General features: G+C 44.2%; 120 protein-coding genes, 1 tRNA gene and 2 pseudogenes (2 of these 123 cut by a window edge). 57 read left to right on the top strand and 66 right to left on the bottom strand.

Going from position 1 to position 112,811, the window contains the following annotated elements:
• The 4 genes from ACMXI2_RS17560 to ACMXI2_RS17575 all read left to right on the top strand — a co-directional run.
• Positions 1-275: the final stretch of a hypothetical protein gene (locus ACMXI2_RS17560; RefSeq protein ID WP_483777387.1), read on the top strand. It extends 319 nt beyond the left edge of the window; 275 of the gene's 594 nt are visible here — the last part of the coding sequence; its start codon lies beyond the left edge, outside the window; it ends in the stop codon at positions 273-275.
• Positions 275-2,263 (top strand): hypothetical protein, encoded by a 1,989-nt coding sequence (locus ACMXI2_RS17565; protein ID WP_483777388.1) that lies wholly within the window; start codon positions 275-277, stop codon positions 2,261-2,263. Before ACMXI2_RS17560 ends, ACMXI2_RS17565 begins: the two co-directional genes overlap by 1 nt.
• Before the next feature lie 192 nt (positions 2,264-2,455).
• Positions 2,456-3,928, top strand: a complete 1,473-nt coding sequence (locus ACMXI2_RS17570; RefSeq protein ID WP_483777389.1) for a hypothetical protein — start codon at positions 2,456-2,458, stop codon at positions 3,926-3,928.
• Positions 3,929-4,374: 446 nt separating this feature from the next.
• Positions 4,375-4,662: a hypothetical protein gene (locus ACMXI2_RS17575; protein WP_483777390.1), complete on the top strand. Its 288-nt coding sequence runs from the start codon at positions 4,375-4,377 to the stop codon at positions 4,660-4,662.
• Positions 4,663-4,972: 310 nt separating this feature from the next.
• On the opposite strand, the gene ACMXI2_RS17580 is transcribed toward ACMXI2_RS17575, so the two are convergent.
• From ACMXI2_RS17580 to ACMXI2_RS17635, 12 genes are all read right to left on the bottom strand, one after another.
• Positions 4,973-6,067, bottom strand: coding sequence for an efflux RND transporter periplasmic adaptor subunit (locus ACMXI2_RS17580; RefSeq protein WP_483777391.1), 1,095 nt, complete (start codon positions 6,065-6,067; stop codon positions 4,973-4,975).
• A gap of 28 nt (positions 6,068-6,095) precedes the next feature.
• A complete protein-coding gene (locus ACMXI2_RS17585) occupies positions 6,096-9,251 on the bottom strand; it encodes an efflux RND transporter permease subunit (protein ID WP_483777392.1) in 3,156 nt (1,051 codons plus the stop codon).
• Positions 9,252-9,258: 7 nt separating this feature from the next.
• Entirely contained in the window at positions 9,259-10,635 is a 1,377-nt protein-coding gene (locus tag ACMXI2_RS17590) for a TolC family protein (protein WP_483777393.1), read from the bottom strand.
• 30 nt (positions 10,636-10,665) lie between these two features.
• Positions 10,666-11,439, bottom strand: a complete 774-nt coding sequence (locus ACMXI2_RS17595; RefSeq protein ID WP_483777394.1) for a TSUP family transporter — start codon at positions 11,437-11,439, stop codon at positions 10,666-10,668.
• Positions 11,440-11,441: 2 nt separating this feature from the next.
• Positions 11,442-11,870 (bottom strand): DoxX family protein, encoded by a 429-nt coding sequence (locus tag ACMXI2_RS17600; RefSeq protein ID WP_483777395.1) that lies wholly within the window; start codon positions 11,868-11,870, stop codon positions 11,442-11,444.
• Between the two features lie 171 nt (positions 11,871-12,041).
• Entirely contained in the window at positions 12,042-13,916 is a 1,875-nt protein-coding gene (locus tag ACMXI2_RS17605) for a fibronectin type III domain-containing protein (protein ID WP_483777396.1), read from the bottom strand.
• 28 nt (positions 13,917-13,944) lie between these two features.
• Complete coding sequence (chrA, locus tag ACMXI2_RS17610; RefSeq protein WP_483777397.1) at positions 13,945-15,099, bottom strand: chromate efflux transporter; 1,155 nt, start codon at positions 15,097-15,099, stop codon at positions 13,945-13,947.
• Positions 15,099-15,872: a sulfite exporter TauE/SafE family protein gene (locus ACMXI2_RS17615; RefSeq protein ID WP_483777398.1), complete on the bottom strand. Its 774-nt coding sequence runs from the start codon at positions 15,870-15,872 to the stop codon at positions 15,099-15,101. Before ACMXI2_RS17615 ends, chrA begins: the two co-directional genes overlap by 1 nt.
• Before the next feature lie 149 nt (positions 15,873-16,021).
• Positions 16,022-16,471 carry a DoxX family protein gene (locus ACMXI2_RS17620; RefSeq protein ID WP_483777399.1) on the bottom strand — a complete coding sequence of 150 codons (450 nt, stop codon included), beginning with the start codon at positions 16,469-16,471 and terminating at the stop codon, positions 16,022-16,024.
• A 34-nt stretch (positions 16,472-16,505) separates the two neighbouring features.
• Entirely contained in the window at positions 16,506-17,258 is a 753-nt protein-coding gene (locus ACMXI2_RS17625; protein ID WP_483777400.1) for a hemerythrin domain-containing protein, read from the bottom strand.
• Positions 17,259-17,433: 175 nt separating this feature from the next.
• Positions 17,434-17,916: a hypothetical protein gene (locus ACMXI2_RS17630; protein ID WP_483777401.1), complete on the bottom strand. Its 483-nt coding sequence runs from the start codon at positions 17,914-17,916 to the stop codon at positions 17,434-17,436.
• 87 nt (positions 17,917-18,003) lie between these two features.
• On the bottom strand, positions 18,004-18,825 hold the full coding sequence (locus ACMXI2_RS17635) for an AraC family transcriptional regulator (RefSeq protein WP_483777402.1): 822 nt from the start codon (positions 18,823-18,825) through the stop codon (positions 18,004-18,006).
• 129 nt (positions 18,826-18,954) lie between these two features.
• On the opposite strand from ACMXI2_RS17635, the gene ACMXI2_RS17640 reads away from it, so the two are divergent.
• Positions 18,955-19,200, top strand: a complete 246-nt coding sequence (locus ACMXI2_RS17640) for a sensor histidine kinase (RefSeq protein WP_483777403.1) — start codon at positions 18,955-18,957, stop codon at positions 19,198-19,200.
• A 65-nt stretch (positions 19,201-19,265) separates the two neighbouring features.
• Here ACMXI2_RS17640 and ACMXI2_RS17645 read toward each other — a convergent pair whose 3' ends face one another.
• From ACMXI2_RS17645 to ACMXI2_RS17715, 15 genes are all read right to left on the bottom strand, one after another.
• The gene (locus ACMXI2_RS17645; protein ID WP_483777404.1) at positions 19,266-19,568 is read right to left on the bottom strand and encodes a hypothetical protein; all 303 of its coding nucleotides are present in this window, start codon (positions 19,566-19,568) and stop codon (positions 19,266-19,268) included.
• Positions 19,565-20,479 (bottom strand): hypothetical protein, encoded by a 915-nt coding sequence (locus ACMXI2_RS17650; protein ID WP_483777405.1) that lies wholly within the window; start codon positions 20,477-20,479, stop codon positions 19,565-19,567. Before ACMXI2_RS17650 ends, ACMXI2_RS17645 begins: the two co-directional genes overlap by 4 nt.
• A gap of 1 nt (position 20,480) precedes the next feature.
• Positions 20,481-21,323 carry a conjugative transposon protein TraN gene (traN, locus tag ACMXI2_RS17655; RefSeq protein WP_483777406.1) on the bottom strand — a complete coding sequence of 281 codons (843 nt, stop codon included), beginning with the start codon at positions 21,321-21,323 and terminating at the stop codon, positions 20,481-20,483.
• Between the two features lie 28 nt (positions 21,324-21,351).
• Complete coding sequence (gene traM, locus ACMXI2_RS17660) at positions 21,352-22,665, bottom strand: conjugative transposon protein TraM (RefSeq protein WP_483777407.1); 1,314 nt, start codon at positions 22,663-22,665, stop codon at positions 21,352-21,354.
• A gap of 5 nt (positions 22,666-22,670) precedes the next feature.
• Positions 22,671-23,132: a hypothetical protein gene (locus ACMXI2_RS17665; RefSeq protein WP_483777408.1), complete on the bottom strand. Its 462-nt coding sequence runs from the start codon at positions 23,130-23,132 to the stop codon at positions 22,671-22,673.
• Between the two features lie 9 nt (positions 23,133-23,141).
• Positions 23,142-23,747 (bottom strand): conjugative transposon protein TraK, encoded by a 606-nt coding sequence (gene traK, locus ACMXI2_RS17670; RefSeq protein ID WP_298735605.1) that lies wholly within the window; start codon positions 23,745-23,747, stop codon positions 23,142-23,144.
• Positions 23,748-23,817: 70 nt separating this feature from the next.
• Positions 23,818-25,107: a conjugative transposon protein TraJ gene (traJ, locus tag ACMXI2_RS17675; RefSeq protein ID WP_483777409.1), complete on the bottom strand. Its 1,290-nt coding sequence runs from the start codon at positions 25,105-25,107 to the stop codon at positions 23,818-23,820.
• Positions 25,108-25,138: 31 nt separating this feature from the next.
• Positions 25,139-25,789, bottom strand: a complete 651-nt coding sequence (locus ACMXI2_RS17680) for a TerB family tellurite resistance protein (RefSeq protein ID WP_483777410.1) — start codon at positions 25,787-25,789, stop codon at positions 25,139-25,141.
• 4 nt (positions 25,790-25,793) lie between these two features.
• Complete coding sequence (locus tag ACMXI2_RS17685; RefSeq protein WP_483777411.1) at positions 25,794-26,408, bottom strand: hypothetical protein; 615 nt, start codon at positions 26,406-26,408, stop codon at positions 25,794-25,796.
• A gap of 6 nt (positions 26,409-26,414) precedes the next feature.
• Complete coding sequence (locus ACMXI2_RS17690) at positions 26,415-27,086, bottom strand: DUF2059 domain-containing protein (protein ID WP_483777412.1); 672 nt, start codon at positions 27,084-27,086, stop codon at positions 26,415-26,417.
• A gap of 18 nt (positions 27,087-27,104) precedes the next feature.
• Positions 27,105-29,546: a TraG family conjugative transposon ATPase gene (locus ACMXI2_RS17695; protein WP_483777413.1), complete on the bottom strand. Its 2,442-nt coding sequence runs from the start codon at positions 29,544-29,546 to the stop codon at positions 27,105-27,107.
• 40 nt (positions 29,547-29,586) lie between these two features.
• Entirely contained in the window at positions 29,587-29,919 is a 333-nt protein-coding gene (locus ACMXI2_RS17700) for a DUF4133 domain-containing protein (RefSeq protein WP_483777414.1), read from the bottom strand.
• Positions 29,920-29,924: 5 nt separating this feature from the next.
• Positions 29,925-30,260: a DUF4134 domain-containing protein gene (locus ACMXI2_RS17705; RefSeq protein ID WP_483777415.1), complete on the bottom strand. Its 336-nt coding sequence runs from the start codon at positions 30,258-30,260 to the stop codon at positions 29,925-29,927.
• Between the two features lie 215 nt (positions 30,261-30,475).
• Positions 30,476-30,907 carry a hypothetical protein gene (locus tag ACMXI2_RS17710; RefSeq protein ID WP_483777416.1) on the bottom strand — a complete coding sequence of 144 codons (432 nt, stop codon included), beginning with the start codon at positions 30,905-30,907 and terminating at the stop codon, positions 30,476-30,478.
• Between the two features lie 417 nt (positions 30,908-31,324).
• Positions 31,325-32,194 carry an RteC domain-containing protein gene (locus ACMXI2_RS17715; protein ID WP_483777417.1) on the bottom strand — a complete coding sequence of 290 codons (870 nt, stop codon included), beginning with the start codon at positions 32,192-32,194 and terminating at the stop codon, positions 31,325-31,327.
• A gap of 270 nt (positions 32,195-32,464) precedes the next feature.
• Here ACMXI2_RS17715 and ACMXI2_RS17720 point away from each other — a divergent pair, with 270 nt between their 5' ends.
• Positions 32,465-32,896 carry a hypothetical protein gene (locus tag ACMXI2_RS17720; protein WP_218376563.1) on the top strand — a complete coding sequence of 144 codons (432 nt, stop codon included), beginning with the start codon at positions 32,465-32,467 and terminating at the stop codon, positions 32,894-32,896.
• Here ACMXI2_RS17720 and ACMXI2_RS17725 read toward each other — a convergent pair.
• The 9 genes from ACMXI2_RS17725 to ACMXI2_RS17765 form a co-directional block, all read right to left on the bottom strand.
• Positions 32,893-33,420: a hypothetical protein gene (locus tag ACMXI2_RS17725; protein ID WP_483777418.1), complete on the bottom strand. Its 528-nt coding sequence runs from the start codon at positions 33,418-33,420 to the stop codon at positions 32,893-32,895. The two genes, ACMXI2_RS17720 and ACMXI2_RS17725, sit on opposite strands and share 4 nt — an antisense overlap.
• A gap of 21 nt (positions 33,421-33,441) precedes the next feature.
• Positions 33,442-34,305: a HEPN domain-containing protein gene (locus tag ACMXI2_RS17730; protein ID WP_483777419.1), complete on the bottom strand. Its 864-nt coding sequence runs from the start codon at positions 34,303-34,305 to the stop codon at positions 33,442-33,444.
• 91 nt (positions 34,306-34,396) lie between these two features.
• Positions 34,397-35,122, bottom strand: coding sequence for a hypothetical protein (locus ACMXI2_RS17735; protein ID WP_483777420.1), 726 nt, complete (start codon positions 35,120-35,122; stop codon positions 34,397-34,399).
• Positions 35,123-35,134: 12 nt separating this feature from the next.
• Positions 35,135-35,440: a hypothetical protein gene (locus tag ACMXI2_RS17740; RefSeq protein ID WP_483777421.1), complete on the bottom strand. Its 306-nt coding sequence runs from the start codon at positions 35,438-35,440 to the stop codon at positions 35,135-35,137.
• Between the two features lie 23 nt (positions 35,441-35,463).
• Entirely contained in the window at positions 35,464-36,693 is a 1,230-nt protein-coding gene (locus ACMXI2_RS17745; RefSeq protein WP_483777422.1) for a hypothetical protein, read from the bottom strand.
• A 614-nt stretch (positions 36,694-37,307) separates the two neighbouring features.
• Entirely contained in the window at positions 37,308-38,504 is a 1,197-nt protein-coding gene (locus ACMXI2_RS17750) for an IS256 family transposase (RefSeq protein ID WP_483777423.1), read from the bottom strand.
• A 38-nt stretch (positions 38,505-38,542) separates the two neighbouring features.
• Positions 38,543-38,950 (bottom strand): helix-turn-helix domain-containing protein, encoded by a 408-nt coding sequence (locus ACMXI2_RS17755; RefSeq protein ID WP_483777424.1) that lies wholly within the window; start codon positions 38,948-38,950, stop codon positions 38,543-38,545.
• Positions 38,947-39,363: a helix-turn-helix domain-containing protein gene (locus ACMXI2_RS17760; RefSeq protein WP_218376571.1), complete on the bottom strand. Its 417-nt coding sequence runs from the start codon at positions 39,361-39,363 to the stop codon at positions 38,947-38,949. Before ACMXI2_RS17760 ends, ACMXI2_RS17755 begins: the two co-directional genes overlap by 4 nt.
• Before the next feature lie 11 nt (positions 39,364-39,374).
• The gene (locus ACMXI2_RS17765; protein WP_483777425.1) at positions 39,375-39,707 is read right to left on the bottom strand and encodes a helix-turn-helix domain-containing protein; all 333 of its coding nucleotides are present in this window, start codon (positions 39,705-39,707) and stop codon (positions 39,375-39,377) included.
• 287 nt (positions 39,708-39,994) lie between these two features.
• Here ACMXI2_RS17765 and ACMXI2_RS17770 point away from each other — a divergent pair, with 287 nt between their 5' ends.
• The 4 genes from ACMXI2_RS17770 to ACMXI2_RS17785 all read left to right on the top strand — a co-directional run bounded on the left by ACMXI2_RS17770 (position 39,995) and on the right by ACMXI2_RS17785 (position 45,536).
• Positions 39,995-40,573 (top strand): TlpA family protein disulfide reductase, encoded by a 579-nt coding sequence (locus ACMXI2_RS17770; protein WP_483777426.1) that lies wholly within the window; start codon positions 39,995-39,997, stop codon positions 40,571-40,573.
• A gap of 34 nt (positions 40,574-40,607) precedes the next feature.
• The gene (locus ACMXI2_RS17775) at positions 40,608-43,817 is read left to right on the top strand and encodes a SusC/RagA family TonB-linked outer membrane protein (RefSeq protein ID WP_483777427.1); all 3,210 of its coding nucleotides are present in this window, start codon (positions 40,608-40,610) and stop codon (positions 43,815-43,817) included.
• A 13-nt stretch (positions 43,818-43,830) separates the two neighbouring features.
• Positions 43,831-45,192, top strand: coding sequence for a RagB/SusD family nutrient uptake outer membrane protein (locus tag ACMXI2_RS17780; protein WP_483777428.1), 1,362 nt, complete (start codon positions 43,831-43,833; stop codon positions 45,190-45,192).
• A 92-nt stretch (positions 45,193-45,284) separates the two neighbouring features.
• The gene (locus ACMXI2_RS17785; protein WP_483777429.1) at positions 45,285-45,536 is read left to right on the top strand and encodes an MbcA/ParS/Xre antitoxin family protein; all 252 of its coding nucleotides are present in this window, start codon (positions 45,285-45,287) and stop codon (positions 45,534-45,536) included.
• A gap of 291 nt (positions 45,537-45,827) precedes the next feature.
• Here ACMXI2_RS17785 and ACMXI2_RS17790 read toward each other — a convergent pair whose 3' ends face one another.
• The 6 genes from ACMXI2_RS17790 to ACMXI2_RS17815 form a co-directional block, all read right to left on the bottom strand.
• Positions 45,828-46,580: a hypothetical protein gene (locus ACMXI2_RS17790; protein WP_483777430.1), complete on the bottom strand. Its 753-nt coding sequence runs from the start codon at positions 46,578-46,580 to the stop codon at positions 45,828-45,830.
• Between the two features lie 27 nt (positions 46,581-46,607).
• Entirely contained in the window at positions 46,608-47,402 is a 795-nt protein-coding gene (locus tag ACMXI2_RS17795) for a hypothetical protein (RefSeq protein ID WP_483777431.1), read from the bottom strand.
• A 141-nt stretch (positions 47,403-47,543) separates the two neighbouring features.
• Positions 47,544-48,062: a hypothetical protein gene (locus tag ACMXI2_RS17800; protein ID WP_483777432.1), complete on the bottom strand. Its 519-nt coding sequence runs from the start codon at positions 48,060-48,062 to the stop codon at positions 47,544-47,546.
• 143 nt (positions 48,063-48,205) lie between these two features.
• Complete coding sequence (locus tag ACMXI2_RS17805; protein WP_483777433.1) at positions 48,206-48,574, bottom strand: hypothetical protein; 369 nt, start codon at positions 48,572-48,574, stop codon at positions 48,206-48,208.
• A 58-nt stretch (positions 48,575-48,632) separates the two neighbouring features.
• Positions 48,633-49,112: a MauE/DoxX family redox-associated membrane protein gene (locus tag ACMXI2_RS17810; RefSeq protein ID WP_483777434.1), complete on the bottom strand. Its 480-nt coding sequence runs from the start codon at positions 49,110-49,112 to the stop codon at positions 48,633-48,635.
• A 234-nt stretch (positions 49,113-49,346) separates the two neighbouring features.
• Positions 49,347-50,351 carry a helix-turn-helix domain-containing protein gene (locus ACMXI2_RS17815; protein ID WP_483777435.1) on the bottom strand — a complete coding sequence of 335 codons (1,005 nt, stop codon included), beginning with the start codon at positions 50,349-50,351 and terminating at the stop codon, positions 49,347-49,349.
• A gap of 468 nt (positions 50,352-50,819) precedes the next feature.
• Between ACMXI2_RS17815 and ACMXI2_RS17820 the strand changes: the two genes are divergently transcribed.
• Genes ACMXI2_RS17820 through arsB form a run of 5 tightly spaced genes read left to right on the top strand, consistent with a single transcriptional unit; the run spans position 50,820 to position 54,344 of the window.
• Positions 50,820-51,149: an ArsR/SmtB family transcription factor gene (locus ACMXI2_RS17820; protein WP_483777436.1), complete on the top strand. Its 330-nt coding sequence runs from the start codon at positions 50,820-50,822 to the stop codon at positions 51,147-51,149.
• A 55-nt stretch (positions 51,150-51,204) separates the two neighbouring features.
• Positions 51,205-52,047, top strand: coding sequence for an arsenite methyltransferase (locus tag ACMXI2_RS17825; protein WP_483777437.1), 843 nt, complete (start codon positions 51,205-51,207; stop codon positions 52,045-52,047).
• Positions 52,048-52,067: 20 nt separating this feature from the next.
• Positions 52,068-52,841 carry a metallophosphoesterase family protein gene (locus tag ACMXI2_RS17830; RefSeq protein ID WP_483777438.1) on the top strand — a complete coding sequence of 258 codons (774 nt, stop codon included), beginning with the start codon at positions 52,068-52,070 and terminating at the stop codon, positions 52,839-52,841.
• Between the two features lie 19 nt (positions 52,842-52,860).
• Positions 52,861-53,241: a glycine cleavage system protein GcvH gene (gene gcvH, locus ACMXI2_RS17835; protein WP_483777439.1), complete on the top strand. Its 381-nt coding sequence runs from the start codon at positions 52,861-52,863 to the stop codon at positions 53,239-53,241.
• 2 nt (positions 53,242-53,243) lie between these two features.
• Positions 53,244-54,344, top strand: a complete 1,101-nt coding sequence (gene arsB / locus ACMXI2_RS17840; protein ID WP_483777440.1) for an ACR3 family arsenite efflux transporter — start codon at positions 53,244-53,246, stop codon at positions 54,342-54,344.
• On the opposite strand, the gene ACMXI2_RS17845 is transcribed toward arsB, so the two are convergent.
• Positions 54,328-55,320: an IS110 family RNA-guided transposase gene (locus ACMXI2_RS17845; protein ID WP_483777441.1), complete on the bottom strand. Its 993-nt coding sequence runs from the start codon at positions 55,318-55,320 to the stop codon at positions 54,328-54,330. The two genes, arsB and ACMXI2_RS17845, sit on opposite strands and share 17 nt — an antisense overlap.
• 681 nt (positions 55,321-56,001) lie before the next feature.
• Between ACMXI2_RS17845 and ACMXI2_RS17850 the strand changes: the two genes are divergently transcribed.
• From ACMXI2_RS17850 to ACMXI2_RS17890, 9 genes are all read left to right on the top strand, one after another.
• Positions 56,002-56,439 (top strand): hypothetical protein, encoded by a 438-nt coding sequence (locus tag ACMXI2_RS17850; protein WP_483777442.1) that lies wholly within the window; start codon positions 56,002-56,004, stop codon positions 56,437-56,439.
• Positions 56,440-56,496: 57 nt separating this feature from the next.
• Positions 56,497-56,700, top strand: a complete 204-nt coding sequence (locus ACMXI2_RS17855; RefSeq protein WP_483777443.1) for a hypothetical protein — start codon at positions 56,497-56,499, stop codon at positions 56,698-56,700.
• Between the two features lie 11 nt (positions 56,701-56,711).
• A complete protein-coding gene (locus ACMXI2_RS17860) occupies positions 56,712-57,188 on the top strand; it encodes a hypothetical protein (RefSeq protein WP_483777444.1) in 477 nt (158 codons plus the stop codon).
• A 66-nt stretch (positions 57,189-57,254) separates the two neighbouring features.
• Complete coding sequence (locus ACMXI2_RS17865; RefSeq protein WP_483777445.1) at positions 57,255-57,689, top strand: DUF6908 domain-containing protein; 435 nt, start codon at positions 57,255-57,257, stop codon at positions 57,687-57,689.
• Between the two features lie 52 nt (positions 57,690-57,741).
• Positions 57,742-58,113: a hypothetical protein gene (locus ACMXI2_RS17870; protein ID WP_483777446.1), complete on the top strand. Its 372-nt coding sequence runs from the start codon at positions 57,742-57,744 to the stop codon at positions 58,111-58,113.
• 22 nt (positions 58,114-58,135) lie between these two features.
• Complete coding sequence (locus ACMXI2_RS17875) at positions 58,136-58,378, top strand: hypothetical protein (protein WP_483777447.1); 243 nt, start codon at positions 58,136-58,138, stop codon at positions 58,376-58,378.
• A gap of 3 nt (positions 58,379-58,381) precedes the next feature.
• Positions 58,382-58,690, top strand: coding sequence for a J domain-containing protein (locus ACMXI2_RS17880; RefSeq protein WP_483777448.1), 309 nt, complete (start codon positions 58,382-58,384; stop codon positions 58,688-58,690).
• A 64-nt stretch (positions 58,691-58,754) separates the two neighbouring features.
• Positions 58,755-59,552, top strand: a complete 798-nt coding sequence (locus ACMXI2_RS17885; RefSeq protein WP_483777449.1) for a DUF3560 domain-containing protein — start codon at positions 58,755-58,757, stop codon at positions 59,550-59,552.
• A gap of 58 nt (positions 59,553-59,610) precedes the next feature.
• Positions 59,611-59,904 carry a hypothetical protein gene (locus ACMXI2_RS17890; RefSeq protein ID WP_483777450.1) on the top strand — a complete coding sequence of 98 codons (294 nt, stop codon included), beginning with the start codon at positions 59,611-59,613 and terminating at the stop codon, positions 59,902-59,904.
• Between the two features lie 86 nt (positions 59,905-59,990).
• Here ACMXI2_RS17890 and ACMXI2_RS17895 read toward each other — a convergent pair whose 3' ends face one another.
• Positions 59,991-60,332, bottom strand: a complete 342-nt coding sequence (locus tag ACMXI2_RS17895; RefSeq protein ID WP_483777451.1) for a hypothetical protein — start codon at positions 60,330-60,332, stop codon at positions 59,991-59,993.
• A 7-nt stretch (positions 60,333-60,339) separates the two neighbouring features.
• A complete protein-coding gene (locus ACMXI2_RS17900) occupies positions 60,340-60,615 on the bottom strand; it encodes a hypothetical protein (RefSeq protein WP_483777452.1) in 276 nt (91 codons plus the stop codon).
• Between the two features lie 166 nt (positions 60,616-60,781).
• Here ACMXI2_RS17900 and ACMXI2_RS17905 point away from each other — a divergent pair, with 166 nt between their 5' ends.
• From ACMXI2_RS17905 to mobC, 4 genes are all read left to right on the top strand, one after another.
• Positions 60,782-61,678 (top strand): toprim domain-containing protein, encoded by an 897-nt coding sequence (locus ACMXI2_RS17905; protein ID WP_483777453.1) that lies wholly within the window; start codon positions 60,782-60,784, stop codon positions 61,676-61,678.
• Positions 61,679-61,932: 254 nt separating this feature from the next.
• The gene (locus tag ACMXI2_RS17910; RefSeq protein ID WP_483777454.1) at positions 61,933-62,325 is read left to right on the top strand and encodes a plasmid mobilization protein; all 393 of its coding nucleotides are present in this window, start codon (positions 61,933-61,935) and stop codon (positions 62,323-62,325) included.
• Positions 62,310-63,560 (top strand): relaxase/mobilization nuclease domain-containing protein, encoded by a 1,251-nt coding sequence (locus ACMXI2_RS17915; RefSeq protein ID WP_483777455.1) that lies wholly within the window; start codon positions 62,310-62,312, stop codon positions 63,558-63,560. Before ACMXI2_RS17910 ends, ACMXI2_RS17915 begins: the two co-directional genes overlap by 16 nt.
• A gap of 12 nt (positions 63,561-63,572) precedes the next feature.
• Positions 63,573-65,561 carry a conjugal transfer protein MobC gene (gene mobC, locus ACMXI2_RS17920; protein ID WP_483777456.1) on the top strand — a complete coding sequence of 663 codons (1,989 nt, stop codon included), beginning with the start codon at positions 63,573-63,575 and terminating at the stop codon, positions 65,559-65,561.
• 173 nt (positions 65,562-65,734) lie between these two features.
• Here mobC and ACMXI2_RS17925 read toward each other — a convergent pair whose 3' ends face one another.
• The 3 genes and pseudogenes from ACMXI2_RS17925 to ACMXI2_RS17935 form a co-directional block, all read right to left on the bottom strand.
• Entirely contained in the window at positions 65,735-66,064 is a 330-nt protein-coding gene (locus ACMXI2_RS17925) for a TraR/DksA family transcriptional regulator (protein ID WP_483777457.1), read from the bottom strand.
• A gap of 30 nt (positions 66,065-66,094) precedes the next feature.
• A pseudogene (nhaA, locus tag ACMXI2_RS17930) lies at positions 66,095-67,273 on the bottom strand (Na+/H+ antiporter NhaA).
• Positions 67,274-67,339: 66 nt separating this feature from the next.
• A complete protein-coding gene (locus tag ACMXI2_RS17935) occupies positions 67,340-68,881 on the bottom strand; it encodes a SulP family inorganic anion transporter (RefSeq protein WP_483777458.1) in 1,542 nt (513 codons plus the stop codon).
• 525 nt (positions 68,882-69,406) lie between these two features.
• On the opposite strand from ACMXI2_RS17935, the gene ACMXI2_RS17940 reads away from it, so the two are divergent.
• From ACMXI2_RS17940 to ACMXI2_RS17955, 4 genes and pseudogenes are all read left to right on the top strand, one after another.
• Positions 69,407-69,544 carry a hypothetical protein gene (locus ACMXI2_RS17940; RefSeq protein WP_483777459.1) on the top strand — a complete coding sequence of 46 codons (138 nt, stop codon included), beginning with the start codon at positions 69,407-69,409 and terminating at the stop codon, positions 69,542-69,544.
• A gap of 223 nt (positions 69,545-69,767) precedes the next feature.
• A complete protein-coding gene (locus tag ACMXI2_RS17945; protein WP_483777460.1) occupies positions 69,768-69,908 on the top strand; it encodes a hypothetical protein in 141 nt (46 codons plus the stop codon).
• 219 nt (positions 69,909-70,127) lie between these two features.
• Positions 70,128-70,466: a hypothetical protein gene (locus ACMXI2_RS17950; RefSeq protein WP_483777461.1), complete on the top strand. Its 339-nt coding sequence runs from the start codon at positions 70,128-70,130 to the stop codon at positions 70,464-70,466.
• Between the two features lie 70 nt (positions 70,467-70,536).
• Positions 70,537-71,523 (top strand): annotated as a pseudogene (locus tag ACMXI2_RS17955) (recombinase family protein); the annotation flags it as partial.
• A gap of 529 nt (positions 71,524-72,052) precedes the next feature.
• On the opposite strand, the gene ACMXI2_RS17960 reads toward ACMXI2_RS17955, so the two are convergent.
• Positions 72,053-72,125 (bottom strand) — tRNA-Lys (locus tag ACMXI2_RS17960).
• Positions 72,126-72,241: 116 nt separating this feature from the next.
• On the opposite strand from ACMXI2_RS17960, the gene ACMXI2_RS17965 reads away from it, so the two are divergent.
• Positions 72,242-72,820 carry a YdeI/OmpD-associated family protein gene (locus ACMXI2_RS17965; RefSeq protein WP_483777462.1) on the top strand — a complete coding sequence of 193 codons (579 nt, stop codon included), beginning with the start codon at positions 72,242-72,244 and terminating at the stop codon, positions 72,818-72,820.
• A gap of 125 nt (positions 72,821-72,945) precedes the next feature.
• On the opposite strand, the gene ACMXI2_RS17970 is transcribed toward ACMXI2_RS17965, so the two are convergent.
• Complete coding sequence (locus ACMXI2_RS17970; RefSeq protein ID WP_483777463.1) at positions 72,946-73,146, bottom strand: hypothetical protein; 201 nt, start codon at positions 73,144-73,146, stop codon at positions 72,946-72,948.
• A 63-nt stretch (positions 73,147-73,209) separates the two neighbouring features.
• The gene (locus ACMXI2_RS17975; RefSeq protein ID WP_111579207.1) at positions 73,210-73,578 is read right to left on the bottom strand and encodes a YccF domain-containing protein; all 369 of its coding nucleotides are present in this window, start codon (positions 73,576-73,578) and stop codon (positions 73,210-73,212) included.
• A gap of 175 nt (positions 73,579-73,753) precedes the next feature.
• Between ACMXI2_RS17975 and ACMXI2_RS17980 the strand changes: the two genes are divergently transcribed.
• The 9 genes from ACMXI2_RS17980 (at position 73,754) to ACMXI2_RS18020 (ending at position 83,876) form a co-directional block, all read left to right on the top strand.
• On the top strand, positions 73,754-74,347 hold the full coding sequence (locus ACMXI2_RS17980) for a 2OG-Fe(II) oxygenase (RefSeq protein WP_483777464.1): 594 nt from the start codon (positions 73,754-73,756) through the stop codon (positions 74,345-74,347).
• A gap of 532 nt (positions 74,348-74,879) precedes the next feature.
• Positions 74,880-76,169: a porin family protein gene (locus tag ACMXI2_RS17985; RefSeq protein WP_483777465.1), complete on the top strand. Its 1,290-nt coding sequence runs from the start codon at positions 74,880-74,882 to the stop codon at positions 76,167-76,169.
• A 45-nt stretch (positions 76,170-76,214) separates the two neighbouring features.
• Positions 76,215-77,522, top strand: a complete 1,308-nt coding sequence (urtA, locus tag ACMXI2_RS17990) for an urea ABC transporter substrate-binding protein (RefSeq protein ID WP_483777466.1) — start codon at positions 76,215-76,217, stop codon at positions 77,520-77,522.
• A 53-nt stretch (positions 77,523-77,575) separates the two neighbouring features.
• Positions 77,576-79,219 (top strand): urea ABC transporter permease subunit UrtB, encoded by a 1,644-nt coding sequence (gene urtB, locus ACMXI2_RS17995; RefSeq protein ID WP_483777467.1) that lies wholly within the window; start codon positions 77,576-77,578, stop codon positions 79,217-79,219.
• An 11-nt stretch (positions 79,220-79,230) separates the two neighbouring features.
• Positions 79,231-80,310 carry an urea ABC transporter permease subunit UrtC gene (gene urtC, locus ACMXI2_RS18000; RefSeq protein ID WP_483777468.1) on the top strand — a complete coding sequence of 360 codons (1,080 nt, stop codon included), beginning with the start codon at positions 79,231-79,233 and terminating at the stop codon, positions 80,308-80,310.
• Between the two features lies 1 nt (position 80,311).
• Positions 80,312-81,067 carry an urea ABC transporter ATP-binding protein UrtD gene (gene urtD / locus ACMXI2_RS18005; RefSeq protein WP_483777469.1) on the top strand — a complete coding sequence of 252 codons (756 nt, stop codon included), beginning with the start codon at positions 80,312-80,314 and terminating at the stop codon, positions 81,065-81,067.
• Entirely contained in the window at positions 81,064-81,777 is a 714-nt protein-coding gene (urtE, locus tag ACMXI2_RS18010; protein ID WP_483777470.1) for an urea ABC transporter ATP-binding subunit UrtE, read from the top strand. The genes urtD and urtE overlap by 4 nt, the downstream gene beginning before the upstream one ends.
• Positions 81,778-81,813: 36 nt before the next feature.
• The gene (locus ACMXI2_RS18015; RefSeq protein WP_483777471.1) at positions 81,814-83,214 is read left to right on the top strand and encodes a sensor histidine kinase; all 1,401 of its coding nucleotides are present in this window, start codon (positions 81,814-81,816) and stop codon (positions 83,212-83,214) included.
• Between the two features lie 2 nt (positions 83,215-83,216).
• Positions 83,217-83,876: a response regulator transcription factor gene (locus tag ACMXI2_RS18020; RefSeq protein ID WP_483777472.1), complete on the top strand. Its 660-nt coding sequence runs from the start codon at positions 83,217-83,219 to the stop codon at positions 83,874-83,876.
• Positions 83,877-83,908: 32 nt separating this feature from the next.
• Here ACMXI2_RS18020 and ACMXI2_RS18025 read toward each other — a convergent pair whose 3' ends face one another.
• Entirely contained in the window at positions 83,909-85,783 is a 1,875-nt protein-coding gene (locus ACMXI2_RS18025; protein ID WP_483777473.1) for a M1 family metallopeptidase, read from the bottom strand.
• 29 nt (positions 85,784-85,812) lie between these two features.
• Positions 85,813-86,808 carry a GlxA family transcriptional regulator gene (locus tag ACMXI2_RS18030; protein WP_483777474.1) on the bottom strand — a complete coding sequence of 332 codons (996 nt, stop codon included), beginning with the start codon at positions 86,806-86,808 and terminating at the stop codon, positions 85,813-85,815.
• 134 nt (positions 86,809-86,942) lie between these two features.
• On the opposite strand from ACMXI2_RS18030, the gene ACMXI2_RS18035 reads away from it, so the two are divergent.
• Positions 86,943-87,779: a DUF899 domain-containing protein gene (locus ACMXI2_RS18035; protein ID WP_483777475.1), complete on the top strand. Its 837-nt coding sequence runs from the start codon at positions 86,943-86,945 to the stop codon at positions 87,777-87,779.
• 5 nt (positions 87,780-87,784) lie between these two features.
• A complete protein-coding gene (locus ACMXI2_RS18040; protein ID WP_483777476.1) occupies positions 87,785-88,108 on the top strand; it encodes a hypothetical protein in 324 nt (107 codons plus the stop codon).
• Here ACMXI2_RS18040 and ACMXI2_RS18045 read toward each other — a convergent pair.
• From ACMXI2_RS18045 to ACMXI2_RS18075, 7 genes are all read right to left on the bottom strand, one after another.
• Positions 88,097-88,615 carry a GNAT family N-acetyltransferase gene (locus ACMXI2_RS18045; protein WP_483777477.1) on the bottom strand — a complete coding sequence of 173 codons (519 nt, stop codon included), beginning with the start codon at positions 88,613-88,615 and terminating at the stop codon, positions 88,097-88,099. The genes ACMXI2_RS18040 and ACMXI2_RS18045 overlap by 12 nt on opposite strands.
• 77 nt (positions 88,616-88,692) lie before the next feature.
• Positions 88,693-89,175 (bottom strand): hypothetical protein, encoded by a 483-nt coding sequence (locus ACMXI2_RS18050; RefSeq protein WP_483777478.1) that lies wholly within the window; start codon positions 89,173-89,175, stop codon positions 88,693-88,695.
• An 84-nt stretch (positions 89,176-89,259) separates the two neighbouring features.
• Positions 89,260-89,583: a hypothetical protein gene (locus ACMXI2_RS18055; protein WP_483777479.1), complete on the bottom strand. Its 324-nt coding sequence runs from the start codon at positions 89,581-89,583 to the stop codon at positions 89,260-89,262.
• A gap of 167 nt (positions 89,584-89,750) precedes the next feature.
• Entirely contained in the window at positions 89,751-89,963 is a 213-nt protein-coding gene (locus ACMXI2_RS18060) for a hypothetical protein (protein WP_483777480.1), read from the bottom strand.
• Positions 89,964-90,059: 96 nt separating this feature from the next.
• Positions 90,060-92,423, bottom strand: coding sequence for an ABC transporter permease (locus tag ACMXI2_RS18065; protein ID WP_483777481.1), 2,364 nt, complete (start codon positions 92,421-92,423; stop codon positions 90,060-90,062).
• Positions 92,424-92,688: 265 nt separating this feature from the next.
• Positions 92,689-94,113 (bottom strand): arabinose isomerase, encoded by a 1,425-nt coding sequence (locus ACMXI2_RS18070; protein ID WP_483777482.1) that lies wholly within the window; start codon positions 94,111-94,113, stop codon positions 92,689-92,691.
• A complete protein-coding gene (locus ACMXI2_RS18075) occupies positions 94,110-97,130 on the bottom strand; it encodes a glycosyl hydrolase (RefSeq protein WP_483777483.1) in 3,021 nt (1,006 codons plus the stop codon). Before ACMXI2_RS18075 ends, ACMXI2_RS18070 begins: the two co-directional genes overlap by 4 nt.
• Before the next feature lie 161 nt (positions 97,131-97,291).
• Here ACMXI2_RS18075 and ACMXI2_RS18080 point away from each other — a divergent pair, with 161 nt between their 5' ends.
• A complete protein-coding gene (locus ACMXI2_RS18080; protein WP_483777484.1) occupies positions 97,292-98,176 on the top strand; it encodes an AraC family transcriptional regulator in 885 nt (294 codons plus the stop codon).
• Complete coding sequence (locus ACMXI2_RS18085) at positions 98,073-99,689, top strand: family 43 glycosylhydrolase (RefSeq protein WP_483777485.1); 1,617 nt, start codon at positions 98,073-98,075, stop codon at positions 99,687-99,689. The genes ACMXI2_RS18080 and ACMXI2_RS18085 overlap by 104 nt, the downstream gene beginning before the upstream one ends.
• A 1-nt stretch (position 99,690) precedes the next feature.
• On the opposite strand, the gene ACMXI2_RS18090 is transcribed toward ACMXI2_RS18085, so the two are convergent.
• Positions 99,691-100,491: a class I SAM-dependent methyltransferase gene (locus ACMXI2_RS18090; protein ID WP_483777486.1), complete on the bottom strand. Its 801-nt coding sequence runs from the start codon at positions 100,489-100,491 to the stop codon at positions 99,691-99,693.
• 96 nt (positions 100,492-100,587) lie between these two features.
• Between ACMXI2_RS18090 and ACMXI2_RS18095 the strand changes: the two genes are divergently transcribed.
• From ACMXI2_RS18095 to ACMXI2_RS18105, 3 genes are all read left to right on the top strand, one after another.
• The gene (locus ACMXI2_RS18095; RefSeq protein WP_483777487.1) at positions 100,588-101,439 is read left to right on the top strand and encodes an alpha/beta hydrolase; all 852 of its coding nucleotides are present in this window, start codon (positions 100,588-100,590) and stop codon (positions 101,437-101,439) included.
• 59 nt (positions 101,440-101,498) lie between these two features.
• Positions 101,499-102,443 (top strand): hypothetical protein, encoded by a 945-nt coding sequence (locus tag ACMXI2_RS18100; protein WP_483777488.1) that lies wholly within the window; start codon positions 101,499-101,501, stop codon positions 102,441-102,443.
• Between the two features lie 116 nt (positions 102,444-102,559).
• A complete protein-coding gene (locus tag ACMXI2_RS18105; RefSeq protein ID WP_483777489.1) occupies positions 102,560-103,273 on the top strand; it encodes a hypothetical protein in 714 nt (237 codons plus the stop codon).
• Between the two features lie 59 nt (positions 103,274-103,332).
• Here the strand turns inward: ACMXI2_RS18105 and ACMXI2_RS18110 are convergent, their stop codons facing one another.
• Positions 103,333-103,968: a MarR family winged helix-turn-helix transcriptional regulator gene (locus ACMXI2_RS18110; RefSeq protein WP_483777490.1), complete on the bottom strand. Its 636-nt coding sequence runs from the start codon at positions 103,966-103,968 to the stop codon at positions 103,333-103,335.
• Between the two features lie 122 nt (positions 103,969-104,090).
• On the opposite strand from ACMXI2_RS18110, the gene ACMXI2_RS18115 reads away from it, so the two are divergent.
• Positions 104,091-104,555, top strand: coding sequence for a hypothetical protein (locus tag ACMXI2_RS18115; RefSeq protein WP_483777491.1), 465 nt, complete (start codon positions 104,091-104,093; stop codon positions 104,553-104,555).
• A 14-nt stretch (positions 104,556-104,569) separates the two neighbouring features.
• Positions 104,570-104,947, top strand: a complete 378-nt coding sequence (locus ACMXI2_RS18120; RefSeq protein WP_483777492.1) for a DoxX family protein — start codon at positions 104,570-104,572, stop codon at positions 104,945-104,947.
• A 56-nt stretch (positions 104,948-105,003) separates the two neighbouring features.
• Here the strand turns inward: ACMXI2_RS18120 and ACMXI2_RS18125 are convergent, their stop codons facing one another.
• Positions 105,004-105,690 (bottom strand): type 1 glutamine amidotransferase domain-containing protein, encoded by a 687-nt coding sequence (locus tag ACMXI2_RS18125; protein ID WP_483777493.1) that lies wholly within the window; start codon positions 105,688-105,690, stop codon positions 105,004-105,006.
• Between the two features lie 203 nt (positions 105,691-105,893).
• Here ACMXI2_RS18125 and ACMXI2_RS18130 point away from each other — a divergent pair, with 203 nt between their 5' ends.
• The 4 genes from ACMXI2_RS18130 to ACMXI2_RS18145 all read left to right on the top strand — a co-directional run bounded on the left by ACMXI2_RS18130 (position 105,894) and on the right by ACMXI2_RS18145 (position 108,517).
• Positions 105,894-106,460 (top strand): Crp/Fnr family transcriptional regulator, encoded by a 567-nt coding sequence (locus ACMXI2_RS18130; protein ID WP_483777494.1) that lies wholly within the window; start codon positions 105,894-105,896, stop codon positions 106,458-106,460.
• Positions 106,461-106,531: 71 nt separating this feature from the next.
• Complete coding sequence (locus ACMXI2_RS18135) at positions 106,532-106,969, top strand: MarR family winged helix-turn-helix transcriptional regulator (RefSeq protein ID WP_483777495.1); 438 nt, start codon at positions 106,532-106,534, stop codon at positions 106,967-106,969.
• Positions 106,970-106,984: 15 nt separating this feature from the next.
• A complete protein-coding gene (locus ACMXI2_RS18140; protein ID WP_483777496.1) occupies positions 106,985-108,214 on the top strand; it encodes an MFS transporter in 1,230 nt (409 codons plus the stop codon).
• Between the two features lie 36 nt (positions 108,215-108,250).
• Entirely contained in the window at positions 108,251-108,517 is a 267-nt protein-coding gene (locus ACMXI2_RS18145) for a hypothetical protein (protein WP_483777497.1), read from the top strand.
• A 68-nt stretch (positions 108,518-108,585) separates the two neighbouring features.
• Here the strand turns inward: ACMXI2_RS18145 and ACMXI2_RS18150 are convergent, their stop codons facing one another.
• On the bottom strand, positions 108,586-110,040 hold the full coding sequence (locus tag ACMXI2_RS18150) for an aminoacyl-histidine dipeptidase (protein ID WP_483777498.1): 1,455 nt from the start codon (positions 110,038-110,040) through the stop codon (positions 108,586-108,588).
• Between the two features lie 87 nt (positions 110,041-110,127).
• Here ACMXI2_RS18150 and ACMXI2_RS18155 point away from each other — a divergent pair, with 87 nt between their 5' ends.
• Positions 110,128-110,604, top strand: a complete 477-nt coding sequence (locus ACMXI2_RS18155) for a group II truncated hemoglobin (RefSeq protein ID WP_079472539.1) — start codon at positions 110,128-110,130, stop codon at positions 110,602-110,604.
• A gap of 141 nt (positions 110,605-110,745) precedes the next feature.
• On the opposite strand, the gene ACMXI2_RS18160 is transcribed toward ACMXI2_RS18155, so the two are convergent.
• Both ACMXI2_RS18160 and ACMXI2_RS18165 read right to left on the bottom strand, forming a co-directional pair.
• A complete protein-coding gene (locus tag ACMXI2_RS18160) occupies positions 110,746-111,375 on the bottom strand; it encodes a class I SAM-dependent methyltransferase (protein ID WP_483777499.1) in 630 nt (209 codons plus the stop codon).
• A 60-nt stretch (positions 111,376-111,435) separates the two neighbouring features.
• Positions 111,436-112,137 (bottom strand): DUF2461 domain-containing protein, encoded by a 702-nt coding sequence (locus ACMXI2_RS18165; RefSeq protein ID WP_483777500.1) that lies wholly within the window; start codon positions 112,135-112,137, stop codon positions 111,436-111,438.
• A gap of 168 nt (positions 112,138-112,305) precedes the next feature.
• On the opposite strand from ACMXI2_RS18165, the gene xth reads away from it, so the two are divergent.
• On the top strand, positions 112,306-112,811 hold the 5' portion of the coding sequence (gene xth, locus ACMXI2_RS18170; RefSeq protein WP_483777501.1) for an exodeoxyribonuclease III. The gene runs 268 nt beyond the window's last position; 506 of the gene's 774 nt are visible here — the first part of the coding sequence; the start codon lies at positions 112,306-112,308; its stop codon lies beyond the right edge, outside the window.

The following is a 112,811-nucleotide window of genomic DNA, read 5'->3' on the forward strand; positions in this document are numbered from 1 at the left end:
CCCCTAGACATAAAGTCCGATTTGGCCTGCGGGTTGTTGATATTGGAGATACGAATATGGAAAACTATCTATTCCATGACCGAATGTTAATTATAGATAACACCGATTTTTATCTGGTAGGGTCGTCCGTGGGTTACCACCTTACTGTTCAATGTTCAACAGGTATTTATCGGGTCAATGATCAAATGACGCAAACTTTTATCCAGCAATTATTCGATCACTATTGGTCACATGCAATCAAACATCAGATACCTGTTAAAAATCTACACTTGTAATGATAACCCAGAGTGAATTTCTAACCATACATCTTGATACGTTGCTGGCGCGGGAGCGCCTAGACCGTTTTACTGCGGTTTTAAACGGCTCAGCGCTTCCGGATATGCTTGCGCCCTCTCTGAGGGACCTCGCCCAGGTTGCGCTGGCCTGTTGGGACAATAGGTTGAGTGACCCAGGACTAGGGACCCATTACTTTGACCTGGATCCTGCTCTGGGACCTGCGCTGGATCGGGTCATTTTACTTGAGCCTACTTACGCCGACATTTTTAAAGACAAATCTGCATCTACCGTCTTAAATGAAGTCTGGGAACGGCTGTTCAAAGTGGCACTCAAAACCGACTATGACAGGTTCTACGTCTCAGAAACCGATGAATGGATACAGGCTTGGCTCGAAGAGCAATGGGCGGCAGCCATAATTGAAGTAAGTACACAACTGGATTGCAAAGATGTGTTGACAATATTTGAAAACACGGAGCTTCTTCACGTCTTTGGTGCTACCCTCATCAAATCGCTTCCGGGTGAATGGTTGGAAAATGATCGATCAACATGGACGCGGGTAGAGGAAAAGCCGGCAAAAATAGTGGCCTATTTGCAAAATGATGATTATGTTTTTGAAAAATACCGCCGGCCAGATTCCGGTTCTAACGAACCTATGGAATGGGCCACCCTCAAACGGGTGCAGGTAATTAGTCAGCAGTTGACATTTTCAGAAGAATTCTCCCTGAAAGGATATGTGCTGCGGGAAAAAAATATAGAAATGTGGGTCCAGTATTGGGATAACCTTGGCCATCCCATACTGCAGGCCGCCGCTTTAAATACGATCACCACCGCAGAAAAGATAAGAGATATACTTTCGGCATTGGCAGGCGCAAAAATAAATCTTAAGACCTCGCCATCCGAACTTTCCGTGTTGCTGCTGGAAAGATTTTTCCAGCTGTTGACAAATTCCTGGCAGATGCCAAGCCAATATGAGCAGAATAGCGCCGAACCTGCCGCTGGAATTGTCAAGGAAAGAAATGAGCTTATCCAAAGGGGACGGCAGGCGCTGCAGGATTTGGTGGCCGCCAAATCCTCGCTGGGTACAGAAATCGTGACCTTGATTAGAGCAGTGGCCTCCCCAATCTATGTTGCGGATTGGTTATTTGACCAGAAACCCGCTTCGGGTGGACACCCTGCATACGCTGCCCATTACATTAATGAGCTTGCATTTGTCCGGTCAGTGCTCGATCCCCTAGTTGCCAGTATTCCTATGGCAGACCATATTGAGCAACTAGCCAAATCGTTTAGTTTCCCGCGCGTAAAATATATTACAGGGTTGCTGGATCATGTAAGCGATGAAGAAGAAAATAAGAAGCGACTGTTGGAAACCTTAAAGGAGCACCTTAAAAACGAAAAACACATTTGGCTTGGGGTGTTTGATAAGCAAGCCGAGGAAAGTCTCAATGCGAGCGCAAATGTAATTGTGCTATTGCCGGATCCGATAAAACAGTATCAATCCCTACTTGATGAGTTTCGAGCCTATTTTGAAGGCTGGAACGTGCAGACAGAAGAATTATATTCAGCGGCGGCCAGAGACTCGTTCTTATATGGGGCTACCATCCCTTATTTTGAGCGGCGGGTGGAGGGAGCCTATCCTGACGAGGATGTTTCGTTTTTCAAGGAGGTCATCAATAAAATTATCCGGCAACATAGGTTTTCGGGCTACATAAACCATTATGGGCCGGTGATTGCAAGGTTGGCGCATACCGCTGAAATATTGGGCGTGCAGGAGTTATACGACCAGACAGTTATTGCCAAAGTTGACACGCTGTTTGAGGTCCTGGAAATACTAGCCGAGCATCCTGGCTCCATAAGCGATGCTAACAAAGCCTTGTTGAAGGAGCGCGTTAATAAAGAGTGGCTTTTAGAAAAGCTGAACCTAAGGAGCGCCAATGCGGCACATACCCTTAAGCGCATGGACGGGATACTGGAATTCCTTCAGTTATAATTTCGGTTCGATTAGGGATGAGAAGTTGGCGCTACCTGAGCCATCGCGGAAATAGTGCGCAAATAAGGTAGTGGGTAATGTGGGAATCAAAAGTATATTAAAATGAAATAGTCAATATTTGATCCGACAGTCGGATACATTGTGGGCACCTTCAATACCTGAACTGTTGGCAACAAAGCCCCCTTTAAGCATATGAAAATTTATTTTACCGACTTTTTTGACATAGATGAATCCATACTAGAACTATATGGAGCATTTAATATTTCGCTCATCAACGACCTCCCTTTATTTATTGACCCATTTTTGTTATTTGGAAGTAAAAAAGAAGAATATCAAGAATTACACAAATCCATCATTCTGTATTTGACATTTTTAAAAGATAAAGCGGAAAAAGGTATTACGCATGACTATCAAATACAATCGTGGTATATATTCCGGGAAGTAAAACAAAATTGGTTGGGTTATAGCAAAATTGGAAATAGTGGCAGAGGATTGAATATGACTTTTGGAAAAGCGTTTTCTTCCTCAATTCATATTGTTTTTGACGATCTAGGGAAAGAAAGAATTACACAATCATCACACTTAGAAAAGGCTGGGTTATTTGAAATCGGAGTTGGTAAAGATAACATTAGTGACTTTACAACCAATCTTATAAAAAACTATTTGTGCGAATATACTCAAACTTTTGCTCACAAGAATATTGACGAATCTTTATTGTTAGAAGTCAATGTTGAGAAATCATATTTCGATTACACATTTGAAAGATGGATGCCTAAAAAATACAAGCTGCCATACATATTTGGCGATTACGTCTTATTGACACCAAGGGATTTACTTACTAAAGATGACAACTGGATAAATAGCAACGACCTTAGAGGAAACTTTACTGGAATCTTGAATAGTATTCCGAATGCACAATTAAAACATGAAGTATTTAACTATTATCTCAAGTGCCTTCCGAAAACAGAAAAGAACAAAAAGAACACACAAAAGGAAATAACAAAAGCTGTTCACGATACAATAAATCAATTCCCAGAGGTTATTAAGTTTTACGTCAAACTAAAAGAAGAAAATAAAGAAGGGGCAAAAAATATTTCCAAACAAAACGTGGAAGAAGTCGAAGCAATTTTTATTCAAAAACTTCAAGAATTCGTGCAGCTTCTGTTTGAGACAAGCGAATTTTACAATATTTCTAGAAATAGTTCTTATGACGAATCATTATCAAGAATTCAATATTTAAAAACTGTAATCGAAGACAATGATGGTTATCGACTGTTTTACATTGACGGTCATCCAATTAAACGAGAGGAAGATTTGCAAATAATTTACAGGCTTACATGGTTTGCCAGCGACTATGATGTCAATAGAGAAACAAATAATGGAAGAGGGCCAGTTGACTACGCAATTTCAAAAGGCTCTTCAGACAAAACACTTGTTGAGTTTAAGTTAGCTTCTAATTCCAAGCTAAAACAAAATCTTGAAAAGCAAGTTGCGGTTTACGAAAAAGCCAATAACACAAAGAAATCAATAAAGGTAATTTTGTACTTTGATACTGTGGAGTTCAATAAGACAATGAAGATTTTAGAGGAATTAAAGCTTGACAAGTCACCAAACGTTGTATTAATAGATGCAGGAAAGAAAATATCAGCATCAAACGTGAAATAAATATTGCTACCAACAAAAGTATTTGCGGCTAGCAGAGCTAGCCATTGTTACAATTAAAGGGCTTGAAAAGACACCTAACGAGGGGAAGGTCGTCATTCTATAATCAACCACATTATTTTATTGAATTTCACAACTCTCAATCTAGTGATTCTTTCATAAATTACTTGGAATGAACATGACCTTGAATTCAATTTAAAAACCAAACATTTAGATCCCGATGCAGAATTCTGGGTTACAAGCATTTTCGGCTCTAATGTAATCTGGTATAATGATATTGACGAGGGATTCAATGTTTCTAAATATGATCAGATAGGATTAATTAAAGAATATGTATGCAACCAGGATGATTTGAAGTATACGCTTAATAATCTTCTGAATTTTATAAAATCCGGAGGAAATAAATAAATATAAAACACACCAATTTTTCAATTGATATCGTGCTAAAAATGAAAAGCGAATACAAAAAAATATTAATCAAATTTTTCGAAAGAACATTAATGTTTTTATACAGGCTTGAGAAAGAACAAATTGTAGCATTCTTCACAGGATTTCAATCAGCCGCAGGAGATGATTTTGATTTAACCAATCAAATATCTACCAAACTTAGAACAGAATACCAAATCACCAAAAGTAACCCAGGATGGCCTGGTCAGGTTCAAGAATATGCTGATATGAAAGGCGTCGATTTCTTTAATGCATTAAAAGAAATATCGATCCCCCTTCTTTTACAATAAACAATGCCATAGACCTAATAAGCGATTACTTACTGCTCAAATACCCCGATGGAACTCGAACTCAAATAAAATTGATTATTAGCCATTTATAACAATAGTTAAAATTTGGGGAAGATTCAATCGAACACAAAAAAGCCTTCAAATCTTTCGACTTGAAGACTTCTGCATTTTTCGTGAACCCTATGGTACAAAACTCGAACCTTTTTATCTTTGATTTACGAAAACTTGCGGAAATTAAGTAAACATTATCATACATAAATATGTGATATTCAATCTCATAATATACATCTTTTAAATATCCGCGTAGTATTCAAAATTTTGATAATAGATTTTTCCCTTCATGTATTTCATCGGTTGCTCTTATTAATAAGGTATCTCCTTCTGTTAGTTTTCCAAAGATTTCAATCTTATCCCCTGTATTAATACCAGCTCGTACATTCACCCACTCCGTTTTACCACCCTTCAAACGAATGACGAAACGCTTTTCCAGATTAGTGGCCATTGCGGATGCAGGCACTAAAAAAGTAGGCGCTTTTCTTCCCAACTTCAGTACAGCGTTGGCAAACATGCCTGATTTTAGCTGGTTATCACTGTTGGGGTAAAGAAACTCCCATGTCTCTGTTCTGTTAGCCAGGTTTAAAGCACCTGCTTTGCGAGATAATTTTGCCTGGTAAGTTATATCGGGCTGGGCATCTACCGTAAAATTAACAGCAGAAGTTTCCGAAGTAGCAGCAGTATAGGCTTCAGGTACGGGAACTCTTAAACGCAGTGTGTTAATATTCTCTACTACCAGTATGGGCTTGGTATTGCCCGTGCTTATCAATGTGCCGGGATCTACATTTCGCTGTGTAATGACACCGCTGAAAGGAGCACGAATAGTAAGGTAATCCTTTAATTGAGCATAAGCATTCGTTTTAGACCGGGCGGCGTCCAGCGAAGCGCTATCAGCCAGCATCTGGCTTTTCGCCTTTTCCAACTCCCCGGCAGCTACTGTACCTTCCACTTTGGCGGCATTGACAATCCGTTTGTAGGCATCCAGGCTTCCAAGGTATTTTGAACGGGCGGTTTGTATATCCGCGTTGGCCTGCGCATAGTTGGCAATCATTTCAGGCGCTTCCAACACAGCCAGTAATTGTCCTTTGCTTACTTTGTCGCCAATATCAACTTTTAAGGCGCTTATATACCCGCTAACTTTTGCGAAGATCTCCGCCCGTTCCAAAGGGATCAGCTCTGCCGGAAATGTGATCTGCTTGTTCACAGTGTCCTTTTGAAGAATAAAAACGGCAACAGAATCAGGGCCAGTCTTTTTGGACAGTTCTTCTTTACTGCGGCCTTGCTGGCATCCCGTCACTAATATAACAGTCGTCAACAGTGTTAGCCCTATGATAGAAAATGAAAGTCTCATTGCTTGATTGTTTTTATAGAAAGTTAGTTTACTCATTGGTTGTTTCATAATACCGGCTATCCTTGTCTTCCGGATGCAGTGACGGGCTATGGTATGCTTTCCTGCCCATCATGCTTGTATATATAGCCGGCAGGAAAACAAGCGTACTGATGGTGGAAAAAATCAGTCCTCCGATAACCGCAATGCCCAATGGAGCTGTCTGATCGCCTCCTTCGCCAAACCCAATGGACATTGGGATCATACCTGCAATCATGGCAAGGCTGGTCATTAATATAGGCCTTAAACGGTTTGCCGCTCCCGTTACTGCAAAACCGGAGCTTAATTGCTGCTTCCGGTATTGCTCCCCGTTTGTAACTAACAGGATGGCATTAGCTACTGCAACACCCACTGCCATGATAGTGCCCATATAAGATTGTATGTTCAGGGTCTGGCCGGTTATCAGCAGCATCAGCACAGCACCGGCGATCACCGCAGGTACTACTGATAAGACAGCCAACGCCAGCCTGAACGATTGAAAATTAACCGTCAACATCAAAAAGATCACAATAATAGCAATAAGCAATCCTACTTCCAGTTCACTCATTGTCTGGTCAAGCAGATCCGCCTGACCGCGCAACATAATTTTCACGCCTTGCGGTAGCTCGCCTAATGAAGCAATGGCGTTCTTTACATCTGTAATGGCGGCTCCTACATCCTTTTTGAAAATATTCGCTGTAATGGTAATATACCGTTGCTGGTTAATACGATCATATTCGCCGGGTGAGGTAATTTTCTGTAAAGTAGCTACATCCCTCAGATAAACAGGGCTGCCTGTACCCGCTATAACCGGCACTAACCCCAATTCATCACTGTTATTGACACGGTATTGCGGATATTCCACCTGCACTTGGTAAGCGGTGCCGGTACTTTTATCCAGCCAATAGTTTGGTTGTGTAAACCGGCTGGAGGAAGTGGCTGCAACTGTTGATTTGCTGATCTGGTCAACAGATAATCCCAACTGCCCTGCTTTTACCCTGTCAATATTTAATTTAATACCAGGATACTCCAATGGTGTTGCAATCTGAACGTCCCGCAGGTAAGAAATATCTTGCAGTTTTTTATTCAGATCAGCGGCAACTTTCCTGCTCTGAGAAAGATTTTTGCCCATTACTGCAATTTCAATGGGGTTTGAAGAACCAAGATTTACCACCTGTTCCACCATATCGCCGGGCTCAAAGGAAAGGGTTGCCGCCGGGATAGCATTTTTCACAGCTTTACGCAGTAACTCTTTAAAATTCTCAATTGCCATACCAGCTCCTTCCTGCAGCTTTATCTTTACAACGGATTCATGGGGGCCGCTCGTCCATAAGTGAATAAGGTTTACTGGGTAGCTGGATGGCTGCACACCCACAAAAGCAGAACTGATCTCAATTTGCCCGTTAGTAATGCTATCCGCCAGGTGCAATAACTCCTGCGTTGCTGTTTCTGTCCTTTCCACGCGGGTTCCGGCAGGTAATCTTAGCCGCACCTGCGCCTGGCCTGCATCCGTTTTGGGAAATATTTCAGTACCCAATAACATGAATCCACCAGCCAGTATTCCGAATGCAAATAAAAGATAAACAGGAGTGGCCCAGGATGATTTTTCCACGAAACCTTTCAGCCAATGTTTGTAACGCATCCTGAAACGGTTGAATCGCTGAGCGGCGCCCGTTTCCCCTTCCGGCAAACGATCTTTGAGTAACCAGTGAGAAAATACGGGCACCAGGGTTTGTGACAGCATAAAAGACGCTACCATTGCAAAACCAACGGCCAATGACAGCGGTAGGAACATGGAACCCGGAATCCCCGTCATGAACAATGCCGGCACAAATACGGCTATTACGCAAAGAAGGATAAGCAACTTCGGTAACGCAATCTCCCGGCAGGCATCCCATATTGCCTTGGCCTTTGTTTTACCAAGCTCCTGATGATGGTGGATATTTTCAATAGTTACCGTAGATTCATCCACCAGGATTCCTATAGCCAGCGCCAAACCGCCCAAGGTCATTACATTAAGGGTTTGCCCGAAAATCTTTAAAAAGATGACGGCAGACAACAAGGCTAAGGGAATAGTGATCACTACAATAAAAGCTCCCCGAATATCCCGCAGGAATAATAACACCATTAACCCGGTAAGCAAAGCGCCCAGGATGCCTTCTGTCATTAAACTCTTTAAGGAGTTAATAACGTAACCTGATTGATCAAACGCATACGTTACTTTAATATCTTCGGGAACGGCTGCCTGCATATCGGGGAGGGCTGCCTTCACCCTTTGCACCACATCCCAGGTAGCCGCATCGGCGCGTTTGGTTACCGGTATATACACAGATCTTTTACCATCAATCAGCGCATAACCGGTAGTCACATCTGATCCCAGCTCTACATTTCCAATGTCCCGGATATATACAGACGGGCCCGCGCCCAGCTTCAGCGGCACATTTTCCAGTTCCTTGACATTTTCAACTACGGCGTTTTGTGAGGTTATAAGCGTTTCATCTCCCTCCCTGATATTACCTGCTGGCGTAATGCTGTTTGAACTGGCCAAAGCCTGTACCACTTCATCTGGCGACAAATTATAATTCCTGATCTTTTCGGGATCAACTTTTATAATAACTGTTTTCTGGTTGCCGCCAAAAGGTGGCGGTGCAGATACACCTGGCAGTGTTGAAAACATAGGCCGTACCTTAAACAATGCCAGGTCTTGTATTTCTCCTAATGACCGGGTTTCGGAAGTGAATACTAATTGCCCCACTGGCACACTGCCCGCATCAAAACGGGTAATGAAAGGAGGCACCGTACCTGGAGGCATAAATGCCCTTGAACGGTTCACGTACCCTACTACTTCACCCATTGCCTGGCTCATATCCGTTCCTTCATTGAACTGTATTTTTATGAGGGCGGCTCCCTGGATGGATTTTGATTCTACAAACTTTACACCTGTTACGTATAAGAAGTGATATTCATAGTAAGAAGTAATAAAGCCTTCCATTTGTTCAGGGGAAAGGCCGCCATAGGGTTGCGCCACGTAAATAGTAGGCAAACCCATTTTCGGGAAAATATCAATCTTCATGGTTTTGATAGTGAGCCATGAAAAAAACATAATTGCTATAAAAGTTACCACTACTGCTAATGGTTTGCGCAACGCTAATGCTATTAATCGGATCATAACCCTGCTAATTAACCTGTTTTAAAAATAAATTCAGATCTCCATTTACAGCCGCTTTATACAACAATGCCTTCCAGACGCCCATAAAAGCCGTTTTGTTATCTGTGGCCGCTTTTACGAGTACATATTGCGCCTGCACCAAGTCCGAAAAATTGGCTAATCCTGATTGATAGCGGGATTGTAACGCTTTATAGGAAAAACTGGCTGATTCATAGAACAAAGGGCTTTCCTGTGCTACTATTAATGCAGTGCTTAACGTGGTATCCGCCAACTCGTTCTGTTTCCTGATCTGTAAGGAAACTTCGTTTAGCTTCTCTTCATTGGACTTCACCAGGAAGTCCTGTTGTTGTACCTGTGGTTTTACTCTTGCAAATTGTAAAATAGGGATGCTTAATTGCAACCCCACCCCGTAATTATATCGCTGAAAGGCAAGGCCGTCCGTTGATTTTACGTTGTTATTATTATCAATTCCTGAACCTCTTGCATAAGCGGTGCCCCACAGGCCGAGCGTAGGCATCGTGGTTTTGGACAATATCTTTTTCTTTGCTTTACTCAATTCAATAGTTGAATTGTATAAAGACAATAGCGGGTTCTTTGCCGTGTCTGATGCCATGTAATCGGATGGTACTTTGCTAAAGTAGCTGGCATCCGCAAAAGATGGCAAGCTATCTAATGCCAGTAATCCGGAAAGGGTAATAACGGTTTGTTCTCTATACTTCCGGCTGTTCAGTAGATCCACCCTTGCCCTGGAAACTTCCGCTTTTAATAAAGCAGTATCCACACCCGGTTTAATACCATTTATTACCAGTGTTTTTGCAACTGATAAATTTGCTTCTGTACGGGTAAGGTTTTCCTGGTAGACTTTCTCCAGCTCTATGGCCGTCGCAATGTCCAGGTAGGCATTGATTACCCTGATCTTATGCTGAAATATTTCATTCTGTGCATCAGCCTGGGCATATTGTACACCTGCTTTCGCAAAATCCACTTGTGACTGACGCTGCCCGAAAGTGACCGGTTGCCAGTTCAGCAGCAAGCTGGTGGCGCTGCCAAATACACCGCTATAATTATTATCGGCAGACGGGGGGCCGCTGATGGGAACAAGGAACTGCGGGTACGCCATACCGGTGATATTGTTATAAGTAGCATAATTCACCTGATAGGACGCGTCCAATGATGGGATAAGTGTACTTTTGCTGGCACTGGTTCCCTTTTGAGCCGCTTTTATTTCCCATGCTTTTGATTTTAGCAGCGGATAATTCGTTTCTGCCAGTTGCAGCAATTCCCTCAATGTTGTACCGGCTGATACTTCTTGTGAGAACCCGCTTTGAATACTCACCAGCAGGCAGGCAAAACATTGTAAAAGCCTTAACAGGAATCTATGCATATTCGTTTATTTTATTGTCATTTGTATTTATCAAATCAGTCCAAGACCCAAGGCCACGGCCAGCAATATCAGCATAACAGTGACCATCTTTTGAATAATGGGAAGCGTTATTTTTTTCAAAAGCAGGTTCCCTGAAAATGCTCCGGCAAAAGCTGCAACAGTAGCTATTAACAACAACAAACTATTTTCACGGATGCCCACACTTAAATACTGTTTGAAATAAACAGACAATCTTGAGATGTCTACCAGGCAGGCGATGGTCACCCCGGTGGCAACAAATGCTTCTTTTGATAAGCCTCCTTTAATGAGGAAAGCGCTTCGCAAAGCGCCCTGGTTACCGGATAACCCGCCAAAGAATCCACTTGCAAAGCCGCCAAAGATCATTTTATCTTTCCCGAATTGAAGCTGCTTGAATTTGGGTAAAACTTCAATTAATGAAAAAACTATCAATAGTATGCTGATCGTTAATTTTACGGGAGTAACATAAAATATTTTGTTGCTGATCGTATAGGTGTACAGGGGCTGCCAATGCGTAATGCGAAGTAATAACTGAGCGCCTGCAAATGCACCGATAATAGCAGGAATGCCAAAACGCAACAGGGTAGCTTTGTCGGCCTGCCTGCCAGTTAAAAACAACTTGAAAACGTTGTTCAGCAAATGAACGATTCCGGTGAACGCGATAGCCACATCCACCGGGAAGAAAATAGCGAATACCGGCATCAGGATCGTTCCTAGCCCAAAACCGGAAAAGAAGGTAAGTAAAGATACCAACAGGCTGGCAATAGCGATTACAACCAGTTCCATCTCTAATTGTGTTGTACTATCTGGTGATCCACTGACCATTTGCCTCCGCCTTTGATCAGCAGGAAAATACCACCTAACAGCATGGCCCAATCAGTACGGCTGCCATGCAGCATCTCCCAAAAGCCGTCGTTGGCGAGTACCGCCGCCTTTGTAGTAGCTATTGCCACCAGCATGATAGTAATGAGGGGAATGGCGGCAAACCGTGTCAACAGTCCAATCAGTATCAATATCCCACAGGTTATTTCAACAGCGCCTACAAAGGGCCCGAAAAACTCCGGGACAGGTATTCCTATTTTCTGGAATCTGCCGGTGCCAAGCGTATCGGCAAACAGGAATTTCTGAATACCTTCAGAAAGGAAAACAGCGCCTACCATTAACCGAACAAGGATGGTGGTTTTCGCACTATCCGTTAGCATTATTTTTTTTAGCATACTTATCCCGTTATGAACCTCTCTTACTTATTTTCCGGGCTGTGATAAGTCTTCCCTGAAGCTGTAAGAAGGCCGCAGCAAATATTGCAAATTAAACGGTTGTTTTATGGTATATTTGAAAAAAATATGGTATGACCCTCAATTAAGGAAAATTACCTGAATACCAGGCAGTTACCTTAACCGGATTTCATCAATTGGGTTCAGAGTATCTGGATTAATCACTTTCATGCTTACCTTTTTACCTTCCACAAAGAACAGGCATACAGCGTTTTCCACACTAAACGCTTTGGTATGTTCGCTCCACGGCGCTTTTTCCTGCGCATAATAAGGCGCTCCGGCAGCTCCATTATTGATTTGGTACAGCGGTCTTGATACGTTGAGCTTTTTATGAGGATAAGTGTCCGGGTATATGTTCACTTCTTTTGTTAGTTGCAGCCAGTTGTAATTATGCTCGTCACCCGTTAATATTGCCAACACCTTTTTGCTTTGATTAATAAGAATATCCAAGTATTCATCCCGGCGTTCAATAATTCCCTTTTCCACAGGAGAGCCAGCTATATAAGGACGTTTTTCATTGTTGCCATTATACCACATATCATCCCCAACATGCCCGCCATTGGGAAATACCGGCGTATGTTGTGTAACGAAAATATGATCAATATTCTTGTCGTTCTCCAGCCTTTTAATGGTTTGCCTCAGCCACTTTATCTGGTTGTCCTGCAAATAACCATGCAATCCACCGCTGGTAGATGCTTCCCGGCCTACTGTGGGACCGTACCAGTAATTGCTGTTGAGCACAATTACCGCCACATTATCATAAGTATAGTAAAACACATTCTCCTTATAAGAGGGGAAATCAATCTGTGAGCTGTCGGGGTCATACTTATTGCCATCTTCACTTTCCGGGCCATTCAAAGGATTTACAAATGCCTGCTTCATGATGGCCTCAGCAGATTCCGTAGCATAAGGAAACTTGTCAATAAATGCAGCCTGTGCGCCTGTTCTGTTCTTAAAAATATGACCCAATGCCTCATGGTTCCCCTGGCCCACATATACCGGCATATAATGCCAGAATGGTTGGATAGACTTTTTCCAGTTGGTAAGCTGTAGTAGCTGTTCTTCCTTATTAGACAGGTATCCATTGATCATATCGCCTGTAAATTGCAGGAAAGCCGCTTTATGTTGATAAGCCGCAGCGGCAATCTTTTTCATAATATAGGCATTGGCCCCGTAGATCATTCTTTCTCCGCCACCCTGGGCATGACGGCTATCGCTGGTATAAGCAAATACAAACGGCTTTCTGCTGCCGGGCAATGGTGTAGTTTTAAAGGAATAGGATTGCGCCAGAGTTCCGTACTGAACAGTATAGGAATATTCAAGACCTGGCTTTAACCCATCAATAACTATCTCATGATGTGTTTGCTCAGCAGTATCGGCAAAGGTTTTCCCATTCACTGCCACCACAGCTTTAACCGGCCTGTCGGTTTCAAACCAAATGGTTGCAGCATGGTGATTGACGCCACTTACATAAGGGCCATCATAAATAGTCGGAACCGGAACAAAAGGCCCCTTTCCGGTAACGCTTACCACGCCGTCATAAATGATCATGCCTTTTTCGTCCGTTAACCGGTAACCGATTGATAGCTGACCGCTCTGTTGCCACCCCACCATATCATAAGGATCTCGAAAAGCCTGTTTAATATTAATGATTGCCTTTCCCCCCTGCAAAGCATTGGTGAAACGATACACAGGCAATGGATGCGCCGCTTTTCCATAAGGTATCAGGCCATAGGTAATAGTTCCTTTTAAAGCGCCAAAATCCATTATTATTCCATCATCCGTCCCCGAAGGCTTTCCCAGCATATCCTGTACACTGTACCTGGAGCCGGTAGTATCTGCATAATACTTTTCATTCTCCTTGTGAAAATACAGCCTTCCGTTTTCATCATAGTGAATATTACTGTATGATGCCGGAACCCGGCGCTCCTGTGAAATGCAGTTGACGAAGGAAGTAATCAATAGCAAAAGCAAAGCGGATTTTTTCATTTGGTATTTGTATTAACGTTAAATTTTTTCAAAGGAATGCCAATAAATAACCTGCCAAAGCCCCACCTGCTACAATGATAACACTGTTTACTTTTTTTAAACCAAAGGTTACCGAAAGACTGATCAGCCCGATTAAGATGCTACGCCAATCTGTAACAGCATCCCTGGCTAATTGATAGCATACTGCTATTATTACCGCAACGGAAGCAATATTTACGGCATCTAAAAATGCAGAAAAGGCGGTCGATTTTCTCATTTTCCGGACAAGGGGATTTAACAGTGCCACGAATAAAAAAGACGGCAAAAAAACGCCAATTGTTGAAACTACCGCTCCTGAAAAGCCGTTTACCTGGTAACCGATAAAGGTTACTGATGAGAATACCGGCCCTGGTGTAAATTGGCCTACCGCAATAGCATCCGTTAATTGCTGATGGGATATTATTCCTCTTGCTACCAATTCAGTTTCAACATAAGCAAATAAAACATACCCGCTGCCGTACAGGATAGCGCCTATTTTCAAAAATATCAGGAATAAATTCAGGTTGGAGGCTGAAAGTAAGGTACTGCCCGATATTTGTAAGAACATAACAGGAAACAGGCCATTGACATTACCTTTGGAATATTTCCGTCTGAAAGAAGCCAGCAGTAATGCAAGAAACCCAGCTCCGAACATGATGTAAACCTCATTGAACCCCAGTAATGAAAGCACTAATGCTGCAAATCCGATGATGCCCAATTCTGCTGTTTTCAGTGACCGTTTAGCCAGCGGGAAAATAGCTGCGAGAATTACGGCAATGATTGCAGGCTTTATCCCATAGATGAAAGGCTGTACCTGCGGTAATTGCCCATACTGCTTGTATAACCAGGCAAATAAACCCGTAATCAGAACGGCAGGGAAGATAAAACATGCTCCTGCAATAATTAAGCCCTTCCAACCTGCTTTTTCACGTCCTATGTGAATGGCTAGTTCTGTACTGTTTGGGCCAGGAATCAGATTGGTAGCGCCGAGTAAATCTAAAAAATGCTGTTCGCTCATCCACTTTCGCCTGGTTACTATCTCTTGCTGCATCATGGCAATATGCGCTGCTGGGCCGCCAAAACCAATAATGCCTAGTTTGAGGAACAGTTTTGCTATATCGGCTAATGTTGAGGGCTGTATATCCGCTTTCTTTTCGTCAGTCATTATACTATCTTACTTAAAAAATCAATTAACTGTTTCACAAGCATTATCAAACCACTGATTACCATTACTGCAATAACCAGTTTTCTAAACACAGCACTGCTTATTTTTTTCAAAAATCGTTTCCCCAACCAATTTCCGACAGAGGCGCCGGCACCTATTAAAATCCCGTAAATCCACATATTTCCTTTTAAAGAACCCAATGCAGTGTAACTTGAAACCTGCACAAGACCAATCAGGAAAGAATTAATGGTTTTTGTTGCGATCATTTTTTCTTTTTCCAGGCCATAATTCAGATAAAAGGGATTGAGAACAGGCCCGGTAGCGCCGATTAAAGTGGAAAATATCACAACAAAAAAGCCAATCGGTATAAACCAGGCCAGCTTCATTTTAAATGATCTTTCCTTTTTGCCGAACCTGTATTGAAAAATCGTGCTGATAAGAAATAAACCCACAACGATCTGCAACCATTCCAGTTTTATATTGGAAAATATCCATGCGCCTAGCACTGCACCTGCAATAGCTGATGGCAAATAATACTTCACAATACGCCACTGAATAGCTTTCCAGAATAAAACAATCCTTACCGGCTCTCCGATTAAATTGCCCAGGTTAATAATAGGTGCGGCTGCCTTACCTCCGATAAAGGAACTAACTATCGGTACAAGTAGTAATGAACCGCCTCCGCCTGAAAGGGTGGCAATAACATAAGCAAGCAATCCTGAGAAAAAGATAAGTACATATACCCAAACAGGTTCATTGAAAAGCTCCTGCATTGTGCTGATCTTTTTTTGATAGTTTACTTCGGGTGCTGAGCCAATATCCTAATACGCTCAAAGCATTTAGTACCCCGGCCAAAAACAGATTCCCATAGATAACGATGCCGGGTAGTAATTATCACTGTCAATTTTCATAAATTCAACATTTATCCGTTATGAAGCGTTACTGGAACTTCTTTAATGGCGGGACATCCAGCAATCCATAGAAACTTTCCAGCGCCGTTTATAATCATGAATATCAGTAATAGGGTCATGGCAAAGTCGGTACGGTATTCATGTGCCATCGCCCAAAGACCCTTTTCGGTAAGTATGGGTACTTTGGTAGTTATAAATGCAATAACCATTACAACCAGCAAAGGGATTGCGGCCCATCTAGTTAGAAACCCTACAATCAGCAGCAGTCCGCATGATATTTCAATACTTGCAGTAAAATATGCCCAAAACTCAGGATGGGCAAAGCCTATTTTTTCAAAACGGCCTGGCACAACATCTCCCGGTAACAGGAATTTTTGTATCCCTTCCGATAAGAAAATCAAACCCGGTATTAACCGTATCAACAAATATGAAAAACCAAGTGGCTGAATGTCGCTTTGCATAAACCAATTTTCTAGTTGCCGGTTTATTAAAACTTTACTGCCCTGCTGCTTTAGGCGTAAATTGTGCTAGCTCATAAATGCCTAATTGCTTTTCTATATTGGTTACTTTATCTACAAATTGCTCAAATCCGCCTTCTCCAAATAGCTGATGTTCGCGTTTTTCAAAATCTTCACCCAGGCTATCAAATTCATGTTTGCTGACAATATCCCGCAAGGCAGGAAATAGTACCGTATCTTCCCTCGCTTCATGCGGGCGATACATGCGAATAAAAGACGATAACAGACCATTCAGTTTTTGCTTATCGTTATCTGTAGATATTTGAGGTCGTTTTACAAGTTGCAGTATCTGATCAGTAATCATTCTGCCTTGTTGATGCTGAACCCTCAACACCCCTACAAGGTCAGTGAGTTTACCTGCTTTTTCAAAGCGCGGAAATAGATAATCTTCTTCCTGTTTTTCGTGATACTCTTCTATAAAAGTGCGGATAATACTGGCTGAATCCGTTACCAATTGTGGATTAATACTTTGGTTAGAAGCAAGCATTACTAAGAAATGATCATACACCAACAGCACCCGGTTCAAAACACCGTGCTCACGCATAAGATCTTCCGGCGGGCTTACTTCTTCTTCCGCTTTTTCTTCCTCCTTCGCTTTGCACCCTGTTAGGAGCCCTATGCTCATAATACCAGAAACAACAGTAAGTTTTAATCCACTCTCAATAAAATCCCTCCGGCTGTGGCCGGAATTTAGCTCATTCTCTTTTAAGTGCTTAATTGAATTCTCCATAATGACACTTTTGAAGACGATGAATAAATTTTATAGCCCAGTGATTTGTCAGCAAACAGCATAGCACGCAAGAACACCTACAACAGGCTATAAAGATTAATGATTTATTACAGGCAGCAAGAACAAAGCGGGTTCAGCCATTAACTCAAACAAATGTTGTTAAATGCAAAGGAGGTTATTCCTTTGTAAACCTTACAGGAGATAACCTTGTTTTTGGAATGGCAGATTGAATGAAAGGTACCTTTTCAGCAATGTGGCATGAACGGCATGCCGTTTGAAAGGTGATAAAGCTGCGATTAAATATGACCGTATCCCTTTTGTTGATCGCTTCTTTCATGGCAGGGATAGTAGTGTTTAAAAAACTCTGTGCAGATGCGGCTCTTTTGGGTCTGCGCTCCAACCCGTTTTCGATAGCTGTTTTTATTTTGTCAAGCTGATAAGCAGCGTACTCCCAATTTTCATCTTGCCCGGCCCAATACAGCTCCTGGTAACGGTAGCCGGTTTCAACCATTGCATTATCAAAACCCCGGAATTGCCTTTCAATAGTGCTGATCTTTTCCTTTTCAGATCCTTTTATCCAATCACCATCTTCTTTGGGCTTGTTATAACTACAGGCAATGAAAAGGAATGCCATTATGAACAAAATCGGCAGTTTCATAATTTGTTTTTATATGAACAACCTAACATGACACAAATATCACACAATACGTAATTAATTCATGGTATATTTGAAAAAATCATGGTATCAGCTACTACGCCTGAATACAAGGGGAGTTTGATTGGTTTTCCGTTTGAAGTATTTTACAAAATGGGAAGGGTCAGTGAAATCCAAAGCAAAAGAAATTTCTGCAATTGTCTTATCTGTATAAATTAACAACCGTTTCGCTTCACTAATGATAAACTCAGAAAGCACTTCTTCTGATGACTGGTTAACTGCTTTACGACAGGCAATATTCAGATTCTGTGGAGATGTTCCCAATTGTTCAGCATAATACTGCACCTTGTTTTTAATCACCTGTTCAGAGCTTAGCAAGGAAAAGAAGGATTGATAGAGGTTAGAAGCGATCTCTGCCATACTCGCAACCGGCTTTGCAACTTCTAATACTTTTGCCAGCAACGCCTTCAGCAACCCTTCAATCATGTGAAACACATATACACCCTCTTTATTATTAGCATCCACTAGCAGTTCAAAAACAGCTTGAATAGTAGCACTATTTCGTGTGGATACACTGCTTTGTTTGCTAATTTTGGCAAATAAATTTTTAAGCTCACTATCCAAGGTTTTTTCAATAAACGCTTTCGTTATTATAATTACATAACCATCCGGTTCACTATCCAGTTCCCAGTAATGTACCTGTTCACGGCGAATAAAATACATGACCGGCGGTTTAACTTCAAACCTTCTTGAATCAATATAATGGAAGCCACTCCCTTGCGAAAGGTAAAGTATCTCAAAATAATTATTGTGCTTATGTGGAACAGTTTTTCTGATCTCCTTCTTGAACGGCGCGATCTTTATGGATTTCCCAGATTCGCTTTTATCTTTTATCTGAAGTTTGGAACTCATGTAGAATTATGTCAGTATGTTAAACAAATGTCGAATAGCAATATGAATGTTCCAGTCCATTTGTCATAAGACCGTTTACGCCAAATTACAAATATTTTTTAAATGGACTAACTGTATTTCGTACTTACGGTGCAGGATCAAGGTATAGGGATACCCGATGACAAACTGCAATCTATATTTGAGCGAGGTGCGCGATTGGATAAGTCAGCGCAGGGACTTGGAATTGGCCTCCACGTTTCAAGAACATATGCAAATCAGCTTAACGGTTTTCTAACCGTAAAAAGCAAACTTGAACACGGCAGCACATTTACTCAGAGCTTACCGGAAAAAATCACCCCTCAAACATTGATCCTAACTACGGCAGATATGTCATGAGGATAACAAATATTCATGTGATGTTCAATTGCGGAATGGGGCAGGTGAATGCCTGCTCCATTTTATTATCCCCGACTTCCTATCTCCCGCAATGTAATCAGGCTTGCTACATCTGGCCTATATGATGGATTCATCTTTATGTAACCCCATTCCTTTAAATCCTTCATGCAATAAAAATAAATCCTTTCTGACCGAATTTTGGCCTGCTCTCGTAATTGGGCCGAAAAAACCTGTACTGGATTTACACAGCCTTGCCGGTAAAAGAAATAAAGGATTGCCAGCATAAGGCTCACGTGTTTTGGCCCCATCTTCGGATCTTCACCTACCATATCCATGAAGTCAGCAATGTAATTCTCGAATGCCATCATCCCGCTCCCTGTTTTTGCCTTCTTCTCTCAGTTTTTTTTTCACCATTTTCCTGCTGCTGACTTTTCTTTGTCGATTGCTTCTTCCCGCCCCCCGGTTTCTCCGTCTGTTTATTTGTCTGCTTATTCTCCACTTTTGTCTTTTGCTGTTGTTCTAGCTGCCGCTGCTTCAATTTTTGCCCCAAATCTTCACTGATAAATCCTTTTTCAATCTGTTGATCGAGAGGTACAGGCTTTTTATCCAGATCAAGGAGAACAAGGCTTCCTGACCGGATACCGGGTGTAACATAAAGTTCTTCATGTTGTCCGTCTTTATTGAGGAACTTTTCCTTTTGAAGATTGCCTCTTTCCAGGGATTCCTTCAACGCACCTTTATACACTACTGAATATTCATCTATCACCTTGCCCAAATTGTACCCGTATGCCTTGTCAAACCGCTCCGAGTTATAATTGCCATTCTGCAATTTCTCTTTTGGCTTAATCCTTTCCCACGAATCACTTTTAGAATGGTGAACTGGTCTGCCTTGCAGAAAATTAAAGGCCATCTTATACGTAAAGTTGTCCTTTACCTTTTGCCCGCCCTCATCATCTTTTTTATGATTCATAAAGAATGTGTGGGTTCTCGATTCTCCACTACCGTCCTTTTGAGCGGACATGGTGAACTTATTCAGAAAATAGTCACCCGTAGTTGCCGACTTTCTCAGATGAAAAACGGTATCGCTCTTTCCATCCTCATACTGCTTAGAGTAATTGTGTTCTATAGATGGATGCCCCTCCTTCATCTTCCGAACTAAATCATCGTTATACGCTTCCTTTAAACCAATAAGCATAAAGTGCTTTTGCGTAAGATTGCTATCATTTCCTTCCATAAAAATAAAATTTAAGGTTTCAGGAAAAGCTGCATTACCAGCCATTTCATTTAATCAGTTGCCGAGCCTTCAGCAATACCCTATGCTTGATCTTCAAAATCAGCGTCCTACCGCCATTCACTTCACCAACCTGAATAAGCAAGTCTTGATTTCTAGGGATTGTAAAAGATGGGAAGGCCATGACAATTCTAACCGCATTATTACCAGTAACACCTTCCTGATCGCTAACAAAACTGGGAACCATCACCTTTTCCTGAATAGCAGTTTTCTTCGCCTTCTTTCTATCCTTTACAATAAATTTTATGTAATCCGGCGTGTAGGTAATAAGTGAATTATTGTGAATAGCAAGTTTGAAGAACATCGTGTTCTCTCGCATGTAGATACTTTCCAGTGCAAGTGTTATCATCTGTTCAGAAACCCGCTTTCGCAAGAAGTTTCGGTTCTGCTTTACCTCCGAGCTTGTCAATTTGTAAAATTCCTTGTCATGCTCTGTTCCTTTAATCAATACGCTTCGCCCGTCATCACCAACTTTGTAAAACCGCAGATTCAAAACGGAAGGTTCTTCTGAATAATTCAACAGGAAGGAATACAGTCTACCGTCAGCAGTAATTACGGAAAGATTTGTTTCAGAAAAATTGACGCTGGCGGCTTTTACCTGCAATACATTTTCCGCTCCCTTTGCCTTCTGTGCCAGTATAGAATTACTACCACGATCAACACTTTTGATTTCATAAGGAAAGATGAGGTTACTCGTTTGGTTAAGGCTCACCCATAACGTATAAGGGGCTATCTCCTTCGCCCTTATTTCAGGATGATCGTTTACATCCTGAGCGTTGGCAGTAACAAAAAGAATACAACTCACAATCCATGCAACACATAACCTTTTCATATTCTCTTTTTTTTAGTTTACTCAATAATTATCGGTTCTTAACATTATTATCAACCAGCAGCACATCATAACCACTTCTGATGTTTACCTTGACTACTTTCATTTTCCGTCCAACTAACGACTTTGCCGCTTGAATACCGGCGCTTGCTGCCTGCGCTCCAATACTTGGGTCAAGGCTGGCTATACTCAGGCTTTGAATTGCCTGATCAGTTGTCTGCTTTGTAACCTCTGTCGCCATATTCGCATTTACATCAACTCCAATGATCCCATCCATATCATATACACTGAGATCAACCGGTAGAATATTATTCCCGGATTGAATTGAAGTGATATTGATTATGAACCGACCCTCAGCTAATTTTCCTTTGCCCCAAACGAACGCATTTTTGGGGACACGAACGCCGGCAACATATATTTCTTCCAAAAGCCGAAGCTGAACTTTTGAACCATCCATTACTTCCTTCGATTCAGCGATAACAGCACGTACAGTGTTTTGCTTCACCTCAGTCTGTTCATCTTCCAGTGAATAGAATCTATTGAAGGTGCCATTTCGGGCTGCTCTCAATGAATCCAGGAATGAATTTTTCCTGCCGGTATCGGCCTCCATCAGAGATACCACATCATCCCCCCGCGAGGTCTTCACTGTAAATACCTGACTTCTGTTCACTTCAGACATTTCCTGTATTCGATCCTTTACACGGTTGGGATGCTGTATATCCAGTATCTTTTCCAAAACACCTGAAATTTGCTCCATCTGCTTATCTGGCTTGTCTTCGCTCATTTCCTTCATCATCGCTTCGAGCCGGTCAATGCCCTGCACTTCAACTTTGTCTTTCGGATTATCAGGGGCATTAGGATATACCTGATCCTTTGCTGAACTGCGGTTAAGCTCATCATTTATAGCCGCTATCTTCCGGTAAACTTTTTCCTCACTTTCATCTCTCCCTGTTCCTGTAATACCATACCGATCCGTACTATACGTCCTTTCGTTACCGAAACCATTATCTGACGTATCCATGCTAAAAATATTTTCATGCGCAGCAGGCGGCGTGTAGTACGGATCTTTCTCCTTCAGAGTACGCAACTTTGCCGAATCCTTATCAGCCATTTCGTAGTACATGAGCTTATTCCAACTGCTGTCAGCAGACGCTTTTGCTCCCGGCAAATCGGTATTAATGCCCTGCACTTTTACGTCTGCCATCACCTTCTTAGCATCTCTACTGATTACACCGAACGATGATAGTAGAATTGTTAAAAAAGGAAGTACCAGAATGGGCATCACCATCAGAAACTGTTTTTGTTTTCGCAGCTTTTCATTTACTGCACTTTCCTCATTTTTCATACACCTCATTTTTTATTTTCCAATGCTTCTATTTGCGTAAGGCTATCGATTAGTCCGGGCCTTGCCGCCACAATGCTGTCATAGACTGTCTTTCCTGCCATATCAGCTTTCAGGCTATCGAGATATTTGCGGAACCTCCGAATCCTCCATGTCATATAAATAGGCTCAGTTTCATAGTCCTTTATGTCAGGAGAGATCACATTCCTGGGCTGATAGATTGGCTGTACCCGAATACGGCTATCTGAAGAACCTGCCGCATTTATCAGTACTAATGCAGTAACTGAAACGTAGCACAGAATGAATGCCACCAACACTACCTTAACCCTGAAAGCAGACCAGCCAGCCACTTTTTTATTCAGATAATCTGCATAGCGTCTTTGATAACCTTCTACCTTGCCGGAACAACGCTCGAAAAGAGCGTGAACGATAGAAGTACGCCCGGTCTTACGCTTAAATATTTTCCACATAAAAAACGTTTAACGCTCTACTGTATTCAAATCTCTATTTTCCAACGTTGCCCATCTTTCGATCAAGAATCCGTGCGAATTGTTATCACTTCGGGAAATATTCCGTATAAATCCTTCCGTTATTAAAGTACGAGTGACGATACTCGTAGCACGAATAATCCGCTGGTGTCCGTAGCACCGGAAGTAATAAGGATACTGATCTACATTAACAGAAACGCTATCCACCTCTATCTTCTGGGAAATATTGCCTGAAATAATGTTATTGTAATAACCGCTTTCTTTTAAGTTCTCATATTGCCTCTTTGCGGAAACATCAGCCATATACAATGCACGTACAATGTTATTCTTGATAACCGTTTCGTCCGGGTCTAACGTAAAAAAGTAGAAATGAAACATCTTGACGTGATCCCGGATTTCTACAGGAATGTTGTCTTTCTTTTCGCTGGCAAACGCTTCCAGAATTTTTCCATTTGCCAAAACATAAATTCTATCCTGCGTCTTTGATGCCAGCAACATGGATTTATATATAGTGAATCCGCATAAACAGAAAGACAGCAGAATAATAACCATTGTGAATAACCGGACATGCGAAAATGCCCCCTGAATACTTTTCATTTTTTGAAACATACACGCTCACTTTTCTTTCAACACTTTGTTTCAAGCCATCATTTGCCAAGTACCTACTTCATGAAGTATCACCCCCTTTCAACTTATTGGCTAGATGCCCATATGCACGGCCAGCACTGGCGGCAATGCCTTTCCCTGTACTGCCAGAATTATATCCATCTTTAATATTATCCGGGGCATTGTAAAGATTCTTCAAACCAGCCTCAACGGAATTGTTATCAGCAAACATCATATGTCCGAAACCATCGGCAGCAGCGCCAGCAGCTCGACCAACCATTCCCGCACCCGTCATTGCAGCGCCAGCCGCCGCACCAGCAGCACCCCCCAATGCAGCAGTCATTTTGCCGGTGAGAGCATCACCGCCAACAAACATTATATGGTTTGCAATATTTGGAATAGTCGTATAGCCGTAGATTCCAATTATCAAAAACACCATATAGCCTAAATCCGTTCTGCTAAAGAAAGTGTCGCCTGTTTGACCAATTTGAGTTAAGTCAATCTTTAGCATTTCGGCCTGTATCGTAGCTATCACGGCTCCGAAAATCTGTGCTATTGGCAACCATAAGAACACATTGATGTATCGGGCCAGCCAGTGCTTTAAAGTATGCTGGAATCCATCGAAAACTGAAAGCCCGAAAACCAGCGGCCCTAATATTGCCAGAATGATTAGGTTAAACGTTCGCATCGTATTAATGCACAATGACACGGCAGCAAACAAAAGCTGTAAAACTTCCGCTATCACTTCTTTAATTGCATTTCTGAAATTATACGATGCTTTGGCGAAAGCAAACATAATGTCATTCCCCACGCTCGATAAGAAACCTTCATCTTCACTTGACTGTCCATCATGTGTATATTTGTACCACCGCTCCCGATCACCTTCACCGGTTGGGCCAACATACATCTGCCAAACATCTGTTTTCTTGATAGCTTCTTCCTTTTGCTTCAATAATGCCGCAACAGATTCATCCGCTTTATCCACCATTTTTGCAGTACCGAACACCGTTGGCTGCATCACACCGTTTATCATCGCAATCACTGATGGGAAAATCAATATTGCAAAGCCTATTATGAACGGTCTGAATAATGGATAAAAATCAATCGGCTCCGCCCTGGACAAATGCCCCCAAACTCTTGCAGCGATATACCATAACGCTGCAAATCCAGCGATGCCACGCCCCACATTTATCAGCTCCTTGCACAATGGCATTAACTTTTTATACAGTTCGTCAAGCACTGTATGCAGGCTTTTAATATCGCCAGCAGCCTCAGCTAATTGCGCAAACGCTAGAACAGGCACTGTAACCATCAGTATGACGACTAACAAGGATTTTAACCACACTTTCATACATCACGTTTTCAATAATTCATAAATTTTCCTATTCAAACCCCTCAATGGCTTTCATCCGATCAACCTCCTTCTGTTCTTTCATCCGCTGCAAAGCCATAACGGAATTGGAGCTGTTGAAATGCCGAAGAAAGGTCAACTTATCCAGCATTTCCGAATGAATTTTATCTATTGCATTCAGTCGTTCCTCATCAGTCATTCGCAGGTTGCTTGCCGTTATCACAGTAAAAAGATCGTCCAGATTCTGCAAGGAGGCATCGAACAAACGTCCATAAACCCTTCCCATATAGTCAATCTCCTTAATCGTAAAACTGCCTGATGATTTTGCGTATTGAAATGCCTTCTTATATTCCTTCACCAGCGAAATCTGATAATCCACTATATCTGCTACACGGCTATACCTTTTGATTGCAGGGTTCACCTCCATTAATCCATCGAGAAAAACCTTATGTAGCTGAAAGTTTCCCTCACTGATGTTCTTGATTGTATTATAGCCGCCAGATAGAATTTCATATCCCTTTTTTAGATCAGATAAAATTTGTTTGAATTGTGCCAGCTTTTCAATATTCAAAGCCAACTGAGCAAGCTCTTTTGCTTGTGCATTGCTCCTGATCGGCACCGCAGCAAATACAATGAATATTCCGCAGGCCATGATGCCAAAACGTAACACAACACTTTTCATAGCCTCATTTTTTTTCTGTTACCTTTTTCATGACTTGTACATCCCTCAACTCGTTCTGACGCTGCAATACCTGTACTTTTGTGGAGGTGCAAAAATTCTTTGTAAAGAGATAGCAGTCCTGCATGTCCACATGAATAGCATCAATCCTTTCGATGCGTTCATCATCACTTAGTTCCATTTGCCCGGAGGTGATCAACGGCACAAGATCCATCAGCAGATTCTCACAGCTTACCAGCAGTCGCGTTCGGACACCGGTTACATAGTCCACTTCCGATGCGGCGAACACCTTGCTATTCCTCATATCCTTCAGCACTCTATTGAAATCCGCCGATACAAACAGGCTATAGTTGACTATCTCAGCTATTCTTGAATAATTCCGGATTTTTGGGTTGATTGTTTCTAGCGAAAGAAAAAAATCTTTGTCGAGCGTAAAATGTTCATCCTTCACGTTACCGATGAAAGTCAACCCTTGACGGGCAATCTTATAGCCTTTTTGCAGGTACTCTAAATAGACCTTATTGGCTGCGATCTGCTGTATATACAGCTTTATCTGATTGTTCTGAGAATATGCCGAAGAATGTAAAGCGATAAAAGCACATAAAAACACCACCACTTTCATAACACACTATTTTATGCCGTACATGTATTTAATTTGCTCAACATCCTTTTGATCTCTGGCCCGTTGCAGTACCAGTTTCTTATTCTCATTATTAAAAGATCGCAGATCGTTCAGGTTTACGTCGATACTTTCAGCCACACCGTTCAATATCTCTATTCTTTTCCCGTCCGTCATTTTGGTCGCAAAGGAATTGATGACAAGAAACAGGTTATCGATATTCTTCAAACTCTCATCAATGATCCCTGTATAAACTTCCGTCATGTAATCAATTTCCTTAGCGGTAAAATGCTTATCCTTACGGAACAGTGCAAACGCCTTGTTGTATTCATCAACAATTGCGATTTGCTTATTAATAATTTCCTTCACGCGCTTGTACCCGCTGATCGCTTGCTTCACCTTGTTTAACTCATCGAAGTATTGCTGGTATTGCTCTTTGTGTTTTTTAGTCCAATCCGATATTTCATCCAGTTTGAGCTTCGTGAGTATATTCTCAACCTCTTTCTGAGCATTTTGTAACCAAATCGTTTTATTCTGCAACCTCTGTACAGCCAGGTCAGCAGCTTTGATTGCAGCAATCAATGCTTGACGGGCGACCTCCCATATAATCGCGTGGCTCTTTTTAGTTGGTGCAAGCACCAAACAGAAACAAAGAACCAACCCCACAACTACCTTTTTCATACACATTGAGATTAGGCGTTACACAATTTTTTTTCTATCCTGCACCATTTGTTCAATAGCCTTCTCCATACTACCAAGACTTTCGGCATACTCCAATACCTTCACACGTTCCCTGCCTTCTGTAGTGAATGCGAAATATTCATGCGGGCATAGATCATTTTTATATACTTTGGCAATCTGCCCTCCGATCTCCATGAATATTTCACGGTTGTCTTTATTCACACTTAACAGAATGGACTTCGCTTTTTCTGACAGCCCAAGCACGGCCTGCAACTGATCGAACTTATTCATGAACTTCCTCATGTCCATAAGAATCTTCACATCAGCATTGGCGATGATTGCATCCTTTATTACGGGTGAAGAAATCAAATCGTCTAATTCCTGAGTGATGACTATGGGAACACCATTGAACTTCCGAAACGTTTTGAACCCGTATTTGGTAAACTCCGCCATCGAGGGCTTCGCAATGGCCTTCCACGCTTCATCAATGACGAATACTTTTCTGATTCCATGTAGCTTGCGAACCTTTGAAATGAATAGCTCCATACAGATCAGGGTAACAACACTAAAAAGTACCGGATGATCCTTTATATTGTCCATCTCTATGACTGTGAACCGCTGATTCAGTAAGTCTTGTTTCCCTTCCGCATTGAGGAGATAATCAAATTCGCCACCCTTATAAAAAGGACGAAGCACATAAAGAAAGTTGTCTATATCAAAGTCACGATCTTTAAGCCTGTGAAGTTTAAGTTCGTCAATGAAAAAGTTCTGGAGATATTCATAAAACGTATTGAAGCAAGGGAACAAATCGGCATTTCCAGCGAGATGTTTGTAATAGCCGGTCAGTGCATTGGACAGTGCGACATATTCAGACCGGTTAAAGGATTCACTTTCCTGTTTCCATAAGGCTACCAGCAATGATTTCAGGCTTTCCTTTTTCTCAGTATCGAGCGCCTGCCCCTCTGGAATGTAAAACGGATTGAATCGAATGGGATTTTGTTCTGTGTAGGTAAAGTAATAGCCACCCACAAGATCACACAGCCCCCGGTAACTGCCGCCAATATCCAGAATCACACAATGCGCTCCCTGCTCATACATGGAATTTAGCATGTGGTTTACCGTCATGCTCTTACCCCCGCCTGATGTTCCGCAAACCAGCGTTCCCATGTTGGAGCTGATGCCCTTCATACGTGGCGCTGTGTATGGATCGACAAATACCGGCTTACCTGTTAGCCTATCACAGAAACGAATACTTTCCTTCGGATCATCAGACCGATAATTGCTCTCCAAATTCAGAAAGCAGCAAGCCTGCTCCGCGAACGTATCGAACGTATCGTTGGCCGGGAAATCGGCAGCATTACCGGGAATACCACTCCAAAAAATCTGAGCAGCCCCGATTGTTTCCTGTTTTGCGACGGCATCCATTTGCGCCAACGCGGAAGTGATAAGGTTACGAATATCTTTTTCTTCCTCCGGTGATTCAGACCAGGCCAAAACATTGAAGTGCGCCTTAACAGGTAATCGCTGTTGGCTGATCGCCTCATTTAAAAACTCATTTACGGCATCCCGGCTGATAGCATTCTCCCTGCTGTATGCAGCTAAAGACTGCAACCGTAGACGCTTGCTCTCAAACTTTTTGAGCGTCTGCTGCGCATCATCGATGATTATATACTGATTATAGATATGATTACAGGGAAGCAGCAAACCGAGGTGAGAAGCAAAGCCAATTGAAAACTTTGTTCGGTCGGTACTAAACTTGTCATAGTTGATCCGTGAACCGCAGAAGGAGGGTAAGCTATCGTTACCGGATAAGGTAAATAGCTGGCAACGCTTCTTTCCGATCATAACCTTATCTCGAAGCTCAACATCCTGCACCATCAGCTCGTCGTCTTTATCCAGGAGAAAAATATATTTCTCCGGTAGGCCCGCACTCCGATCATGGCTTTTCAACTCATCATCACTCAAACGGTTCAAGATTATACCAATATCACCCAACACTTTCTGAAACTGTCCCGCAACATCTTCAAACTCTTGTAATGCAACTTCGCTCAGCGTCTGCGCCGGAACTATATTCGGTCTTATGAGGTTTGACATAAGAGAGGTAGATCCTTTACGGGCGGACGACCGCTTTGTAATCATGATATAGCACCGGTGATCCAGAAAGGGGCGGTTGTTGAAGTACTCCTGACTGCGTTTTTTCAGGAAGCTGTCTGCATCTGAGAAACTACCTTTATACCGATTCTTAACAAACCAGTCCTGCTTATGAAATACCGTATTCTTCGGCAAGAGCTTTATTGCCTTTATCAACCCCTGATGCCATGTTTCAAAGTCCTCTGAATGACCAGTGAATATCTCCGGTAGATCAACCCGAAACGCAATTGTTATATCCCCTTGCTTACTAAGTATGCAATTATGCTCAATATCCGCTATGGGGTAAATATCTTTCAGCCACTTTTCCATCTTCACAAATCATTTTCATCTACCTTTAGAAATAAGAGCATCACTTCCGCTTAGAAACTGATTGCCCTTTAAAAACAATGCGGTCGTTACTCTTTACGACTTTCGGTATTCCCCTTCTGGCAATTTTCTTCATCATCCCATGCTCACCATACTTATTACTTAACTTGTAGACGTGCATAAAGAGAAATACCGTAAGACCAGCCACTAGAACAATACAGATGTAGGAGTTCACACCAGCCAAATAGAGTATGGCAAACAGTAGTAACGACAAAACCAAGCCGCCGCCGAGATACCATATGTACTGAGCTTTCAGACCCTTAAACTCAATCGCATTATTAACTCCCTTATTGATTTTGTATACACTGTTTGCCATCTTACTCAGTTTATGCCAAAGAATGACTTTAACACCGTCGCTACAACAACGAGAAAAACACAGCTACCGAACCACGCGGCGGCTGTGGAACCTGTGTCGGGGTGCCCGTTCGACCATTTCTGATACACGCGGACGGCCCCGATCAATCCGAGTATTGCACCTACAGCATACATAAGATCACATCCAACATCAAAGTATCCACGCACTTTGGTGTTAGCTTCCTGAATACCGGCTTTACCGTCTTGCGCATATACGCATACAGTAACCATTACTGAAACTGCTGTCATCACCGACCCATGCAGCAGCCGCTTACCAAAGCGATCAATCATCTTCATTTTCATACACACTTCGCTTTTATTGTTATCAAAAAAGTATGGGCATAAAAAGGCCCTGCGCACTACCTGACCCGATTTCACAAACCATTCAACACTATCAGGTAACGGCAGGGCCGAACGCAGACAACTAGCTGCGTGACTGGAAAGAAACACTCCGCACCTAACCCCTCGCACTTGGTTTTCCTGCACACAGGTGCCGACGAGTGTTTCTAATGTGGCGTTCACTCATCCCACATAGCACTCAATTCATCCGCGCTGAAATGAATGCCACACTGACTTTCAGCAATAACTTCGATTAGATTCGTAATTCCATTTTGGTAAATGCTTCCCTTAGTCCTGGGATACTTCCTTAACAGCATCTTTATACTGCTGGATAAATCCCACTTATTCATTCCTTCTTTTCCTGCTTGGCTGACCAGAGCCTGTAGTTCATCTACAAGTGAATGAACCGGTGCCATAGTAGCTGCATCCTGATTTTCACTATCGCCTTCCTTCTCTTTAAAAAGAACACTGTCAACTGCCTTCTTCTCATCAACCTTTCTTTTCTTTTTCAGAATAGAACCACCTTTCGCGCGAAAGAAAAAGAGAACAATTGCATAATAGATTACCAGCAGTAAGCATAGCCACAACAGGTAAGTTGTCCATGTTATCATAGTGCATCGTTTTATTGCTACACAAAAATGATATAGTTCACAACCTGTTTTTCACACTATGAACCGAAGTGGTGGAAATAAATATTCAGAATTGGATAGGCTCAGTAGAAACCTTTAGGTGAGCAGGAAACATGCGTGCATACATATATTTATATATACCCTGCCGCGCACGTATACATCCTCTTACAGTAGCCAGAATATCCCGGCAGAAAATACCGGGAAAAGAATGCGTGCATCCATATTCACCATATATACATACAATACACGCATACATCGGTCACGAATGGGAGCAATAAAAAATCCCACTTCGGGCCGAAGTGGGATTTTTACATTGTTTCACGAAAAAGCCGCCATAGTAACGGACTTATGTGGCATAAGCTAGATTTCTATCTGATTTACAGCAGTGTCCTGGTGCTACTATTGTTTCGGATTCTCATCCCAATAGTTCATTCGATCTTCGAGCCGATCTATCAATTGATTTAAGAAAGAAACGCGATCCTTCTTCCTTAACCGGATTTCCTGAAAGGTGCGGTAGAAATTTCCTAAGTCGATATTAAATGCTTGCGAAATTTCAACAACAATATCTTTTACATCCGCATTTCCATCGTTTAATACGCCTGCACTATACAGTGCGTAAATAAGTTCCGTAAGGGCAGTTTTTGAACCAGTCCAACGCAATCCTTTACTCGGTTGACTTTGTATAAAACCCAAAGTTTGTTGCACCGTATCCACTAAAGCCAACTGCCTATATAGATAATCACAGTAGGCTTCATCAGCAACAAATTCTGAAATTGTACTATCATGTAGAGTTTGGAAAGAGGTATCTACTATCATGTAGGAATCTTCCGTGTATTGCAAATCGCCTGACCGCCTGAGAAAATAAACCTTGTCCATCAGCGTTTGTCCTGACTTGTGGTAAGAGTATAGAGCGGCATTTTTCCTGTAATGTTTCTTCACCTTGCGTATCTCACCCCTGAAATATTTACCTGCATTAATCTTGTCTACCTTCAACGGTCGTTTCACTTCCAGATCATAAAGTTTCTGAAAGAAAATTAATTTGCTCATAAACTGAGGCTTCACTTCCTTAAAAAAAGAAATTTCCGTTTCTTCATCGGCAAACCCATGTTCGATAACGTGTTGCCTTAAACGCTCCAAAGCAAATTTCGCTGTTTCAATTCCACGGCGTGCATATTCAATTGGGCTAAGACCTTCTTTCTCTATCCTTTCCAGCTCATTTACCATTTCGCTATGGAGCGATACATAATTTGAATATCGCTGCTTCTGCATAGGGAATAGTTTTTTAACTTTATATACAATGTATTCACCGCAAATGCTGTGCAAATGAGATTTTTACCTATAGCAAAAAGGAAATTAAAAACAGCAAATCGGCAATTTTTTTACTGCGTTTTATTTGACCTTCATTTTCTTAAATTTCAGTTGGCAGTTACGATACTTTGACGAAGTTGTACCAAAATCAGAAGTGGATAAATTTTAAGCATGTAGATAGCTATAAGCATAGTTTTTGTATGCTGTAGATATACCTTAAATATTCCTGACATGGATATAAATAGCAATGATATTCCAGAAGGAGCGATTATGTGGAGAGGGAGTAAAGAGGAATTTATAGAATTTGTAATGATTGTAACCGATTATAGTATTTGCACCAATGATAAAATTGCCTCACCAAGTAAGGCAAGATTTATGGAGCTGTGCGATGCTTTGGGCAATGAGCTTTTGAAATTCTTCAAAGTAGATATTTCACCTCATGCTACTTTCAAAATAATGCGAGAAAACACACCAATAAACTACCGCTTCACGAAACGAATAGTTCGGATCATGAAGCGGTTAAAGGAAGACGAACAATTTATACTATTACTCGAAGCAAGAGGTATTATGCCATCCGTTGAGTACGTTACTGAAGAGGTTATTAAGTGGAGCAATGCTGAAAAGATTGCTACGATCCTTTGGTTGCATATTCGGCAAGTTTAGGCATAAATCAAATTCAGTAATGCGTTTATGCAAAGGAAAAACGATATAGATGAATGCCTATTTCTGTCGTCAGGCTCCTTTAATGTAACCACGGCTTCCAACATATCCGTAACCTCAGCCAAAGCATACAACCGAATGTGCTTTTCTGAAAACATTTTCAATACACCTTCAAGATTGCTCTTTTCATTTTTTTTGAGAATCGTACACCGATTAAATTTCTTCCATTCTTTTTTGTATTCAGCAGGTATACGCTGCAACTGCTTTTTCTTATGCTTACTCATAACATAAAAAACTTCAATTACCTTTTCCAAATCTGCACAAAATTCGATCAATTGCCTTCGCTCGTTGCCGCTATCATACATGCCAATCTCATTCACCAAAGCAGCATACTTCCAGTACTCCAACTGTTCTTTCAGCCCATCAAGATCGAAATACTCGAATACCGTCCGTAGGATCTTCTTTCGCTTTCCTGATAGCTGAAAACATAGCGAATACTTCTTACCCTGAAAATTTGGCTTTTCCATGTTGCTATCAAATTTACAATATTATTCCTGCTCAGGAACATCCAAAAGCCCCGACTTTCCTGCATCTATAAGTATATCCAGCACCAGTTGGGCCTTCTCCTTCAATTTCAGGACATACAGCATAGGAGGAGAAAAGTCATAAGCGTATCGCGCACCTACATATGATTTTTGCAACGTTTCCAGCAGCTTTTTACTGTCTGCCTGGTCAACAGGGAAAACTTCCAGCAAACGATACGTAACCAATCCGGCATACCTTAGTAACCGATCAATACTATGGGTATCTACAACGAAGCCGCTGCCAATTAATACAAGCGTTTTAAGTGATTGCTCAAAACACTGATGTATCATGAAAGTTGCAAGTTCACCTTCTTCACGAGCAAGATAGAGTTCGGCACCGGCGAGAAATTCTTTTGCTCGATGGACTGTTTTTTTGTACTCTTTCTGACCGTCGCGTGGTGCTTTTACTTTAATATTATTCAAATCCGGCAACTCCACATTTCCAGCGTCATAGAAAACCGCACCTGCGCTATGTGCCGATGTTGCGAATATGTTACCCTCTTTATACTTTTCCACGAATGGCAGCAACTCCATCACAATTATTGTCACTCTTGCAATATGCGCACACCGCTGTTCTAAAATGTCCTCCCATTCACTCATACGCCTACCTTCTCCATCTTTTATTATAACAAAAAGAAAATAATCACCCATGTAATGAGATGCAGGAGATGTACAATTAAAGATCGTTTCTGTTCGTCGTTGGTACAATGACGAACCGAGTAAATAAATTAATTCTGTGGCTACGGAGTTCTTTATGATCCTTACAATTTCTGTTTGCGGATTCTGAAACAAACTGTTGTGAGTGCTGAATAAATTAAATGGTCGCATATCTAAATTGATTTAATGATAAGTATTCAATTATTTTACTTTTAAAATGTGCTGTTGCTATTTCTATCTTTCATTATCGAGGAATAGCAAGCTACGCAGTGCCTTCCGGCGTTTTGATGGGCCTGATCTTACCAATAAGGTCAGCAACTCGCGAGCTGAGTATCTCCATATTCTCACGTACAAGCGATCCAATCATATCTGCCTCTGCGTTTGATAGTTTAGCATCAGTATGCTGTTTCCGATAGTAAGTAGAAATAGACCAGTCACATTGTTCCATTACTTCATTTCTGATCTTTATCAAAACATCCTCCATAGTGGTTTGCAAATCTCCGAGTATATTATAAGCACTTCGGTGTGACGAGCATCCCGCGTTTGACGGAGTAGTGTAACGCTCCCGATGTGGTTCTGTTTGATTTCGATACGAGGGCGAAAATATAGGGGCTTCCTCATAGTCGGTATTTTCCGGCGGATCGACAGCATATCGCTTTTTGCTACGGTTATTACTTCCCGGTGGGCGGCCCACTCTTTTTCTTCGCGCCACACTTTCTACTGGCTCACTCTGGAATCTTTGCAGAGGCAGCGGAGCAATGGTATAACGATTCCTTTCCTCCAAAGTAGAGGGGGATGTAGGTTCATTTGTTACGGGATCATACTTAGGTCGTACACCCAATGATCTCCAATTACCCGGCTTTGTCGGAACGCCTGGATTTTCCTTTTTTGGTCTGCCTCGTTTCCCGTTCGGGCGTTCCTTATCGTTGCGACTTCTGTATAAATCATCATTGGAGTAATCGAAGTCCAGATCATCAGCATAATTCATAAGGAGTGTTTTTTAACGTTTTGGGTTGCCTTTTTCGTTTCGGATTAACCAAGCGGCTTCAATCAGCATCTCAGTTTCAGTATAAAAGAAAATAGCTTGCGCTGCATTCTCATGATGTGTTCCTTCCCTACAATAGTAACCAACGAAAGAGTGGTAGAAATCCCATAAGTGGCTTCTGGCTTCCTGTAAAGTGAAATTGCTGAAAAACGAATCCACGGCTTCCATTGGAGAAAAAACATTATTTTCCTGCATCCTAGACTGCCGATAGTGCAGCTCCTTTAAATGCTTCTTTTTCTTTCCTTCAGTTTTTTCGGTCATAATTAGATGGGATTTTTTATTCTCTATAAAAGTGTATATCTCTGTGCCAGCGGTTCTATTATTTCCTCAGCAGCTTCTTTCTTATACTCCTTATAAATTGTGATGTGACCAGCATTGACCATCCACTGCGCAATCGCCGCATCCTGATACGTATCGAACATATACAAGGTTCCCTGATGGATTACAAAGAAGGGATAGTGAGCGTCAAATGATGATAATGGCCTGCCGTTTATTTTAATCCCCATAGTTAGTTGAAATCGTTCCTTTGTATAAACCATTTTAAAATACACTTCAGGTTTCTCCACTGAAACCGTGATTCTACTAGCATGAGATTTTGATGGTCGCATTTTCATCGCTCTAATTCCGAAGTATGTATATGAATAAACGAAGATTTCATTCTGCAACAATGGATAGATGTTTTTCCATTCATTAAAGGCTGCCAGCATTTTTTGATTCCACTTAGGCATTCTGGAATAGTTATTTTCCCTCCCAAATTCTTCAGACCGCTCTCGCAACTGTGATCCTTTTATAACGAGGTCAAGCTGATGTACACTGATCGATTTTTCAGCTTCTTCATCCAATACAGGTAAAAACTTAGTCCATGATGTGATTCTATCATTAGACTTGCTCATTTTACCCGATGCTGGAACTATAAAGGGTGGTTGTTTTCCTGCGTATGGTAACATTAATAAGAAGGCAACCGCTTCTCGCTTCTCCGGCATCTTCTTTTCTGAGGGAACTTTAAGTGATAATATATCGTCCAGGGCGAAAGGAAAATTTGGCTTATCGAAAGGAAACAACTGCATTACCTCCTTCCTTTGCATTAAGTAGATCCCGCTTTCAGTTTCGATCTTGTCAAATCCATATTGGTATTTAAAAGCAAGATCAAACTGACGGTTCGGCAACAACTGAGCGAAATAGCATTTCCCGTATCTACTTACTATTACTGCAACGGTTTTGCAAATATGGATGCAAACACCGGTGTGCTTTCCTTTGCAGCTACAAGTAACCTGTAGTTCTTTTTCAGTTGCTTTAAACTTTACATCATAGTCGCCTGTAAAAAAAGTGCATTTCAATACAAGCTGATGGTTTCTGTATTGAATGAATTTAATGGAAGGAGAATGGAACTCGTTTATTAATTCAGCATCCACGCAATGCTTCATCAATTGTTCCGTCGATATACCCTTGTCTTTGTCAAATGGGATTGCCACAATGTTAGATGCAGCTTTCGGAAATGATTTAGTTGTAACCATGATTTTTGTTTCTCGCAAATCACGGCGTTCTCAAACTGAAAGCAGAATTTTCAATTTTGTATTTTACCACTAACCGGTTGACTTTTACAAAAGTTGAAAATCATATACTTGTGGAGGTTTTATTCGCTTATGACAAATTCAACTATAAATGAAGGAGAAAATGTTAGGAGGCTAAGGCTAATAATGGGGCTGCGGCAGAGCCGAATGGCACTGAAGTTGGGTAAAGACTGGAATCAACAACGAGTTTCCTATATGGAAAACAGAAGGAAGATAGATATATCGACTTTGAATCACATTGCTGCTGTATTGCAGGTTCCTGTCTGGTTGCTTCAGATGCCCCATTCAGTATTCAACAACATCGTTCTTAAATGTCCTAAGCAGGACAATTTTTGCCCTGATGTATATATGATTAAGATTGTAGAACTATACGAAAGATTATTGATAAGCGAGCGGGAACTGCATCGATTGATAGGTGAGCTGAATGAATTAGAGGGAAGTGTAGTTTGGGAATGAAGGGGATATAGTTTGTTTTAGCTCGACTTTGCATCGAGCTTTTTAAGTGGGACTATCTCAGTAACTGTGTAAGTTTCAAAAATCAGAGTTCGTAGCAGGAGCTATATTTTGATCCTGTTTTCAAAAATAGTTAAAAACTGATCCAGGACAATGCCCCAGTTTCTTATAGGCATTGTCCATTTTTTTGTCACCTCCCGTAAGGCCAGGTAGACGGATTTAAGCACCGCTTCATCCGTGGGGAAAGAGAGTTTGTTTTTAGTGTATTTCCTGATCTTTCCATTAAGGTTTTCGATCAGGTTTGTAGTGTAAATGATTTGACGGATTTCGATGGGGAAGTCGAAGAAAACGGTCAGTTCTTCCCAATTATCCTTCCAGCTTTTGATCGCATAGCCATATTTGCTGCCCCATTTGCTCTCCAAGCTATCCAGGGCGGCCTGAGCGGCCTGGCGGGTAGGCGCCGCATAAATGTCCCTCATATCCTGGGTAAACGCCCTTTTGTCTTTCCAGACCACATAGCGGCAACTATTGCGGATCTGGTGAACAACACAGATCTGGGTGGAAGATTGGGGGAATACGGCCCGGATCGTTTGGGTAAAGCCGCCCAGATTGTCGGTTGCCGTGATCAGGATATCCTCCACCCCGCGAGCCTTTATATCGGTCAATACCGTCATCCAATAAGCAGCCGATTCGTTCTTACCCAGCCACATCCCCAACACCTCTTTGTAGCCGTCTTTACGTAGCCCGACAGCTATATAAATCGTTTTATTGACAACTTTGCTGTTCTCCCGTACCTTAAACACTATCCCATCCATCCACACGATCAGATAAACGGGTTCCAGCGGGCGATTTTGCCAGGCAACGATGTCCTCGGCCACCCGGGAGGTGATCCGGCTGATGGTCGCGGTAGAGACTTCAAACTTGTAAACATCCTTTATCTGCTCCTCGATATCGCTTACGCTCATGCCTTTGGCATATAGAGACACAATTACCTCCTCAATCCCCTCTACCATACTTTCCCGCTTGGGAACGATCATCGGGTTAAAGCTGGCATCCCGGTCACGTGGCACCTTGATCTCCGATTCCCCGTAACTGGTCCTGACCTTCTTCTTACCGTATCCGTTGCGGGCGTTTTTGCTGTCGCTCTGTTCATTCTTCTCATAGCCTAAATGCCCGTCCAGTTCGCCTTCCAGCATCTTTTCAATGGCCCTTTTCTGGATTTGACCCAGGAAGTCGTTAAGTTGCTTACCCGTCTTAAATTGCTTCAAAAAATCGTCTGATAAGAATTCTTCTGCTTTCATTGTCTGTGTAAAGTTTAAAAATAAAAAAATCGAAGATCTTACGAACTCCGATTTCCTATGTTTACACAGTTTCTGTTACAGTGTCTTTTAAGTATCAATTCTAGTGTTTCTGTAAGTTTTTCATATTGACTATTGTTTACCGTGTGATGATAGTAATTTGCCACAGCATTTGTGTTCACTCCACAATTTTCATAAAAGTTGATCGTATTAAACTGTGCCATGTCTTCATTATATTCAAGCAACCCCTGTTCTGTTACCCCCAACGCTGAGGCAATTTCTCTGATCCTGTCAACGTCCAAATTTTCAAGTTGTTCCAGCATTGATACTTCCTGAGCTGTTACCCCCAGGGCAATAGCAAATTCATGTTCTGTTATGCCTCGCAACCGGCGAATGCTTCCTATTCTCCTTCCCAAATGCCTTATAGTCTTAGGTTTTTCTATTGTCATTGATCGCCTGATTTCTTGTTTCTCAATTTATCCGCTTTTATCTTTTCTCCAGCAATGAGCTTTTCGTACAATGACATTGCTTGATGAATATCGAATGTGTTCAAGTTCTCAATATTATTCGAGCAAATTCCCGATGCTGATACTCCGCTTGAATCGTAGAAGTTAATAGTGTTATACAATACACGTTCCTCATGGAAATTTTTTAGCCCTTCTTCCGTTACCTCAAGGGCTTCGGCTACCTTTCTTATTTTATCGTCATCCATTTTTTCCGTCTGTTCCAATTTTGAAACAGCCTGTTTTGACATACCAAGCCTTTCCCCAAGTTGAGTTTGAGAGAATCCTCGTAACCGCCTCACCCGTTCTATTTTTCGGCCTATATGAGCAGTATTTGTGCTATTTAATGTTTTTTCCATATTGTGCTAAATTAATTACTGTTATCATTTTTCTTTAAAATTTCAACTTTTTCCCTTTCACTTGTCAGCAGCCTTTCATACAATTCAACGATTTTTTCGACGGGATTGAAGGTGCCCGCGACTGAATTTATCGAGTTGTCAGAAAAGGTACAATCACGTACATTATTTATGTTGTTTATTACATTCTTTTCGTCAAATTCTTTGATCATCTCCGCCGATACACCCAATACATCTGCCACCTTTGATAACATATCGTCGTCAATTACCTCTTGTTTTTCCAAACTAGAAATGCCTTGTTGCGATAACCCAAGATCAGCAGCTAGGGCTTCCTGCTTAACGCTCATGTAAACCCTAATTTTTTGGATATTCCTTCCATGATGTTTATTCGATTTAACCTCCGGGGAATTTGAAACCATACTTTATATTTTAACCACAATATAGTAAAAGTCAACCAAATTCCAGTTAAAGTCAACCGAAAATCGCACAAAAGTTGCACAACATCGCATAATTTGCCTAGAATACTAATTCCCTAACCATACGCACAATCACAGTTTATTAAGATCGGGGAAAGGCAACTGGCATGGCAAAAGCCCATATATTATAATATCTCTTAATTAATTCACAATCGCGCATGAAGTTACTTCTTTTCATTGCGCTGGCCCTTGTGTGGCCGGCACGATACTCCTTTGCTCAGGATCTCCATCCGGCTAAACACGCTCCGTTATCTGTTGGCGACACGGTACCGGATATTTCATTTATGCTCTGGAAGAAAAGCATACCTGTCAAGCTCAGTGACTATACTGGAAAGCTGGTGATCCTCGACTTTTGGGCTACATGGTGCGGAAGCTGCATCCGCATGTTCCCTAAAAGCGATTCTTTAGAAAACCAATATAAAGGACAGGTAATCTTCCTGCTGGTCAACAGCATACGTTCTACCCAGGACAGCGCCCGTCAACTAACTAATTTCTTCCAACGCTGGCAGAAAATGAAGGGCCAACAGTTTGCGCTTCGCACTGCCATCAATGATACAACAGCATTCAAATTATTCCCTCACATATTCCTGCCACATTACGTTTGGATTTCGGGCGATAGAAAAGTGTTGGCCATTACCGGCTCCGAGGCAATCACGGCCACCAACATACGAAAAGCACTGAGTGGAAAAATACTAAAAGAACCGATTAAAGGCGACAGGTACAACAAGGATAACTGACACCACACCATTTTTCACCAAAACACATTTTTCAATGAGATTGATTTTAGCAGGATTTTTCTTTTTATTTACCGTTGTGGCGTCGGCACAGCCGACAACCCGTGTAGAGATAAGGGGGCGTGTATATTCAAATGAACAACTGCCGCTGGCTGGTATTTCGGTATCGGCACAGAAAAGCGGCATCAGAACCACCACACGAAACGATGGTACTTTCAACCTATCCATATCACAGCTACCCGATACCCTGACCTTTACACATATCGGCTACAGCCCACTTCGGATGCCCATCACAAAGCCGGGCGAATCATTAGATATTGTGATGAATGTTATTGCGACAGAACTTTCGCAGGTTACGATCAGTACAGGCTACCAGCGAGTAAAGCCCAACCAGGTCAACGGCTCATTTGCCCTTATCGACAATAAGGTACTAAACCAGCAAACCGGAACCAACATCCTTAACAGGCTACAGAATGTTACGCCGGGCCTCAACGTTAACCCCGGCTATGGTAATGCCAACAGTAACAACAATAGAACCGGAATAAATATCCGTGGATTAAGTACAATCAACGGATCGTTAGACCCATTAATTGTACTGGATAATTTCGTTTTTCAGGGTGATATTTCAAATATCAATCCGAACGACATTGAAAATATCACTGTTCTTAAAGATGCCGCTGCCGCTTCCATATGGGGAGCTAGGGCCGGGAATGGTGTGATCGTCATTACAACCAAGAAAGGACGCTATAATCAAAAACCAACCATTTCCCTTTCTTCTGGCTTGATCGTTCAGGACAAGCCCGATCTTTCTACCCTCCGGGATATGAGCATACAAGACTACATGGGACTTGAAGCATTCTTATTCGGTAAAAACTACTTCAACACTACATTGAACCGCCGGTACGTACCAGTTCCACCACTAATCGAAGTGCTACAGAAGCGGAAAAGCGGCTTGATCTCTGCTGCTGATAGCGCGGCGCAGGTTTCAGCATTGCAAGCACAAGACAGCAAAGCTCAGTATCAGGAACATTTTTACCGCCCTGCCATCACTCAACAATATTCACTGAGCCTTTCAGGAGGTAGCAGTAGTATGACATGGTTACTCGCCGGATCGTATGACCGAAATATCGATAACCTGAGCGCCGCTTATGACAAAGTAAACCTGCATCTATCCAATTCGATGAAACTTTCCAAAAAAATACAGGTCGATGTGAACGCCTACTACACTAATAGCAAGGCGACCAGCGGCAAAGAGAGTTTCGGTACAGTAGCAAGTGTAAATGGAAGATATGCTCCATATCTTTCATTTGCTGATGCAGCCGGTAAATCATTGCCTGTTCCGAAATACTATCGGGATAGCTATGTAGATACGGCAGGGGCAGGTCAATTACTCGACTGGAAATATTACCCGCTGGACGAATACCACCAACGCAGGGCGACAACAAGAACAGACGAGATAATCGCAAATATCACAGCCACCTACAAAATACTACCATTTCTGCAGGGCAGCATCTTATATCAGTACCAGCGGCAGCGTACCAACCTGCAAAGCCTGTCAGGGGTTAATAGTTTTGATGCCAGAAACACCATAAATCTATTTAGCCAGGTTAACCGATCCACGGGTGAAGTAACCCATATTGTGCCTGTAGGCGATATTCTCCGTACAACCTTCACCAACCGAAGCAGCCAGAACCTGCGTGGTCAAATTGATTTCAGCCGGAGCTGGAAAGACCACAGCATAGTAGCACTTGCCGGGGCTGAGATTCAGGATATTGAAGCCGACAGTTACAAAAATATCTATTACGGATATAACGCGCAGCCCTTATCATATGCAAAAATGGATTTCATCAATCCCTACCCAACGTTCATTACAGGTCGAAACCAAATTATTTCTGATGCAGGGCTGTCGACCAGTACGACGAATCGCTTTGCTTCTCTTTTCGCCAATCTGAACTATTCCTACCAAGCAAAATATAGTTTCTCCCTTAGTACACGGCGCGATGGAAGCAATGCTTTTGGAGTGAAAACAAATGATCGGTGGAAACCACTATGGTCTGCGGGCTTTGGATGGGATATTTCTCAGGAAGGGTTTTATAGGCTTCAGTGGCTCCCACAGTTGAAACTCAGGGCCACCTATGGAACATCAGGTAATGTTGATCTTACACGCACTGCATTGCCGGTCGCTGTATATTCCGTTGATCCTCTCACAAACCTGCCTATTGCCACTGTTTCCACGCTGAACAACCCGCGACTGCGTTGGGAAATCGTTAAACAACTGAATATCGGTGTACAATTCTCTAACAACTTCCTGTCCGGTAGCATCGATTACTACCGCAAACTAGGCTCCGATCTGTACGGGCCGATGCCATACGATTACACTGCATGGGGGGCATCGAATTTCATTATCGCTAACGTCGCAGACATGCGAGGTAATGGCATCGATGTGATACTGAATAGCAATAACCTCAAAGGAAAGCTGAAATGGAATACCACAGCGATATACAACTACGTCAGTAATAAAACGACAAAATACTTTGATGAATCTGCTCAAACGATCAATACCTTGTTGAGCGGAGGCAGAAGCATCACTCCGGTGATCGGAAAGCCATTGTATGCAATTGCAGCCTTCCAGTGGGCGGGGCTTAACGGAGAAGGAAACCCGCAGGGCTATTTGAATGGTGCAATAAGCACCGACTATGCAGCAATGCTGGCATCGACCTCCGGGAAAGATGGAGATCGGCCAAGCATCGTTTATGTAGGCTCATCCATACCAACATCTACCGGCAGTTTAATTAACACTTTCACTTACGCCAATTTTGAATTAGCGATAAATATCGCGTACAAACTCGGCTACTATTTTCGCAAACCGGCTATTTCCTATTCCGGTATGATTGCCGGATCGATGGGCAATAAAGAGTATGCAGATCGATGGCAGCTTCCCGGTGATGAAAGCCGTACCACGGTACCTGCTTTTAATTATCCCGCAGATGGAACCCGTGATATGTTCTATGCTTATAGTACTATCAATGCGCTTAAAGGCGACCATATCAGGCTACAGTACATCAACCTGACATATACACCGGTGCGACCCTTCGGGATCACTACTATGAAACAAATACAGCTTTACATCAATGTTGCTAACCTGGGCATCTTATGGCGGGCCAATGACCATAACCTTGATCCTGATTTTCCCAATGGGTTACCGACACCTAAAACATTCTCAGCAGGCATCCGTGCCTCATTTTAAAAAACATATAATCATGAAAATTATCGCACAAATATTTCTCATTGGCCTTTTGGGTGGCCTTCTCGGATGCAGCAAATATTTAGAGGTTCAGCCTGATGATACGCTGACTGTTCCGAAAAGCCTCACTGACCTTCAGGCGCTACTGGACAATTCCAATCGCATGAACATGCAACGAACTCCCAATTTCGGGGAAGCATCCGGTGATGATTACTTTCTGCCCGGCGCACAATTCGGTAATATTGAAGTGGAGCTGCAACGAATCTACACATGGAAGGTAAAAGAGTACGTCTTTCAAAATGATTGGTCTATAGCATACGAGCCGATCTTTGTCGCCAATCTCTGTCTGGAACAGCTACAAGAAATCCCTGCGTCCGGCAACACGGCAGAATGGAACCAAATAAAGGGCGCTGCCCTGTTCTTTCGCAGTTACTACTATCAGCAATTGCTCTGGACTTTTGCACCAGCATATGACGCATCCACGGCAGCAAACGATTTAGGCATCGTATTACGCAAGACCTCTGACTTCAATGAACCTAGTGAACGGGCGAAAGTGCAGCAGTCGTATGACCAGGTGTTACACGACGCGAAAGAGGCAGCCGCACTTCTGCCCGATCTACCGCTGCTTCCAATGCGGCCATCGAAAGCGGCTGCATATGGTCTGCTGGCCCGGACGTATCTTTCTATGCGCATTTATGATAGTGCCTATTTCTATGCGGATGCTGCCCTGCGAATAAAAAGCGACCTTATGAACTTCAATGGCGATACCGACATAAACGGCAGCATCACCGAGCAAGTTCCTTTCCGTATGTTCAATAAAGAAATATTATTTTATTCGGAAATGACAACCACTAATTATATTATCAATCCTTCCAGCATAGCCGTTGATTCCAATCTCATAAAGTTGTATAACCCGCAGGATCTCCGCCTTGCGGCTTTCTACACGAAGGAGGACACCATTTACCATTTCAAAGGCAGTTACACCGGTAATGAATGGCAATACTTCACAGGCATTGCCACTGATGAACTATATCTGATACGGGCGGAAGGAGCGGCCAGAACCGGTCAGGTAGAACAGGCCGTATCTGACCTTCGTGCATTACTGACAGCCCGGTGGAATGAATCGAGCGACCCGCCGGTAATTGAGCCTGCCAGCAGTAAGGAAGCACTTCTAATGGTTCTCGATGAACGCCGCAAAGAACTCTACATGCGCGGGGTACGATGGGTGGACATAAAACGACTTAACAAGGAGGGCCACAATATTTCTCCACAGCGCAATGTTGCTGGAACGATTTACAAACTCTCTCCTAATGATCCATACTTCGCATTGCCACTTCCAAAAGACGTAGTGAGCGATAAAGTACCACAGAATCCATAATCGGAAGGAAAAAGGGTTACAATGACAAGATTCTTAGAAGAAAAAACTGCGAAACAAAACTACTCCGCGTTGGTAGGATTTTACAATTTCTCATGTTCATCAAATATGTAGAAGTATTTAGTTTGCTTTACAATGCGATTTCCACTCATCAGCAGGCGAACCTATGGCTTAGAACCCCGTGCCGGGAATTGTCAGGTCGGAAACCGTTAGAGGTACTTGAAACCTACCCAGGTGTAATGGCTGTAGAATATGCTCTAAAACGCAAACTGGCGGAAAGATGGCACGCTGACCTGTATTGCAAAAAAAGTTACCAGTTTACACTTAGAAATACGAATACAGTGTGATCAGGATATAGTGTCAAAGAGGGCGGCTGGTAGGCCGCCCTCTTTGTTGATTCTTTGTTCGTTTTCCTCCACCCATTTCACCAACTCATCCCAATACGCAGAGGGTAAATCTTTACTGTTCGGATAGGCAACCCATTTGTTACCCAAAACTTTTACGATCTGTCCATAATGGAACCTATTAACAGTTACATAGTAGGAGTTCCCCCGGCACCACTAGGCTTTGATACTTCAACACTACGGCCTCGTCTATCAGTAAACTTTATACCTTCCATTTTCTAATAACTCATTACTTCACTTATCATGATACGGAATATGAACTGATGTTGTAGGGTACTTCTCACCCTTGAACATTGCTACAACATCCTCGCGGGAATGACCCCACTTATCGGAAATATAATGGAAATGAGGTTGCCCACCCCGCCAGCTTTCTTCTCCCCGCAAGCTGCGATATACTACGAAAAAACAATGCCATTCATTTCCTCTATCCAGAAACTTAGCAACAACTACACGCCTGAAATTCACCACAGCTTTTAATTGCCCTTCGCTCATTGTAGTTTCTCCTGCTTTCTTAACAGTGCCGTCTTCATTCACTTGAATAAAAAGAGGCAGTTCTTCAGGATCAACATTTTTCGGAAGTTGTTCGGTGAGATAATTACTGAAAGTATAACCATGTTCATCATGCGCTTTAAACAAAAACGAACAAAACTGAAAAGCATTAAATTCGGTTTTCTTCATCAATTGTTCCTGCTCCCTTTTAGATTTTGATTCCAAAACCTGTATAAGAGTAGGCGGTATGTCTGATTTCAGTATTTTCTCATGAATCTCATTCCAACTTTCTACTGCTTTCTTCTCATAGAAGGATTCGGAAATATGGCTGGCAAGTATCGGGTTTTTGTGGAACAATAATGTTTTATTAAGGGCAGTCGTTTTCTTCTTATGCCAGTCAGAATAATAGTCTAATGGATTTATGAACTCAACATCACCACCTTCAAATCCGAGAACAAATCCCTTTCCGTCGTCGTCGGGAATTACAGTTTGTTGCATATGATCGCTATAATTTATTACAGAAATTTATGGTGTACACATATCACTTAAAAACAGGAGCAAGGAAAACGCTTTCAAAGAATTTATTTCAGTTCCATAATCAGTAGTTTCTCCATGCAAAATACTATGCCTTGTGAATGAAATCCGGTTAGGGTTATTTCTGTGTTTCTGAAAAGCACCTTTGTCCAGCAAGACAGAAAGAAACGCAACATCCAGGCTGGAAGTTCCGGCGTTGGCAGCAACCCACTTTGCTATTTCTGGTTCATAAGTTCTGCGGTCATTATCGAAAAACTTATACCCCGTCAATTCGTAGGACAGGCCATCAATTTGTGCAAATAAAACTGGCATAGAAGCGTAGAACAGACCGGCCTCATGCGCCTTCAATGCCTGCTCGATGGCATCGGATCTGTTAGGGTGGCGCTTACATATCCTGCCTATATCTTCTATCAGCTCCTCTTTTATTAACTCGGCCATGTACAGATTCAGTTTGTTTTCGTCACCGGATGCTAAAACTCGCTTTGCGCCAGCAACTTCCGCAACATTCATTCCTAAATTCAGATACCATCCGAATTGCGAAAGTTCCTGCAATACCGGCGCAATGAATGAAAGGTCAACATTCATCGCCCTTTGTAATGCCCGCTCCATTTCCTCATGCGCTTCCGCTGCCTTCTTGAATGTATCCTGCATTGTTTGTTGAAACTCACTAATAGCGTTAGATAGTCGCTCTTGCATTTCATGCAAACCGGCCAATGGATTTGCTATGGCTTTAGCGCCACTCAATATATTAGCCATTTTTACCCTTTCATTTTTCTCGCCATCCATCTTTTTATTGATTTACATAAATATAATCTTTTTATTTAATTATTACAGCGATTCAGTATAACGGCTCCGTGTAACCGCTTTTATGGCTTTCTTCCTTTAATGAAAAGGGCTACCGAACCGGCAGCCCCTCAATTTTGCGAATTACTTTTTCTCTACCATCTTCCATCCATCATCAGCCAGTGCGAACACAGCCCTTTCTTTTTTTTCGCCCTCCAATTTATAGTGAGATAGCTGAGCGAACGGCGTATTATGACGATGTTCAACGGTGTACTCGACGATAGCTTGTTTTCCGTCAGCTTGCTCAATAACATCTGTGATCTCTTTGAAGTGCAGCTCACTAATCTTAACCCGCTGGATACTGTATTCTCTATCCTTATCTGTGACAGGTAATAAGTATGGCCCTGCTTTATCGGTGAAGCTGATAAAGGGCTTTCCAGCGTCGGCAAGTGATTGTGTTTTCGTTATTTTAATATAACCTTCATCTTCCAGTTTTGAATCCAGGGCGCGAGCTGCGTGCTTCGGGTCAGCGGTGAATACTTCCCAATCAATAGTTTTCGGGTACTTTTTTGAAATGATCTCTGCGGCTTTCTCCTTCGTCAATTGCTGAGAGCCGCAGGACACCAGCAATAGTGAAATCAGTGCATAGAAAGTGGTTCGCATGTTCTTATAATCATTTGTAAGCAATTTACTGATTTTAGCCGCTTCAAATCCGCACTGAACAACAGTTATACGAATATTCTTGCTCACGACAAAAAGGCTACCCTCTACAAAGGAGGTAGCCTTTTTGCCTGCTTAAAAATTAATCAGTCCGCCTGATTGGAATACAGATTTCCGGTACCGGAAATTCCGGTTACGTGTGCCGTAGTTCCGCTTTGCGTTGCTGTGATCGAAACACCGGATAGTTGCGTTGGGCTATCCGGATCATCAACAAAATCGGCGCTCACCAGCACGCGGCAGGCTTTTTGGTTAATGTTGGCGCAGCCACTCAGATTCAGCCCCTTGTATTCCCAATATGCGTTCGAGGTATTTTGTACATTACCTTGTGTATAAGGTTGGGAGCTTTTGAACTCAAACACGTACATATCTGCACGCTTGGAACTTTTTGCTTCTTTGAAAGCAACACCAGTAAAGGCTACCACTGTGGCAAGTATGCCGAACAAGTACTTCTTCATGACATGAAATTTTAGCTTTTATAAATATTGTTTAGAAAAAACCGGACGATGACCCACGTTACGAAGGTGGCGCACGACTTCCTGCACTGGAGCTTTTACCGCTGGCAACAATTCCTATTATTGCCAATACGATCATGACAGCATTGAAAATGATGTGCGACTTCCAGGACAATGATTCCAGCAACCCTGCACACATGCACGGCAACTTCGGTGCAAATGCCATCATATAGCTCAGGTAAATAGTGAATACTGCCAGTAAAAGAATTGTGGCTTTTAATCCCGTCTTTCTCATAGTCGGGATAAAAAGTGCCGTCGCTATAAAAAGTTCTGCTACTGGTAGTGACCACGCCACTAAGCCCGCCACATTCGCCAATACCGGTGATTTACTCAACGCATCTCTAAACTGTCCATAATTATACAATTTATCGATGCCCGTAAATAGAAACAGGAACATTAGCCCTGCTGCTATTGCTTCGACGGTCAATGTCCACTTTGTTCTTTCGGTTAGTGATGGGCGGTATGTTTTGTGGGTATTCATTTTTCGTTTTAGGCAAGGCAATACCTGATAAGGTTGATCCTTATTTTTATTTGACCTAATCTTTTGTTGGTAATTAAGAGTTACTTGCGATTGTCTAAAGCTGCGGGCTACAATATTCCAGTTTGTCTGCTAAATCTTTACTAAAGGTAATAAGCTGTTCCATTGATAACAATACGATAATACTGAAATTGCCTTTTTGATGTAAAAAATTGCCTTTTTGACACATAGCCGTTTTTACAACAGATCGAACAGCATAGCCTCAACGAGCAATTGAAACGCCATTCCTAAATTCTTGTCCCGCCATACGGACAACTTTGTTTTCTCCATCGGATAGAATGCCCGCCGAAGATTATTGTATGTACGGAATCCGCATTGCCTTGCTACTTCGCTTAGTGGTAACTGTGGGTCTGAAAGCATTATCTGCTTTGCTGCTTTTATTCTTTCATACATCAGGTAGCGATAGGGTGTAATGCCGAAAACCTGACGAAACTTATACTTGAAGTCTGTAGTGTTCATCCGGGTGTCCTTCGCCCATTGCTGCAATGTCATTGCCTCCGGGTATCTTTTTCTTATCATCTCCCTTACGAGGTACAAATTTTCCACCTGGTCATACGTTATCTTCTTATCATGCCCGTTGTTTTTGATAAGTGTATGCACTACCTGTCGCACTATTTCCTTAGCTATACCTTCTTTTGTAGGATCTTGTAATAGTTCTTCCATTCCCTCCAATACTGTATAGTCACTCCATGCAGGCTTCTCTGAAATCCACACCGGTTTGTCTGAACCAATCATGGAAGAAAAGGCATCAAACGTCCGGCCCCGTAGTTTTAGCTGACTGAATAGTGCCGGCGATACCTGCATATCCACTACCTCATAAATTTCATTTCCCTTTAAGAGCAGCTCAACATCTGTCAGCGGGGAATAGGCAAAGTGCATCTGGCCCTGCATGATCCCAATCGGCTTTCCCAGGAACACATGGGCAATGTGCTTCTTCAGCATGAGCCGAAAACCGAGCCATTCCATGTTTCTAATCACCCGTAATGAAACATCTTCATGTGGATGATAAGAACTTCGCCAGATGGTGAAGTTTTTCTGTTGCACTTCTTGATAATAAAAATCGCCAAAATTGTTGGTGGACTGGAATGCGAGGCTTCCGGGAATGTAGGACTGAGGCAATTCTTGGGGATTATTTGGCATAAAGCTAACTATTCCCTTTGTCCGTTCGGATAAGGTAAACATATAGGGTGGGTTTAAATGATTAATGGTTTCCTGTTAATGAGTTGCTGGCATTTCTTGCGTGTTTTTAAATGATTACTGAATAATGGGGTTATTGTCCGGTTATATTGCCCCTATATAAATTTACTAAACTCCTCTCATTTAATTATATACAGCTCTGCAACAATCCTTCACATATTTATCTAGTGTGGCATTGGATTACATGGCAATTCAGAAATTATTATAAACTTTTTTATTGATAATGTACACTCTCGGTAATAGTTAATGGTTTTTGGGTAGTCGGGATAGGAACATCAATTAAACCCCCGTTGCGTATTCTAAGATCAAACCAAATATTTTTTATACTTTTTTTGAGGCCAGCAGCACCGCTTTATCATCTTCGGTTGCGACGCACTCCGTTCTTCGTTCGACCTGTTGTGGATCAAAATAAATTTTGTCGGTTCATAGATCCATTGTAATATTGCGATAGATATGGGATTAACAAAGTCAGAAATATTTACCGAAAAGCAGAACAAACTGGCTCAAATGATGAAGGCTTTAGGCCATCCGGCACGGATTGCCATTATTCAACATTTGGTCAAATCGCAGGCTTGTATTTGCGGGGATTTAGTGGAGGAGTTGGGACTGGCGCAGGCAACGATCAGCCAGCATCTAAAAGAATTAAAAAATGTAGGTCTTATTCAAGGCACTATCGAAGGAACAAGCGTGTGTTATTGTATTGATCCGAAAGTTTGGAAGCAATTCAAAACCGCATTAGATACATTCTTTGTAGCGTATTCCAACAAGGAAGGCTGCTGTTGATTTTTTTTGATTAAATACATCGCAATATTGCAATGAAACAATAAAACTTTAAGTCATGCAAACAGAAGATCAACTAAAAGAACTTGTAAAACAGAAATATAGTGAAATAGCCTTGCAGGACAAAGAAACTAATGAAACATCTTGCTGCGGATCAGGCTGTTGCTCCACTGAAGTATATAATATCATGACCGATGATTATACAAATATGGAGGGATACAATCCTGATGCAGATCTTGGTCTGGGCTGTGGACTGCCCACCCAATTTGCAAAAATTAAAAAAGGAGATGTAGTAATTGATCTTGGTTCAGGTGCAGGCAATGACGCTTTTATCGCACGCGCTGAGACGGGAGAAACAGGTAAGGTAATTGGTATCGACTTTACACCTGCAATGATTAACAAGGCTAGGGAAAATGCAGAGAAATTAGGTTTTCACAATGTAGAGTTTAGGCAGGGTGATATAGAAAAAATGCCTGTCACCGCGAATACGGCTGATGTGATCGTCAGTAACTGCGTTTTAAACCTCGTTCCCAATAAGGATGGGGTGATTAAAGAAATTTTCAGGGTATTAAAACCTGGTGCGCATTTTAGTATTTCTGATATTGTCCTGGAAGGAACATTACCACCTGCCATACAGCAAGCTGCCGAAATGTATGCTGGCTGCGTATCAGGAGCTATTCAAAAGCAAGTGTACCTGGAATTAATTTCCACCAATGGTTTTGAAAACATCACCATTCAAAAAGAAAAGATGATTCATATTCCGGAAGATATTTTATCACAGTATTTATCAGCAAAAGAAATTGAGCAATTCAGAAATGGCAGTACAGGTATTTACAGTATTACAGTGTATGCAGAGAAACCTAAAGAAACCGCTTGCTGCGCACCCGGATGCTGTAATTAATTTCAAAAAAGACGATCAATATGACTATTGCATTATTCAGTGACATTCATGCTAACCTACCTGCGTTGCAGGCATTTTTCCAGGACGTTGAACATCGTAATCCGGATTACATTTATTGCTTAGGTGATCTCGTGGGGTATAATATTTGGCCCAATGAAGTCATTAACGAAATAAGGAAAAGAAAAATACCTACTATTGCCGGTAATTATGATTTTGGCATTGGGCGCATGAGTAATGAATGCGGGTGTGCGTACAAATCTGACCAGGAAAAAAGTAATGGTAATGTATCTATTTCATTTACAAATTCCATTATACAGCCTGAAGAAAGGGCTTATCTCAGAACGCTTCCTGCGCATCTGAAAAAAGAATTTCAATTAAATGAAGATAAGCTGAATTTGCTGCTGGTACATGGCAGCCCTAGAAAAATAAACGAATATCTGTTTGAAGACAGGGAAGAAAAAAGTATGCTGCGCATTATGGAACAGGCCGACGCGGATATCCTTTGCTTTGGTCACACACATAAACCTTATCACCGTGTATTAAATTCCGGTATCGATGGCCTAAATCATTTCCGTCATGCCATCAATATCGGTTCGGTGGGAAAACCAAAGGATGGCAATCCGCAGGGCGGATATGTAATCATTACCATTAATGAAAACAGTTCTGTGCTTGATAAAGAAAGTATTTCAGTCGAATTTATTCGTTTTAATTACGATGTGGAAACGGCTGCCAAAGCTGTAGAAGATAGTCCTTTGCCAAACGACTATGCAGCAAGTCTGCGCAATGGAATTTAATCACTGCAATAATTGCAATATGAACATCCCTCAAGATTTACACTATTCAATAGAACATACCTGGCTTCGTTTGGAGGGTAGTATCGGGACTATTGGGATTACTGAATTTGCACAAAGTGAATTGGGGGAAATTGTCTATCTCGATCTACCTAATACCGGATTCACTTTTAAGCACAATACTGTATTTGGTTCGGTTGAGGCGATTAAGACCGTCAGTGATCTCTTTATGCCCGTATCAGGCAAAGTGGTGGAGACCAACAAACAATTATTGCAGGAACCAACACTAGTTAACACCGATCCGTATGGACATGGATGGATAATTAAAATAGAAATCGAGGCAGTAGGAGAATTAACCGACTTGCTTTCCGCGAATCAATACCAACAAAAGATCACCCAATAATCATGAGCGCCAATAATTGCAACCCTACTACACAAAGAAAACGTTTGAGCTTTTTAGACCGCTATTTAACGCTTTGGATTTTCCTGGCAATGGCAATAGGTGTAGCGGTGGGTTACTTTATTCCAGGATCAGGCGATCTGATTAATTCCTATTCTTCAGGAACCACAAATATTCCATTAGCAATAGGGTTGATTCTGATGATGTACCCACCACTGGCAAAAGTGAACTACAGTCAAATGGGAAAGGTTTTTAAAAACACCAGGATATTGGGTGCTTCCCTGTTTTTAAATTGGATCATTGGGCCGATACTAATGTTTGGTTTGGCTATAATTTTTCTACATGGTTATCCAGAGTACATGATCGGATTAATCCTGATTGGCCTGGCACGGTGTATTGCGATGGTGATTGTGTGGAATGAACTGGCCGAAGGTAACCGGGAATATGCTGCGGGCCTGGTGGCCTTAAATAGCGTTTTTCAGGTATTATTCTTTAGTGTCTATGCTTACCTGTTTATTACCGTTTTACCGCCTCTATTCGGCTATAAAGGCATCACGGTGGATATTACCATCGCTCAGATTGCGGAAAGTGTAGCGATATACCTCGGTATACCTTTTACCGCCGGAGTAATTAGCCGGTATGTCCTTGTTAAATGGAAAGGAGAAACATGGTATCAGCAGAAATTCATTCCCCTTATTTCGCCGATAACTTTGATTGCATTATTGTTCACTATCATGCTGATGTTTAGCCTGAAGGGACAATTGATTGTCAAAATACCTTTCGATGTCCTGCGTATTGCTTTACCACTGGTCATCTATTTTGCTTTAATGTTCTTAGCCAGTTTCTTTTTAGGAAAGAAGTTAGGTGCAGATTATTCGCAAAATGCGGCCATATCCTTTACTGCTGCTGGAAACAACTTTGAATTAGCCATAGCGGTAGCTATCGGAATATTTGGAATTAATTCCGGCCAGGCGTTTGCAGGCGTTATCGGCCCACTGGTAGAAGTTCCTGCATTAATTGCCCTGGTCAATATTGCTTTTATTCTAAGAAGAAAATACTATTTAACGCCTAAAGAAATTGTATATAAAACTAAGCAGCGAGGTTGACCTCATATTTGGTTTGTCTTTTCACCACAGCAAATATTCTGTAAATCAATTTTGCACGAATAATATTTAGTACACTCATTTTTGCCTTTCCCTGTTTAACCTTTTGCTCATATTTTAATTTGAGCGAGGGATCATATCTGACGGCTGCTATGGCACCAAGTGTCAAAAGAGTCTTTAGCTTTTTATTCGCTAAATGACTGACTTTTGTTTTCCCTCTTATACTTGTCCCTGATTCATGTTTAAAGGGCGCTACTCCACAATAGCAAACTAATTTTCTCGCATCAGTAAAGCGGGTAAAGTTTTCGGTAGCAATAATGAAATGAACTGCGGTAGCGAAGCCGATGCCAACTACGCTTGTAATGAGTTCATAATTTAGTTGCAGATCTTCATTTTCTCCCAATAACTCTTTAATTGACTTTTCCAGCTCCTTTATCTCGCTGGATAGAATATCCATTATATAATCACTGGATTCAACTATGATGGAATGAAGGCTTTTGCCCATCTGTCCCTGCAATTCTTTTATCCTCGAAATATAAGAAGCTCTGTCAGTAACCAATTTATCCCTGTAATTCATTAACTGCTGCAACTCAATTAAAGGAACACTAACAGGCTTCATTGGTTCGAGTTCTTCTTTTCTCATCCAGCCATATTTGCTGATAAATCTGGCATCGGCCTTATCTGATTTTCCTCTTACCATACCTAATGAACGTTTAATGTCCAACGCCGGACGCTTCACATAAGCTATTCCCTTACTATACAAATATCTTTCAATACCGAAAGTATAAATACCTGTATATTCCATGACGACCAGTAATTCATTTACTGATTTCTTACAGGGTTTATTAATCCACTTGCTAATAGACTTAAAACCTTTTTCATTGTTGGATACAGCATCCAGTTCTTCTTTTTGTAAGTACAAGTGGCAATCGAGGGTATTCTTTGATACATCAATACCCAGAATGTTTGTAATTCTCATAATTTTGTTTTGAGGTAATAAATAGTTGCCTTACGACTAAGACCTTTAATAGCCCGCAATGGCTAATATTCTAAATTGTCTGGCAACTTAAAAAGAGAGGAGGTCTAATACGCAACACGGAGCTGCACTCCAGTCGCACACCTAGTTCACCTCTTCTCTTTTTCAAATATATTAGTTACGAATAATATAGAAGAGGGACTAATACGCAACGCGGAACTGGTGTTCCAGTCGCACTCATAGTTCTCCCTCTAATTCTTAAAAAGGAAGGTCTAATACGCAGTGTGAAGCTGATCTTCAGTCGCAACAACAGTTGAACCTTCCCGTGATGTCTTCCAAAATCTTGGTAATAAAAATAAGAGGGTCTAATACACAACTTGAACCTTTCTTTCGCTCACTCCCATAGTTCACCCTCTTAAATATTAAAAAAGGAAAGTCTAATAAGCTCCTGGGAGCTGATCTCCTGTCGCAACGATAGTTCACCTTCCTAGTGTCGTTATCTATCAATTTATTAAAGTGCTAAACTAAAGGTCGCACTCTTGTACGTCATGTTAGCCTACTCACCATGTCCATTTTCAGATTTTCCTTTTGCATAGGATTCCATACCACTTTATAACAGCGCCCACGTACATACGATTCTCACTCTAATTCCATAAAGTTCACAATAGATGTACTGTTTTCAGGATGCCGCCGAACAGCCCTGGAAAAATTTTTCTCCCCTCGTTGGCGTTTATTGTTACGGGACTCAGGGAGAAAATTTTTTCTGGCGGGCAGTTCTCTGGCATCCTGAAAACACTAATACGCTTTGCGTGCGAAAAAGAAGAAAGCGGCGCACATAATAAGCCGCAATGTTTAACTCAAAACTTTTTCGTTATGCAAATTCCTAACAATCTATCAGAGATCGCAAAGATCATCCGCGCGGACTGGAAGAACATACACTACACCGCGAAACCTTACCTGTCCGCAATGGAAACGCTGGACAGTATCAACGATCATTTTTTTGAGGATAGCGCCCGGAGTATTGTTTGTTACTTTCTCGGCAATGCTCATTCATGGAAGGGCGAAACCGCAAAAGCAGTGAAGCAAAAGCTAAATGAACTGCTGAAAAACTCCGATCAATAAGCCCACCGCCGGGGTGAAACGCCCCGGCTTTATTCCTCACTATCAAAAATTTTAAACATGAAAACAACAACACTTAGCCGCTTAATGCGCATGTCATGGGAGATTCAGCGCCGCCGTCATACAGACCGATCTAAAGCCCTGCTTTCCGCGTGGGTGATATTCAAAAATGATGATGTGGCTGTAGGTTATCTCCGCGCCAAGCATAGCACCCGTAACAGTAAACCCGCCCCCACTGCAAACTATTCCCTTTTCAACATTTAAAAATTCAAGTCATGAAATACTTCAATAGCTGCAAAACCTTAGAAGAAGTAAAAACGCTTTACCGCGAACTGGCAAAAGAACATCATCCAGACATGGGCGGAGATACCGCTACCATGCAGGAGATCAACAAAGAATATGCGTTTGCCTGTGCTTTCATTGCAAAGGGTTCCGGTATGACTGATGAACAGGTAGACCAAGAATTGAAACTATCCGAAGAATACCGCGCCGTAATTGAAAAAATTATACACCTGCCCGGTATCACCATTGAGCTAGTGGGCAACTGGATATGGGTAACAGGTAACACTAAACCCGTAAAGGAAAACCTGAAAGATGCCGGTTTCATTTTCGCCTCAAAAAAGGTTGCATGGTTCTACAGAAATGAAGCCTTTAAAGTGCGTGGCAATGGCGCACCCCTTGAAAAAATCCGTGCAAAATACGGTTCTCAGACCGTGCAAGGGAAATACAAGAAAGAACTTAACGAAGCATGAACATAACGGAGCGGCACAACCGCCGCTCCACTCTCTATTTCTTTTCTCACGTATAAATTTTAAATCATGAAAAAGATAAATCAACAGGCGACGAAAGTATTTAGCCAAATCTTAGAAAAGTTGGGTACACGATGCCATATGAAACTTGAATCCTCCGGATTCATGCCTTTAACTGTGGAATTGCTGAACAGGTATATAACTACAGCAGTCGGAGAAGGTACACTCTACAGCCTTTGCCATTATTACGAGCTAAACGGTGATCTAATGCGCGATCCTGAAATGTGCTTTTTAGTGGTTGATTGCCGGAAGGAGCCGACAGATTATAAAAATCTCCACATATGCCCGCAGATGTACCAGCAAGACAATCGCGGGTTGTATGAGGAAAGCATGGAGATTGAAAACAATACAGTAAAAGCGTTCTGGCCGGGCTACCAACATCAGCACTGCATTTTTGCAAACTTCTGGCTCCAAAATATCCAACAACAAGGTTTCCTGAAATAATAACCAGCGCGGAGCAATCCGCGCTTATTCTCTCACTCTAAAATCTTATCACATGCCTGCACTTAATCAAATGTACAACGTTCATAAGGCGAAGTTAATCTGCGAACTTTTACCCGAAGAAATCCCCGGCTTCCTTGACTTCGCTAAATCTTTTTCTGATGGCATTACTGCCGCTCCTGACGAACTCCGTAAACAGTGGAAAATAAATCCAATTATCGGCCCGGATCATTGGCTGAGTTACGCCGCTGAAACTAGCCAAATCATTACCCAGTACGGGAAAAAATTAGCTAAATCTCCAAAGGTTTTTGCAGATCAGCTTTTTGATGGCATGATAGCCTTATTTACCTGTCACTGCCTGCAACAGTACGTAGAACACAAGACCACAAACGAGAAGTTTAAACTCGCCTATCAGCTCATCTTTTAACTCACACTTAAATACAAACGAAATGAAACCGACAATTTATGTACGGCCTGACATGGCATTGCCCGACAATGACCAATGGCAACACAGATTCAACGTAAAGAGCGAAAGCTCCAACCGTCTTTATGTTATCTCACAAAACAAAAAGGGCAGGCATTGGGCCTGCTCCTGTCCAGGATGGAAAGCGCACCGTACCTGCAAACACCTTTCCGCCCTCGGACTACCCGGCAAATGCACGCCATATGAAGTAAACCTGATAAACGAGTAAGCTATGGCAAAGACAGGTTTCCTCGATGGTTACAAGACATACGACACGGCCAGCGGTTACGGCAGTCCTCAAAGCTGGCGGGATGCCTTTGCTCAACGTATGAGCAAGGAAGATGCAACCCGAATAATTACCGATGCTGTACAAACACCGCATGAGGTACTCGGAATTAAACAGGGGGCATCCGCAGCAGAAATTAAGAAAGCATTCCGCCAGCTAATTCGTCAGTGGCACCCCGATACGAATCAACACCGGCTCACCGAAGCCGAAGCCATGAGTAAGAAGATAATCGCGGCTTACACACTTCTTTCCTAATACATTTTTTTTAATTGGCCTGCCTTTCGACAACATCGAGGGCAGGCTACAAACTCGCATCATTATGAAACACAATTATGAAGAACGAAAACAAAACCGCATAGAATATGCGAAACAAAAAGCGGTCAAATTGCAAAAGGAATCTAACCAGCTTTATGACCAGGCTAAAAACATGGCATCAGCTATTCCAATGGGCCAGCCTATTCTTGTGGGTCACCACTCGGAAAAGAGAGATCGTAGCTACCGCGAAAAAATACATAACACCTACGGAAAGGCTTTTGCAGCCAGTGACAAAGCAGAGTATTATGAGAGCAAGGCCGATACGATAGAGGCCAACGATGCCATATCATCAGACGACCCGCAGGCACTCGTAAAACTCAGGAACAAACTGGCTTCCTTGCAGAGTGCGCAGGACTTCATGAAGGAAGCAAACAAATGCGTAAAATCCGGTAACAAGGAGGCATTTATGAAACTTCCCCACGCATCGGAAAAAATCTGGCAGGAAATCACAACCCCGGATTGCATGAATACAATCGGTTTTGCTCACTACTCCCTCAAAAATAACAATGCCAATATCCGGCGGATAAAGCAACGTATTGTACAACTGGAAGCGATGGAACAACTTAACACTTTTGAGAAAACCATCAACGGTGTGCGGGTAGTGGTAAATGCAGAGGCAAACCGTGTTCAATTATTCTTTCCTCAGATTCCCGGCGAAGATATAAGAAAGCGGCTCCGTGATCGTGGTTTCCGTTTTTCTCGATCAGAGGGTAACGCTTGGCAACAGTTCATCAGCAACAGCGCGGTAAATCATGCTTATATGGTGGCCGGACTGTATCAGGCGGAACGCGGCGACAAATAATTACTGACCTGCGGCGCCTTTCCCGGCGCCGCCATTTTCTCACTCCCAAAACAGCCATATGTCAATACGTAAAAGGAAAAATGCCTACAATGTATTTTGCCGGTCAGCTAACCGGGTTACGGCACAGGATGCCGTCGCAGATCCTGAGCAATACCCTTACGCTCCTGATCTTATGGATGAAGGTGATGTTCTTGCATTTCATGTTTATCTCGATGGATATTTCTTTCTCGAAATCACTCACAGAGGCGAAGTGAAATACCAAGTCCTTACACAATGGATGCACCCGATTTTCTCCAATATTGAAGATGCAGAAAAAGAGCTTTTCGATATGTGGAAGAAAGGATTGTATTAAATGCGAAAAAGCTGCCGCCATGCTTTTCACAATCGCCTAACAGCGGCGCACAGCGGCAGCTTCCCACTGCCCAAATTAAAATCAATCTATGCTTCCATACATCGTATACTCTCCAAAAATGGTCTGTCTTTCTTTATCCCAATCTTCAATTCATATCGGCAATCAACAGGGCAAAAGGCGAAGTCTATGGATTCATTGTTCAGCTTGTAGTTTCGCAACCGCTTATTTAGGAAAACGGTTAGCTGAAATCTTAATCCTCCTTCCTGAGAGAAGTAGCCATTTATCCCCATGACCTTCTTTGCCCAAATTTTAAAATCTAATCGGGCAACCACCATTCCTGTAGGAACCAGTTTCTTTTCATACGGATAGTCTTTCGGACGCAGCCCCATTTGCGAGGCTTTTCCCCACGCCAGCACATTGTTTTCCATACCTCAATCATTTCTGCGTTAACAAAGATATTTTCTCGCTTAGTTCGGTCAGACCTGCTTTTTTAAGCAATTCATCTGCGATACTTTTAATCGCATCAGCGGTGTCTTCATCCATCCCGGCAAGTAGCCCATCTTCGCGGTTCTTTAAACCAGAATCGATCACCTTCACCAGAAGCAGGATTAACTTCCGTGGTTGGTTAACGCTCACCTTCACCGCATCGCCCATTCCAGGGCTTGCAAGTAATGTTTCAAAAACAACTACAACATCTTTCGCACTTAACATACACTTCTGTTTTTGTGAGTAAATATTTTTTCCGTAAAAATATTCGCTTCCATCGTCGCATTGATACTTCACCCACTTCCTTCTTTGCAGTGGTATGTTCTCGCCTGTGTCACATATCTACTTTTGTATCTGCAATATTGATTTGTGGAATTGAAAAATGTGAGTTATGACAATAGAGCAAGCTAAAGAGCTGGACATGGTGGATTATCTCACCAAAATTGGTTTCCAGCCGAAGACGATCAACGAACCTCATTACTGGTATATCTCTCCATTGCGTCCAGAGGAAAAAACGCCCTCCTTTAAGATCAATCGCAAGATGAACAAATGGAAGGATTGGGGAAGCGGTGACAGCGGCAACCTGATAGACTTTGGCATCCAGTTTCACAAATGTTCCGTGAAGGACTTTCTGCAAAAGCTGGACGTGAACACACCAATGTTCAGACCTGCTCCACAGCAGGAATCTTCCAGTAGAACAGACAGCGAAATTACTGTCAGCCGGGTAAAGCCCATAACCTCAATTCCTCTGATTCAGTATGTGCGACAACGTGGTATTCCGCTAGATACAGCAGAACGCTATTTGAAGGAGGTGCATTACAACCTCAAAGGCAAAAACTATTATGCCCTCGGCTTCAAAAATGATGCGGGTGGTTATGAGCTTCGTAACAAATATATCAAAGCCAGTAGTTCCCCAAAAACTTCCACGTTTATAGATAATAAATCCGGGGAACTCGCGGTATTTGAGGGCTTTTTTAACTTCCTTTCACACCAAGCGATCAACCGCAACAAACAGCAGCCCGCTAGCAATTTTTTAGTACTAAATTCTCTCTCTTTTTTCGACAATAATATTTCCCGCATGACAGCCCATGATCGTGTCAAACTATACCTCGACAACGATAAATCCGGCGACAAATTTACCAAGCAAGCATTAGCCATAGACTGCCATAAATTCAGCGATGAACGCAAGTTGTATGCGCCGTCAAAAGACCTCAACGAATGGATGCTGAACAATCGTCCACAACAGCAGCACCAGCACCATCACCAACAACAACGCCGAAGCCCGTAGCCTATCCGGGCGACTGGCTCCCTGCTCTCCAGGGCTTCGGGCCATGACTAACATCTGCGATTACGGAATCCAGCACTGCATACCCATTTTGTCCACCATGACAAAATCTGAGATCATCTGCTGCGCCATGATCGGCCAGATGTACGGTTGTGGCACAAGCCTCAACCGAATCTGGCCGGCCTTCCTCCGAAGTCGGGGCCGGAAATCGCCACAGTCGACAAAAGAACCATTTTAAGCCATTTAAATCTTATCAAATGAAAGGGCAAAAAATCAATCGTGACAAGCATCTCCATGTTCGGCTTACCCCGGAAGAATACCAAAAGCTATTCAAGCAATTCACCAATTCTTCCAGTCAGAAATTCAGCGAGCATATTCGGAAAATCCTATTGGATAAACCTATAAAAATGTATCACAGAAATCGATCTCTCGATGACCTAATGACAGTCTTGATCCTGCTCAAAGATGAGCTGAATGCCATCGCCAATAACTATAACCAAGTCGTCAAAAAACTGCACATGCTCAACGATAAATCAGACCTATCCGGATGGTTATCGCTCAATGAAATTGGCCGTAAAGCATTGCATGAAAAAGTAACTGAAATCAAAGACAAAATTTCTCAAATCAGCGAAAAATGGTTGCAAGAGTAAACGCTAGTAAATCCCTGAGAAATGCGCTGCACTATAATGAAAATAAGGTGCGGCAGTCCACCGCTGTGCTTATCCATTCCAGAAATTTTGCAAAGGACACTCAGCAGCTCGGCATTACCGATAAATTGGGAACACTTCAGAACTTAGCTGCCCGTAATGAGCGCACGAAAGTGAACAGTGTTCATATCTCGTTGAACTTTGATCCGTCAGAGAAACTGGACGACGTAACCCTTCAACGGATAGCCGATTCATATCTGCAAAAAATTGGCTTTGGAGATCAGCCATATCTCGTTTACAAGCATGAAGATGCAAGCCATCCCCACATCCACATCGTTACTACCAACATCAAACGGAACGGGAAAAGAATTGCACTCCACAACATCGGAAAAAATCAGTCCGAAAAAGCTCGCAAACAAATTGAAAAGGATTTTAATCTAGTTCGTGCTGATTCAAAGCAGCGGCAACAGGTATATGAGGTAAAGCCAGTTAACGCTGAAAAACTTTTATATGGAAAGAATGCTGCCTCCGGTACCAAACGGGCCATCGCAAATGTTCTCGATACGGTACTACCGAAGTACAAATACACCTCTTTGCCAGAGTTAAATGCAGTTCTCCGACAATACAATATTGTTGCTGACCAGGGCAGCAAGGAATCCCGCATCTATAAGTCCGGTGGATTGGTCTATAGACTGCTTGATACGAACGGGCAAAAGGTTGGTGTCCCGATACCTGCCAGTCACATCTACAACAAACCAACTCTTAAAAACTTAGAGAAAAACTTCCTGAAAAATCAGGTGCAACGCCGCCCGCATATGCAGCGGGTTCGTAATGCCGTGGACTACATCATTGCAACAAAAGGACGTATCACCTTAGCAGAATTACAAAACTACTTACAGAAAGAGAGGATTTCACTTGTTGTACGGCAAAACGCGGATGGCAATGTTTACGGCTTAACCTACGTTGATCATAAAACGCAATCTGTTTTTAACGGTTCTGATCTCGGCAAACCCTACAGCTCTAACCAAATGCAACAACGTATCCAGCAGATCCCCATGCTGCGTCCAGAAACGTCACTGATAAAACAGCATACCTCCAATTCTCAGAAGAATGAACAAACACAAGCGGATGCCGTGAAGGGCGCTGTAGAATCAGTGTTTGACATTGAAAAGGAAACTTCCCCACAGGCAGAATTTGACGAAAGAAAAAAGAAAAAACGGAAAAGATTGTTTCATTAAAATCTTGTTGTTATGTCAATGCGAACAGGTGAGAGCGAACAGGGGTTGAAGAAGATCATTGACCTCACTAGAATGATAGCAATAGTTATTCTACTTCTTCATTGCTATTACAACTGCTACTATGCTTTTAAGCAAATCGGATGGACTAGCAACATATCCGACCAGCTATTAAAAAATATCGTCAAAACTGGCCTATTAACAGGGTACTTTAAGAGTAAAATAATTGCACTCCTATTATTGTTTATTTCGTTGCTTGGAGTGCGAGGCAGAAAGGATGAAAAAGCAGATGCGCGTGCAGGCGTTGCGCTGCTGTTCTCTGGCCTCATTATTTACTTTGTGAGTGGTTTGATTTTATTAGTAGACGGACTGCCCGCGCAGGCTGTTGCAGCAACCTACATTCTATTAAACGCACTGGCATTCGTACTCCTTATTACTGGCGGTAGTATAATAGCCAGGTCTTTAAAAAAAAGACTGAGCGGCGATATATTCAATAAAGAAAATGAAACGTTCCCGCAGCAGGAGAAACTACTAGAGAATGAATTTTCAATAAACCTTCCCGCATATTATTTCTATAAGGGTGCGAAGCGGGATTCATGGCTGAATTATGTATCGCCAGCTCGTGGCCTGCTCTGCGTGGCCTCGCCCGGAGCTGGAAAATCCAGATACCTTATTGAGCCTACAATCCGCCAACTTCTGGCTAAGAATCATGCTATGGTTTTATATGATTTTAAGTACCCTGATTTATCAATCATAGCATACAATCACTATCTAATAAATCGAAAGAACTACCCGCGCAAACCCTCATTTCATGTTATAAATTTTGACGACCTGCCGCACAGCAACCGGTGTAATCCACTCTATCCGGAAATGATGCACGACATATCCGATGCTGTTGAGGCAGCGCGAATCCTAATGCTAGGAACCAACAAATCCTGGTTGCGTAAGCAAGGGGATTTTTTTGTCGAATCGGCAATAAACTTTACTATATCAGTCATTTGGTTTTTGCGGAAGTATGAGGATGGACGGTATTGCACATTGCCGCACATAATTGAGTTTATGCAGGTAAAAATGGATAAGCTCTTTACGGTGCTTCAGACGGAGCCGGAAATTTCTGCCTTCATTTCACCCTTCATTTCTGCATTCGTTGAAAATACAATGGAGCAACTCGAAGGTCAGTTAGACGCAGCAAAGATCGGTCTTGCAAGACTTTCTTCGCCTACAATTTACTATCTGCTTAGTGGTAATGATTTCACTCTGGACATTAATAACCCGGCATCCCCGAAGATTCTTTGTTTAGCAAATAATCCGCAGAAGCAAGAAGTATATGGGCCCCTATTAAGCCTTTTCATGACCCGTATCAGTAAGATCATGAACCAGCCGGACAAAATAAAATCAGCGGTGATACTGGATGAATTTCCCACCCTTACATTTCTGGAACTCTCAACACAGATCGCAAGTGCAAGGAGCCACCTTATTTCTACCATCTTGGCAATGCAATCAGATCATCAATTGCGTTGGCAATATGGCAAAGAATGGGCGGATGTAGTGTTGAATATTTGCGGAAATATAATGATTGGACAGACCAGTGGGGATCTGGCGAAACAGGTATCGGAAAGGCTCGGTAAAACAATGCAAGACCGAGAAAGCATTTCCATAAATAGCGGTGACACTTCCATTTCCAGAAGTAAGCAACTGGAAATGGCCGTGCCAGTGAGCACAATTTCCAACCTATCCTCCGGCGAGTTTGTAGGCATCACTGCCGATACACCCGACCAGCCCATTGAATTGAAACGGTTTCATGCTCATGTGAAGGTTGATAACAGTGCCTTGAAAATTGAAAAAGAAACCTATTTGCCCGTTCCGATAGTGAAAGCTGTAACCCGTAAGGATATAATGGACAATTATGCCATCATTAAACAGGATGTGCAAGATATTGTTGAGGCTGTTTTACAATCTGTTTTGAATGATCCCTCACAGGAGGGACTGATCGTGAAAAAATGATACCTCGCGCAAAATGCAAACTATCCATGATGAGTATCAATCCTATAATTGAGGTTAGTGTATTAATAAAATGCAAGTGGCTCCAGGAAAACACCATTGGATATTTTACAAGTAAATAAAGTCTCTGTCATGATGCCCTGGCCTTAGTCAGCAGTAGATAGCGTTCGCTAACGCTAAGCGCAATTAATACAATTTGGACTATCAGGCATTGCCTTCAGTCGGTTATAGGGAATAGGTTCTTTACACTTCTGACAAATACCAAAATTGTTACTATTTAAGTTTCCCAATGTAGCAGTCAATCGTTTTAATTTGCTTTCTGCTTCTCTCAAAGCGGCTTCCATTACGCTTTTATTATTAATAGCATCCATACGGCTAAGACGTCCGATAGCGTCGTCCGGTGCAACCGGCTGGGTCATATCTTTATAATCTGCAATGGCAATTTCAGTCATTGTAATTTTCTTTTCAATAACAACTTTAAGCTCTTTTTTTTGTTCAGGTGTCATGTTGCTAAAGTTTCGTGGACAAATACCGTATTATTTATCGGGCTGCTTTTTACTAATAGCGGTAAATAGTAGATATCCTAGTATGCCAGAAATTGTAGAAGCAATTAAAACGGCAAACTTTGCTTCGGTCTGAATGGCTTCATTGTTGAAAGATAATAACGCAATGAAAATAGACATTGTAAATCCTATGCCTCCCAACAACCCTATCCCTAGTAAATGAATCCACTTTGCTTTTCTAGGAAGTTCTGCGAAACCCAACTTTACAACAATCCAGGACATGAGGGTAATGCCAATTGGTTTACCCAATACCAGCCCGCAAACAATCCCTAACCCTAGGTTGCTGTAAAGGCCGTCCAACATGCCCGATTCAAACCTTATATTCGTATTGACGAGCGCAAAGATCGGCATGATTATGAAATTTACAGGCTTCGTCAAAAAATGCTCAAGTTTCTCTAGTGAAGATTCTGTTGCATCACTTGTAGTCGGGATAGTTATTGCAGTAAGTACCCCCGCTATTGTAGCATGGATGCCTGAATGATGAATTAAGTACCAAAGTAAAAGTCCTGGCAATAAATAAAAGCTCAAATGCTTGACCTTTAACAGATTTAAGGCCAGCATTAGTAGAAATACGCCAAAAGCACAAATCAGATAAATAAAATGCACATCCGTTGAATAGAATAATGCTATCACAAAGATGGCAATCAGATCATCTACAATTGCCAATGCCGCTAAAAAAATCTTCAAAGAACCCGGTGCCTTTTTACCCAAAATGGATATTATTCCAATAGCAAAAGCAATATCCGTTGCCATTGGAATCCCCCAACCGGTTGCATGTATAGTATTATCATTAAGAAACGAATAAATTAGGGCGGGAACAGCAGCTCCACCGAACGCAGCAAATACAGGCAGTGCAGATCGCTTGATAGATGACAGCTCACCTTCAATTAGTTCCCTCTTAATTTCCAATCCAACCAGAAGGAAAAATATTGCCATCAATCCGTCATTAACCTATTGTAATGTAGTATGTCTTAGATGAATGTATGAGGACGAAAAACCAATCTCCTTTATCAGTAGTTGCTCAAATTCGCTGCCTAAAGGGGAGTTAGCAATACAAAGTGATATAACAACACACAAAAGAAGTATAGTCCCTCCAACTGAGCCAGACTGCACAAATTCTTTAAAGACATTCAAATTGATTTTCTTTTGCATAGAACGAACGAAATTTAAGACGGTGCCAGTGTTGGTTATACTTCATCTCGGTAATATAAGAAAATATTAAATTTTATCTACCGCAACCCTATAATGAGGGTCTTCCATCACGTTAACCTCAATTAATGAAGACGCATTTTTTAACAGCAACTTGCAATCTTCGCTTAGGTGGCGCAGGTGCAGGGTCTTTCCTACATTCTTATACCGCTCAGTTAGCTTGTTTAATGCTTCAATTCCGCTCATGTCCACTACCCGGCTATCTTTAAAGTCAATAATAACTTCGTTAGGATCATTCAAAACATCAAACTTTCCATTGAATGTTGATATTGACCCGAAGAAAAGAGGGCCATAGATTTCATAGTGCTTGATGCCTTGTTCATCAACATATTTTTTCGCCCGGATTCTTTTAGCACTTTCCCAGGCAAAGACCAGCGCAGATATAATTACACCGATCAGTACCGCTAAGGCCAGATTGTGTAACAGTACAGTAATAGCAGCAACTAAAATACCTACAAAAATGTCATGGCGCGGCATTTTGCCGATCATCCTGATACTTACCCATTCAAATGTGCCGATAGCTACCATAATCATTACACCGGTAAGAGCGGCCATAGGTACTTTTTCAATGAGGGATGAACCAAACATGATAAAAACCAATAACATTACTGAAGCTATAATGCCGGATAGTCTTGCTCTTGCACCAGATGAAATATTGATGAGGCTTTGGCCGATCATGGCGCAGCCACCCATTCCTGAAAATAAACCGGTAACAATATTAGCAGCACCTTGCGCTACAGCTTCTTTATTACCACGGCCTCGACTTTCAGTGATTTCATCAATAAGATTTAATGTTAGTAAACTCTCTATTAAGCCAACACCGGCCATTATAAGAGCGTAAGGGAATATGATCTTTATTGTTTCCAGTGAAAACGGAAGTTCTGGTATATGGAAAGGGGGGAATCCTCCTTTAATGGATGCAATGTCGCCAACGGTTCTTGTGTCAACGTTTATCCCTATTACTATTGCAGACACAACCAGTATAGCTACTAATGAAGATGGTATTGCCTTCGTGAGTTTAGGCAATCCCCATATAATAAGCATCGTAAGTAATACTAAACCGATCATCAGGTATAAAGGTGCTCCGCTCATCCAATGCAAAGCGCCGCTGGCATCTGTTGTTTTGAATTGTACCAGTTGTGACATGAAGATTATAATTGCCAAACCGTTTACAAAGCCAAACATTACCGGGTGGGGAACCAGCCGGATAAATTTGCCCAGACGTAAAAGCCCCGCACTAACTTGTATTACACCCGCCAAAACTACTGTGGCGAAGACATATTCAATGCCATGTGATTTAGCCAATGCTACGATCACTACCGCCACTGCTCCTGTGGCCCCGGAAATCATACCGGGCCTGCCTCCGAAGATTGATGTAACAAGACCGATAGTAAAGGCAGCATATAAGCCGGTTAAAGGAGATAAACCTGCAATTAGAGCGAAGGCTACGGCTTCAGGAATTAAAGCCAATGCAACGGTTAAGCCTGATAGAATTTCAGTTTTGTAGTTAACTTTTTGCTTAAAGTCAAATAAATTAAGGTAAGCCTTCATACAATGATGGTTTATAAACAAAGAGAATAATATGTGAGTGGATAATATAAATAGATATGCAGCCCCGCATTGCGCAGTGCTGCCTACAGGAAAAACCTGCTAGTTAGGGTGGAGTAACCGCTGAAGATGTAATTTTCCTATTCATTTCGGCAGCGAATTTAGATTTTTTTTGTAATACAACGAAATAAATTCCAACAGATGTGGTAAAAATCAACTTCCTTATAGTAAAAGTCAACCGGCGATATTTCTTAAAGACTACCAATTCCAGTACTTTCCAGAATCACATTTTGGAATATGACAATCCTCCCTCAATTCTTTTCCATCAACCTTTATAAAAAGTTGCCCATTTGGCAGCTCCGTAAGCAATTGAAATCTATTGAGCAACATCTATATTATCTTGGTAGGCGTATAACTTTCTTCAATTCTTTTGAGCAAAATACGCTCATGCAAAAGTTCAAACGGCAGCTTCTCATTTATCAGGTTGGATATTACTTCGCGTTCTATGAACATCTATATAATATCCTCATGGAAAAAGAAAAAAAGAATCTTATCAAAGATCACCCAGGTATGAAAGTTCTTTTTGATAAAGGAATTGTAAAAGATATTCAAGACGTTATAGCACTTCGAGAGAAAGCAAAACGCCGCCCACCTGACCCACCTTAATATCGCTGACTGAATTTTAGAACTATTGCCATTTTTTTAAATACTTTCTAAATTTTAGAACTTTGGCGCACATTGATACATCTTGCTTTTATCAGTAGCTATACACGATATTCCGGCATAATGCTGGACGTTAGAATAATGCACATTCATTTGTAAATTTGTGTTATCCCGCATAGCACTTGGAATTGTGAAGTATGAACATGAGTGTGTTATGGACAAAAAAATGAAGCCTGAAACAGCAGTGAAAATACTGAGTGAACAAGGCATTACGGTATCTCTTGAAGAAGCCGCAGCTATTCTCGACATTATCTACCAGTTTGCAGAAATTACTATCACAGAAATTTTAAGTCATGAAGATTGCTGATTTATATATCCGTGCAAGGTGCGATGAGCCTGCGCGTCAAAAGTTAATGGAACAACAACAGGAAAAAGAACTTGAAGAATAAGAAATTTAGAAAAATTCATTATTGTGAAATCCAATCTTGATAGAATGCAGATAACCGATAAAGCGATTAAAATAAATTTTTTCTTAGAAGCAGCAAACAGAACATGGCAAAGCATGGAGCTGTAACAACTTTATACAATGAAGAAAGGATTAACCGGCGGCAAGCAAGCAAAAATTTCAGCCGCTAAATTTTTTATGAAAAATCACAAAGCCAACGATACGTTATACAATGTTGTAATTATTCTCGGCCCGGTCTTATTCGGTTCGTTTTTCCGCTCGAACACAGATACAGTTTGGTCAAGAGTAGAAGATCCGCAACAATTTAGACTGATAGAAATGATGGCATTAACGAATGTCTTTGAAATAACGATGGAGCGATTAATAGAAATACTCTTTTTACAAGTACAGCATAATGAGTTCGAGTTATTGAACAACCGTCCGATTGGTAGAGAAAAGTATCAAAATCCTAGTTCTTAGAACATCATTTTTGCGGCGATGGCTATTCGACGCATGTTACTTTAAGTTTTATTTAGAAATTATTTCTTTTATGTTAGTAGCAGATTTATATATCAGAGTGAGTACAGACGACCAGCGCGACAAAGGTTTCTCCCAACGAAATCAGGAAGAAGTTCTGCGTAAATACTGCGATCACAATTTTATCCAAATTCGTCAGGTCATTTTTGAGGATCACAGCGCCAAAACTTTCAATCGTCCTCAATGGAATAAGCTCTTATTTGACTGGCGGAAGAAAAAGCATCAGGTTGACCTCGTGCTGTTCACAAAATGGGATAGATTCAGCCGCAATGCAGGGGATGCCTATCAAATGATAAGCACCATCAGAAAACTTGGTATTGAGCCGCAGGCGATTGAACAGCCCCTCGACATGACAGTACCGGAAAGTAAGATTATGATGGCCGTGTATCTGGCAACTCCCGAAGTCGAAAACGACCGTCGCGCACTCAACGTATTTTATGGTATGCGTCGCGCCCGCAAGGAAGGACGGTGGATGGGGACAGCTCCAATAGGCTATCAGAACAGAACCGACGAAACCGGTAAGGTTAAGTATATATGCCCGAATGAGCCAGAGGCAAGCATAATGAAATGGGTTTTTGAAGAAATTGCTGCCTGCCGTTTCAATACTGAGCAAATTCTACACATGGCCCGCAACCGCGGCCTGAAATGCAGTAAGAATAATTTTTGGGTGGCAATACGCAACCCCGTCTACTGCGGAAAAATACACGTCCCCAAATTCAAGGACGAAGAAAGCATTTTTGTCCAGGGCAAACATGAGGCCATCATTTCGTCTACGTTATTCTATCTCGTGCAGGAGATTCTGGAAGGACGGCGTAAAAAACAGCGTACAAAAATCGTAGTTGATAATAGTCTGCCTTTACGCGGCTTCCTGATCTGCCCACGTTGCGGCAGAGTTCTAACCGGCAGCGCATCAAAAGGCAGAAACAGGCATTATCACTATTACCACTGTATCACGTCATGCGGTTGCCGTTTCCCGGCAGAAAGGGCCAATCAACTTTTTTCAAAGGAATTACGCAAATTTGTGCCACAATCTCCGTTCCGCGATATTTTCCGCCCGGCATTGGAATACTATTTTAAGGCTCAAACTAAAAGCACCTCCGAAGAGAGAGATAGTCTGCTCTCTCAAATCGACGCTTATACAGATTTAATCAGGGAAGCGCGGAAACTTTTATTTCAACAAAAAATCACTCCGGAGGACTTCAAGGAGAGTAAAGAGGAATATGAATTGTCCATTACAAAGCTGGAAGATCGCCTCTCAGAGATTCCAAAGAAGAATTATAACATTGAGGGCATTCTCGAAAAGGGCATGAGAAACCTTTCCAAATTAGATATTTTGTACGACAGTGGGGAGGTAGAAACGCAGCGGAAGATCATTGGTTCGATATTCCCCGAAAAACTGGTATTCACTGGTGACGCATATCGAACCGCCAGAGTAAATTATGCGGTTCAGCTAATATATAGCATGGATAAGGCTTTCGTAGAAAAAGAAAATGGGACAAGCCTATCAATTTTAGACTTGTCCCATCAGGTGATCCCCTTGGGACTCGAACCCAAGACCCATACATTAAAAGTGTATTGCTCTACCAACTGAGCTAGGGAATCATTATTCATTTAATGGGAGCGCAAAAGTATGAATTAATTTAAAACTTCCAAATTTTTCTGAAAAAAAATGCTAACTGATATGCATACACGCTGATCAAACTCCTACCTTTATAGCTATGGCAACTCCTAAAGAATTACCCGAACTTTTCTTCGAAACCCAACAACAATGGGAGAAATGGCTCGCCAAGCATCATACGCAGGAAGATGGCGTTTGGCTCCGCATGTATAAAAAAGATTCCAAAATCCCTTCCATCAATTACGCCCAGGCGCTCGAAGAAGCACTTTGCTACGGATGGATCGATGGCATGTCAAAGTCCGTTGATGAAACCTCTTTTATTCAGAAGTTCACGCCACGACGCCCAAAGAGCATCTGGTCGGAAAAAAATACCAAACATATAGCACGCCTTACCGCAGAAGGAAAAATGAAGCCCGCAGGCATCCACCAGGTGGAACTGGCTAAGGCCGACGGACGCTGGGAAAAAGCCTATGCTACCCAAAGTGAAGCAACCATACCGGACGACTTTATGGCTGCATTAAAGAAGAATAAAAAAGCAGCCGCTTTTTTTGAAACCCTGAACAAGCAAAATAAATTCGCTATCTACTTCCGGTTACAAAATGCGAAAAAGCCTGAAACAAGAGCTAAACGTATTGTCGATTTCATAGCAAAGCTGGAACGGCTGGAAAAGTTTCACTGACAGGCCATTCCAGCTGTAAAAAATTACTATGCGGCATCCTTCCGGGGAATCAACCGGACTTAATTCCGACTGGATAAAAAAAGCGCGCCCGGTAGCCGGACGCGCTTTTTAAAAAGTTATCTGATTTACCCCATTGCATTACTATAAATTCCGTTGGCTTCTGCCTTCGCTTTATGTACGTGGTCGCGCATGGCGCCGGCGGATTTCTTTACGGAATCTTTTGCGTCTTCCAGTAAATCCTGCCCCTGCTGACGTTTTCTGAGATATAAGATAACCAGGGAGGCTGCAGTACCTACAACTGCTGCTGCAAACAATATCTTTTTCATACTTCAGGTTTTAGTCTGGAAACAGAAACCCAATAGTCATGCCAACAGCGGCATACACAACCGTTAGAAAATTTCCTTCCCAAAGGGCGTGAAGCTAAGGCTCATCAGCTTAAAATGCTGCCTGCCCCAGGGAATACCAATGATGGTAATGGTGAGCAACAGGCCGAAAAACAGGTGCGTAAGCGCAATCCAAACGCCGCCGATCAGGATCCATATAATGTTGAAGATCGTAGCCAGGCAACCCGTTTGCCCCGGCACATCCCTCACCTGGCGGCCAAATGGCAGCAAGGTAAAGAAGCCTATCTTAAAACATTGTAACCCGAAAGGAATACCGATAATCGTGAGGCAGAGCAGAAAGCCGCTGACCATATACTGTATAAACGCAACAAAGCCTCCGAAGATGAGCCAGATGATGTTACCAATTAAATTCATCTTTCAAATGTAAAAAGGTTAAGGGACATTTGGAAGACACTTGATAACTTCTACCCAAAAACGATTTGACAAAGAAGAAATAACTACCGGCAGAAAAATATTGAAGTAAATCTTTTTATTCCAGCTACCTTCACCGGAATAGGGATAATTCTGTTCCTATAAGCACTCCCCCTTTTTGCAACAGGCCTTTGACACATTAATTAACAGCTTCATTGAAAGCAAAGTAGGTATCTCAGAAAATTTTTTAAGCAGTCAGCTTTCCAACAACTTAAAAGAAAACCTGTTACATCTTCACTCCGAAAAAAGCATGCTGGCGGCAGGCACCGGCAACCAGGCACTGGTCAACCAGGACAAATCCGTTCGTGGGGATGTTATTTACTGGCTCGACAGGCAACACAACAACGCGCATGAAAATGCTTTTTTTGATGTGATGGATGCCTTTGTGGCTTACCTGAACCAGTCGTGCTACACCGGCATTACCGGGTACGAGTTTCATTACACCCTGTATGAAACAGGGAGTTTCTACAGGAAACACCTGGACCAGTTCCGTAACAACGACAGCCGGCAGTATTCCATGATCATTTACCTCAATGCCGGCTGGCTACCCGCCGATGGCGGACAGCTATCTATTTACCATGCCAATGGCGATGCGCAGCAGGTAAACCCCAGCAGCGGTAAAACCGTCTTCTTTAAAAGCAGTGAGCTGGAGCATGAAGTACAGCTCACCAATAAACCCAGATTAAGCATCACCGGCTGGCTGAAACGATGACGATACCCCCGGTACATATATTACACCCATAGCACAGACACTGATAAGTCGTAGATAAACCGTATCTGATAGATATGGCTTATATATGACTTATCTATGGCTTATATATGGGTTATATATGGGTTATCCTATAATGGCCCCGCCGGCTTCCATGCCGTTTTGGTATTACAGCAATAGCGTTTACACGCTGTTCCGTTACTTCCGTCTATCCTTTCCTAATTTATATAGTTAAATTATATAATGTTAATAGAAAGAAGAAATCGCCAGCTGGCATAAACGGATGTCAATTCTTTTCATCTTTCCCTAATATACTATAAATCAATCTACTTAATTAAGTAATAACCGAAGCGATGATTTATATTACAATAAAATATATATACATTTATTATCAGCACTTCACACGATTTTTATCCATTTTCACAAAAATTATATGAATTAAGTAAATTAATCTTCTACTTTTATACTTAAGTATACTGATCGATCAACCAAAATAGTACTTAAGTACATTGTCTAATTTTTAATTACTTATTTTATGAAATTGTCAGCCACATTTGTCTTCATACTCGCCGCTGCTCCATTTATTGCGAAAGCCGAAAACAACGATCCCCCTAAAAAGAAAAAACGAGGCAGTTACTTAATTGAACTCCCCGCTTCTTTAAATACCAGCAGCGACAGCGCAAAAGCCATCACCCTTTTCCAGACATCCGATTTACCCTTCAAACCCTCTATCCAGGTAGGCGCCATAGTTCATATGTTCGCCTCCGGCGAACAAACCGGGTTTAGCGCTCCCGGCAACGATAAAACAGCGAAAGACTGGAACAAGGGCTTTTCCATTTACCGCGCCAGGGTGCTCGTAGGCGGTCAGCTCACGAAAAAGGCCAGCTTCTTTATGGAAACGGAAATCCCTTCCCCCATCGGCATACAATCCAACGGGGAGAAGAATGTAAAGGTATCCCCCATCATACTGGACGCGCAACTGGAATACACTTTCACCAATGCCTTCCAGCTGGTAGCAGGGATGCAACTGGTTTCCAACAACCGTAACGGACTACAGGGCGCTGCCGGATTAATGGCCAACGACTTCACCTACTTCCAGTACCCTTATAACCTGTTTGCCAACAGTCCGCTGCAGGGAAATTTTGGCCGCGACCTGGGCATCAACGCCCGCGGGTTCCTTGCCAACGATAAACTGGAATACCGGCTCGGGGTTTTCACCGGCCGTAATGTAGATGGCGGCGCACCCCTGCGTACAGTAGGCCGCGTTGCCTACAACTTCCTCGATGCGGAAAAAGACTACTACTATGCCGGTACCAAACTGGGCAACGGTAAAACCCTGGCATGGGGCGCAGGCTTCGATGCACAGGCTACCTACTACAACCTCAGCACAGATGTGTTCTTTGATCATCCGCTGGGCAACGCCGGCTCTATTACCGTAAACGCCGCCTTCCAGTATATGACCGGTGGCACCAAACTGGATTCCAAATACTCCTTTGCCACCCTCATTCCTAAACAAACCGTTCAGTTCCTGGAACTCGGCTATTACTTCAAAAAAACAAAACTGCAGCCCTGGATCCGGTACGAAAACCAGGACGTAAGCGCCGATGCCGCACAAGCCGGCGCCGTTAAGCCTGCCAATTTTGATAAGATGAACTCCAGCAGCGTAATGGGCGGCGGACTCAACTACTTCTTCAATGGCGCCGGTACTAACCTGCGCCTCTCCTACACCACCCGTACCTACAACGTAGCAACTGCTATCGCCGACGACTACACGAAAAAAACATTCGGACAACTCTGGCTACAGGCACAATTCTTCATTTTCTAAAGGACATACGCATTCATTCATCTTCTTTATAAAATAATACAACACATGAGAAACGCTTTCCTGAAACAACTACCCATCCTGCTCCTCGGCGCCACCACACTCTTTTCTTCCTGTAATAACAGCGCCGGAAAAGCCGGCAGCAGCGACTCTGCCACTACCAAAGAAACGGTTAAAATAGGCGTACTCCACTCTCTCAGCGGTACAATGGCCATCTCTGAAGTATCTTTAAGAGATGCGGTACAAATGGCGGTAGATGAAATCAACGCCAAAGGCGGCGTACTCGGCAAACAAATAGAACCGGTAATTGTAGACCCGGCGTCCGACTGGGACCTGTTTGCAGAAAAAGCCAAAGAACTGCTGATCGATAAAAAAGTATCTGCCGTATTTGGCTGCTGGACTTCCGTATCCCGCAAATCAGTGCTGCCCGTATTTGAACAGAACAACGGCCTGCTCTTTTACCCGGTACAATACGAAGGGGAAGAATGCTCCAACAGCGTGATCTATACCGGCGCTACACCCAACCAACAGCTGATTCCGGCAGCGGAATACCTCATGAGCGAAAAAGGCGGCGGCTATAAAAAGTTTTACCTGCTGGGAACCGATTATGTGTTTCCCCGCACCGCCAACAAAATCCTGAAAGCCTACCTGCTCTCCAAAGGCATCCCGAAAGAAAATATCATTGAAGAATATACGCCGTTCCACCACCAGGATTATCAAACCATCATCTCTAAAGTAAAACGCTTTGCAACAGATGGTAAAGCCTGCATCCTGTCTACTATCAACGGCGATTCCAATGTGCCTTTCTATAAAGAATTCGCCAACCAGGGCCTTTCTTCCGCTACCTGCCCCATCATGGCGTTCTCTGTGGCAGAAGATGAACTCCGCTCTATGGACACGGAATTCCTGGTAGGACACCTCGCAGCATGGAACTACTTCCAGTCGAACGACCTGCCCGAAAACAAAAAGTTTGTAGCTGATTTCAAAGCCTTCTGCGCGAAAAAAGGATTACCCGGCGGCGATAAAAGAGTAACAGACGATCCTATCTGCTGGGCTTACACCGGTGTTTATCTCTGGGCAAAGGCTGCTGAAAAAGCAGGCTCCTTCGACGTATCAAAAGTGCGCAACGCGCTGTACGGACTGGATTATCCTTCTCCCGACGGACTGGTTAAAATGGACCCGAGAAATCATCACCTGGCAAAACCGGTAGTGATCGGCGAAATAAAACCCGACGGACAATTTGATATCATCTGGAAATCAGAAGGACTCGTGGATCCGCAACCGTGGTCGCCATTAACCTCTCCGGATAAAGATTGCGACTGGGTAAACCACAACGGTACCTACGCCAAAAAATAGGCGGATACCTTTTACATAAGACAGGCTATTTCCAACTTATCAAATACGACGCGATGAAAATCTCCTTACGGATGCTGATGTGCTGCTTACTGCTGCTGCCGCTGAAAGTAGCGGCACAGGACAGCGCTTCCATCTACACCGCACAGCTGCTGCAACCACCCAACGACTCCGTGCGCACACAGGCTATTGGCAGACTGGCCGCTCTCCGGATACCGGCCACCTTCCCTTTGCTGATGGCGATCAATGATAAAAAGCTGTACCTGCTGGATCATAAAGCGGTAACGGTGGACAGCAAACCGACCGGAGAAGGAACCTACCGGCTTTATTCCCTTTATCCCGATAACAGACTCCTTACCAACAGCAGCGGGCAACCGCTGCTGTTACCATTGTCCGCCCTGCAAACGGTAGACATTCCGCGCGCCGACCGGCTGCAACTCGCAGGCATAGCGCCGCTGCTGAACCTCTTCAGCAACGATGCGCAAAAACGTATCCTGGCATATACACAACTGAAAAATACCGGCGACAGCGCCACTCTCCCCATACTGCTGGCTGCACTGGCAAAGGAAACCAATGCCGATGCACGACGTACCGGTAAAGATGTGCTCTACGCCGCCCGCTTGTACAGCGCCACCAGCACCGCCGCCGCTAAAGCATATATTGATAGTATCGGCGATAACTGGAGCGACAATGCCCCCGTGCTGCTGCGGAACTACGCCAAAGCCGGGTTCCTGAGCCAGGAAACGGCCCACTATGCCGCCGCACAGGCCATCAGCCTGGAGAAACGCTACGACAGCCTCCAAAGAATCCAGAACTTCTTCAGCGGGTTGAGTCTTGGCAGCATCCTTATCCTGATTGCCTTAGGGCTTTCTATTGTATACGGACTGGCCGGCATCATTAACATGGCGCATGGCGAGTTTATGATGATAGGCGCCTACACTACTTATTGCACGCAGGTATTTTTTACCCATACACTGGGCATTCCGCAAACAGACCTTTTCTTCCTCGCCGCACTACCGCTTTCTTTCATGGTAGCAGGCGCTATGGGATGGATCCTGGAACGGCTGGTGATCCGCCACCTGTATGCCAAACCGCTGGAAAGCCTGTTGGCTACCTGGGGCGTGAGCTTAATACTGATCCAAACAGCCCGTTTACTTTTCGGAGATCTTACGGCGGTGAAAACCCCGCAGCTGTTATCCGGGGGATGGCAGGTATCTCCACATCTCACCTTACCCTATAACCGCATTTTTATTATTGTGCTAACGCTGCTGATGGTGGTGTTCACATACCTGATGCTCTATCGCAGCAGGCTGGGATTACAGATCAGGGCGGTTACTCAAAACCGGCAGATGAGCGCCTGCCTGGGCATTGAAACCAGGCGCGTGGCATCCATTACTTTTTTTATCGGCTCCGGACTGGCCGGCCTTGCTGGTTGCGCCATTACGCTGATTGGCAACGTGGTGCCTGATATGGGACAAACTTATATTGTAGATTCTTTCCTGGTAGTAGTAACAGGAGGTGTAGGCAAACTCGCCGGCACTATCTTCTCCGGGTTGGGCATTGGCTTCTTCACCAAAATATCAGAGTCCTTTTTCCAGGCGGTATACGGCAAAGTGTTTATCCTGGTGTTTATTATGCTGTTCATGCAATATAAACCCAAAGGCTTATTTCCTGACAAAGGCCGCGTTGCGGAAGATTAAAAACCAGGCATATGAAAACGAAAAACAATCCACTGTATTATATCCTGTTCATCGCAATTTTTGCGATCCTGCTGCCGGCGGGTTACCTGTCGGGGCTTTTATCCGTGAATACCATTTCCGTATGGGGGCGGTATTTCTGCTTTGCCATAGCTGCGCTGGGTATTGACCTCATATGGGGTTATACCGGCATCCTTTCCATGTGCCAGGCCTTCTTCTTTTGCCTGGGCAGCTATGGCATTGCCATGCACCTGCTGCTAAAGAAAACAGTGGCGGCGGGCGCGGTGTTGCCCGATTTTATGGCCTGGAATAAAATAGATACGTTACCGCTATTCTGGCAACCATTTCATTCTTTTGGCTGGTCGCTGGCGCTATGCCTGCTGATCCCCGCCCTCTTTGCTTTTGTAGTGGGATTTGTGTTGTTCAGAAGCCGGATCAAAGGCGTGTACATGGCTATCATTACGCAGGCGCTTACGCTGGCGATGTGGCTCATCTTTTTGCGGAATGAAACCAATCTTGGTGGTACCAACGGTCTTACCGATTTCAACACCCTGCTGGGTTACAACCTGTCTTCATCTTCCGTAAAACTGGCACTGTACATGATCTCCTTTGCAGTATTATGTGCCGCTTACTTTTGCTGCTACCGGATCACCCACTCCAAATTCGGGAAAGTGCTGCAGGCCATCCGCGACAGCGAATCGCGCATCAGCTACGCGGCCTATAAGGTAGTGGACTACAAGCTCGCCGTTTTCGTAGTGGCGGCACTGTTAGCCGCGGTAGGCGGTATGTTATACCTGCCGCAAACAGGTATCATCACGCCCGGCCGTATGGATGTAAAGGCATCAGTAGAAATGGTAATGTGGGTGGCGCTCGGTGGCAGAGGCAACCTGAAAGGCGCGGTGTTAGGGGCTTTGCTGGTGAACTTCCTCTATAGCATCTGCACCAGTTTATTCCCGGATTCGTGGTTGTTTATACTGGGCTTCCTGTTTGTGATCACGGTATTATATTTCGACAAAGGATTTATGGGTCTGTTGGAAAGCATCAAACAAAGATTTTCCCCTGCCCGGTTTAAAACACCTCAAACTACCCACTGATATGCTACTTAACGTAAACAACCTGGCAGTATCATTTGGCGGTGTACATGCACTGAACCTGGATCATTTCAGTTTGCGCGATAAAGAATTACGTGTGATCATTGGTCCGAATGGCGCGGGCAAGTCCACCTTCCTCGATATCATCTGCGGAAAAACAAAAGCAGACAAAGGAGAAATATTCTTCAATGGTAAATCCATCTTAGGAAAAACCGAAGTGAAGATCGCGGAATCCGGCATAGGCCGGAAATTCCAGAAGCCATCGGTATTTCCCGGGCTCACGGTACACGATAACCTGTTGCTGGCAGCCAAAATGAAGAAAGACATCTTTTCTTCCCTCTTCTTCAAATCCACACCAGCGCTGGCCGACAGGATACATAACGTGGCAGTGAAATTATCGCTCACCAACGTGATGTATAAACTGGCAGGCGATCTTTCACACGGACAAAAACAGTGGCTGGAAATTGCCATCGTAGTGCTACAGGACCCTACCCTGATGCTCATAGATGAACCTGCCGCCGGCATGAGCGATGAAGAAACGGAGAAAACCGGCGCGCTGCTGCTGGAGCTATCCAAAGCACACAGCATCATTGTGATTGAACATGATATGAAATTTGTAGAACAGATAGCCAACGAACTGGTAACCGTACTGGTTCGCGGCAAACGACTGATGGAAGGCACTTTCGCGGAAGTTAAGAATGATCAGCGGGTAATAGATTGCTACTTAGGCCGTACTAACGCTCAACTTGAAACATTATGATGAACACACCAGTATTGACTGTTAACAATATCTCTGCCGCATACGGACAGAGCATCATTTTGCGCGGTACCACCCTCTCTGTAAAAAGAGGCGCCGTTACCACGGTGATGGGCCGCAATGGCGTGGGGAAAACCACCCTGCTCAAAACAATTATGGGACTGCTGCCCGCACAGGAAGGCAGTATCCTTTTCAACAATGAAAACATTACGGCGCTGCCGCCGCATAAAAAAGCAAAGGCCGGCATTGCTTACGTACCACAGGGCAGGGAAATTATCCCCAAGCTATCGGTATACGAAAACCTGCTGCTGGGGCTGGAAGCCCATCCCAACCGGAAAGCAAAGATCCCCGAAGAAGAGATCTACAGCCTGTTTCCCATCCTGAAAGATTTCCGCAAACGCCCAGGCGGTAACCTCAGCGGCGGGCAGCAACAACAGCTGTCCATTGCCAGGGCGCTGGTAAGCAACCCTTCCCTCCTGCTGCTCGATGAGCCTACAGAAGGCATACAGCCTTCCATTGCGCAGGAAATTGGCAGTATCCTGCAACAGCTGGTACAGCAAAAGGGGCTGTCCGTATTATTGGTGGAGCAAAAAATAGACTTTGCCAACCAGGTAACGGATCATTACTATTTTATGGACCGTGGCCGGATGGTGCTGGATGGCGCCGCAGAAGAGCTGAAGCACTCGGAGCTGGAAAAACATATTGCGGTATGATACAACCGGGCGTGGGTTTTATTTATCTTTAACATTATGCATCCTGTATCCGAAGACAGAAGTATTTTTAAGATCTTCACCATCCTCTACGCGGTGGCGCTTACTACTATTGCGTTGCTGTCTATATTCAGCCAGATAAAGATCCAGCAGGCGCTGAACCACCAGATGAATGATTCGCATGTGATCAACTTTGCGGGAAAACTGCGAACGTATAGTCAAACGCTCAGTAAGCTGGCACTGTTGCTGGAATCCGGCAGGGATATAGATGATAACCGGAAAGAATTTATCAATACGCTGAAGCAGTGGCAGAAATCGCACGAAGGCTTACAGGCAGGCAGTAACTTTCTCAATTTGCCAGCGAACGACCAGGATGAGCTGAAGCAGATGTTTGAGATTATCCGCAACCCTCACCAGGAAATATGGGATGCCGCCAGTAAAATGATTACGGTATTGTACGCCGACAGCGCCTTTAAGCCGGCGCATATCCGCCCGTATGTGCAAACGATATTGGCATATGAGAAGTCGTACCTGCTGGGCATGGAACTGATTGTATTTGACTACGACCGCTTTTCAAAAGAACGGATCCGTAACCTGAAGGAAATTGAATACATCGTATTGGGCCTGGTGCTTTTCACCCTGATGCTGGAAGCGGGGGTGATCTTCTACCCGTTGTCTACCCGCATCCGGAAAATTATCCGTGGGCTGGTAGATGCAGAAGAGCGGGCACGTAAATTAACAGAGCAGGTGCAGCTGGCCAACCAGGAGAAACTACTGCGCCAGGAAACGGAGCAGCGTATACGGTCGTATTCCATCATCAACGGGCAGGAGAAAGAGCGTAAAAGGATTGCCGCCGAAATACACGACGGCATCGGCCAGATGCTGACCAGTTTGCGCATGAAGCTGGAACAGATAGAAGACCGGAGTATGCGCCCCGATCCTGAAATTGCGATGGTGAATACCATGATGTACAGCATCATCAATGAAACCAAACGGATCTGTGCAGACCTGTTGCCCAGTGTGCTGGAAGATTTTGGCCTGCGGGCAGCCATTGATGAACTGATAAAGCTATGCAGGCAAACGGCCCCCGGTATAGACTTCCAGCTGGAAGATACCTTAGCGGCAGCGCCGCTGCCAAAAGAAGTAAAGACGGGCGTTTACCGTATCTTGCAGGAGGCATTGAACAATGCTATCAAGCATGCAGATGCAGATACCATTGAAATAGATATTGACGGCACCGCCAATTTCCTGCAGCTGAGCGTAAGGGATAACGGCAAAGGCTTTCATTTCGACAGCCAGCAGTTATACTCCTCCGAGCAGGCCAAAAAAGTAAACGGCATCCGTAATATGAAAGAGCGGGCGGAGTTGCTGGGCGGTACGCTTCAGATCAATTCACAACCCGGCGCCGGAACAATTGTACAGTTGGCAATAACTTTTTAGCAATGAAAAAAATAGGCGTTTTTTTAGTAGATGATCATGAAATATTCCGGAACGGCCTTAAACAGCTTATCAACAGCGAAGCCGATATGGAAGTGACGGGAGAAGCCAGCAGTGGCGAAGATGCGCTGCAACAGTTAGCCTCCATCCAACCGGATGTAATTATCATGGATATCCGTATGCCTGGTATGAACGGCCTGGAAACCAGTACCCGCCTGCTGGGAAAAAATCCCCGTGGCAGGATCCTGTTCTTTAGTCTTTTTGATGAACCCGACTATGTAGCAGCAGCCCTTGAAATGGGTGCCAGCGGTTATATATTGAAAGATACCAGCAATAAAATATTCCTCAGCGCTATCCGCACCATCCACCAGGGTAAATATTATTTTATCGGAGAAGTGAGCGATATCCTCGTAAAGAAATATCTTGATGCCAAACAAACGCCCGGCAATGGCGGCACGCAGGAGATCTCCCTTTCCCGCCGCGAGGAGCAGATCATGCGTATGATCAGCCAGGGACTTAATAATAAAGATATTGCCGAGTCGCTGAACATCAGCATCCGCACCATTGAAGCGCACCGGATGAACATCCTGCGCAAGTTCCAGGTGAATAGTATTGAAGAAGCCGTGGAGTATTGTAAAATAAACGGCTTACTAAAAGAAGAATAAGGGAATCGCCTGATGCGATCCCCTATCTCTTGTTATTTCTTCCAGCTATTATCTTTTGCATTGGCATCCATAAACAGGTTACCATCCAGCCGTACTGCGGCTACTTCTTTTTTCACGGCCAGGTCCAGCACGGTAGCTTTGGTATTGGCTTTCCATACCGCCGGTGTTTGATGATGGGTAGCCGTGCTGCCATCCGTAAAGGTAACGATTACATCAAACGGAACAGCGAAGCCGCCGGTATTGGTTATTTTCACCTTAACGCTTTTACCCGTTTGTTTTATTGCTGATAAAGTAAGATCGATGTAATTATTACTGAAGAACCAGTTATTCCAGAACCAGTTGAGGTTTTCACCCGCCGCGGTATTGAACGAATAGAAGTAATCCCAGGGGATGGGATGTTTTCCATGCCAGTTGTCCATATAGGCGTGCAGGCATTTTTTGAAGCGCTTGTCGCCCAGCAGGTCTTTTACTGCGAGATACGACAGGGATGCTTTGCCATACGAATTGTTGCTGTAGCCCATTCCGCTTACCTGGTTGGACATGGAAATGATAGGCTGATCTTCTTCCGTAGAAGGATCAAAGATGTATTTGGTGACCCTGAATTTTTTGTAGAAGTTATCTGCTGTTTCCTTTCCTTTTTCCGCAATACCGATGAGGTATTCAAAGGTAGTGGCCCAGCCTTCATCCATAAAGGCGTAGCGGCTTTCGTTGATGCCCATGTAAAAAGGGAAATAGGTATGCGCTATTTCATGGTCCTGCACCAATTGCGCAAAACCGAGGTCATCTCCTACAGAACCGTCGTTTACCATCATAGGGTATTCCATATCTGCAAAGCCCTGCACGGCGGTCATTACTGAAAAGGGATACGGTACGCCCGGCCACCGATGAGAGAACCATCCCAGTGCGTTTTGTGAAAACGCTACGGAGTGATGGAAGTCGGTGGATGTATCGTTAAACGCGGCCTGTACGCTGGCACGGCGCATGGTGCTGCTGTCCACGATTACGCTGGCCGCGTCCCATACATAATGGCTGCTGGCCGCAAAGGTAACATCTGCAATATGTGTGGCTTTAAATTTCCAGGTGTTCCGCTCGTTCTGGCGGGTAACCACTTTGCGTTGCATTTCATCAAGCGTGGCAATGTGCATGACATTATCCGCGGTGTAAGATTGTTGGAGACGCTTTGCGAAATCAGGTTGTAATACTTCAGCAGCATTTTGCAGATCGCCGGTACCCCACACTACAAAGTTCTTTGGTACTGTTACCGATACGTTGTAGTCGTTGAAGTCGCTGTAAAACTCTACCCGGTCGGTGTGGTCCAGTGCATCCCAGCCGTTGTAGTCGTCGTATACAGATACACGGGGATAGGCATAGGCCATGAAAACGGAGGTACTGTCCAGCATGCCTTCCCGGCCGCTTTGTACAGACAGGTCGTAATGCCAGCTGATTTGCAGCTGGAGGCTGTCTTTCGGTTGCAGTGGTTTTGGCAGCACCACATGCGAAAGCGTGCCTACATCATTATTGAACTTCAGCGCTACGCCATTGATCACCAGTGTATCGATGGTGATGCCATCTGTCAAAAAGTTCTTGCTCACATAACCTGAACGGGGGGCCTGGTATTTATGCAGGTTCACGATCAGCCGGAGTACAATCGTTTTTAACGTATTGGGACTGTTGTTCACATAGCTGATAGTTTCGCTGCCGGTTACTTTACGGTTGGGCGGGTTTACTGCCAGTTGGATATTATATACCCCTTTGTTCTGCCAGTAGTGTTTGCCCGGTGCGCCGCTCTTATCGCGGGTTCCGTTTACATATGCCTGTTTAATATTACGGGGCATATACAATTCCTGTGCTGATGCGATGGTGTTTACACCCAACAGCAACAGCAGGCTATAGATAATTTTGTTCATACGCTTCTGCCGGTTTGAAAACGCTAAAATTAGGGAAAGTACGGGGAAACATCCACACCGCCACGGCAATACTTTCTGCGATACTCCTGCGGGGTTAAACCGGTGTACCGTTTAAACACCTGCCTGAATGTTTTCTGGTCGTTATATCCTGCGTTGTACATCAGTGTGCTGATGTTGATGGCGTTTTTCTCCAGTTCTTTTTTGGCAGATTCTATTTTTACCCGCTGCAGGTATTCCATCGGGGTATTGTGTGTGGCGAGTTTAAAGCGGCGAACGAAATTACGTTTACTCATATTCGCCAGGCCGGCAATCTGTTCTATGGAGATCTGCTGATCGTAGTGTTGTTCGATGTAAGCCTGTGCTTTGAGGATGTCTTCATCTTCGTGGCGGCGTTGTCCCTGGAACACGGCGAAATGGGCCTGGTTAACGCGGTCCATATCTATAGAAAACATTTTACTTACCCAAACGCTGGTTTCACGGCTGCTGAATTTTTCTATCAGGTACAATACCAGGTTTAATGAAATAAAGGCGCCGCCGCTGGTATAAACACCGTCGTCGTCGGTCATTACCTGGTCTGCCAGGATATTGATATCCGGGTAGCGGCTGCGCATGTCGTCGAGGGCGGTCCAGTGGGAGGTACAGGATTTCCCGGAGAGCAGTCCTGCTTCGGCCAGGAAATAGCTTCCCAGGCAAAGGCTGGCCACTTCAGTGCCGCAGGCGTGCATGGTGCGGATCCAGTTCACCAGCGCTTTGTTCTTCTCCAGCACGGTATCCGCTAACCCTTCAAAGGCGGGCGCCAGGATGAGGTCTGTATGTTTTACCTCATCGATGGTTTTAAAGCAGATAAACTGTGCGGGGGTATGCAGCTGGATGTTCTTCATCTTTTCGCTGACCAGCTCCAGCTTAAAGGCTGGTTCCTTTCCTGTTTCAATGAGGAAGCGGTTAGCTCCCAGGAGGATATCCATCACGCTGGATACGGAAGATAAAATGGCATCTTCATAAATAAGCAAAGAAACAGTCTTCATGGCAGTTTGTGTCTGTTACAACACAAATTTAATACTTTAACGTGGCACAAACACCCCCTAAATAAGTCGCATTCACCCTCGTTCAATTACATTTTAACTCCCGAGATTTGTAGTACATTAAAATCAAAGAAATCATGAGTACTCCTGTAACGACTGGTTTTAAAGATAGTGCTGTTAAACCCGGTCCCCCGCACAAAATTGTATCCTCCGAAGAATGGCTGGAAGCCAGGAAGAAGTTTTTGCAGAAAGAAAAGGAATATACCCGTTTGCGGGATGAGCTCACCCGTGAGCGCATGGCGTTGCCGTGGGAAAAGGTAGAGAAGAACTATGTATTTGATGGTCCGGAGGGGAAGGTCAGTCTTTCTGACCTTTTTGATGGCCGCAGCCAGCTGATCATCCAGCATTTTATGTTTGGTCCCCATGAAAAAGAGGGTTGTGTAGGCTGCTCTTTTGCAGCAGACTCCATTAATGGCGTATTGCCTCACCTGGAGCATCATGATGTGTCCATCGCGGTAATATCCCGTGCGCCGCTGGACACACTGGAAGCTTTTCGTAAGCGTATGGACTGGCACTTCAATTGGGTATCCTCTGAAGGCTGTGAGTTCAACTACGATTATCACGTGTCATTCCGTAAGGAAGACCTGGAAAAGGGAAAGGTGTATTACAATTACGGTATCGTGGAAGGATTGCCGCATCATTTAGAGGACCTGCAGGGCATCAGTGTTTTTTACAAGGATGAAGCCGGCGATATTTATCACACCTATTCCACGTATGGCCGTGGTGGCGAATTACAGCTCGCTGCTTACAACTACCTGGATATAGCGCCGCTGGGACGTAATGAAACCAGCGAAAGTGGCGATTTAACATCGTGGGTACGGCACCACGACAAATATGACGAGAAAGGACATGTAGACAATACCGGCAGGTATCACAAAGAGAAAACACCGGGTTCCTGTTGTTCAGAAGACTAAGCATCATGAAAACACATTGTTCCTGCGGCGCCGCTACGGGCAGCGGCGCCCGCAAAACAACCGCTGCGCAAACCACCAGCCCGCTTACTTTATGGCAACGCTTTGTAAAAGGCGTACGATGGCTGATACCGGGCATCACCCTTGTACTGCTGCCAAAGTGTCCCATTTGTTTCGCTGCCTATGTAGCCCTGGGTACAGGAATCGGGTTGTCTGTAACCGCTGCTACATGGCTGAGATCAGGGTTGGTGGTGTTGTGTGTGGGTTCGTTGCTTTACCTGGCGGGAAGCAGGATCATGGCCTACCGGAAACGGCAGCAATCAGCTTCCTAATTCAAGATCAAATAACATCAGTTCTTCCATTTCTCCCGGAGGAAGGATGGTACCCTGCAGGGTAAATCCTGACCGCTCCAGTAAACGGACAGACCGGTGATTATCCGGCTGGACAATGGCAAACAGCCGTGGGAACGGCAATTGCTGCCGGGAATATTCAATAGTAGCGGTAGCCGCTTCATAGGCATAGCCTTGTCCTTCAAAAGCCGGCAGGAACGCAAATCCCAGGTCGGGTTGCTCCAGGTATTTTCTTTTAAACAGTCCGCAGATACCGATAGGATTCCCTGTTTCTTTCAACACTGCTACCCATGCGCCATAGCCTTGTTCTGCGTATATTCTTAACAGGTTATTCATGATATAGCGCTGTGCATCTGCCAGTGTCCGGATCTGCCGGTCGCCGATGTATTGCAGCCAGGAGGGCGTATTCAGCAACTCCAGCACAAATGCGTCATCTGTAGCGGCGAAAGTGCGGACCTGCAGCCGCGGCGTTTCGAATAGAACTTTCATGCATTCATTTTATGGCCTCTTTAATTCGTCAACACCACCAAAATAAAATTTTCCGGTGAAGGGAACAAACCAAAGTGCTAATCCTCGCCGGTAAGCCGTTTCAGCTGCCGGAGATAATCGTATTGCAGGTCTTCATGCAGGGTGGAAATTACTTTTGTGATCTTCTTCACCTGTTGTTCGCAGAGGTTATTTAACTGAACACTATAGGAAGATAATAAACCGGATAGTTTCATTTTTGTACAGAAATAAATCAGCAGGTCTGCTTCGGCAGATTTGGAACCGGTATAACGTATATGCTTATTCGTTATCCGCAGTATTTTCCTCAGCCTTTTTTTGGCGTGGTATAATTTATCGCCGGCCATTTCAATAAACCCTTTATCGATTTCTTCTTTCACTGCGGCGATGTACCCTTCTTCGTTGTGGGCTTCAAACAGCAGGTAGGTAAGCAGTTCCTTGTTATCGTTTTTGTATTTGGCCAGCCGCAGGCACAATGCCGACAGTTCTGCCGGAGGCAGGGTAGTTAATTCTTTTTTTATATCACTGATACTTGCCGCTTTCATAATTCTGCTGATGCTTGTTGCAAAGATACTATCTATTCCGCAGCATGTGAACTGCGGGCGGCATCTTTACGCAACAGCCATGAATTAAATACGAGTAATGTAGCGGCCTACAAACCAGGGCATCATCACATCCGACTTTTTAATAAGGCGGTGTAGTCCTTCGTCGTTTACCGCGTCCTGCCTCAACTCCCGCCAGTAAGTGGGTACGCCCAGCATCACGCTGAAGCCTTTTGCTTTCATAGCATCCAGCAGGGTTTCCGCTTCTTTCAGTCCGTAGGCGCGGCGATCATTGAAGCCCACACCCCAGATCACGATAAAGGGCTTACCGTTGTGGTGCAGGTAAGTAGGACTTTTACTGCCGTGCAACAGATCATATTTTTCTGTTAGTTCATCCAGGTCTTTTAACACCAGCTGCTCTTCTCCCTTTGTAGGTAGGATAGCGCTGTGCCTTGGCCTGCATGCATACCAATAGCGCGCATGTTAATATAACGTGGAACCTTTTACTGATCATTTTATTTCTTTTATCAACCTGGGGATTAAAGATAATATTTTCCCAACAAGAACATATACCCCCCTTAGTCTCTCCGCTTACCGGATACCACCAGTACCACACCTACAATGACTACGACACCGCCCGCATAGGTAGGCCAGCCGATCCATTTATTTTCTTTCTTATTAATTTCAACAGGACCAATGTCCAGCACTTTCTTTTCTGTTTGAACAGAGAAACCCCTGATAACGATCATTGCAATACCAGCAATAATGAGGATCATGCCAAGTACTTTCATAATGTTGCGTTTATGAATGTACCGGCAATCCACATGCCATTGCTATGGCAGTATTTTTAGTGGTATAATGGGGAATTAGCGCCCCAATAAGTAGGATTATTCTGTTTTCAGGCTTTTTACGGGGTTCATAGCGGCGGCCCGGATGCTTTGAAAGCTGACCGTGAGTAAAGCAATAATAATGGTGATGAGTCCTGCGCCGGCAAAGATCCACCATTCCAGGTCTGTTTTGTAGGCAAAGTGTTCCAGCCAGCGGTTCATGGTATACCAGGCCAATGGGAAGGCGATGAGCATTCCTATAAATACTGGTTCCAGGAATCCTGCCGACAGCAAAATAAAGATATTGGATTCAGAAGCGCCCAGCACCTTTCTCACGCCTATCTCCTTTGTACGTTGCGCGGCGGTGAACATGGCCAGTCCGAATAGCCCGAGGCAGGAAATAAACACTGCGAGACAGGCGAAGTAGTTGCACAACTGCCCTACCATCTGTTCACTTTTATACAGCTTCGTATATTCTTCATCGGAGAACTGGTAAGTAAAAGGGAAGTCAGGATTTAAGTTTTTGCAGATCGCTGCCAGTCCGGCCAGCACCGGCGTTGTTTTGCCTTCGGCGACTCTTACCAATACAGTACCCCATTTGGGCTTTTCATCCAGGCGGATCACCAGCGGTTCTATGGCATCGTGCATGGAGTTGAAGTGGAAATCTTTGAGTACGCCCACAATGGTACCGGGAACATTTCCGAGTGTGAATGGTTGTCCTACCGGGTGCTGGTAACCGATCCTTTTCACGGCGCTTTCATTCAGGATATAGCTGCCGGAATCATTTCCAAATTCCCGGGAAAAATCGCGGCCTTCCAGTAACGTAAGGTGCATGGTTTTTATGAAGTCGTACCCCACTGCTGCATCTGCAAAAGAGGGAGCATCGCCTGGATCTTTTCCTGACCAGCTCATATCTCCTTTATGATGTTGTATTACCGTAGGTGTTTCTTTCATTTTAGAGATGGCCAGCACGCCGGGCAGGTTGGCGGCAGTTTCTTTGAATACATCGTATTTGGATATCAGTTTACCTTCAATAGGAATATAGATAAGGTTTTGCCGGTCGTAGCCCAGGTTTTTCGTTTGCACATAATCCATTTGGCGGTAAATCACAAACATGCCTATCATTAACAGGATAGACAGCGTAAATTGAAACACCACCAGTCCTTTACGGAAATTGATAGCGCCGGAACCAAATTTCAGACTTCCTTTGAGCACCCGCACCGGGTTCAGGGACGACAGGAACAATGCCGGATAACTGCCGGCTATAAAGCCGGTGAGCACCGTAAGCCCCAGTAAGGTAACCCAGAATAGAGGTTGCGAAATGGGTAATGATAATTGTTTGCCACTGAGCTGATTAAAGGCAGGTAACAGTAACATTACCACCAACAGGGCAATTACCAGTGAAAAGAATGCCAGCAGCATGGCTTCCCCAATAAACTGGATGATGAGGGAAGAACGCAGCGCTCCTACTACTTTTCTCACGCCTACTTCCTTTGCTCTTTTTACAGAGCGGGCAGTAGCCAGGTTCATAAAATTGATACAGGCAATGAGCATGATAAATATTGCCAGCAGGGTAAAGAGACGTACATATTCAATACGTCCGCCATCGGGAACGCCGTTACTGAATACTGCGTGCAGGTATTTTTCACTGTAGGGCTGCAAGCCTAATGCTGTGTAGGAGTTGTTGTTGCGCGGCTGGTAATTATAAACGAAGTCCTTTATTTTGGCGGCTACTTTACCTGCATCGGCGTTGTCACGGAGACGGATATACGTAAGCGGGCTAAAGCTGCCCCAGTTTTTTGTCCAGGCGTTGCCCCTTGTAAAGTCTTCCCAGTTACGGAGGAAATCAAACTGTTGTGATGAGTTGGCCGGCACGTCATATACGGCGGTAACAGACAGGCTTACCGTATCTTCATAACGCAGTGTTTTCCCCAATGCCTCTTCCGGGCTGCCGAAGAATAATTCCGCGAGGCGCCGGGAAATAGCAATGGCGCCGGGTTTGTCGATGGCAGATGCTTTTGTGCCCTCTAATACAGGATAACTGAACATCTGCAAAAAATCGGCACCTGCATATGCACCGGTGATCTTCATTACTTTATCATCTACCCGTAATGCTACCGGTGGAAAAGCCTGAAAGCCACTGGCATAAGCCACTTCAGGCACTTCCTTTTTTAACTCCGCGGCAAGTGGTCCCTGTGTGAGATAGCCGGCATTTACTTTACCTCCGGTCGACTGGCGCACATACACCTGGTATAGTTTATCACTGTTGGCATGAAAGCCATCCATGCTTTTCTCGTCCTGTACCCACAGGATCATGAGAAGGCTGCAGGCCAGCCCGAGTGCCAGCCCCAGGATATTGATAAAAGAAAATGCTTTATTGCGGACCAGGTTACGCCATGCAATCCTGAAGTAGTTTCTTATCATGATAGATGGTATCAGTTACATCACCAGTTAAAAAAACATGCCATACCCAAAGTTGTTTACGTTCCAGTAATTTAAAAAGTTATTTTTAAAATGATATGTTCGTTTTTGATACAGTGGCTGACCGCTTATAATATCGCGGCATTTGCCTTGCCTGTCGCGGTATACTACCGTTTTTCTATACTCCTCTTCACGCACCGGCATGTTCCTCCTCTCCGTCAATGGTATGACGATGGTACCACGATATGGATTAATTATACGAGGGGGGTTAGCAAACCTGCTTAACCACCACCCCTAACAACTCCGCCAGCTTTTTTATCCGCGACGCTATATGCCCTTTGCCAACCGCGCAATGATGCGCCGGCCCTTCCGCATTCCACGCTTCCACAAAATTCCTGGCGCCGGTGGGAAACCGGTAACGGCTGTTGGTGTTACCGATTTCAAGAATAGGACCGGCTTCAGACATGCCCTCCGCCAGGAGGAACTGCAATTTTCCATCTGCTGTTTCCACTACGGATAGCAGGGTTACCGGACCGTGTGCTACCGACATTTCTACTGATAGTCCTTTTCCTACTTTTCCATGATATACCTGTAACGGCTTTAGTTTTATTTTACCGGCGGCTATTACAGGATGACAAGGCCCGTCGTGGCCCATCAGTACAATATCATCGTGGTAGTCCATTGCGTAGTATTCCGTGAAGGACCCACCTGCGCCAAAGCTATCCATGATCTTCATGGCCTGTACGTTTTTCACTTCGTACTCGCCGGCTACGGGGATGCCTTGTGCTGTTAAGAGCGAGGTGCCCATGATCACGGAACTCATGGTATCTTCGTTTATTGCATTTCCGCTTCCTTTATGGTAATATGCCAGGGAACCCAGTTGATGTTTTGCTACCAGCTTATCCAGTGCTACAGCGGTTTTGGCGGCACGGTGCAATTCTTCCGGTGAACAATCGGGCTGTATGTCAAATACCTTTTGTGCTTCGCGGAGTTTGGCGGTAATTTCTGTTTCACTGACCGTATTGCGGAGCCCTGATAATTCATCTACCTCAATGATTTCCATGTGTCCGCCCAATACGGCGGCGTGTAGCGTAAGATTGGAATAGATATCCAGCATGCCGCCATAATAGTTACCCATTAAGCCAAGCCTGTTGTGATATAAGGTGTGCGCTACTTTCGCGGCGGCGATCCATTCTTCCACTTCTTTCCAAACAATGGGGTCGTTGTGAAGCATACCCGTTACCTGGTAAAAAGGGATGTGTGAACGTTTGAATACACTGGCTATTTCCGGCACGGGGCAGGCGGCACAGAAGGCCAGCCATTCGCCGGTCATGGTGGTGCGATTGGGGAGCTTATTAAATGTGGCATAGTCTATAGCTGCCGCCGGAGAAAGGTTTAATACGATCACCGGTACTTTTGCCCGTTTCACCACCGGTAAAACAGTGGAAGATAATGCATAGGTGGTTACGTATAAAAAGATCAGGTCTACCTCTTCTTTCCTGAAGCGGCTGCCGGCTTCAAAGGCTTTTTCCGGCGTGTCTATTAATCCGAGGTTGACGATATCGGCGCCATAGTGCTGCAGCTGCTGATGTACGATATCGATATAGCCAGACAACCGTTGTTGCAGTCCTTCGAATTGTTCCCAATAAGCAGCGAGTCCTATGCCAAACAGGCCAACTTTCAACGTATTCATGGTGTGATTTTTTGAATGGTAACCGGCCCCAGTAATCCGGATGGTAGCAGTGGGGAGTCTTTGGTGTAAAATTTCCAGGTGGAGAAAGTATACCTTCCGCTGGTGCGGGGTAAGCCTTTCAGCAGCCATTCGGGCCATTGCCCGTTTTTTATGCCGTCGTCCGGGAGTTGTTCGTCGCCTATTAAGCGGTTGGGCCACAGGTTGGCAACGGTTATTTCCAGGAGATTATTTTTTTCTTTTACCGCGTTGCTGATGTCTGTCTGCCAGGGCGCACACCACAGTACGCCAAGTTCTTTTCCGTTTAGTGTAACCCTTGCCAAATTTTTGACGGCGCCGAGTTGTAACAGGAGTGATGCATTTTTTCCGGCTGGGGGCAGATCAAATGTTTTACGGTACACCGCCATGCCGGAATAGTATTTAATGCCGCTTTCAGGCCGTTGTGTCCAGTCCTGAAGCGGGTTGAATGTTACGCTTTCCGGGCCGCCCCATTTTGGATCAAAGGCTACCTGCCAGTTGCCCTGCAGTGTTTGCAGGATTATTTTTTTCCGGAAGTTTTTGGAAGATGAAGGCTTTGCGATCGTTTCTTTTGTGAAAACAATAAAGCAACTTTCTCCTGCCTCCAGCTGCAACGGAACGGTGGTGCGTGTTCCGGAAACAGTGAATTCCGGGAGCGCGCGGATGGCGCCTGTCATGGGATCCCATAGCTGCGGCGTACCCTTAGGGCTTCGGAAAATAACGTTACTGCTAACCAGCGCGTTGCTTCGGTTGGAGATAAAGTATAAGTCGGCGTTGCGGGTAGTGCGATGCGTGTAACGGATATTTTCGTCTGCTTCCAGATCCGGCGGCACGCCCATTGCGGCGAGAATAGCGGCCGTGCTATCATAGTGTGGGTACAGCTGCCCCGCCGGCGCAGTGCTGTAAATGATTGTTCCTTTGCCGGAAGCAGGCTGTTTCCAGAGAGTTACAGCGATTGCCTGCACGGTGGCATCGCAGGCGGGATAGCCGGATAAGCCGGGGGAATGCTGCGGCGGGATGCCGGTAACCACCGCGCCGGCCAATACGAGCGACCGGATTTTTTCCAGCAGTTGCGGCGTCATGGTGGTAACAGCGGGCAATACCAATATGCGGTAGCTGGCGCCGCCGGGAAATACAATGCGACCGTTTTGCACAGTGGCCTGGTATAATTGTCCGGGTGCGCAGCCATCAAAGTTATATCCTTTACGATCGGGTAATACGGCGTCACCGGACAATGCCGATGGCGGCGGCTGGAACACATGCGGCGATCCTTCCGGTGTTAAATAGAGGATGTCTGCTACCGTAGTTCCCTGTTGCAGCAGGTACTGGCACCGCGATAAATACCGGTGATACGCCCCTGCCATTGGCCACCATGTCTGGTTGCGGTCCCAGTGTACGCCATAAGGGCCCATCGTCATCCCGGGGCGTAGCGAATCAGCCAGCACCTGGCTTTGGAAAGTATGAAACACAAACCGGTTGATACCCGCCGCAAAGGCCCAGTCGCCCTGGTTTTTCATGGCGCCGGGATATTGTTTCCAGCCTTCATCATTTTGCGCCGTGAACGCCTCCGATGGCACCAGCGGCTGTCCGTTCACATGCGCTGCCGATACCGCTTCTATACAACTGAAGGCCGCGTTAAAGCCGAGATCTTTGCTCCAGAACTCACACATCGGGATATCTGCGATAGCACCCAGTTCAAGATCGGCGGTAGGGTTCATATCGTAGGGTTCTATAGACAAACTTAATCCATGCCGGTGTGCATATTTTTTTACATGGCCGGCGTGATTTTCCAGCACCAGTTCCTGCGCGGTTTGCCGCAGATCCCATAAAAAGCGCTCGCTGATTTCCCTGCTCTCCACAATGCTTCCGGTGTACACCGGATAAAATGGCAGCGGATCATAGCCTCTTCTTTTCCTGAATTCCTCCCGGAAATGCGGCGTCCAGTTTTGCGCGCCCATCTCCCAGCTATCCATGTGCAGCCGTTTTAAACCGCCTGGTAATGCGGGGTTCTGCTTTCCTAATTTACGCAGCAACGTACCAATGTAATGATCCAGGTGTGCATTAATAGCAGTGGTATCAAACTTATCGGCTTCAAATCCCAATCCGGGGAATGGCGCCGGACGGGTGATGGCGCCGTTGTTGCGTACGCCGAAACGCAGGATGGTCCAGTTGCCGGGAGGGATGGTCCACCGCAGGGTTCCATCCGGTTGCAGCGCAGTGGTGAGATCCATGATGCGGTGCTTTTCGATCACTGCCGACAACGGTAACGTATCGTACACGCCGGGAGACGGCAGGTATGGTTTTACACCGGCCACAGAAGTAAACGGCGCGCGGTAATACAATGCTTTTTCACCGATATCTTTAATCTGTTGCGCATTGGCAGGTGTAGGAAACGCCAGTACTGCCACATCTTTATAAAAATCGTTCCATTGCTTTTTCAGGCCGGGGGTAAAAACATCTTCCCCGAAATAAGGTGTTTTGGGAGATGGTACCGGTAGTGTGATGATCTTTTTTTCATTGCCGGAAACATGGGTAGCAGAGGCTACCAGGTGCTGCATAGATTGAGCGGGCGTTACCCAGGGACCGCCACTTCCCGACCAGCCGGGTCCTATACCCAGGGTAACTTCAATGCCCAGTCGCCCGCTTTCCCGCACCGCATGTACAAAAAGATCCTGCCAGGCTTCACTGAGAAAATCAACTTTACCGCGGGGAATGCCTACATTCACTTCGAGAAAGGTAACATTGCTGATGCCTGCTTTTTTCATGGACTCCAGGTCGGCCGTAATACCTTCCTTTGATAAATTACCATCCATAAAATACCAATATACGCCGGGGCAAGCGCTGGCAGGCGGTTCCGAAAATCCCTGCTTCCATACGGACACTTGACACGATAACGGCTGTACGAAAACCATTTGCCACAATATGAACAAAAGAAGGCAACGGTAATGTATATATCTACCGGGAAAAAATAACAGAAAATAACGTGGACGAACAGCTATCATCAGTGGATTATTTTAGACGGAATAAAACTAGCCGTAGCGGGATAAATTATTTGATATTTCAGTTGTACTTTCTGACATAATCCCGGCAGGTGGCGGAAATTCTTATTACTTTCCAATTCCTTTCCGGCTTTTCATATTTTTATGTAAAAGAAGGAAGCGTTATGATGAACTATTATAAATACCTGCCTGTAAGCAGGGAAGATGAGAACTGGGGATTGTGGGTACTGAATACCGGTTGTACACAGGTAGCAGCAACAGACCTCTATCCCGGGAAAAATCATCCTGCGCATCATCATTTCAATTGGAAAAAGGGAAGGGTACTGAACGAGTACCAGGTTATTTACATCACCAACGGGAAAGGTATTTTTGAATCAGACAGCTGCCGCCAGCAGGAAATAAAAGCGGGTACCGTTATCCTGTTATTCCCTGGAGAAAGGCACCGCTACCGGCCGCTCACCGAAACCGGCTGGGATGAATACTGGGTAGGTATGAAAGGACCTGTACTCGACAACCTGCTGAAGGAAAATTTTTTCACACGGGAAAAGCCCTGTTTATATATCGGTTTCCAGGAAGGTACCCTGCAGTTGTTTCATCTCATTATAGAAAAAACAAAACAGGAAAACCCGGGCTACCAGCCGCTCATTGCCGGCGCCGCTCTTCACCTGATGGGAAACATTTATTACCTCGTAAAACAACAGGTAAACGGGAATAAAGAAAAAGAACTGTTGATGAATAAAGCACGGCTGTTATTCCGCGCCAATATCTCTCAACATTATTCACCGGAGCAGGCGGCAGAAGAGTTGCAGGTGGGCTACTCCTGGTTCAGGAAAGAATTTAAAAAATATACAGGCTTATCGCCGTTCCAGTACTATATACAACTTAAAATAGAGAAAGCGAGGGAATTGCTGAATGACCCAGCTGTATCTGTAAAAGAAATTGCCTATGATCTCAGGTTTGATTCTTCGTTTTACTTCTCCAGGATCTTTAAAGAGAAGACCGGCCTTACGCCTACAGACTACCGGAAAAAAGCGCAGGGCGATATTTAATATCGCCTGCTGCATATTACTGCTGGCAGCTAACGTGCATGCCCAAACGAATTCATCGCTTATTAACTTCAACCCGCAGCAACAACAAACCATCCGCTTCAGTACCGCAGGCGCTGCCATTGATGCACACGACGGAGAAATTGCTTACTTCAACGGCACGTACTATCTCTATGGAACCAGCTATGGCTGTGGCTTTGAATGGGGCAAAAAAGATGCGCCCTTTTGCGGATTCAAAGTATATACTTCCACGGATCTGCAAACATGGACCGACAAAGGGTTTTTATTTGACGCCCGCACACCGGTATGGCAAACACGCTGCAATGGCAGTACCTATGGGTGTTTCCGGCCTCATGTGATCTACAATAAAAAAACAAAACAGTATGTGTTATGGATCAATGTATACGATAATCGTATAGGCTTCAGCGTATTTACCAGCCAGCAGCCCACCGGTCCGTTTACTGAAGTAGCGGAGCCAACACTGGCGGTGAACAACAACGGTGCGGTTGCAGGATTGAACAACGGTGATCACGATACCTTTGTGGATGAAGATGGTACTGCTTACATTGCGTATACCGACTGGCAGACAAAAGGTACCATTGTAATAGAAAAGCTCCGCGCAGATTATCTTACCGGCAGCGGCGAACATGTGAAAGCTGTTACCAAAGGAAATACAGAAGCGCCGGCGCTCCTCCGGCGCAATGGCATTTACTACCTGCTGTACTCCGATCCTAATTGCGGCTATTGCGCCGGCACCGGCACTTCTTACCGTCGTGCTGACTCACCGTTAGGTCCGTGGTCTGATGGGGCAAAGATCAGCGACCAATCGTGCGGAGGCCAACCTTCTTTTGTATCTCTTATTAAACTCAACGGCGACAGCGTATTCCTTTATGGCAGCGACCTGTGGAACAAAGCGGCCAAAAATGAAGCGCTGGCTAATTACTACTGGGCGCCGCTTTCTTTTGCAGCAGATGGCACCATTGAACCGATCATCTGTAAAGACAGTATAGCATTGCCACTACGCGCGGCCCTGCCTCCTGCTATGAAAATGATGCCAGACAACAGCAGCGGTCAGGATGGCTTCCGGTTCCAGTGCGACATTCACGGATGTATACAGCGCTCGCAAACCTTTACCCCTACCCGCTCCGGCGTGCTTACTGCCGTAAGCATCACTGCTTTTAAAAGCGGTTATCCCGACGACGACCTTCATATCAGCATTTACCCTGCCGATGATAAAGGTTTGCCTGCAGCAGGAAAAGCACTGTACGAAACGGCGGTTTCACGCGACAGTCTGAGCTGGTCGCCGCAACCGGTCAGCGTAAAACCGCATATAACGGTATCGGCCAAACGCAGTTATGTGATGGTGATCAGATCTTCCACGGGCAGTGGTTGTTATGGCATTACCTATAAAGATGATACTCCCGGTGGTGGTGCAGCTTACAGCGCTGATTGCGGCCAGGTGTTTACTGTTGAAAAGGACCGGGTGCTGAAGTTTAGTACGTATATGGGGAAGTAGGTTAGTCAATCCTTGCCCTTACATCTTTCAGTTTCATCACCATTTTCTCTGCCCGCTCTCCGATCCACGCCTGGTAATCCGCAATGGCGCGAATCCGCTCCTCCTCGGTGCTAAAGCCGCTTTCCACTACCTGCGGACCTCTGAGTTCCGCTACTTTGGACCAGATGCCTGCTTTTTCAGCAAAGTTGCTTTCGCCGCGGGTATATATTTCATCAGCATTCAATACAGCGATGTGATGAAAGCCCAGTTCCTCAAAATGCGCAGTGAGGTGATCGGCTATTTCATTATCCATGCCCGCATCAGCACGCCAGTCGAGGAATGCATTATAGAAGCGCTGCATGCTTTCCGGTGGTGCGGGAGTCCATTCCAACTGGGTATGGTTGTAGTCTAAAATAGAAATGTATCCGCCGGGTTTCAGCAGGGATTTAAATTTCAGCAGCGCTTCACGCGGGTTGTTTAACCATTGCAGTACACGTGCTGAAACGATGAGGTCAAATTTTTCCGCGGGGTTGTAGGCAAACAGGTCGGCTTCCAGCAATGTTAAGTTAGCCAGATCTGCGTGATCGGTGTTGCCTTTGGCGATTAAGTGTGCGCTGCTGTCGATACCCACCACGGTTCCTGTTTGCCCCACTGCACCGGCTATTCCGGCGGAGATGGCGCCCGTGCCGCAACCTACATCCAGCACACGCATGCCTTCCCTGAGCAGTGGTATCAGCGTAGCGTAGCTGTTTTGCAAACTCCTGCTATCTAAAATGCTGCTGTCTTTTGGCATAACGGCTCTTTCATTCGCGGTATTACTCATGGGGATCTGTTGTTTGATCAGGAAAAGATGAATTTAAATATAACATTTTGTAAACAAAAATTTGCTATACTTTACGACGTATCTAAATTAACAGCCATGACCCGTTATGTGACTTCCGTAATAGTATTGCTGATAATGGCCGGATGTTCGTCTGACGCAGATAAACAAAGTAAAACCGCTGTAATGCGTTTGTATTCCAAAGCGGTGGCCGATTCCTTTTCTATCTTCATACATCTTCCTGCTGATTATAACCCGGAGCAATCCACAAAATACCCGGTGGTGTACCTGCTGGATGCCAACCTGTATTTTGATGTGATGGCGGTGACCCTGGATAAATATGCCGAAGTGGGACTGGCGCCCAACGTGATTTTGGTGGGTATTGGTTATAAAGATTTTCCTTCGATGGATTCTTTAAGAAACCGGGACGACACTTATCCTGTGGCGATCCCGGAATATGAAATGAGCGCCAGTGGCGGGGCAGATAAATTCCTGTCGTTTATACACGGTCAGCTGATCCCGGCGGTAGATCAGCAATACCGCACCGATACCACGAAGCGCGTGCTGATGGGACACTCGCTGGCTGGTTATTTTACTGCGTATACGCTTTACCGTGATCTGACCGGAACTTCCACCGGCTTCAGTGGATATATTGCGGCGAGTCCGTCATTGCATTATAATCATTACTACCTCCCCGAGCAGCTGAAAACAGTGCCGATAAAGGATAGCGCGCGGGCAAAAGTGAAGGCATACTTTACTTTCGGAGGGCAGGAAGAACCGGAAGCTGGTGATTCCGGCGCCCTATCGCTACAGGCGTTGATGGCGCAACTAACGGCTTCCGTCTCCCAAAAAATCACCTATCGGGGCGACATTTATTCCAACCTGGGACATATGGATACACAGCTGCCAACTTTTATAAAAGGGCTTCAGTGGATACTGCCATCCGAATAATGAAGTGTTTTTCAAACCATTTAGCCGGTTGTTTGTAGTGTATGAAGAAAAACGCCCGCATGAAAACACGCCGTTTCCCTTTGCTTTTTGCCGGCATGGCACTGGTGTTGTTATACGCCTGTAAAACCACGCGGGTGATCAACAGCACCAAGCTGACCATTACCGGTAACTATTGCGCACCGGCGGCCGCCTTCAGCAACAACCAGGATACCATTCCCCTAAAAAATACCGATTCACTGATAAAGGCGAACCCCGATTTACCGGTACATGAGGTGTTAATGGCCAATGCTACCGGCACGCTGTTCCTGATCAGGCGGATGAAGGAAATAACCGGCGATACGACTTTGGAGGGGCTGATGAGAAGATCTGAACTCCGGTCGAAAATCCAGCACCGCTTGCTATTGGCCACAATGGAAATTGCCGGTATTGCCGCAGAACTGGACTGTGAAGGTGAAAAGGCCGACCAGTTGGCCAAATATCTCGATAACTTCAACAGCAAAAGGAATACCCGCTTAACAGTGGCTTCCATCATTACCGGCGCGCTGACCACTATTGCGACGGTTGCTATCAAAGAAGATGGTCCGCAGAACGCCGTTGCCATCGGCGGGGGCCTGCTTTCCGCAGGATTGGGCGCCTTAACGATCAATGCCGCCGGGAAGAGGATCAGGTTCGCGCATCTCCGGAATGTATTATCTGACATCTGGTATATGCCGGATACTTCTGCCATTTATCCTCCTTTTACCTGGTATGTGCTGACTGAAAAACATTTCAGCAACAGCCGGCAGATATCACTGGCGGCTAATGTTAAAAAAAGATGGGAGCGGTTTGATCTTGGGGGGAATGCCAGCACCTCCGACAAACAGCTGTTTTTTGGCGATGGCGGTGTGTATAAAGCCGACGACCTTCATACCCGTGCCGCGATGGTAAATGAGCTGCAATCTACCATCCGGTCGGTGAACCAGGATCTGCAACGGCTCCTGCATTACCTTGTCAGCATCGAATAACGGGTAATTTTTCCCGATTGCGTAAATAATATTCCCTTTTCGCCACCGGTGCGGTCCTCTCCCGGCATAGCTTTGCCCATATTGCAGATGATGCTCCATTTATAAATCAAGATATAATGAAAAAATTCCTGTTTTCTGTTATTTTATGCTGTAGCCTTCAACCGCTTTTTGCCCATGCCATCTGGATTGAAACCGTTACTACCGGGAAGATCGGGCAGCCGCAGGAAGTAAAAGTTTTCCTGGGAGAATATGCAGATAACGAGCGCGATTCTATCCGGAACTGGTTCAGTAATATGAAAGATTTCACCCTGTACCTGGTGAAGCCCGACGGACAAAAAGAAAAACTGACCTGCACCGCCAACGGCAATTATTTCACCGCAACCTTTACGCCTGCTGTTGCCGGTACGCACGTATTATCCATTGATCACACCGTGCAGGAAGTATACAGCGGCAGTAAGATCCATTATTATGCGATGGGCCTGGTGAAAGTCAACAACTCTTTAACCGGCGCCGATAACGTAAAAGACTATACGGATTTCTCCCTGCTGACGAATCTCAAAAAAACAAACAAGCTGCATCAGCCGGCCACCGTGCAGTTAAGCTATAAGAAGGCAGTTCCGGCAGCCGGCGAAGTAACTGTACAATCGCCGGAGGGATGGACTAAAAAGTTCAAAGCCGGACAGGCTGGTGACGTTACTTTTTCACCCGCGTGGGCGGGCCGCTACATGCTGGAAGGTACTTTTACAGAAGAAGCCAGCGGGCAACATGAAGGCAAAGATTTTAAAAGCGTATGGCATTGTGTTACTTACTGTATGGATGTAGATAAGTAAACGAAAACAGCAGGTTGTGATACCATTCGTATGACCGACTGGCGGTTTGATGTGAAGTATTAGCGTTTATCCGTTATGATCTCCGCATAAATATCTTCGAAATCTCTTCCCTTGTGCGACTGCCAGATACCGGCGAATTTTGTTTCCACCCCTTTCAGCAGCTGTACGCATAACTTACGGTCATCGTCTGTCATGTCGTGAAACATTACTTCCGCGAGCTGGCTGATCCGCCGCCTGCACAGGATCAGTACTTTTTCTCCTTTGGGCGTTACTTTTAACCGTTTGGAGCGCTTGTCTTCTTTATCGTCATATTCGGCGAGATAGCCGAGCTTTTTCAGGCGGTTTAGTTTATCTGTGCCGGTAGACAGCTCCTGCAGCGCCGCGTAGATGGCTTCTGTTTTCCGGGGCTCCTTTAACTGTGCCACGGTATTGAGCAATGAATATTCATCGATGGTGTTGATGCCGGTACCATCCAATGCCGCCACCGTGTAAATGGTATGTAACTTAAAGATCCTTCCGATTACCCGCATCAATACGCCTTCACTTTGTACCGGCAGAAATTTCCCTTCCGGCGGAACAGGCTTGCGTGTTTGCTTGTGTGCAAGGTAATACCTGCAAAATTCCTCAATGCTGCTTTCCGGATGCTGATCATCAAATGCCCCCCATTCAGTAACCAGTTCTACGGCTTTATTCATGCTACATATTTTATTTTCGAAGCAATAATAGAAAAAATACTCCGGATTTTTTGTTTTTACTATATTTCCGTTATACATTTACTATTATTATTTCGATTCTGTCATATAAAAATCATAGTCAGATGTCAACACAGATTATTTTCCAGGGCTTCGTTGTGCTCCACCTCATAGGGTTTCTGCTCTTTGCCGGTACGTCGGTAGCGGATTTTGTGGGTTTCCGGCAGTTCTGGAAGCAGTACGACCTGGATAAAAGCAAGGCAGCCACCGTGATGCAGGCCATATCCGTTTTCCCGGTATTAATGAGGGTAGGGATCGGGCTGATCATTCTTTCCGGCATAGGCATTATGTACATAACGCATGGCGTTTTTGGCGAACAGCTATGGTTCCGGGTGAAGTTTGGCCTGGTGATCGTTATTATCCTCAATACGTTCCTTTTCGGACAGCGGCAGAAAAAACAGTTACAGAAGTCCTTTGAAACGTCTGCCGGCACGGTTCAAAAGATCAGGGGCAACATCAGTTTATTCCACACCGTGCAATTATTGTTCGTTTTTATCATCATCCTGTTGAGCGTTTACAAATTCAACTGATCAAATTGAACATCATGAAAAAAGATAAAATCATTTACTGGACGGCCACGCTTATTCTTACCGGCGTGATGTTATGGAGTGCCTTTAATTTTGCCTTCAATCCTGAAATGAAGGGCGCCTTCGCCCACCTGGGGTTACCCAACTGGTTCCGGATAGAACTGACCGTTGCCAAGTTTCTGGGTTCACTGGCGCTCCTGTTGCCTTTTACGCCACCGAAGCTGCGGGAGTTTGCCTATTTTGGGTTTGGCATTACATTGATTTCCGCGGCCATTGCGCATTTGTCGAGCGGTGACAGCGTATTGCTGGAAATAGGTCACACATCCTTTTTTGTAAGCCTGGTAGTTTCTTATGTTTACTATCACAAACTGCACTCACCTGTGGTGGTTGCCTAAAAAAGTAAAGCCTTCAGACCGGGCGTGTCTGAAGGCTTTATATTGCTATTGTTATATTATTTCACACCCAGTGCTGCGATTACTTTTTCGCCTGTTAACTGAGCGGAAGCTGGGTTCTGGCCGGTGATGAGGTTACCATCGGCTACGGCAAAGGGTTGCCAGTCGGCCCCTTTTACATAATTTGCTCCACGCTCCTTCAACATATCTTCCAGGGAAAAAGGTACTTCAGCGGTAGTTTGACCGGCCACTTCTTCACTGTTGGTGAACGCCGATATTTTCTTCCCTTTTATCAACGGCGCACCCGTTTTGTCCTTTACGTTTTTCAGCGCCGCAGGAGCATGGCATACCAGCGCCACCGGTTTTCCTGCTGCATAAAATGTTTCTATCAGCTGCGCGGATTTGGCATTATCTGCCAGGTCCCACATGGGGCCATGTCCGCCGGGATAAAACACTGCGTCATAATCCGCTGCCTGCACGTCTTTCAACAGCACCGTGTGGTTCAATCTTTCCTGTGCTGCCGGATCTTTGAGAAACCTTTTTACTGATTCCGTGCTATAATCGGGCGCTGTACTTTTTGGATCAATGGGCGCCTTTCCACCTGCGGGTGATGCAATGGTTACCTGGAACCCTTTGTCGGTAAACAGGTAGTAGGGCGTGGCAAATTCTTCTATCCAGGTACCTGTTTTATGCCCGGTACTTTTTACTTCGCTGAAAGAACTCACTACGATAAGTATTTTTTTCATAGACAGATGATTAATTGTTTTTGTACGCTGGCTATATGCCTCAAAAGCCAGAAAGGGCAATAGCAACAGCAATAAGCCTGTTTTTTTAATTCTCATTTACCTGATTTTTATGCAAAGCTGGTATTTATACGTATGCTGTGGAAGGAAACAGATCACCATTTAATTGTGATCCAGGTCACAGCTTTTATGTTAATTTGTATCTTATGAGTAATGTGCTAAGACAACATATCGAACAGATTTCCCCCCTCACGGATACGGAATTCGATCATATACAGTCGTACTTCACGGAAAAAAAACTGCGTAAGCACCAGTTCCTGGTGCAGGAAGGGAACCTGGTAGGACATGAATATTTTGTGGTAAGCGGGCTATTAAAAGCGGCCTACTTTAATGAAGCCGGGAAAGAGCATATTATCCAGTTTGCGATGGAAAACTGGTGGATCACCGATTACCAGGCGTACGTAAATCAAACAACTGCAAATCTGAATATTGATTGTGTAGAAGCATCCACCCTGTTAAGTTTATCTTTTGATAATAAAGAGAAGCTCTGTAAAGCTTCCCATAAAATGGAACATTTTTTCCGGGTGAAAGCCACTTCCGGCTATGTAGCCTCCCAGCAGCGGATCCTGTCGCTGCTTAACAATGATGCACAGTCGCGCTACGAACAATTACTGGCGCAATACCCTTCTCTTTTCCAACGGGTTCCAAAAACATTGATTGCCGCCTATCTTGGCGTATCGCGTGAAACGCTGAGCCGTTTCTCCGGTAAGTAACCCTTTCTTTTTATTCTCCCGGAAATAATTCAGTATATTTGTAAGGTAAACTTATAACTTTACCTTACTATATGGCTTCCGGAAATCCGAATCAACTTGCTGCACAACTTCGTCCCCTGCTTGCCAGGCTGGTGAGAAAGCTGCGAAAGCTGTCGCCCGTCAATGAGCAGTTATCGCAGCGTGAGCGTTCTGTGCTGGTATTACTGGACCAGCACGATTACCTGTTATCGGCAGAACTGGCGGTAATGGAAAAAATGACGCCGCAATCGATGGGGCAATTACTCCAACATCTTTTCCAGCAGGGTTTAATCAACAGAACGGCCTCTCCCGACGACAAGCGGAAGATTCATATTTCCCTGTCTGCCGCAGGTAAAGAGCGGATGCAGCGGGTACGGAAAGAGCGGAACGAGTGGTTGAGTAAAGCCATCAGCGAGGTTTGCACAAAAGAAGAGCAGGCAATCCTGCTGGCGGCCATCGGGCCTTTATCAAAATTGGTGGAGTACGAATAAAAGCGGGGAACTAACATGAACATCAACACTTTTAATGCTTTCAGGAGTCGCAATTACCGGTTATATTTCAGTGGACAGTCCATATCACTGATAGGTACCTGGATGCAGAAAACTGCCGTCAGCTGGGTAATTTATTCGCAAACACATTCCAAGTTCATGCTCGGGCTTACTCTTTTTGCGAGCATGTTTCCTTCCTTTGTATTTTCCTTCCTGGGCGGTGTAGCTTCGGACCGCTACAACCGGTACAAGCTGTTGCTGATGACCCAGTTTGCCTCCATGATCCAGGCGGTTTTATTAACCGTGCTGATTTACTTTAAACACTATGAGGTGTGGCAGATCATTGCACTGAGCGCCTTCCTGGGCCTCATCAACGCTTTTGACGTACCCGCGCGGCAGTCGCTGGTATATGAAATGGTAGAGGACAAAGCAGACCTGCCCAATGCACTGGCGCTGAATTCTTCGATGGTGAATTTGTCGAGGTTAATTGGCCCGGGCATTGCCGGGCTGGCGCTCGAAAAATTCGGGGAAGACATCTGTTTTGGTATCAACGCCATCAGCTTTATTGCCGTAATAGGATCGTTACTGTATATGAAGCTCCCGGCTTACACTCCAAAAGTGCGTACTACCAATATGCTGGGCGAACTAAAAGAAGGATTTGCCTATATCCGGGCCACTCCGGCCATTTCGCTGATATTACTTACGCTGGCCTCCGTGAGCCTGCTGGTATTGCCTTATACCACGCTGATGCCCGTGTATGCCAAAGATATTTTCAAAGGCAATGCCTCCACCTTTGGAGTGATAGACAGCGCCATCGGGATGGGCGCATTTTGCGGGGCTATTTTCCTCGCTTCCCTCAAACCAGGAAAAAATCTCCGGAAGATCCTGGCGCTTAACACGCTGGTATTCGGCGCCGGACTCGTGCTGTTTTCCCATTCCACCATTTATCCAATTGCATTGATATTCGCCACTATAGCAGGTTTCGGCATGATGTCGCAGATCACGATCAGCAACACCCTGATCCAGACAACGGTAGATCCGGCGATGCGGGGCAGGGTGATCAGCTTTTATGCGATGGCGTTTTTCGGGATGCAGCCTCTTGGCGGATTGCTGGTAGGCGCTGTTTCCCAATGGATAGGTACCCCCAATACCGTGCTGCTGCAGGGTGTGGTGACCATCATTATCGGCGGACTCCTTTTCCGGCAACAACAATTACAACCCGTAACCGGATTGCCCGCACATACCTAGAAACCTTATCTTTAAGGCGATATGTTAACCAACCAGATGAAATCAATACTGTTGACCACGCTCCGTGCCCAAAACCTGGAAAGTGTATGGAAAGGCTATGCCGCCGCCGATATTCATCCCGCAACAGATCCCTCGCAGGAATACCAGGAGCTGGTATTACATGCCAACAACCCCGGTGATATTCCGCCCAATACATCTAAAATGATTATTCTGACCAGCGACAAGCGGTATGAGTTGAAAGTGACTTCTTCAGAAACAGAAAATGCGATGATCCGTTTCCGTTATATAGCCAGGGAGAAGTGAGTGTCCGGAATGAGATGTTAATAACTAACAAGGCTTCCGTTCTTTCGAACGGAAGCCTTTTATGAACCTTATTTAACCGGTATTTCCCGGAGAATATGCAGCAGGTAATCGTAGAACTTTCCAACAGAAGATATCTGCACCTTTTCATCCGGGGAATGTGCGCCGCGGATGGTGGGGCCGAAAGAGATCATATCCGGGTTGCCCAGGTGTGCGCCCAGGATGCCGCATTCGAGTCCGGCATGACAGGCGCCTACATTAGGCGTATGCGTGAAATGATCTTTATACAGTTCCAGTAATAACCGGAGCACGGCGGAATCGGCATCAGGCTTCCATCCGGGATAGTCGCCGCCCTGGTTTATTTCGCAGCCAATAATTTCAAATGCAGCGCTTACTGCGGTAGCTACCTCGTTTTTGGTACTTTCCACGCTGCTGCGTTGCAGGGACTGCGTAATAAACACACCGTCCTTAGCCTGTACCCTGGCCAGGTTAGAGGAAGCTTCCACCAGTCCGGCGATATCAGGGCTCATGCGGAATACGCCGTTGGGTACGGCATAAATGGCGCGCAGCAACTGTTTGAGATATACCGGGTCCATTACCAGCGACGGTACCGCGGTTTCTTTGCATTCCAGTACGAAAGACGGTTCTATGGTTTTATATTCTTCTTTTATAGTAGCCTCAAATTCACTGATAACGCGGGTAAACTTTTCCTTATCCGCTAATGGAACGGCAACAACGGCCTGTGATTCGCGGGGGATCGCATTCCGGAGGCTGCCGCCGTCTAAACCGGCCAGTTGTATATTTACCTGCTCTGCAGCTTTATACAGGAGCCGGTTCATCACTTTATTGGCGTTGGCCCTGCCTTTATGGATTTCCATTCCGGAGTGGCCGCCCAGCAATCCTTTGATACTGATGTGAAAGGCAATAGCACTCTTAACTACCGGCACTTCTTTATAAGTGCCTTTAGTGTTTGTATCGATGCCGCCGGCGCAACCAATGGTCAGTTCGTCTTCCTCTTCTGTATCCAGGTTCAGAAGGATCTTCCCGGAGAAGTTAGCCGGGTCCAGTTGTTTGGCGCCGGTCATACCGGTTTCCTCATCGATGGTAAACATGGCCTCAATGGCAGGGTGCGGGATGTCCTTTGCGGCCAGTACCGACATGATAGCGGCTACGCCGATGCCATTGTCTGCGCCGAGGGTGGTACCACGTGCTTTCACCCAGTCGTTATCCACGTACATATCGATGCCCTGGGTATCAAAGTCAAATACGGTATCACTGTTTTTCTGATGAACCATATCGAGGTGCGACTGGAGGATGACCGTTTGGCGGTTTTCCATGCCTGTTGTTGCCGGCTTTTTGATCACTACATTCCCGATGGCGTCTTTGACTGTTTCCAGGCCGAGACGTTTTCCGAAATCCATCATAAAAGCGATTACCCTCTCTTCCTTTTTGGAAGCGCGGGGAACGGCATTCAGTTCAGCAAAATGCTGCCATAAGTGTTTTGGTGATAAATCTTTTATTTCCATTGAAATAATATTAACCGTTGATTGAAGGTATTTGTAAAGATAATTCATCCGGAGATATTATCTTTAGCATAATCAAGCACCCTGGTAATGACTTCAGAGAAAAAAATCCCCACACTATACGAATGGGCTGGTGGTATGCCCGTATTTGAGAAACTGATGAATGCCTTTTACGACAAGGTATTGCAGGATGAATTATTAGCGCCGGTATTCCGGCATATGTCGCCCGCGCATCAATTGCATGTGGCACATTTTATTGCTGAAGTTTTCGGCGGACCAAAAATGTACAGTGAAGAAGAGGGTTCTCATTTCAGGATGATCCAAAAGCACCTGGGCAAACATCTTACAGAACAACACCGGAAAAGATGGGTACAGCTGCTGATAGAAACAGCCGACACACTAAACCTCCCGGATGATCCCGAGTTCAGGTCTGCTTTTGTAGCGTATATCGAATGGGGTACACGCATAGCTGTGATCAACTCGCAGGAAACGGAAGTGCCCCTGAAGCCGGATGAGCCGATGCCGAAGTGGGGATGGGGAGAACCAGGCGGGCCTTATATTCCTTAGGGCTGTCCCCTGCCCTTTCCCAATCTTTCCTGATCCTTAGCAAGATGACGGGATAAGGGATGTCGGGTAACATCCAGAAAATACTTTTCACCAGTATTACAACGCTTATTCCAACATGGGAAATAGTAATGTAGGTATAAGTTATATTCCCGCAATGATGATCAGGTCTGTTGTAGTGCTTCCATCGGCGGCAGGGTATTGCTTCCGCTGGATATCCATTATTTTAAAACCGTTTGCATTCAATGCGTTTACCAGGTAATCGGCCTGATGATAGTACATATACAGCTCATCGCCCGCACCCGAGCGCTGGAAACCAGATCTGGCATAATCATCTTCCATAGTACTGATATAAAATACTCCGCCGGGTAACAACAAACGGGCAGCATCTCCTATCATTTTCACGGCCTCTTCCCGGCTGAGATACGGCAGGCAAAAGCCGCACATGATCCCGTCGAATAATTTGTTCAGCCGGAGGATATCCCGGCCATCCATCAGTATAAACTCCGCCTGCGGATTATTGCTGCGGGCCAGTTCCAGCATATTGGGCGCTAAGTCGATTCCCAGCAGGTGAAAATCGGGCCGCTTTTGCAGCAGGTACCTCGTGATGTTACCGGGACCACAGGCAATCTCCAAAACAGCCGCTGTTTGTTTTGAGATGCTGTTGCAGAAAAGATCAAATGAGTCGTGGTATAATGCCACGTCCATAAATTTATCCTGGTATTGAACGGCGCGTTTATCAAAAACGTTGATGGCCATCTGTAGTTTGTCCATACCTGAATTTATGAAAATAATTTATATACTCCGCTGGCAGCGGAATCACACCACTTACATCTACTCTGTAAGGCCGTTAGGGTCCATTGTAAGCGCTTCGCTCATGTAGTCTAAAAACGGGCGCATGGCTTTAAATGTGAGGTTTACTTCTTTCAGAAAATCTTCGCCTAACACTTCCTTATCAGAAAACTTCCTCACCAGCACAAACTGTTTATGACGCAACAGGTCGATGGCTTCATGATCCGGGGCGAAACCTTTGGGAGCCGTTTTTAGCTGTTCTCCTTCCAGCGTTTTAAAGAAAGTTTTGAAAGATTTGCTGTTGAGAATCTTTCTCAGTGATGCGGGATCAAACGCGATCTCTTCCCGGATCCGCTTCAGGTCTTCCGGAACGGGGCCCCAGAAGCCGCCTGCCACAAAGCTGTTACCTTCTTCAATATGGAAATAATATCCGCCCCTGCGGAATTTGGTGGCACGTTTAAAGCTGCCGCTCCAGTGGGTTTTATAAGGAGTTTTATCGTTGGAGAAGCGGGTATCCCTGTAAATGCGGAACAGGCTTTTTTTACCGGAGGGCGTTTCTATCAGGTCGTGTACCGAAAGCTCTGCCAGCAGTGCTTCTGCAAATTCTTCTACCAGGGCCAGTTCTTTCTGGTAAGTGGGTTTGTGGGTATTAAACCAATCCCTGTTATTATTCTCTTTTAATTTACTTAAAAAATTAAAGCCCGACGGGTGTATGTGTGGTTGTGATATATGCTTCTTAGCCATGATGTTCCGTAATTTATAAAACCTGCTACCGGGTGATAACAGGTTTTACAAAAGTAAGTTTTTCCGTTTGCCGGGGCAAACGGAAGCAGATAATTACATATATTCACAAACGCCTGGCAGCGGAATTATGCTGCTGAAACAGGAACCCAAACAAATAAAACAGCATCCATGAAAATAGCCACGTACAATGTTAACGGCGTCAATGGACGTCTTCCGGTATTACTGCGCTGGTTAAAGGAAACGGCTCCTGATGTGGCCTGTCTGCAGGAACTAAAGGCGCCTCCTGAAAAATTTCCGGAGCAGGCTATCCGCGATGCCGGCTATCTTCCTATCTGGCATGGACAGAAAAGCTGGAACGGCGTAGCGATCCTCTCCCGGATAGGTGAGCCTAAGGAAATAAGAAGAACGCTTCCCGGCGACCCCGAAGATATCCATAGCCGTTATATTGAAGCCGAGATCAATAACATCACGATCGGCTGTCTTTATTTACCAAACGGCAATCCCGCTCCCGGCCCTAAATTCGATTACAAACTAAACTGGTTTAAACGCCTGACAACACATGCCGAAGAGCTGCTGGCGGCCAAAATACCGGTAGTACTCACAGGCGACTATAACGTAATGCCCACCGAACTGGATGTATACAAACCGGAACGTTGGGTAGATGACGCACTGTT

The sequence above is a fragment of the Chitinophaga sp. G7 BAM 1005 genome (assembly GCF_057126945.1).

What these genes read in the sequence shown, in the direction of transcription:
- ACMXI2_RS17565 (WP_483777388.1), top strand. Translation starts at nt 275, where the DNA reads ATGATAACCCAGAGTGAATTTCTAACCATACATCTTGATACGTTGCTG.
- ACMXI2_RS17570 (WP_483777389.1), top strand. Translation starts at nt 2,456, where the DNA reads ATGAAAATTTATTTTACCGACTTTTTTGACATAGATGAATCCATACTA.
- ACMXI2_RS17575 (WP_483777390.1), top strand. Translation starts at nt 4,375, where the DNA reads ATGAAAAGCGAATACAAAAAAATATTAATCAAATTTTTCGAAAGAACA.
- ACMXI2_RS17580 (WP_483777391.1), bottom strand. Translation starts at nt 6,067, where the DNA reads ATGAGACTTTCATTTTCTATCATAGGGCTAACACTGTTGACGACTGTT.
- ACMXI2_RS17585 (WP_483777392.1), bottom strand. Translation starts at nt 9,251, where the DNA reads ATGATCCGATTAATAGCATTAGCGTTGCGCAAACCATTAGCAGTAGTG.
- ACMXI2_RS17590 (WP_483777393.1), bottom strand. Translation starts at nt 10,635, where the DNA reads ATGCATAGATTCCTGTTAAGGCTTTTACAATGTTTTGCCTGCCTGCTG.
- ACMXI2_RS17595 (WP_483777394.1), bottom strand. Translation starts at nt 11,439, where the DNA reads ATGGAACTGGTTGTAATCGCTATTGCCAGCCTGTTGGTATCTTTACTT.
- ACMXI2_RS17600 (WP_483777395.1), bottom strand. Translation starts at nt 11,870, where the DNA reads ATGCTAAAAAAAATAATGCTAACGGATAGTGCGAAAACCACCATCCTT.
- ACMXI2_RS17605 (WP_483777396.1), bottom strand. Translation starts at nt 13,916, where the DNA reads ATGAAAAAATCCGCTTTGCTTTTGCTATTGATTACTTCCTTCGTCAAC.
- chrA (WP_483777397.1), bottom strand. Translation starts at nt 15,099, where the DNA reads ATGACTGACGAAAAGAAAGCGGATATACAGCCCTCAACATTAGCCGAT.
- ACMXI2_RS17615 (WP_483777398.1), bottom strand. Translation starts at nt 15,872, where the DNA reads ATGCAGGAGCTTTTCAATGAACCTGTTTGGGTATATGTACTTATCTTT.
- ACMXI2_RS17620 (WP_483777399.1), bottom strand. Translation starts at nt 16,471, where the DNA reads ATGCAAAGCGACATTCAGCCACTTGGTTTTTCATATTTGTTGATACGG.
- ACMXI2_RS17625 (WP_483777400.1), bottom strand. Translation starts at nt 17,258, where the DNA reads ATGGAGAATTCAATTAAGCACTTAAAAGAGAATGAGCTAAATTCCGGC.
- ACMXI2_RS17630 (WP_483777401.1), bottom strand. Translation starts at nt 17,916, where the DNA reads ATGAAACTGCCGATTTTGTTCATAATGGCATTCCTTTTCATTGCCTGT.
- ACMXI2_RS17635 (WP_483777402.1), bottom strand. Translation starts at nt 18,825, where the DNA reads ATGAGTTCCAAACTTCAGATAAAAGATAAAAGCGAATCTGGGAAATCC.
- ACMXI2_RS17645 (WP_483777404.1), bottom strand. Translation starts at nt 19,568, where the DNA reads ATGATGGCATTCGAGAATTACATTGCTGACTTCATGGATATGGTAGGT.
- ACMXI2_RS17650 (WP_483777405.1), bottom strand. Translation starts at nt 20,479, where the DNA reads ATGGCTGGTAATGCAGCTTTTCCTGAAACCTTAAATTTTATTTTTATG.
- traN (WP_483777406.1), bottom strand. Translation starts at nt 21,323, where the DNA reads ATGAAAAGGTTATGTGTTGCATGGATTGTGAGTTGTATTCTTTTTGTT.
- traM (WP_483777407.1), bottom strand. Translation starts at nt 22,665, where the DNA reads ATGAAAAATGAGGAAAGTGCAGTAAATGAAAAGCTGCGAAAACAAAAA.
- ACMXI2_RS17665 (WP_483777408.1), bottom strand. Translation starts at nt 23,132, where the DNA reads ATGTGGAAAATATTTAAGCGTAAGACCGGGCGTACTTCTATCGTTCAC.
- traK (WP_298735605.1), bottom strand. Translation starts at nt 23,747, where the DNA reads ATGAAAAGTATTCAGGGGGCATTTTCGCATGTCCGGTTATTCACAATG.
- traJ (WP_483777409.1), bottom strand. Translation starts at nt 25,107, where the DNA reads ATGAAAGTGTGGTTAAAATCCTTGTTAGTCGTCATACTGATGGTTACA.
- ACMXI2_RS17680 (WP_483777410.1), bottom strand. Translation starts at nt 25,789, where the DNA reads ATGAAAAGTGTTGTGTTACGTTTTGGCATCATGGCCTGCGGAATATTC.
- ACMXI2_RS17685 (WP_483777411.1), bottom strand. Translation starts at nt 26,408, where the DNA reads ATGAAAGTGGTGGTGTTTTTATGTGCTTTTATCGCTTTACATTCTTCG.
- ACMXI2_RS17690 (WP_483777412.1), bottom strand. Translation starts at nt 27,086, where the DNA reads ATGAAAAAGGTAGTTGTGGGGTTGGTTCTTTGTTTCTGTTTGGTGCTT.
- ACMXI2_RS17695 (WP_483777413.1), bottom strand. Translation starts at nt 29,546, where the DNA reads ATGGAAAAGTGGCTGAAAGATATTTACCCCATAGCGGATATTGAGCAT.
- ACMXI2_RS17700 (WP_483777414.1), bottom strand. Translation starts at nt 29,919, where the DNA reads ATGGCAAACAGTGTATACAAAATCAATAAGGGAGTTAATAATGCGATT.
- ACMXI2_RS17705 (WP_483777415.1), bottom strand. Translation starts at nt 30,260, where the DNA reads ATGAAAATGAAGATGATTGATCGCTTTGGTAAGCGGCTGCTGCATGGG.
- ACMXI2_RS17710 (WP_483777416.1), bottom strand. Translation starts at nt 30,907, where the DNA reads ATGATAACATGGACAACTTACCTGTTGTGGCTATGCTTACTGCTGGTA.
- ACMXI2_RS17715 (WP_483777417.1), bottom strand. Translation starts at nt 32,194, where the DNA reads ATGCAGAAGCAGCGATATTCAAATTATGTATCGCTCCATAGCGAAATG.
- ACMXI2_RS17720 (WP_218376563.1), top strand. Translation starts at nt 32,465, where the DNA reads ATGGATATAAATAGCAATGATATTCCAGAAGGAGCGATTATGTGGAGA.
- ACMXI2_RS17725 (WP_483777418.1), bottom strand. Translation starts at nt 33,420, where the DNA reads ATGGAAAAGCCAAATTTTCAGGGTAAGAAGTATTCGCTATGTTTTCAG.
- ACMXI2_RS17730 (WP_483777419.1), bottom strand. Translation starts at nt 34,305, where the DNA reads ATGCGACCATTTAATTTATTCAGCACTCACAACAGTTTGTTTCAGAAT.
- ACMXI2_RS17735 (WP_483777420.1), bottom strand. Translation starts at nt 35,122, where the DNA reads ATGAATTATGCTGATGATCTGGACTTCGATTACTCCAATGATGATTTA.
- ACMXI2_RS17740 (WP_483777421.1), bottom strand. Translation starts at nt 35,440, where the DNA reads ATGACCGAAAAAACTGAAGGAAAGAAAAAGAAGCATTTAAAGGAGCTG.
- ACMXI2_RS17745 (WP_483777422.1), bottom strand. Translation starts at nt 36,693, where the DNA reads ATGGTTACAACTAAATCATTTCCGAAAGCTGCATCTAACATTGTGGCA.
- ACMXI2_RS17750 (WP_483777423.1), bottom strand. Translation starts at nt 38,504, where the DNA reads ATGAAAGCAGAAGAATTCTTATCAGACGATTTTTTGAAGCAATTTAAG.
- ACMXI2_RS17755 (WP_483777424.1), bottom strand. Translation starts at nt 38,950, where the DNA reads ATGACAATAGAAAAACCTAAGACTATAAGGCATTTGGGAAGGAGAATA.
- ACMXI2_RS17760 (WP_218376571.1), bottom strand. Translation starts at nt 39,363, where the DNA reads ATGGAAAAAACATTAAATAGCACAAATACTGCTCATATAGGCCGAAAA.
- ACMXI2_RS17765 (WP_483777425.1), bottom strand. Translation starts at nt 39,707, where the DNA reads ATGAGCGTTAAGCAGGAAGCCCTAGCTGCTGATCTTGGGTTATCGCAA.
- ACMXI2_RS17770 (WP_483777426.1), top strand. Translation starts at nt 39,995, where the DNA reads ATGAAGTTACTTCTTTTCATTGCGCTGGCCCTTGTGTGGCCGGCACGA.
- ACMXI2_RS17775 (WP_483777427.1), top strand. Translation starts at nt 40,608, where the DNA reads ATGAGATTGATTTTAGCAGGATTTTTCTTTTTATTTACCGTTGTGGCG.
- ACMXI2_RS17780 (WP_483777428.1), top strand. Translation starts at nt 43,831, where the DNA reads ATGAAAATTATCGCACAAATATTTCTCATTGGCCTTTTGGGTGGCCTT.
- ACMXI2_RS17785 (WP_483777429.1), top strand. Translation starts at nt 45,285, where the DNA reads ATGTTCATCAAATATGTAGAAGTATTTAGTTTGCTTTACAATGCGATT.
- ACMXI2_RS17790 (WP_483777430.1), bottom strand. Translation starts at nt 46,580, where the DNA reads ATGCAACAAACTGTAATTCCCGACGACGACGGAAAGGGATTTGTTCTC.
- ACMXI2_RS17795 (WP_483777431.1), bottom strand. Translation starts at nt 47,402, where the DNA reads ATGGATGGCGAGAAAAATGAAAGGGTAAAAATGGCTAATATATTGAGT.
- ACMXI2_RS17800 (WP_483777432.1), bottom strand. Translation starts at nt 48,062, where the DNA reads ATGCGAACCACTTTCTATGCACTGATTTCACTATTGCTGGTGTCCTGC.
- ACMXI2_RS17805 (WP_483777433.1), bottom strand. Translation starts at nt 48,574, where the DNA reads ATGAAGAAGTACTTGTTCGGCATACTTGCCACAGTGGTAGCCTTTACT.
- ACMXI2_RS17810 (WP_483777434.1), bottom strand. Translation starts at nt 49,112, where the DNA reads ATGAATACCCACAAAACATACCGCCCATCACTAACCGAAAGAACAAAG.
- ACMXI2_RS17815 (WP_483777435.1), bottom strand. Translation starts at nt 50,351, where the DNA reads ATGTTTACCTTATCCGAACGGACAAAGGGAATAGTTAGCTTTATGCCA.
- ACMXI2_RS17820 (WP_483777436.1), top strand. Translation starts at nt 50,820, where the DNA reads ATGGGATTAACAAAGTCAGAAATATTTACCGAAAAGCAGAACAAACTG.
- ACMXI2_RS17825 (WP_483777437.1), top strand. Translation starts at nt 51,205, where the DNA reads ATGCAAACAGAAGATCAACTAAAAGAACTTGTAAAACAGAAATATAGT.
- ACMXI2_RS17830 (WP_483777438.1), top strand. Translation starts at nt 52,068, where the DNA reads ATGACTATTGCATTATTCAGTGACATTCATGCTAACCTACCTGCGTTG.
- gcvH (WP_483777439.1), top strand. Translation starts at nt 52,861, where the DNA reads ATGAACATCCCTCAAGATTTACACTATTCAATAGAACATACCTGGCTT.
- arsB (WP_483777440.1), top strand. Translation starts at nt 53,244, where the DNA reads ATGAGCGCCAATAATTGCAACCCTACTACACAAAGAAAACGTTTGAGC.
- ACMXI2_RS17845 (WP_483777441.1), bottom strand. Translation starts at nt 55,320, where the DNA reads ATGAGAATTACAAACATTCTGGGTATTGATGTATCAAAGAATACCCTC.
- ACMXI2_RS17850 (WP_483777442.1), top strand. Translation starts at nt 56,002, where the DNA reads ATGCCGCCGAACAGCCCTGGAAAAATTTTTCTCCCCTCGTTGGCGTTT.
- ACMXI2_RS17855 (WP_483777443.1), top strand. Translation starts at nt 56,497, where the DNA reads ATGAAAACAACAACACTTAGCCGCTTAATGCGCATGTCATGGGAGATT.
- ACMXI2_RS17860 (WP_483777444.1), top strand. Translation starts at nt 56,712, where the DNA reads ATGAAATACTTCAATAGCTGCAAAACCTTAGAAGAAGTAAAAACGCTT.
- ACMXI2_RS17865 (WP_483777445.1), top strand. Translation starts at nt 57,255, where the DNA reads ATGAAAAAGATAAATCAACAGGCGACGAAAGTATTTAGCCAAATCTTA.
- ACMXI2_RS17870 (WP_483777446.1), top strand. Translation starts at nt 57,742, where the DNA reads ATGCCTGCACTTAATCAAATGTACAACGTTCATAAGGCGAAGTTAATC.
- ACMXI2_RS17875 (WP_483777447.1), top strand. Translation starts at nt 58,136, where the DNA reads ATGAAACCGACAATTTATGTACGGCCTGACATGGCATTGCCCGACAAT.
- ACMXI2_RS17880 (WP_483777448.1), top strand. Translation starts at nt 58,382, where the DNA reads ATGGCAAAGACAGGTTTCCTCGATGGTTACAAGACATACGACACGGCC.
- ACMXI2_RS17885 (WP_483777449.1), top strand. Translation starts at nt 58,755, where the DNA reads ATGAAACACAATTATGAAGAACGAAAACAAAACCGCATAGAATATGCG.
- ACMXI2_RS17890 (WP_483777450.1), top strand. Translation starts at nt 59,611, where the DNA reads ATGTCAATACGTAAAAGGAAAAATGCCTACAATGTATTTTGCCGGTCA.
- ACMXI2_RS17895 (WP_483777451.1), bottom strand. Translation starts at nt 60,332, where the DNA reads ATGGAAAACAATGTGCTGGCGTGGGGAAAAGCCTCGCAAATGGGGCTG.
- ACMXI2_RS17900 (WP_483777452.1), bottom strand. Translation starts at nt 60,615, where the DNA reads ATGTTAAGTGCGAAAGATGTTGTAGTTGTTTTTGAAACATTACTTGCA.
- ACMXI2_RS17905 (WP_483777453.1), top strand. Translation starts at nt 60,782, where the DNA reads ATGACAATAGAGCAAGCTAAAGAGCTGGACATGGTGGATTATCTCACC.
- ACMXI2_RS17910 (WP_483777454.1), top strand. Translation starts at nt 61,933, where the DNA reads ATGAAAGGGCAAAAAATCAATCGTGACAAGCATCTCCATGTTCGGCTT.
- ACMXI2_RS17915 (WP_483777455.1), top strand. Translation starts at nt 62,310, where the DNA reads ATGGTTGCAAGAGTAAACGCTAGTAAATCCCTGAGAAATGCGCTGCAC.
- mobC (WP_483777456.1), top strand. Translation starts at nt 63,573, where the DNA reads ATGTCAATGCGAACAGGTGAGAGCGAACAGGGGTTGAAGAAGATCATT.
- ACMXI2_RS17925 (WP_483777457.1), bottom strand. Translation starts at nt 66,064, where the DNA reads ATGACACCTGAACAAAAAAAAGAGCTTAAAGTTGTTATTGAAAAGAAA.
- ACMXI2_RS17935 (WP_483777458.1), bottom strand. Translation starts at nt 68,881, where the DNA reads ATGAAGGCTTACCTTAATTTATTTGACTTTAAGCAAAAAGTTAACTAC.
- ACMXI2_RS17940 (WP_483777459.1), top strand. Translation starts at nt 69,407, where the DNA reads ATGGAAAAAGAAAAAAAGAATCTTATCAAAGATCACCCAGGTATGAAA.
- ACMXI2_RS17945 (WP_483777460.1), top strand. Translation starts at nt 69,768, where the DNA reads ATGAAGCCTGAAACAGCAGTGAAAATACTGAGTGAACAAGGCATTACG.
- ACMXI2_RS17950 (WP_483777461.1), top strand. Translation starts at nt 70,128, where the DNA reads ATGAAGAAAGGATTAACCGGCGGCAAGCAAGCAAAAATTTCAGCCGCT.
- ACMXI2_RS17965 (WP_483777462.1), top strand. Translation starts at nt 72,242, where the DNA reads ATGGCAACTCCTAAAGAATTACCCGAACTTTTCTTCGAAACCCAACAA.
- ACMXI2_RS17970 (WP_483777463.1), bottom strand. Translation starts at nt 73,146, where the DNA reads ATGAAAAAGATATTGTTTGCAGCAGCAGTTGTAGGTACTGCAGCCTCC.
- ACMXI2_RS17975 (WP_111579207.1), bottom strand. Translation starts at nt 73,578, where the DNA reads ATGAATTTAATTGGTAACATCATCTGGCTCATCTTCGGAGGCTTTGTT.
- ACMXI2_RS17985 (WP_483777465.1), top strand. Translation starts at nt 74,880, where the DNA reads ATGAAATTGTCAGCCACATTTGTCTTCATACTCGCCGCTGCTCCATTT.
- urtA (WP_483777466.1), top strand. Translation starts at nt 76,215, where the DNA reads ATGAGAAACGCTTTCCTGAAACAACTACCCATCCTGCTCCTCGGCGCC.
- urtB (WP_483777467.1), top strand. Translation starts at nt 77,576, where the DNA reads ATGAAAATCTCCTTACGGATGCTGATGTGCTGCTTACTGCTGCTGCCG.
- urtC (WP_483777468.1), top strand. Translation starts at nt 79,231, where the DNA reads ATGAAAACGAAAAACAATCCACTGTATTATATCCTGTTCATCGCAATT.
- urtD (WP_483777469.1), top strand. Translation starts at nt 80,312, where the DNA reads ATGCTACTTAACGTAAACAACCTGGCAGTATCATTTGGCGGTGTACAT.
- urtE (WP_483777470.1), top strand. Translation starts at nt 81,064, where the DNA reads ATGATGAACACACCAGTATTGACTGTTAACAATATCTCTGCCGCATAC.
- ACMXI2_RS18015 (WP_483777471.1), top strand. Translation starts at nt 81,814, where the DNA reads ATGCATCCTGTATCCGAAGACAGAAGTATTTTTAAGATCTTCACCATC.
- ACMXI2_RS18020 (WP_483777472.1), top strand. Translation starts at nt 83,217, where the DNA reads ATGAAAAAAATAGGCGTTTTTTTAGTAGATGATCATGAAATATTCCGG.
- ACMXI2_RS18025 (WP_483777473.1), bottom strand. Translation starts at nt 85,783, where the DNA reads ATGAACAAAATTATCTATAGCCTGCTGTTGCTGTTGGGTGTAAACACC.
- ACMXI2_RS18030 (WP_483777474.1), bottom strand. Translation starts at nt 86,808, where the DNA reads ATGAAGACTGTTTCTTTGCTTATTTATGAAGATGCCATTTTATCTTCC.
- ACMXI2_RS18035 (WP_483777475.1), top strand. Translation starts at nt 86,943, where the DNA reads ATGAGTACTCCTGTAACGACTGGTTTTAAAGATAGTGCTGTTAAACCC.
- ACMXI2_RS18040 (WP_483777476.1), top strand. Translation starts at nt 87,785, where the DNA reads ATGAAAACACATTGTTCCTGCGGCGCCGCTACGGGCAGCGGCGCCCGC.
- ACMXI2_RS18045 (WP_483777477.1), bottom strand. Translation starts at nt 88,615, where the DNA reads ATGAAAGTTCTATTCGAAACGCCGCGGCTGCAGGTCCGCACTTTCGCC.
- ACMXI2_RS18050 (WP_483777478.1), bottom strand. Translation starts at nt 89,175, where the DNA reads ATGAAAGCGGCAAGTATCAGTGATATAAAAAAAGAATTAACTACCCTG.
- ACMXI2_RS18060 (WP_483777480.1), bottom strand. Translation starts at nt 89,963, where the DNA reads ATGAAAGTACTTGGCATGATCCTCATTATTGCTGGTATTGCAATGATC.
- ACMXI2_RS18065 (WP_483777481.1), bottom strand. Translation starts at nt 92,423, where the DNA reads ATGATAAGAAACTACTTCAGGATTGCATGGCGTAACCTGGTCCGCAAT.
- ACMXI2_RS18070 (WP_483777482.1), bottom strand. Translation starts at nt 94,113, where the DNA reads ATGAATACGTTGAAAGTTGGCCTGTTTGGCATAGGACTCGCTGCTTAT.
- ACMXI2_RS18075 (WP_483777483.1), bottom strand. Translation starts at nt 97,130, where the DNA reads ATGATAGCTGTTCGTCCACGTTATTTTCTGTTATTTTTTCCCGGTAGA.
- ACMXI2_RS18080 (WP_483777484.1), top strand. Translation starts at nt 97,292, where the DNA reads ATGATGAACTATTATAAATACCTGCCTGTAAGCAGGGAAGATGAGAAC.
- ACMXI2_RS18085 (WP_483777485.1), top strand. Translation starts at nt 98,073, where the DNA reads ATGATCTCAGGTTTGATTCTTCGTTTTACTTCTCCAGGATCTTTAAAG.
- ACMXI2_RS18090 (WP_483777486.1), bottom strand. Translation starts at nt 100,491, where the DNA reads ATGAGTAATACCGCGAATGAAAGAGCCGTTATGCCAAAAGACAGCAGC.
- ACMXI2_RS18095 (WP_483777487.1), top strand. Translation starts at nt 100,588, where the DNA reads ATGACCCGTTATGTGACTTCCGTAATAGTATTGCTGATAATGGCCGGA.
- ACMXI2_RS18100 (WP_483777488.1), top strand. Translation starts at nt 101,499, where the DNA reads ATGAAAACACGCCGTTTCCCTTTGCTTTTTGCCGGCATGGCACTGGTG.
- ACMXI2_RS18105 (WP_483777489.1), top strand. Translation starts at nt 102,560, where the DNA reads ATGAAAAAATTCCTGTTTTCTGTTATTTTATGCTGTAGCCTTCAACCG.
- ACMXI2_RS18110 (WP_483777490.1), bottom strand. Translation starts at nt 103,968, where the DNA reads ATGAATAAAGCCGTAGAACTGGTTACTGAATGGGGGGCATTTGATGAT.
- ACMXI2_RS18115 (WP_483777491.1), top strand. Translation starts at nt 104,091, where the DNA reads ATGTCAACACAGATTATTTTCCAGGGCTTCGTTGTGCTCCACCTCATA.
- ACMXI2_RS18120 (WP_483777492.1), top strand. Translation starts at nt 104,570, where the DNA reads ATGAAAAAAGATAAAATCATTTACTGGACGGCCACGCTTATTCTTACC.
- ACMXI2_RS18125 (WP_483777493.1), bottom strand. Translation starts at nt 105,690, where the DNA reads ATGAAAAAAATACTTATCGTAGTGAGTTCTTTCAGCGAAGTAAAAAGT.
- ACMXI2_RS18130 (WP_483777494.1), top strand. Translation starts at nt 105,894, where the DNA reads ATGAGTAATGTGCTAAGACAACATATCGAACAGATTTCCCCCCTCACG.
- ACMXI2_RS18135 (WP_483777495.1), top strand. Translation starts at nt 106,532, where the DNA reads ATGGCTTCCGGAAATCCGAATCAACTTGCTGCACAACTTCGTCCCCTG.
- ACMXI2_RS18140 (WP_483777496.1), top strand. Translation starts at nt 106,985, where the DNA reads ATGAACATCAACACTTTTAATGCTTTCAGGAGTCGCAATTACCGGTTA.
- ACMXI2_RS18145 (WP_483777497.1), top strand. Translation starts at nt 108,251, where the DNA reads ATGAAATCAATACTGTTGACCACGCTCCGTGCCCAAAACCTGGAAAGT.
- ACMXI2_RS18150 (WP_483777498.1), bottom strand. Translation starts at nt 110,040, where the DNA reads ATGGAAATAAAAGATTTATCACCAAAACACTTATGGCAGCATTTTGCT.
- ACMXI2_RS18155 (WP_079472539.1), top strand. Translation starts at nt 110,128, where the DNA reads ATGACTTCAGAGAAAAAAATCCCCACACTATACGAATGGGCTGGTGGT.
- ACMXI2_RS18160 (WP_483777499.1), bottom strand. Translation starts at nt 111,375, where the DNA reads ATGGACAAACTACAGATGGCCATCAACGTTTTTGATAAACGCGCCGTT.
- ACMXI2_RS18165 (WP_483777500.1), bottom strand. Translation starts at nt 112,137, where the DNA reads ATGGCTAAGAAGCATATATCACAACCACACATACACCCGTCGGGCTTT.